Source organism: Azospirillum sp. FG154 (genome assembly GCF_057809575.1).
Map to the genome: position 1 here is coordinate 1 of NZ_JBMDKF010000025.1, position 93,279 is coordinate 93,279.

The window sequence follows — 93,279 nt, forward strand, 5'->3', positions numbered from 1 at the left end:
CCCCCCCCCCACGGAAAGCAAGGCGGAGGTCGGCTTGCGGCTGGTCACGGGACGTCTGCCCGCTCCGGTCGATTCCCCCCCGCTCGCCCTGTCGCCCGTCACCACCGTGGCCGAGGCCTACCGCCACATCCTGCGCCACGCCTTGCGCCAATTCCTCGCCAACGAAGCCTGCGCGCTGGCGGGCGGCGACGTCGAGGGGTTGCACCGGATGCGGGTCGCTTTGCGCCGCCTGCGCACCGCGCACCGGCTGTTCGCGCCGCTCGTCGCCTCGACCCAGGCTGACCGGCTGGTGGAGGACAGCCGCGCGCTCGCCAAACGGCTTGGCCCGGCGCGCGGCTGGGACGTCGCCCTGTCGGGCGTCATCGACCCTTTGTCGGCCAGTCCGAAAGCGCCGGAAGGGCTGCCCGCCTTGGCCGCCGCCGCCCGCAGCGCCGGGGCCGGACCCGCGCGCGAGGCGGTCGCCGCCATCCTCGCTCCGCGCTGCACCACCACGATTTTGGCGCTGGCCGCGTGGTTGGAGGATGGGGGCTGGCTGAGCAACGCCGACGAGACGCGGCGGGCGGCCCTGAACGCCCCCATCGCCAGCGTCGCCGCCGATTGGCTGTCCGCCCGCATGGCCAAGATCGAAAAGACGCCCAAAATCCCGGACGAGGCCAAGGCGCGGGAAAAGCTTCGGCGGCGTGCGCGCGCTCTGCGTTACACGGCGGAGTTTTTTCGTGGGCTTTACCCGGAAACCGCCACCCTGCCCTTCATCAGCGCGGTCGACGGGTTGTTGCAGGCGCTGGACGCCGATCACGACGCGGCGACCAGCCGCAAGATGCTGGCGGCCCTGCCCGGCGTGGACGGCAAGATTCTGGCCGCCACCGCCGCCTGGATCGACCGTCAGGCCGACAAGCGCCGCCGCGCCCTGCCCGACCTGTGGAAACGCTTTCACGACACCCCGCCGTTCTGGGCATGACCGGGAGCTTGCCGCCATGTGGTGGCAATCGCTGGCCTTGCGCCTATATCGTCACGGCGGCTTTGTCGGGGCCGAACCTTTGGGCATGATGCCTCTTCCCAACCGGGCAGGCTTCGGGTAAAAGAACACACCATGAACAAATTCATCAGCGTCCGTGGCGCGCGGGAACACAATCTGAAGAACGTCGATGTGGATCTGCCGCGCGACGAACTGATTGTCATCACCGGCCTGTCGGGTTCCGGCAAATCGTCGTTGGCCTTCGACACGATTTACGCCGAAGGTCAGCGCCGTTACGTCGAAAGCCTGTCGGCCTACGCGCGCCAGTTCCTGGAACTGATGCAAAAACCCGACGTCGATTCGATTGAAGGGCTGTCGCCCGCCATTTCCATCGAACAGAAAACGACCTCGCGCAATCCCCGCTCCACCGTCGGCACGGTGACGGAGATTTACGATTACATGCGCCTGCTGTGGGCGCGGGTCGGCGTTCCCTATTCCCCCGCCACCGGGCTGCCCATCGAAAGCCAGACGGTCAGCCAGATGGTGGACCGCATCATGGCGATGCCGGAGGGAACGCGCCTGTTGCTGCTGGCCCCCTTCGTGCGCGGTCGCAAGGGCGAGTACAAAAAGGAAATCCAGGATCTCCGCAAACGCGGCTTCCAGCGCGTGCGCGTCGATGGCGCCATGCACGAGATCGACGAGGTTCCGGCCCTCAACAAAAAGCTCAAGCACGACATCGAAGTCGTGGTTGACCGCATCGTCGTCCGCGACGGTCTGGGCAACCGACTGGCCGATTCGCTGGAAACCGCGCTGGGGTTGGCCGACGGCATCGTCTGGGTGGAGAACGCCGAAACCGCCGAACAGACGGTCTTTTCGCAAAAATTCGCCTGCCCGGTGTCGGGCTTCACCATTCCGGAAATCGAACCCCGGCTGTTCTCCTTCAACAACCCGTTCGGCGCATGCCCGGCCTGCGACGGCTTGGGCAGCAAGATCTATTTCGACCCGATGCTGGTGGTCCCCGACGAACGCTTGCCGCTGTCCAAGGGCGTGATCGCGCCCTGGGCCGGGTCCACCTCCAAATATTACGACCAGACGCTCGACAGCATCGCCCGCCATTTCGGCGTGGCGATGACGACGCCGTGGGAGGAGTTGCCGGACGTGGTGCGGCAAACCATCCTCTATGGCTCTGGCGAGACGCCGATCACGATGACCTACGAGGACGGGCTGCGCAGCTACCAGACCGCCAAGCCGTTCGAGGGCATCATCAACAATCTTGAGCGCCGGTATCGCGAGACCGACAGCGCGTGGTCGCGCGATGAAATGGCGAAGTTCCAATCCTCCCAACCCTGCGAGGTCTGCAAAGGCGCGCGGCTGAAGCCGGAGGCGCTGGCCGTCAAAATCCGGGGCCGCCACATTTCCGACGCGACGGAGCTGTCGATCGCCGAGGCGGCGGCGTGGTTTGGCGAGTTGAACGCGCATCTGCGCCCCAAGGATCAGGAAATCGCCTACCGCATCCTGAAGGAAATCAACGAGCGGTTGGGCTTCCTGAACGCCGTTGGCTTGGAGTATCTGACGCTGGCGCGCGGCTCCGGCACCCTGTCGGGCGGCGAAAGCCAGCGCATCCGCTTGGCCTCGCAGATCGGTTCCGGCCTGACCGGGGTGCTGTATGTGCTGGACGAGCCGTCCATCGGCCTGCACCAGCGCGACAACGACCGCCTGCTGGAAACCTTGAAACGGCTGCGCGACATCGGCAACACGGTGATCGTCGTCGAGCATGACGAAGACGCCATCCGCAGCGCCGATTATCTGGTCGATATGGGGCCGGGCGCCGGGCAGCATGGCGGAACCGTCATCGCCCAAGGCACGCCGGAGGAGGTCTGCCGCCACCCTGACAGCGTGACGGCGCAATTCCTCAATGGAACCCGCTTCGTGCCGGTCCCCAAACGGCGCCGCCCCGGCCATCCCGGTCAATTCCTGGAAGTGACCGGCGCGCGGGCGAACAATCTGAAGAATGTTTCAACCAAGATTCCGTTGGGAACCTTCACCTGCGTCACCGGCGTGTCCGGCGGCGGCAAATCCACCCTCATCATTGAAACGCTCTACAAGGCGGTGGCGCGCAAGCTGATGGGCGCGCGCGAACATCCCGCCGAGCATGATTCGGTGCTGGGCTTGGAGCATCTCGACAAGGTCATCGACATCGACCAGTCGCCGATTGGCCGCACCCCGCGCTCCAACCCGGCGACCTACACCGGGGCCTTCACCCCGATGCGCGACTGGTTCGCCGGTCTGCCGGAGGCGAAGGCGCGCGGCTATGGTCCGGGCCGCTTCTCCTTCAACGTCAAGGGCGGACGGTGCGAGGCCTGCCAGGGCGATGGCGTCATCAAGATCGAGATGCATTTCCTGCCCGACGTCTACGTCACCTGCGACGTCTGCCACGGCAAGCGCTACAACCGCGAGACGCTCGACGTCACCTACCGCGACAAGACCATCGCCGACGTCCTCGACATGACCGTGGAGGAGGGCAAGGAGTTCTTCAAGGCGGTGCCGGGCATCCGCGACAAGCTCGACACGCTGGAACGGGTGGGCCTCGGCTACATCCATGTCGGGCAGGCGGCGACCACCCTGTCGGGCGGCGAGGCGCAGCGCGTCAAGCTGTCCAAGGAACTCAGCCGCCGCGCCACCGGGCGCACGCTCTACATCCTCGACGAACCGACCACCGGCCTGCATTTCGCCGACGTCGAAAAGCTGATGGAGGTCCTTCATGCGCTGGTCGATCAGGGCAACACGGTGCTGGTGATCGAACACAATCTGGAGGTCATCAAGACCGCCGATTGGATCATCGACCTTGGCCCGGAGGGCGGCACCGGCGGCGGCGAGATCGTCGCCGAAGGCACGCCCGAACAGGTCGCCAAGGTCAAGCGCAGCTACACCGGGCGCTATCTGGCGCCCTATCTGACGGCGGCGAAAAGCAAGGCGCGCGAAGAGGCGTGATGCTAGTCTGACCTTATGCTGAACGATGTCCGCCTGCGCGCGCTCGACACCGTCAAGCGGATCATTTTTGATCGGCTTGCGGGTCGGGAGGCGCGCGTCTTCCTCTTCGGGTCCTGCGCGCGCGGCGACGTCCGGCACTGGAGCGACATTGATGTCGCCATTGATCCGGCGGCGGCGATTCCCGCCGGGCTGATGGCCGACATCGCCGAGGATCTCGAAGAAAGCACGGTTCCCTATTTCGTCGATGTGGTGGATTTGACCCACGCCCGGCCCGAGTTCCGCGCGGTTGTTTTGAGCGAGGGCGTCGAATGGACCCGGTCGTGAAAACTGCGCGCTGGCTTCTGGCGCGGCGCGCCGTTATGACGCGCGTGTGACGCAAACTTCTGTTCGTTGGAACCATTCATGACCGACAATCTTCGCCCCGTCCATGTCGTCGGCGGCGGTCTCGCCGGGTCCGAATCCGCGTGGCAGATCGCCGAACGCGGCATCCCCGTCGTCCTGCACGAGATGCGGCCCGTCCGCAAAACCGACGCCCATGACACCGACAAGCTGGCGGAGCTGGTCTGCTCCAACTCCTTCCGCTCCGACGACGCCGAATACAACGCGGTCGGGCTGTTGCATGAAGAGATGCGGCGCTGCGGCTCTCTGATCCTGCGTTGCGCCGACGCGCACAAGGTTCCGGCGGGCGGCGCGCTGGCCATGGACCGCGACCATTTCGCCGCCGCCGTGACCGAGGCGATCACCGCCCACCCGCTCATCACCATCGAGCGCGGCGAGGTCGCCGGGTTGCCGCCGGAGGAGTGGGACAGCGTCGTCATCGCCACCGGCCCGCTGACCTCCCCGCCGCTGGCGGAGGCCATCCGCGCCTTCACCGGCGAAGAGTCGCTGGCCTTCTTCGACGCCATCGCCCCGATTGTCTATCTGGAGAGCGTCGATCTGTCGAAGGCGTGGTTCCAGTCGCGCTACGACAAGCCCGGCCCCGGCGGCACCGGCAAGGATTACATCAATTGCGCCTTTGAGAAGGACGAGTACCGCGCCTTCATCGACGCTCTGATCGGCGGCGAAAAGGTCGATTTCAAGGAGTGGGAGAAGACCACCCCCTATTTTGAAGGCTGCCTGCCGATTGAGGTGATGGCCGAACGTGGCGTCGACACCCTGCGTTACGGCCCGATGAAGCCGGTCGGCCTGACCAACCCGCACAAGCCCGAACGCCGCCCCTACGCCGTGGTGCAGTTGCGCCAGGACAACGCGCTGGGCACCCTCTACAACCTCGTCGGTTTCCAGACCAAGCTGCGCCACGCCGAACAGGCGCGCATCTTCCGTATGATTCCCGGTCTGGAAAACGCCGAATTCGCCCGTCTGGGCGGTCTGCACCGCAACACCTTCCTGAACAGCCCACGCCTGCTCGACGGCGCGTTGCGTTTGAAGGCGCAGCCGCGCTTGCGCTTCGCCGGGCAGGTCACGGGCTGCGAGGGCTATGTGGAAAGCGCCGCCGTCGGTCTGCTCGCCGGGCGCTTCGCCGCCGCCGACCGTCTGGGGCAAGACTGCGTCGCCCCGCCGCCGACCACGGCGCTCGGCGCCATTCTCAGCCACATCACCGGCGGGGCGGAGGCGGAAACCTTCCAGCCGATGAACGTCAATTTCGGCCTGTTTCCCCCGGTTGACGACAAGATTCGCGGGCGCGACCGCAAGTTGGCCTACACGCGCCGCGCGTTGGCCGATTTGGCGGCTTGGGTGTAAAAAACCACACCTTCGACGCCGCCGAACCGCAAGCGGCGGTCGGCGGCGTCGTTGCTTTTGAGCGTCAGTACCGCCCGCGCAGCGCCGCCCAGCCCAAGCGCACATGCCGGAACGGGTGCGGCAGCAGCACGCGCGGGGCGAAGACGTCATGGTCGGCTTTGGCGATCACCCCAAGATTCAGGTCGGCCAGCACGGCGGGCAGCAAGGCGGGAAGCGCGGCCTTCGGCAACCCCCGGCGCAACCGGCGGGCTTGGCCCAAATGCTCCGCCGCCACCCGCGCCACGTCGGCGATCACCGGGCGCAGTTCCGATTTTGAGCGGCCCGCGAACAGATCCTCCGACTGAGCGCCATGCTCGGTCATTCGGTCAACAGGCAGCAATTGCCGGTGCTGCCGGGCCAGAAAGGGAACGGCGCGCAGAATGCCGGTCAGCGCGTAGGCGATGCCGACATGCCGACCGACCGTCATCGCCTGCTCGCTCCGCACGTCCAGAATCTCAAGCGCCAATTGCACCAGCGGCGCGCCGGTGACGTCGGCGTAATTGACCAGACAGGTCAGGTCGGCGGGCGGCGCATCGTCCAGATCGGCTTCGCGCGCGTCGATCAGCCGATCAAACAGAGACCGACTGAGGCGCAAGGTTTTTGCCGCCTCGGCCAAGGGGTCCATCACGGCGTGGCGCGGTACGGGTCCGTCCTCATAGACAGCCTCGACGCCGTCGCGCCAGAATTGGAGCCGCATCTGACCAAGGATCGGTTCGCTGACGACTTCACGGGTCTTGGCGATTTCCACGTTGAAGGCGTGCAGCGCAAACAACGCCTCGCGCCGGTCTTCTGGAGCGAAGAGTCCCGTCAAGAAATGATCGTTGTCGTGTTTTCGGACCTCCCGCCCGCAATAGGACAGGTCGGTCGTTGCCGTCGCCATGGGAATCCCGATTGGAAAAAAGAAAGGTGGTGTGGTTTGGAACGTAAGACAAAACCTCAGTCCAAGCCCATATTAAACGCGGAAGGCCACACCGCCAGCCCCGACGCGCAGCAGGCAAGGTTTCCCATGACCGATTTCAACCTCGCCCCGGCCAAGCCCCGCAGGCCCAACCCGGTCGCCCGCAAGGACGAAAGCGGGGAAAATTTCCCCGTCGCCTCCCGCCTGCTGCCCAAGCATCTGCGCCCACACGTCATGGCCTTTTACCGTTTCCTGCGGCTGGCCGACGACATCGCCGACGACGCGGATCTGGAGCCGGAAACCAAACTGTCCTATCTGGAGGCTTTGGAACGGACCCTGACCTCCGGGCAGGCCAAGCACGCCTATCTGAAACCGGCGCTGGATCTGCGCGACAGCCTGCAAGCCACCGGGGTCAGCGACCGCCACGCCCGACAGGTGTTGCGCGCTTTCCGTCGCGACGCGGTCGGCGCCCGCTGCCACAATTGGAGCGATTTGCTGCTCTATTGCCGTTATTCCGCCAACCCGGTCGGGCGCTATCTGCTGGAACTGCACGGCGAGGGAATCGCCGCCGGTATGGCGTCGGACGCGCTGTGCGCCGCCTTGCAGGTGCTGAACCACCTTCAGGACGCGCGCGACGATTGGACGCTGTTGGGGCGCTGCTACATCCCGTTGGTCTGGTTTGACGAGGCTGGCATCAGCGTGGAGAAGTTGGTGGAGCCGCACAGCGATCCGCGTTTGCGCGCGATCTTCAACCAAACTCTTGATAAAACGGATGATCTCTTGGCGGACGCCGCCGCCCTGCCCGGCTTGATCCAGCATCGCGGCCTGCGGTTGGAGGCCTCGGTCATCCTCAGCGTCGCCGAGGCGCTGTCGCGGCGGCTCCGCGCGCAGGATCCGTTGAAGACCCGCGTCGAGCTTGGCCCGCATCACAAGCTGTTGGCCGTGGCGCGGGGGCTGGCGCGAAGCGTCACCGCCTCCTAAACTCCGGGGCCGCGTTCGCCCGAACGCCCGGTTTGATCGTCGGCCCAGGATGTCATGCGCATGACCACCCCCTTGACCCACGCGACCGCGCCGTCGTGCGCCGAATCGCCCTCACTGGTCGCCCAACGGTCGGGAAGCAGTTTCTATTGGCCGATGCGCCTGCTCCCGCGCTCCAAACGCGCGGCGATGTTCGCCATCTACGCCTTTTGCCGCCGCATCGACGACATCGCCGACGAACCCGGTTCCCCGACGGCCAAGCGCGCCGCGCTGGCGGAATGGCGGCGCGACATTCACGAGATCTACAGCGGCGGCGCAGCGACGAATCCCGTCGCCGCCGCTCTGAAGGACGCCATCGACCGCTATGGCCTGCCGCGCGCTGAATTGGACGCGCTGATCGACGGCATGACGATGGACGTCGGCGCAGGCTTGCGCGCGCCCGATCTGGCGACCCTGCGGACCTATTGCCGCCGCGTCGCCGGTGCCGTCGGGATGCTGGCGATCCGCGTCTTCGACCGCGCCGATTCGGACACCGAGGCCTTCGCGCTTGCCTTGGGCGAGGCGCTGCAACTGACCAACATCCTGCGTGACCTGAGCGAAGACGCGGCGCTGGGGCGGCTCTATTTGCCGCGCGAGGCGCTGGCCCTGGCGGGCATCCACACCCAGATCCCGGAGGAGGCGTTGGCCCACCCCAACCTCGCCCGCGCTTGCGAGGCGGTGGCCGATCTGGCCGAAGCCGATTTCGCCGACGCCCGCGACGCCATCGCGGGCAAGACCGGCGGGTCGCTGTGGGCGGCGGTGGCGATGATGGTGCTGTATCACCGGCTGTTGCGGCGGCTCCGCGCGCGGGGCTGGCGCGACCCGTCCGAACGCGTGCGGGTTGGTCGGCGGGAAAGCGCCTGGGTCGCCCTGCGTTGCCTGCTTGGCTCGCCGCCCGCTGCCTGAGAAACCATCATGACCACCTGCCATGTGATCGGGGCCGGGCTGGCCGGGCTGGCCGCCGCGTTGCGGCTGGCCGAGGCGGGTCGGCGAGTCGCGCTCTACGAGCAGGCGCCGCAGGCGGGCGGGCGCTGCCGCTCCTTTTACGACGCTGCGCTCGACCGCTTGATCGACAATGGCAGCCATATGGCGCTCAGCGGCAACCACGCCCTGGTCGATTACGCCCGACGCAGCGGGGCCGGGGACGCCCTGACGACGCTGCGCCCCGCAGCCTTTCCCTTCCTGGACCAGCGCGACGGCGCGCTCTGGACGTTGCGCCCCGGCGGGCTGTGGTTGTTCGACGAGGCCCGGCGGGTTCCGGGCAGCCGTCCTTGGCAGTATCTGGCGGCGCTGCGCGCGGTCGTCGCCGGGGCGGATCGCACGGTGGATCACGCCCTGCCGCCCGGCGGGCCTCTGCACGAGCGGTTGTGGCGGCCACTGGCCGTGTCGGCGCTGAACGGCCCGACGGCGCGCGTTTCAGCCCGCCTGTTCGGCGCGGTGATGCGGGAAACGTTGCTGCGCGGCGAGGCGGCGTGCCGCCCCTTGGTCGCGCCGCGTGGGTTGACCGCCGCCTTCGTCGATCCGGCCTTGCGCCGTTTGGCGGCGCTGGGGGCCGAGTTGCGGCTGGGCGCGCGGGTGGACGGTCTGCGCTTTGACGATGAAGATTCTGGGGCCGCGCGTGTCGTCGGATTGTCGATCGGCGGCGCGGCGGTGGACCTGCCCCCCGGCGAGTCGGTGATCCTCGCCGCGCCCGCTTGGGTGTCGGAACGGTTGGTTCCCGACCTGACCGTGCCGCCGCCCGGCCCGACCATCGTCAACGTCCATTACCGGCTCGACGAACCGGCGCGTTTGCCCGGCGGCCTGCCGTTTCTGGGGTTGATCGGCGGACAGGCCGAATGGCTGTTCACGCGGGAGGACGTCGTCGCCGTCACCGTCAGCGACGCCGACGCCCTGGCCGACCAACCCGCCGAGGCCATCGCCGCCCGGCTGTGGCGCGACGTGGCCGCCGCGCTGCGGCTCGATGGCCCGATTCGCCCCTATCGGGTGGTCAAGGAACGCCGGGCGACGCCCGACCAAGCGCCCGACTCGGTTTTGCGCCGCCCATCCGCCCGCACCCGCTGGGACAATCTGACGCTGGCCGGGGACTGGACGGACACCGGGCTTCCGGCCAGCCTGGAAGCCGCCGTTCGTTCGGGCGACCGCGCGGCAAAGCTCACGTTTTCAGCCCGTTGATGCGCTTTCCGGCAGTCTAGAGCGTTTCCAGACTTCACATCGTTGCGCCTTCGGCCTATTTGGTCGGGTGGAGGCGCCGCGCTCCCCAGGCACGGCCCGGAAGGACATTTCAAGAAGAGAGGGTTTCGACATGGCGTTTGAACTTCCGCCGCTCCCCTACGCGTATGACGCTCTGGCCCCGTACATTTCGGAACAGACGCTGCGCCTGCATCACGGCAAGCATCACCAGACCTACGTCACCAACCTGAACAACCTGACCAAGGATTCGCCCTTGGCCGAGGCCAGCCTGGAAGACGTCATCAAGCAGACGGTCGGCGACGCCAGCAAGGTCGGCGTCTTCAACAACGCCGCCCAGATCTGGAACCACACCTTCTTCTGGCAGAGCCTGAAGAAGGACGGCGGCGTCATGCCGGCGGCGCTGGAAGCCCGCATCGTCGCCGATTTCGGCAGCGTGGAGAAGTTCAAGGAAGAGCTGACCCAGGCCGCCCTGACCCAGTTCGGTTCCGGCTGGGCGTGGCTGTACGAAGAGAACGGCACGCTGAAGGTCGGCAAGACCGGCAACGCCGACACCCCCTTCGCCCATGGCAAGAAGCCGCTGTTCACCATCGACGTCTGGGAACACGCCTATTACGTCGATTTCCAGAACCGCCGCGCCGATTTCGTGAAGGCGGTCATCGACCACCTCGCGAACTGGGATTTCGCCGCTGAACAGCTCGGCGTCTGATCTCAACGCGTCCGTTGAAAACGGCAAAGGCGTCCCGGTTGGGACGCCTTTGTTGTTTCTGGCCTTGCGATTCAGCCGCGCCGCGTTACACCGGCAGCATCGCCACAGCCACCCGCCGCCCTTCGGCCAGCAGGATGTTGTAGGTCCGGCAAACCGCCCGGCTGTCCATGAACTCCACGACGATGCCCGCCGCGCGCAACTCCTGCCGCAGGGCCTTCGGCACGAACAGCATCGTCGGGCCGGTGCCAAGCAGCAGAAGCTCCACCTTCGGCTCCGCCGCGATGATCTCCGCGAAATCGGCGGCGGTCAGCGCGGCGACGTCTGGGCCGACGCTCCAGGGCAGCGTGCGGTCGGGCAGCACGATGACCGCCCCGACCCACCAGCGCCCGGACACGCAGAACTGCCCCTCGCCGTAACCGTCGATGACCTGACGGTCAGACGAGATCATCGGGGTGATGTCGGCCATGGGGCAGTCCTTTCCGGCGGCGCCGCGCTTAGGGCGTCGTCGGGGCGTTGGTGGGCTGAACGTCGGGCGCGCCGCGCCGCAGGCGGTTTTCGCCGAGGAACAGCAGGATCGGCGCCGCGATGAAGATGGAGGAGGTGGTGGCGATGAACACGCCGAGCAGCAGCACGATGCCGAAATCCTGCAAGGCCTCGCCGCCGAACAGCGCCAACGGAATGACCGAGAGGAAGGTGCACATCGAGGTGCCGAGCGTGCGGTTCAGCGTTTCGTTGATCGACAGGTCGATCAGGTCGCGCAAAGGCATCTTCTTGTAAATGCGCAGATTCTCGCGCATCCGGTCATAGACCACGACCTTGTCGTTGATCGAATAGCCCATGATGGTCAGGATCGCGGCGACCGCCACCAAATTGAACTGCAAGCCGGTGACGGCGTAGAAGCCGACGATCTTGGTGATGTCGAGCAACAGCGTCACCACCGCGCCCAAGCCGAACTGCCATTCAAAGCGGAACCAGATGTAGAGCAGCATCGCCACCATGGCGAGGCCAAGCGCCAGCATGCCGTTGGTGAACAGCTCGCCGCTGACCGAGGCGCCGACCGCTTCGACGCGGCGGACCTGGGTGCCGGGAACGGCGGTGGACAGCGTGGAGCGCACCTTGTCGGCGGCCACCTGCTGGGCGGCGTCGTCGCCGGGCTGGCGTTCCAGACGAATCAAGACGTCCTGATTCGATCCGAATTCCTGCAACGCCACCTGCCCCATGCCAAGCCCGGTCAGGGTGTGGCGCAGCGAGGCGAAATCGGTGGCTTGCGGCGTGCGGGCTTCGATGACGATGCCGCCACGGAAGTCGATGCCGTAATTCAGACCCGGATGGAAGAACAGGATCAGCGAGGCGATGGACAGGAACGCCGACGTGATAAGGCCAGCGTACCGGCCATTCATGAAGGGGATCTTGGTGTTGTCGGGGACCAGGCGAAGCCGGAACATGGAACTACCTCCTCAAACCGGCAGCGCGGTGGGCCGCGTCTGGCGCAGCCATGTCACCATCATCAGGCGCACCAGCACCGTGGCTGTGAACATGGAAATCAGGATGCCGAAGGTGATGGTGACGGCGAAGCCCTTGATGGTGCCGGTGCCGAAGATGAACAGCAGCGCCATCTTGATCGCCGTCGTCAGGTTGGAATCGACGATGGTGCTGTAGGCCCGGCTGAACCCGGCCTCCATCGAGGCGAAGACGCCCCGGCCCTTCTTCGTCTCTTCGCGGATGCGCTCGTTGATGAGGATGTTGGCGTCCACCGCCAGACCCAACGTCAACAGCACGCCCGCGATGCCCGGCAGGGTCAAGGTGGCGTGCAGCATCGACAGCGCCGCCAGCGTCAGCACGATGTTGATGAGCAGGGCGAAGCAGGCGAAGGCGCCGAACAATCCATAGGACGCGATCATATAGACGCAGACCATGATGAAGCCGACCGCGACCGCCGTCAGACCGGCGCGGATCGAATCGGCGCCCAGATCGGGGCCGACCGTGCGCTCTTCGATCACCTTCAAGGGCGCGGGCAAGGCGCCCGCGCGCAACAGCACCGCCAGATCGTTGGCGGTGGCGGCGGAGAAGTTGCCGCTGATCTGGCCGCGTCCGCCGGTGATCGGCTCGCGGATGACCGGGGCGCTGATGACCTTGTTGTCGAGCACGATGGCGAAGGGACGGCCAACGTTCGCCTTGGTGATTTCGGCGAAACGGTTGGCCCCGGCGCTGTTGAACTCGAAATTCACCACCCACTCGCCGCTCTGCGAGTTGGTGGAGGCCGTCGCGTTCTTCAGGGTGGCGCCGTCCACCTCGACCTTCTTGCGGATGACGTAAGAGGTCTGGTCCCGTCCGCCTTCGCTCGACGGCAAAATCTCCGATCCTGGAGGGGCGCGGCCCGTCGCGGGATTGGCGTTGGTGTCCACCAGACGGAAGGTCATCTTCGCCGTGGTGCCGAGCAACCGCTTGACGCGGTCGGGATCCTCGACGCCGGGAAGTTGGACCAGGATGCGGTCGGTGCCCTGGCGGGCGATGGTCGGCTCGTTCACGCCCGTCTCGTCGATGCGGCGGCGAACGATCTCGATGGATTGCTCAATGGCCTGGGTGGCGCGGTCGCGCAGGGCCACCTCGCTCAAGGCCACCGTCACCGTCGGGCCGTTGACGGACACCGCGATGTCGGGCTGGCCACCGGCCATCGTCACGCCGCCGACCGGGTTGGACAGACCGCGCAACGCTTTGGCCGCGTCGTCGGCTTGGGCAAGGTCGCGAAGCTGCACGGTCACGCCGCGATCACCGGCGGTGATGGCGGTGTACCCCACGTTGGCGGTGCGCAACTGCTGCCGCGCCCCGTCCACCAGCCCTTCGACCCGGTCACGGATGACCGTGGCCATATCGACTTCGAGCAACAGATGCGATCCGCCGCGCAGGTCGAGACCCAGCGCCACCCGGCTGTTGGCGTACCAACTTGGCAGGCTGGCCAGCGTCTCGCGGCCCAGGAAGTTCGGCAGCATCACGATGAACCCGGCGACGCAGGTCGCCACGATCATATAAATCTTCCAGCGCGAAAAATAGAGCATGCGTCACTCGAATCCGATTGGACGACCGGCCAAGCCGGGTTACTTGCGGCCCAACAGCTTGCCAAGGAACCCACCGGCGCCGGGCGCCTCGTCGGTCTTGGCCGCGCCGTCGGCGGGGGCGGCGGTTTCGCCGGGCTTGCCGTTGGCCGGTTCGGTCTTGGCCAGCACGAGGTTGACCGTCGAGCGCACGCAGCGCACGCGGACATTCTCGGCGATTTCGACGGTCAGCTCGTCGTCCGGGCCGACCTTGGTCACGACGCCGATGATGCCGCCGCCGGTCACGACGCGATCACCGCGACGGATGGCCGACAGCATGGCCTTGTGCTCCTTCATCTTCTTTTGCTGCGGACGGATCAGCAGGAAATAGAAGACGACGAAGATCAGAATCAGCGGCAGAAACTGCACAACCATGTCACCACCGGCAGCGGGCGCGGCGGTCTGTGCATAAGCCGTCGAAACGAACATCTGGGAGCTCCTTTTGGGTTGGTCTCGCGCGGGGTTCGGCGTTCCGCCGGGACGCCGCGACTATAGCCGCCCATGCTTGGGATGCAACGGTGATGCGCCGTCATCCGGGGTTTGGCGGCGGCTTGTGCGCCCGCACCGCTGTGATACCGTGCGGGCGCGTCGCAAAGATGGCGGCGCGGACGCCCGGTTTCCATGAAAATTCGCGCAGAGGCGCCAGGAAAACGATGCCAGACGACTCTTTGATCCCGCTCTTGACCCGCATCGCCGACGCGCTCGACCGTCTGGCCCCGCCGCCGCCGGTCGCGCTCGACATCGCCGCCGCCGACGCCTTCGTCTGGCACGCCGACCCGGATCGGCTGGAGCCGGTGCCCTCGGTCAACCGGGTGGACATCGCCCTGTTGCAGGGCGTGGAGCGGCAGCGCGACATCCTGCTGGACAACACCCGGCGTTTCGCAGGCGGTCTGCCCGCCAACAACGCCCTGCTGTGGGGATCGCGCGGCACCGGCAAAAGCTCTCTGGTCAAGTCAATCCACGCCGTGGTGTGCCAGGAGCGTCCGAACGAGCTGGCGCTGGTGGAAATCCACCGCGAGGACATCCCCACCCTGCCCCGCCTGTTGACCCGGCTGAAGGGCGAGGCCCGTCGCTTCATCCTGTTCTGCGACGACCTGTCCTTCGACCATGACGACGCGCATTACAAATCGCTGAAAGCCGTTCTGGACGGCGGGATCGAGGGGCGGCCCGACAATGTGGTGTTTTACGCCACGTCGAACCGCCGCCACCTGATGCCGCGCGACATGATCGAGAATGAACGCTCCACCGCCATCAACCCGGCGGAAGCGGTCGAGGAAAAAGTCTCGCTGTCCGACCGTTTCGGCCTGTGGCTGGGCTTCCACAATTGCGACCAGACCACCTATTTCGCGATGATCGAGGGCTACGCCCGCCATTTCGGCCTGGAAATCGCCACCGAGCAACTCCACGCCGAGGCGGTCGAATGGTCGGTCACGCGCGGCAGCCGGTCGGGCCGCGTCGCGTGGCAGTTCATCCAGGACCTGGCGGGCCGTCTCGGAACGCCCCTTCGCTAGCCTGCTTGCGGTGATCCATCTGGCCGGTGGGATCCACCGCCTGGCTGCCCTTGCGCAGCTCGAAATGAAGCTGCGGGCTGGTGACGGAGCCGGTTTGGCCGACCCGTCCCACCGTTTGCCCGCGTTTCACCGTCGCCCCGCGCTCCACCTCGATGCGGTCGAGGTGGGCGTAGGCGGTGATCCAGCCGTCGGCGTGCTTCAGCAGCAGCAGATTGCCAAAGCCGCGCAACTCGTTCCCAGCGTAGGCGACGACGCCATTGTCGGCGGCGACCACCGCCGCGCCCTTGCTGGCGGCGATGTTCAGCCCGTCATTGTGCAGGCCGTCGGGTTTGGGGCCATAGCCGGAAATCAGTCGCCCCTTCACCGGCCACAGGAATCGCGCGCCGCCACGCGGGGGCGGCGCGGCGTCTGGCTTCGCTTCGGCGGGTTTGGATTCGGTGGGTTTGGCGGCGTCGGCCTTGCCGAAGTCCGGCTTTGATGGCGGCGGCGGAACGGCGGCGACCTCGGTCGGCGGCGCTTCAGCGGGCGCCGCGTTCCGTCCGGCGGGCAGGCTGGGCGGCGTCGGGGGGGACGAGGTGGCGGGAGCGGCCTGAGGAGTGGCGGAGGCGTCCGCCGTCATCTCGGGCTTGTGGCTCGGCGCGCGCAGATTGGCCGGTTCCTGCCCTGGTTGATAGACAACCTCGGGTTCCGACGCGTTCGCCCCTATGGATGGCTTCGTCAAGGGAATTGGCGCCCCGGCGACGCCGCCGCTCGTCGCCGGAGGCGGCGGTGGTTCAGCCGCCGCCGGAGCGGAGGGAGTGAGCTGAGTTGGAGTCGCCGCGCCGGGCGCCGCCAATTCGGAGGCCTGGATAGACGAGCGTCCAGAACCACGCCCGGACGACGGCGCGGCGGTGGTTTCGCCCGGGGGCGCCTCGGCAACCACCGCGCCGGTGGCCGGAGCGTTGAGGTCCGGCGCGCCGGTCGTCGAGCGATTGTCTGATCCAGGCAAACGCAACGCCTGCCCGGCTTTCACCGCGAAAGGCGGCGTCAGGTTGTTCAACCGGGTCAACTCGCTGACGTCCACATTGTTCATGCGGGAAATGCCGTACAGCGTGTCTCCGCGCTGAACAATGTACTGCCGGGCGGTCGGCAAGGTGAGCCGTTGGCCAACCTCCAGCTTATAGGGCGGCGACAGACGATTCGCTTCGATCAGGTCACGCAGCGGCACGTTGTAGCGGCGCGCGATGATGTAGGCGCTGTCGCCCTTCTGCGCCATGATTGTGCCGCTCGCCGAATCCGGCGTGCCGCCGCTTCCCATGTTGACGACGGGGGCCGGCCCACCGATCCGCTCGCAGGCGGCCAGCGCCAGAACGATCAGCGAGGCGGCGGCCAGACGGGCGACGCGGCGTCCGGGTTTCCCAAGCGGAGTCGGGCGCGCGGAGGAGGTCATGCGGAACGAACCTGTTGCGGCGGGTCGGACAGCAGCGGAACGAAACGAACGGGCCACAGATCCTCCCGAAGAATACCGGAATCGGTGCGCCGGAGGCGGACCATCGTCTGTTCACGATAATCCCCGCCCAGCGGAATGACCATGACACCACCAACGGCGAGTTGATCCGTCAAGTCTTTTGGCGGCTCCTGCCCCCCGGCGGCCGTCACCAGCACACGGGAAAAGGGCGCCTGTTGCGGCCAACCACGGGTCCCGTCGCCACGGCGCGTCGTGATGTTGCCGATGTTCAGCAGGCGGAACCGCCGTTCCGCCTCGTTCAGCAGGGGCCGCAGGCGCTCGATGGTGAAGACCCGGCGGCAAAGCTGCGCCAGCACCGCCGCCTGATACCCCGATCCGGTGCCGATCTCCAGCACCAGATGACGGGGATGCAATTCCAACGCCTGCGTCATCAACGCCACGATCAACGGTTGGCTGATCGTCTGGCCGCAGTCGATGGGAAGCGCCATGTCGTCCCAGGCATGATCCTGAAAGGCGTCAGGAACAAACAGATCGCGCGGTATCCGTTCGATGGCGCCGAGAACGGACGTGTCGGTCACGCCCGCCCCACGAAGCGCCATCAGCAAACGGATCTTGCGGGCGTCTGTGCTCACACAAAGGCCTGTTTCAGTGTCTGCAAGGTCGGCGTGTGGGTCAAATCAAGGAACACCGGCGTGATCGAAATTCCGCCGTTGAACACGGTGTAAATGTCGGTGTCCTCGGCGACATCGGCCTCGCCCCGCAAGGTGCCGATCCAGAAATAGGCCTTGCCGCGCGGATCGACCCGCTCGATCAACTCGTCGCCGATCTTGCGCTTGCCATGCCGCACCACTCGCACCCCTGTGACGTCGTCCGCCGGGCATGCCGGGAAATTGACGTTCAGCAGGACGTTTTTCGGCCACGCCACCGTCACCGCCTTGCGCACCACGTCGGCGCCATGGGCGATGGCCGCCGACCAGTCGATGGCGTTGCCGGTTTCGTAATGCTGGCTCATGGCGATGGCGGGAACGCCGAGCAGCGTCGCCTCCATCGCGGCGGCGATGGTGCCCGAATAGGTCACATCCTCGCCGATGTTGGAGCCTTGGTTGACCCCGGACAGGACCAGCGTCGGACGGGCGTCCTTCATCACATGGTTGATCGCCAGCAGCACGCAATCGGTCGGCGTGCCGTCCACCGTGAAACGGCGGTCGTCCAGCTTGCGCAGGCGCAGGGGCCGGTTGATGGTCAGCGAATGGCTGGCCGCCGACTGCTCCATCTCCGGCGCCACCACCCACACGTCATCGGACAGAGCGCGCGCGATGCCTTCCAGCACCTTCAGGCCCTGGGCGTGGACGCCGTCGTCGTTGGTGACGAGGATGCGGGTTTTCGACAGGTCGAGCGGCAAAACGAACATCAAGCGGAAATCCTCTCCATGCCGCGCATGTAGGGGCGAAGGGCGTCGGGAACCAGGATCGAGCCGTCGGGCTGCTGGTAATTCTCCAACACCGCGATCAGACAGCGCCCGACCGCCACGCCCGAGCCGTTGAGGGTGTGCAGGAATTGAGTTTGTTTCTCGCCCTTCGGACGGCAACGGGCCTTCATGCGGCGGGCCTGGAAATCGCCGCAATTCGACACGCTGGAGATCTCGCGGTAGGCGTTCTGCCCCGGCAGCCAGACCTCGACGTCGTAGGTCTTGCGCGAGGAAAAGCCCATGTCGCCGGTGCACAGCACGATGGTGCGGTAGGGCAAGCCCAGCCGCTCCAACACCGTTTCGGCGCAACGGACCATGCGTTGATGCTCGGCTTCCGACTGTTCGGGCGTGGTCAGCCCGACCATTTCGACCTTCCAGAACTGATGCTGGCGGATCATGCCGCGCGTGTCGCGCCCCGCCGATCCGGCTTCGGCGCGGAAGCAGGGGGTCAGCGCCGTGTAGCGCAACGGCAGCTCTTCGCTGGCGACGATCTGGTCGCTGACGAGGTTGGTCAACGGCACTTCGGACGTCGGAATCAGGTAGTGATCCGATCCGGTGGTCTTGAACAGATCCTCTTCAAATTTCGGCAACTGGCCGGTGCCGAACAGGGCGGTGTCGCGCACCATCAACGGCGGGGCGATTTCGGTGTAGCCATGCTCCGACGTGTGGATGTCGAGCATGAAGTCGGCCAAGGCGCGTTCCAGACGGGCCAACCCGCCCTTCAGCACGGTGAAGCGGGCGCCGGACATGCGGGCCGCCGCCTCGAAATCCATCAGGCCCAGCGCCTCGCCCAGCTCGTAATGCTGCTTGGCGTCGGCGATGGCGGGCGGCGTGCCCCAGCGGCGGATCTCGACGTTGGCGGTTTCGTCCGGACCGTCCGGCACGTCGTCGGCGGGGATGTTGGGCAGACCGGCGAGCAGAGCGTCGAGTTCGGCGCCAAGGCGGCGTTCCTCCTCCTCCACCTGGGGCAGACGGTCCTTCAGGGCCGCCATCTCGTCCAGAATCGGTTGAGCGTCGCGCCCCTCGCGCTTGGCGAGGCCGACCTCTTTGGCCGCCTCGTTCCGGCGGGCCTGCATGTCCTGCAACTGGGTCTGCGCGGCGCGGCGGCGGCTGTCCAGGTCGATCACCGACGACGACAACGCCGCCAATCCCCGGCGGCCAAGGCCACGGTCGAAGGCTTCGGGATTCTCTCGGATGGCGCGAAGGTCGTGCATGGCTCGGACGTATAGGAAAGAGGGCGGGTGGATGGTTATACGGCGCGCCCCCCGGAAGGTCCAGCGCCAGGGCCGGGTGGAGTCGCCGTCTTTCCCCGCCCAACCATCGCCGCCAAACCGTTTTAAGGATTCTGACATGCCCGACCACGCCCTGTCCCGACGGAGCGTCTTTCGCACCCTGTCTCTTCCCGCCGCCGCTCTGCTCTTGCCGCGCGCGACGGCGGCGGCGGAGGTCGCGGCCTCCCCTGCCCCGTCCTTGCTGGTCGATGAGCCGGTTTGCGTCCTGACGCCTCAATCGGTCGAGGGGCCGTTCTACCTGGACCCTGATCTGCTGCGCGCCGACATCGCCGATGGGCGTCCGGGCGTGCCGCTTCAGCTCCAACTGCGGCTGGTCGAGGCCGGAAGCTGCGCGCCGATCCGCAACGCCCGCCTGGACGTCTGGCACGCCGACGCGCGCGGCGTTTATTCCGGCTTCAAGGAGCAGGGCGACGGTCGCCACATCGACGCGACGGGCCAAAAATTCCTGCGCGGAACGCAAATCAGCGACGAACGCGGACGCGTCGTTTTCAACACGATCTATCCCGGCTGGTACGAGGGGCGGGCCACCCACATTCACGCCAAGCTGTTTTTGGACGACAAAACCGTTCTGCTGTTCCAGATGTATTTTCCCGACGCCATCAACGAATTCATTTACACCAACGTCCTGTGGTACGCGAACCGCAACGCCACGCGCCACATCATCAACCGCAACGATCCGCTGATCCTGGACAATGATCCAGAGCGCCGAAGCTTCTGCGCGGTCAAGGAGGCCGCCGACCGCTACGTCGCCTCGCTGGTGATCGGCGTTGATCGGGCGGCGCCGGCGGCGGCGGCGAGCGGCCCATCCTTCACCTCCGTCTTCAGCCGGGCGCTTGGTTTGTCCTCCGGCCCGCCACCGGCGGCGAACCGGGTGTCGAGCCTGATACCGGGCCTGTAAGCTTGCGGTTCTGCGCTCCCGGCATGGCCGCCACGCCGATGCAGCCTTGGACAGCGGCGGAAGGTCGCGCCACTGTCTCCTCCGCCGCGTTGCAGCGGAGAACCGGGACCGAAGGGAACACGCGCGTGCGCGACGGAATTGAGACGGCCTATCTGGAGGCCGGAACCGCCGCTTATCGGTCGGCCAGCCGCATTCTGTTCGTCGCGGGTTTTTCCACCTTCGCCACGCTCTATTGCGTACAGCCGTTGATGCCGGATTTCGTGCGTGAGTTCGGCGTCACCCCGGCGGAATCCAGCCTGACCCTGTCGCTCAGCACCGGGCTTCTGGCCGTGGCGTTGCTGATCGCCGGGGCCTTGTCGGACGGAATCGGGCGCAAGCCGGTGATGGTGGCGGCCCTGCTGGCGTCGGGGTTGCTGGGAATCGTCGGCGCGGTGATGCCCGATTGGCACGGCTTCCTGATCCTGCGCGCGCTGGAGGGAATCGCCCTCAGCGGTCTGCCCGCCGTCGCCATGGCCTATGTTTCCGAAGAGGTTGACCCCAAATCCGCCGGGGTGGCCATGGGCCTCTACATCGGCGGAACGGCGATGGGCGGCATGTCGGGCCGGGTGATGACCGCGCTGGTCGCCGATCTGGGCAATTGGCGGATCGCCGTCGGGCTGGTCGGCGTCCTGGGCGTGGTCGCGGCGCTGACGGTGTGGAAGGCCCTGCCGCCATCGCGCCATTTCGTGCGGCGTCCGTCGGGGTTGCGCGCCCTGGCTCTGTCCTGGCGCGGGTTGTTGAGCGACCGGGGCATCCTCGCGCTGTTCTCGCTGGGCTTCCTGCTGATGGGTGGGTTCGTCACCGCCTTCAACTACATCGGTTTCCGGCTGACCGACCCGCCCTTTGAGTTGCGCCCGGCCTTGGTTGGGGCGGTGTCCATCGTTTATTGCTTCGGCATGGTCAGTTCGCCGCTGTTCGGCTGGCTGGCCGGGCGCTTTGGCAATGACCGAACGTTGGTGGCGGCGGTGCTGCTGATGATCGCCGGGTTGGCCGTGTTGGAGTTGGACCATCTTGCGACGATGTTGGTCGGCATCGCGCTGTTCACCTTCGCCTTTTTCGGCGCGCATTCCATCGTGTCCGCCTGGATCGGCCAGCGCGCCCAAACCGCCCGTGGTCAAGCGTCGTCGATGTATCTGTTTTGCTACTACATGGGATCGACGTTGGCCGGAACGTTGGGCGGGTTGTTCTGGCACGGCTATGGCTGGACCGGGGTGGCGCTGTTCATCGGCGGGTTGCTGTCGGTCGCCGCGCTGGTCGCCTTCGGCTTGTTGCGCCGCCGCTGAGCCACAGCTTTTGGGGGGGCGACAACGGAACGCCGCCCGCGTTCGCGTTTTCTTAAAGCGTCACGCCCGATCCTGACCACGCACGAGGCAAATCGGCGACGGCCCATGACCCACCTGACCGTTTACCGCGACCACGACCCGTCCTTTCCAGAATTAGCGACCCGCGATCCTGTTGTTTTGGCTGGGCACTTGGCCATGACCGGCATCCTGTTCGAGCGATGGGCCGCCAGCCATCCCCTCCCCCACGACGCCGGAAGCGAGGATGTGCTGGCCGCCTACGCGATCGACGTCGCGCGGTTGCGGGCCGCCCGTGGTTACAAAACGGTCGACGTCGCCCGCGTTCCGCGCGGCGTCGCCAACGCCGCCGAGTTGCGCGCAAAGTTCCTCGACGAGCACACCCACAGCGAGGATGAAGCCCGCTTTTTCGTTGAGGGCGGCGGAGCGTTCTATCTGCACATCGACCGACGGGTGTTTCGCATCGTCTGCGAGACCGGCGACCTGTTGAGCGTTCCGGCGGGGGTGCGCCACTGGTTCGACATGGGGCCAGATCCCCATTTCACCGCCATCCGCTTTTTCAAGCGTCCGGACGGCTGGGTGGCCGAACCGACCGGCGCGGACATCGCCGCGCGCTTTCCCAAATATGACGGTCTCCCCGCCTCGCCTCGCTGAAACCGCGCCCGCATCGCAAAAAATTCACTTGAAATGCGGTGCAAAAGGCGTATTTCAGGGATCGAACGACGCACCCGCACGTGCCTATGGCCCTCTGTGGTTATGCTACGACGTACCGCGTCCTTTTTGGAAGAACCGGCCATTCCAGTGGGTCGGTCCCGAGAGGGAGGTTAGTATGTGTGCTGCCCACGGTGGGGCTTTGAGACGGTAGCCCTATAGCCGGAAATCGACGCGCTGTCGCCCGGAGCTTCGCAGCCCGGGGCCGTGCCCGAACCGGCTTTTTCCGTCTTCACCCCCCCCTGTCCGAACAATTCGTTGATCCCCGCATCGCAACGCCATTCCTGTCTTCAGGGTTTGGCGCGGCGTCGGTGGATCGCCGTCTGCTCACTGAACCGGATTTGAATCCGCGTTCAGGGTATGGAGTGCGCCATGGGCTTCCTGCGTTCCCGTTCCGCCGTCACCCCGCTGCGCCGCAACACGCTGGCCACGGTGTCCCTGTCCACCGCCCGCCGAACCAGCGTCGTTCAGGCGGTCGCCCTGCATCGCCCGGAAGAGCCGATGCATTGCGTCCGCCCCGGCGTTCTGGCCGACACCGCCCACAGCTTCGTCACCGCCTTTGACGCGACGACGGCGTCCGTTGGGCGTGGCGGCGACGTGCTCTACGCCGTGAAGTGCAACCCGGAACCGGCGGTTCTGCGCGCCCTGTGGGCGGGCGGCGTGCGCCATTTCGACGTCGCTTCCCCCGGCGAAATCCGCCTGATCCGCCAGATGTTCCCCGACGCGACGCTGCATTACATGCACCCGGTCAAGGGCCGTCAGGCGATCCGCGCCGCTTACGAACAGCATGGCGTTCGCGACTTCGTGCTCGACAGCGCCGAAGAACTGACCAAGATCCTGGAGGAGACCGGCCACGCCGCCGATCTCGGCCTTGTCGTTCGTCTGGGGCTGCCCAAGGGCAACGCCGTCTATGACCTGTCGGGCAAGTTCGGCGCGGCGATGAGCGAAGCGGCGGAACTGCTGCGCGCCGCTCGCGCCGTCGCCGTCCGCGTCGGCCTCTCCTTCCATGTCGGCTCGCAGATGCTGGACCCGTCCGCCTATGAGCGGGCGTTGGCGTTGGCCGGGCGCGTGATCGCTGATTCCGGCGTCGTCATCGACCTGTTGGACGTCGGCGGCGGCTTTCCGGTGTCCTATCCCGGCGTCACCCCGCCGCCGCTGGGCGACTTCATGGCCGCCATCGCGCGCGGCGTCCAGGCGCTGGACCTGCCCGACCATTGCCGCGTCTGGTGCGAACCGGGCCGCGCCCTGGTGGCGCCCGGCGTGTCGCTGGTCGTTCAGGTGGTCAAGCGCCGGGGGAACGAGCTGTTCATCAACGACGGCGTCTATGGCGCGCTGTCCGACGCCGGGGTTCCCGGTTTCCGCTTTCCCGCCCGTCTGATTCGCCCCTTCGCGGCGATGACCGACGCGGCGGACGAAGGGTTCAGCTTTTACGGCCCGACCTGCGACAGCGCCGACAAGATGAACGGCCCGTTCTTTTTGCCGTCGGACATCCAGGTCGGGGATTGGATCGAGCTTGGCCAGTTGGGCGCCTACGGCTCCTGCCTGCGCACGGCCTTCAACGGATTCGATCAAGCCCGCGTGGTCGAGGTGGCGGACGCTCCGCTGCTCGAAACGCCCGGCTACCGTCTGCGGTCCTGCGCCGCGTAAGCGAAGCGCCGGAAACTGTGGATAAAATCGAAGAAATTCTGTAGCATTCACCGCTCCGACGCCCGATCATCCGCTCTTCACCGAAGAGAGGACGGGCGTCGGCGTATGTCGTTCGTTAAACTACCTCGGGGGAGACAAGCAATCATGGCCCTGGACACGAAGCTCTGCACGTTCACAGGCCGCATGGTCATCGTTGGTTTTGGGTCGATTGGCCAGGGTGTTTTGCCGCTGCTTCTTCGTCACCTCGATGGTTTGACGTCGGATCGAATCACCATCGTGACCGCCGAAGAGCGCGGGCGCGAGGAGGCGGAGGAATACGGCGTCGCGTTTCACAACAACCCGTTGAACAACGACAATTTTTTTCAGATTCTGAAGCCGCTGCTCGACAAGGGCGATTTCCTCGTCAACCTGTCGGTCGACGTGTCGTCGATCGCGTTGTTCGAGTTCTGCCATCGCATCGGCGCCTTCTACATCGACACCTGCACGGAGCCATGGGCGGGCGGTTACACCGATTCCAGCCTGTCGCCCTCGCTGCGCTCCAACTACGCCCTGCGCGAGGCGGCGCTCGCCCGCCGCGCCGATTTCGCCGGTGGTCCGACGGCGGTGCTGACCCACGGGGCGAATCCCGGTCTGGTGTCGCACTTCGTCAAGCAGGCCCTGCTGAACATCGCCGCCGACACCGGGGTCGAGACGGACGTCCCGACCGACCGCGACGGCTGGGGCCGTTTGGCCGCGCGTCTGGGCATTAAGACCATCCATGTGGCCGAACGCGACACCCAGGTGTCGAATCAGCCCAAGCAGATCGGCGAGTTCGTCAACACCTGGTCGATCGACGGCTTTGTCGGCGAAGGCTGCCAACCGGCGGAATTGGGCTGGGGCACCCATGAAAAGCAATTGCCCGAGGATGGCCGCCGCCACGAGTTCGGGTGCGACGCCGCCATCTATCTGATGCGCCCCGGCGCCTCGACCAAGGTGCGGACTTGGACGCCGCTGGAAGGCCCCTTCCACGGCTTCCTCATCACCCACAGCGAGGCGATTTCGATCTCCGACTATTTCACGGTGCGCGAGGGCGACACGGTGGTCTACCGCCCGACCTGCCATTACGCCTACCACCCGTGCGACGACGCGGTGAAGTCGGTGCATGAGTTGGCGGGCAAGAACTGGGCGATCCAGGCCAGCCAGCGCCTGATGATGCACGAGATCGTCAGCGGCATGGACGAGCTGGGCGTTCTGCTGATGGGCCACGAGAAGGGCGCCTATTGGTACGGCTCGCGCCTGACCATCGAAGAGGCGCGCGAGCTTTGCCCCTACAACAACGCCACCTCCATGCAGGTCACGTCCACCGTGCTGGGCGGCATCGTCTGGGCGCTGGAGAACCCGAATCGGGGCGTCGTCGAGCCGGACGAGGTTGATTTTCGCCGGGTGTTGGAGATCGCCGCGCCCTATCTGGGCGAGGTCGTCGGCGCCTATGGCGACTGGACCCCGTTGCAGGATCGCGGCCTGCTGTTCCCCGAGGACGTTGACGAGAGCGATCCGTGGCAGTTCAAGAACTTCCGCGTCGTCTGACCCGACAAGTCGGATAAAAATGCGGGTGGGCCGGACCTTTTTCGGCTCACCCGTCGTTCATTCCCGTGGGCGCTTGACCACAGTCGCGTCGTTACCGGCATGATCCCGTTGCGAAACCGTTGACTTGGGGGGGCGCTTCCCCCAATCGTTCCAACCATGCCCAAGCATGTCCTTCGGCGCGCCCGCGCCACCGCCCCCCGACGCGCCAGCGTCACCGGCAAGACCGCCTTGTCGCCGATCCTCCGCTCCGGCATCGTCGGGTTGATGATCGCGTGCGGCGTCGTGACCGCCGATCTGGCGGACGCGCAATCGCCCGCGCGGGCGCCCCAGCCGCCGACGCTGCTGACCGCCGATCAGGTGACGTTCGACGAGACGAACAATCTGGTCACGGCGACTGGCAATGTGGAGTTGGCGCAGGGCAAGCGCACCGTGCGCGCCGACAAGATCACGTACAACCAGAAAACCAAGGTCGTCACCGCGACCGGGGCCATTCGTTTGGTCGAGCCGTCGGGCGAGATCACCTTTGCCGACTATGCCGAACTGACGGACGATCTGAAGGACATGTTCATCGAGAACGTCCGCGTTCTGATGACCGACAACAGTCGTATGGTCGGCAACGAGGGCCAGCGTCGCGAAGGCAAGATCACCAAGGTCAGCCGTGGCGTCTACAGCCCTTGTGAGCTGTGCAAGTCTGATCCGAACAAGGCGCCCCTGTGGCAGATTCGGGCCGTCCGCGTCGTTCATGACAACGAGGAGCATGAGGTCCGCTATCAGGACGCCACGATGGAGTTCTTCGGAATTCCATTTTTCTACACGCCCTATCTGTCGCACGCCGACCCGTCTGTGGATCGCAAGAGCGGCTTTCTGACGCCATCCTTCGGCAACAGCTCCGATCTCGGCGCCATTCTGAAAACGCGCTATTACTGGGATATTGGCGACAACCAGGACGCCACGTTCGAGGTGAGCGGTTTTTCCAAGCAGGGGCTGCTGCTCGGGGGAAATTACCGCAAACGGTTCGAGAATGGCCGGTTGGAACTGGACGGCGCCATCACTCAAGGCGAATTGCCGAACGGCCCCGCTGCGGGAGCGCCGAAGGACAAACGCCTTCGTGGCTACGTCGCCGCCAAAGGTCTGTTCGACATCAACGACACATGGCGGGCCGGGTTTGACGTCAAGAAGGCCAGCGATGAAACATTCCTGCGTCGCTATTACGATGTCCGGGACGACTACCTGACCAGCAAGATTTTTGTCGAAGGATTCCGGGGGCGCAACTACGCCTCGCTGGCGGCTTTCGGCTTCCAGGATTTGCGTTACGGCAACACGACTCCGGAACCGATCGCGTTGCCGACGGCGCGCTACAACGCTTTGGGTGAGCCTGGAAGCCTGTTTGGCGGACGTTGGTCGTTGGACAGCAGCCTTCTCGCGGTCACGCGCCCGAACGACGCTGGGCCGAACTCCCGACGTGTCATGGTGCAGCCTGGCTGGCAACGCGACATCGTGTCGAACGTTGGCTTCATCACCACGCTGTCAGCCAATGTTCTGGCCGCCGGTTATTCCGCCGACCGCTTCAACACCGCCGATCCGACCACGCGCGGCAGCAGCGACGTCAGCCGTTTCCGCTTCTTCCCACAGGGGCAGGTCACGGTTCGTTATCCGTTCGTTCGCTATGGCGAATCCTCGCAACAGTTGATCGAGCCGATCATGCAAGCGACGGTGGCGCCAAAATTGCCGAATGGAAAGATTTTCCCGAACGAAGACAGCATCGACGTTGAATTCGACGAAGTCAATCTGCTGACCCCCAACCGTTACACAGGCATCGACCGGTTGGATGACGGCATGCGGGTCACATACGGCTTGCGCACCGCCTATTATGGCTACAAGCAAGGATCAGCGAGCCTGTTTCTCGGGCAAAGCCATCGCTTGACCAACGCCTCTGGCTTCAAGGTTGGTTCTGGTTTGGAAGACCATGTGTCGGACTATGTCGGACGCCTTGATCTGCAACCGGCCGATTGGCTGGATGTGAATTATGGCTTCCGAATCGACCATGACACACTGAAGCCACGCCGCCATTCGTTGAACGCGTCGGCGGGGGTCCCGCTGCTGCGCTTGGGAACCTCCTACACCTTCGTCGATCAGACTTCGTCCCGCACGACGACGACTCTTGACCGGGTTGAACAGGCGACGTTCTCGCTCAACTCGAATTTTGCGGCGAATTGGGGGTTGGGAATCTCCCATGTGCAAGCGATGGAACCGCAGCCAGGCCCGCGATCCACTCTCGCCACCCTCACCTATGGGGACGAGTGCCTTATTTTCCAGACCATCCTGCGCCGTGACTTCACCACGTCAAGCGATGGGGTGAAGGACGGCAACACCCTTTTCTTCCGGTTTGTCTTCAAGAATGTCGGTGAATTCAAGACACCGAGCATCAGCATGAATTTCCTGGGGAATTCGGCGACGAACAACTAATAAGGGATCGGAGCGGCAAGGATCGGAAGAATCTCCGACAGACGGCCAACCACGCGGTTGGCCGTTTTCGTATCCGCAACCGCTCCCATCGGATCAACCAACACCCGCAAGCCAACACCGGCCGCCTGAGCCGCCTGCATGTCGGTCGGCTGATCGCCGACGAAGATCGAGCGGGTCAGATCCAGGTCATGCCGTCGCGCCGCTTCCAGGATCATGCCTGGGGCGGGTTTGCGCCAAAAACTCTCGCGGGCAAAGCGTTCGACCGGCCCGGCCCGATGGTATGGGCAATGGTAAACGCCCGCCAAATCGACGCCACGCGCCCGGAACTCTTCGACCATCCAAGCCGTGAAGGCCAGAAACTCCAGCTCTGAAAAATACCCGCGCGCGATGCCCGACTGGTTGGTGATGACCGCAACGCGATAACCCCGATCCATCGCCGTTCGCGCCAGATCGAAGACGCCATCCATGAACTGAAAACGATCATGGGTTACGACATAGCCGTGATCGACGTTGATGACGCCGTCGCGGTCTAGAAACAGTGCGGGGCAAGACACGCGAGCATACTCCCGATGGTGAGCGCCATGCGGTGTTAGCACGCCCGCGCGCGATCTGAAAACAATGTCCCAGCCATCCCCTGTCAAGGGGTTGCATCGCACACGCGTTGCCGTTAGCCATAGGCGCTTTCCATTTCCAACGCCCGCGACGCATCCGATCATGACCCTGGGACGCTACGACTACGAACGCCGTTACCGCCGCCGCGTCTTGAGCGGGGTTGGCAAGTTTGGCTTGATGGCCGCCGTGGTGCTGGGCGTCGGTCTGTTCGCGTACCAGATGGGCATCGAACAGTTGAAGGGCCGCGACGTCACCTTGCGCGAAGAAATCGCCGCGTTGTCGCGCCAAAAGGCTGAGTTCGAGCTGTTGGCGACTCAGATGCAGCACGCCGCCCGCACCGCCGAAAGCCGCAGCGCCGAGTTGGAAGTCCGCCTTCAGCGCGAAGTCCCGACCGGCGATTTGGCGCGACTGAGCCAGTTGGTGGCCGAACGCCTCAAGAGTGGCCTGGACGCCAATCGTCTGGCTTTCATCATCAGCCAGGCGCAGGTTCAGCGCAATTGCCAGCCCGCCGACAGCAAGCGCTTCACCCTGACCACGCCTCTGCTCAAGGGCGGCGCGCGCGGCACAACCTTCTCCAACGGCGCCATCACCGTCACCGGCGAGGGACAATCCGCCCACAACGCCCAGGGCAATCCCGAAAGCTGGTTTGATCCGGGGCAGCCCGTGACCATCAAGATCACTGGAATCAGTGGCAAGAGCGTGGTCGCCGCCGGCGTTCTGCCGCTGCACCAGTCGCTTGTGATCGACAACAACGAATACCGTTTCACCTTCGCCCCTGGTCAGCGGTCCTTCGTCGACGTCACCGCCGACCGTTGCGCCTATCCCTGACAAACCGGATTCAACGGTGGATCGCGCCTTGGGCGTGATCCGCCCATAGGTTGACGAACACCTCTTCCAGCGCGCGAGCGAAGCGGTCGGTGTCGAACAGCGCGGCGTCGGGCAAGGCCGCCGACAGCCGCCTCTTCAAGGCCACCGTGGCCGCAGGATCGCGGGCCAGCCGCAACGCCGTCAATTCATAAGCGTCCCAATCCGCCATCACCAAATCCGGCAGGCCGACGGCGCGCAACAGGCTCGCCCCGACCCGTCCGACAAAGCTGCTCCCCAACACCGTCAACACCGGCAACCCAGCCCATAGCGCGTCGCTTGCGGTGGTGTGGGCGCCGACTGGCCCGGTGTCGAGAAACAGGTCAGCCAACCGGTAGCGCGCCAGATACTCCGGCCCCGGCAAACGCGGCGAGAAAACCAGCCGTTCCGGCGTGATTCCCCGCGCCGTCGCCTCCCGCCGCAGATTGGGCGCCACCTCGGCGTGACTGTCGAGCAGCCAGAGAACAGAGCCGGGCGCGTCGGCGAGAATCCGACACCAACGGTCGAACAGGGCTGGATTGATTTTGTAGGCGGCGTTGAAGCAGCAAAACACAAACCCTTGTTCGGGCAAGCCGCAAGCCGCCCGGTTGGGCGTTTCTCCAATCCGCCGGGCGCCGTCGTTCGGCTGGTAGCTTTCCGGCAGGCGGATGATTCGCTCGGAAAACTCGTCAGCCCGCTCAGGCGGAGCGACCACCGCGTCGGCGATGATCCAATCGATGAAAGGCGCGCCCATGGTTCCCGGATAGCCCAGCCATTGCGCCTGAACCGGAGCCGGTCGATGGGCGGCGATTCCAGGGCGGGCGTTGTTGGTGTGCCCCTTCAGATCGATCAGAATGTCAACATCGCGATCGTGCAGACAGCGCGCGGCGGCTTCGTCGGACAAGGCGGAGAGGTCAAGGAATTCGTCAAAGCCGCGCCGCAGCCGCGCCCGCAGCGGCCCGCCATCATCGGGGCCGTAAGACGCGCCGATGATGGTGAAACGATTGCGATCATGGCGCTCAATCAGTTCGGCGATCAGCACCGCCGTGGCGTGCTCGTGAAAATCGGCGGACAGATAACCGATGCGCAGCCGCTCATCCTTCTTTGTCCTGCGGATGGGAAAGGCAGGTTGAGCGCCGCGAGCGCGCCACGCGCTGTAGCGTTCGGCGCACAACCGTTCCAGACGCGGCCCGGCCCCCTCGCCCAGAAAGATCCAGGGGTGAATCTGCTGACTGGTTCCATCGCGCACCGCCGCGACCAGCCGTTCGGACAGACTCTCCAGGCCATCCCAGCGGCACAGATGGCGGCGTTGCTGAATCAACTGCGCCAGCGCCCCGCCACTGTCGGGCAAGCCCAATCGCAAGGCGCGCTCGAACCACGGCAGGCTGTCGGGCGCGCGCCCAACCTCCTTCAACGCAAGGGCCAGATTGGCTTGGGCCTCGGCCAGATCGGGGCGGAGCGTCAGCGTGTTCCGAAAGCCCTGGACGGCCTCCGCCATTTTGCCTTGATCCCGCCACACCGCCGCCAGATTGAGCCAACCGACGGCCAACCCGCCATCCAGCGCCAGGGCTTGGCGCAGCGCCGTTTCCGCTTCGGCAAGACGCCCCAATTCGCGCAGCATGGCGCCCTGGTTGCACGCAGCCCCGGCAAAATTCGGCATCAACCGGGCGGCTTCGCCATAGGCGTCCGCCGCCTCGGCGATCCGACCCAGGGCTTGCAGCGTGACGCCAAGGTTGAAGTGGTTGCCGCCGAAGCGCGGCAGCCACGCCACGGCTTGACGATGGTGGGCTTCAGCCTCCGCAGCGCGGCCTTGGCGGCGCAGCGCTTCACCATAGTTGGAACGGGCCACCGCCTCTTCTGGCGCGCCGGGTTGGTCCAACGCGTCCAGCACGGCGAACAGGGCGGGCAAGACCGACGAATCATTGGGCCGCATGGCCAAATGATGGCGATGGTCGGCCAGCGCTCTCAAAAGATCAGAGGTCGCGGTCACGTCACTTTCGCCGCCACTGCCCTGCCGGAGTCATCACAAACTGACCAGCGGGGGTGCGCTCCACCAATTGCTCCCCGGCCACCGCCTGGACCTTGTCCAGCGCCGTGCCGTTGCCGCGCGCGATCTCCTGATAGCGGACAAGGCGCTGGGCGTTGATTTCGGAAGCCAGCGCGCGCGCGGCGGCTGGCGCGTCGGGCAACGCGCCAACCAGACCGTCGGGTCGCTCGCCGATTTGCCCCGCCGTCTTGGCGGCGCTCAAGGCATCCTGGCCATAGACCAGCGTCGGCGCCGCCAGACTCATGACCAGAGCGAGAAGGGCGGGCATCAGGCGGCGCGTCATCATGGCGTTTGTCCTTTCACCGGAGCGGGCGGCAGGCCGAACAAGGCCGGATCGTTGCGGATGGCGCTGTCAACGTCCCGTTCGACCCGCACGCGGACCTCTTGCTCGATCCGAATGTTCAGATTGATCTCGATGGGCTTGTCGGGCGCTTCGATTTTGATCGTTGGCGCGCAGGCCGCCAGCGCCAAAATCGGAACGCCCAGCGCGAGCGAGAAGCGGGCGTCCGAACGATGAAAGAGCCAGTGTTTCATGATGACGATCACGGTTCCTTGTGGTCAACGACCGGGATGGTCGAAGCCGGTCATGCGTTCGCGCACCGCATCAGGGATGTGGTAGGCGTCGAGGCTTTGCCGCAAAATCCGGTCAAGCGCGCCCGACAGAGTAAGATTAAGCGCGACCGGATAGCCATCGTAGAATGTGGGGTTGGTTCCGCGCACCGCCAAGCCCGCGCGCAATTCGCCCCCCGCCTCCCCATCGATGGACAGCCGCAGGCTCTCGTAATGGAAATCGCTCAGCGCCCCCATCAACAGCGCCGTTGGGCTGCCTTCTGGACCGGACAGTCCCGCCGGTGGGCTGGCGGGCGCGTAGCGCAGCGAGCCAGGAGCGGATGACTCGAACACCGCCCCCTCCAAGCGGGCGCGTCCGTTTTGGATGCGCACCGGCAGAACGCCGGACAGAACGCCCGTCGCCTCCATCCCTTCAACCTGGATCGTCTCCAGCAGCTTGGCCACGTCCACCCCTTGGGCGCGCAGGGTGACGAGTCCTTTGGGCGCCGTCGGGGACATCTCGAACGGATCGGCGCGCACCGTGCCGCCGCTCCAGCGCCAAACAGCCTCGTCCACATCCACCTGTTGGTCTCGGCCATAGCCAAAGCGGACGACCCCGTCGGTCAGCGGCACGCCGACATCCAGCAGCGCCATCGCCACGCTCTGCCCTGTGGGAATGACCGGCGGCCACAGGCTGGACAGGGCCACCGCTCCGTTCAAGCCGACAACCGTCACTGGCCCGACCGCGCCGCCAACGCCCTCAAGCAGCAATTTTCCGCTTGATCGCAGCGCGTCGCCGTTCCAGCTCAGCGTCGCCCGCGCGGTGAGCGCGCCGCTGACCTTGGTCATGAGCGACGCCAGAAGCGGCGACAGATCGTTCAGCTTCGCTCCCTTCCCGCCAAGCCGCACGGGTTTGCCGCGCAGTTCCGCTTGCCCGGTTCCGGCGACCGGATCATGGGATCCTGAAAACCCCACCGACAACGCGCCACGCCCGCCGGTCACGGAGCCGGAAAACCGCCATGCCTCCCCCACAGACTGATCGACATGCGCCGTCAACGACAGAGGACCGACCACGGGCATGGCGCGGTTGTCGCGAATCGCGTCAACGCTCAGATCCAGCATGACGGCGCGGTCGGAGGCTTGCGTCAGCGTCACAGACGCTGCGTCGGCGCGCAACTTGCGTGTCGGCGCGTCGATGCGTGGAACCAGCAGGGCGCCGGTCAGCACGGTTCCCTGGGGCGACCAACGAAGCAATGGCTTGTCCTCAACGGCGCACAGACGCGCGCCCTCGGGCGACAGCAGCGGCGTCTCCGTAATCGTCACATCCTCAACGCGCAACGTCAGGCAGCCGACTGGCGCCAGGGCAATCTCGCCCCACCCCAGCCAATCGACCGCCAGCGCGCCAGACAAGACAATGCGCCCACCGATGGCGTCGCCGCCCGCCGCTGGATCTTTCACCAGGGTGACGGCCAGGGCCACCCCCGGCGGAGCCATCGTAAGTTCCAATGTGTTGACGGTCGCGGTGGCTCCGACCACTCCCGCCTCTCGCAGGGTCGCTGTGGTCAATTCGTCAAGACGGGCGCGCAATAGAGAAAGGGCCGCGACCGCCAGCGTCACCAGAACCACCAGAGCCGCCATCACCGCCCATCGCCCGCGCGCCCTCATCCCCTGTCCCCACCATCCGTGCAACATCCTGATGCTGCCCCACGCACAACCCTATCGCCCGTGACCATTGAAGGATACAGTCCGCCGCGTCGGGCGGCTTTGCATGGGGCGGCTTTTCCCCTATGGTCCCCGGCGCGGAATTCGGCTCATCGGAGTGTTTCCCATGTTGCGGTGGACCCGCGTCTTGTTGGCGGCCCTGTTCGCCATGTTTCTATTCTCTCAGGGGGAGGCCAAGGCCTTGGAACCGGAAAACACCCTTTATCTCGACCTCAAAGACGGTCGCGTGGTGATCGAGCTGCGCCCGGATCTGGCGCCGAATCACGTCGCCCGCATCAAGGAGCTGACTCGCGAAGGCTTCTACAACGGCGTTGTCTTCCACCGCGTGATCGAAGGCTTCATGGCCCAGACGGGCGACCCGACCGGCACTGGCTCGGGCGGCTCGGGCAAGCCGAAGCTGAAGGCCGAATTCTCCAGCGCGCCGCACATTCGCGGCACGCTGTCGATGGCCCGCACCAACGACCCCGACAGCGCGGACAGCCAGTTCTTCATCTGCTTCGCCCCGTCGTCCTTCCTTGACCGTCAGTACACGGTGTGGGGCCGAGTCGTCGAAGGAATGGAGTTTGTTGACAAGATCAAGAAGGGCAGTCAGTCCCGGAACGGTCAAGTCACCGACCCCGACAAGATCATCAAGATGCAGGTTGCGGCGGACGTCAAGTAACGTCCCTGCTGTCTTGCAAAGAAAAAGGGACTGGTTCGCCAGTCCCTTTTTTGTTCTGGAAAACGGCGGTTTTGAAACGCGTCACCCGATGCCAAGCGCATTGGTCATCAAGCGCAGCAAATCGCGCATGCTTTGCGGACGTTCCTGCCAGCGCATGGAAAGACCTGACAGCAGCACCTTCTCAAAAGCGGGCGGCAGACCGACGCCCAACTCGTTGGGTTTCGGCACTTTGTCGTTCATGAAGCGCGCGGTCGCGTCTGGCGGGGTCTTGCCGGTCAAAGCCAGATAGATTGTCGCGCACATGGCGTAGACGTCCGACCAAGGCCCTTGTTTGCCCTCGTTGGAATATTGCTCCGGCGGGGCGAAACCGGGTTTGAGGATCACCGTCAACCCGGCCCCCTGCCCGCCGGTCGCTTGACGAGCCGCGCCAAAATCCAAAAGCTTTCGTTCACCACCGTTGGTCAGAAAAATATTGTCGGGGCTGATGTCGCGGTGGATCAGCCCCTGTTCATGGATGGTCTGCAACGCCTTCATGATCGGGCCAAGCACCGCCAGGGTGCGGCGCACGTCCAGCCGCCCGCCGTTGTCGGCAAGGTATTTTTTCATGGTGCGCCCTTCCAGCAGCTCCATGACCAGATAGGCGGTGGCGTTCTCCTCGAAGAAATCCTGAACGCCAACGATCTCCTTGACGTCGCGCAGGCGGGCCAGCATACGCGCCTCGTCCAGGAATTTGGTCAGACCTGTCGAAAAGCTCTGGGCGTGCTCGTCAGAAAAGGGAATGACGTCGCTGGACCCCTGGGCGCGGGAAATCAAGCTGGAGGGATAGTATTCCTTGATCGCCACCTTCACACGCAGGCGGTCGTCCCATCCCAAATAGGTCGCGCCAAAACCGCCCTGCCCCAGCACTCGGCCAGCCTTGTATCGGTTCATCAGCGTGGTGCCGGGCATCAGGTGGACGCCGGGCCGGTTGTCGGATTTTGCCGGATAACCGCAGTCTCGACAGGTTTCCTGCGCGGGACGGGCGGCAAAGCAACTTGGGCACAAGCCCGGCGCGCCCACCGTCGCTGGGGCAGGCGCGCCAGCGCCGCGCGGGGCCGCCACCGTCACCGCCGCCATGCCCGGCGGTTGTGGTTGCTGCGGCGCGACAGCCGGTGCGCGGGCTGGAGCGACCATGACGGTTTCCGCAGCAAGGACCGGCATGACCGGCGTGGGCAGCGGCGCCGCCACGGTGGCCGCTGAATGAGCCGCCGGAATCTGCGGAGCCGAAGCCGAAGAGGTCGGGAGCTGCCGCAAGCGCTCCAACAGCTCAAACAGGCGGCGGACCTCGGCCTGCGCCATGTCGTTGTTTTGTTGAGCGGCGAGGTCAGCCTGAAACTGCGGTTGACGGACAATTTCCAGAACATGCTGGCGCATCAGAGGCAAGGCGCCATCGTCACGAATAAGGTTGGAGCAGGCGATTTCCGCCAGCCGAATCGTGCGGCGGCGCAGCACCGGCTCTATCTGACGAAGGCGGGCGGCCAGACGGCCCGATTTCACATACTCATCCACCGCCCGTTCGGCGCGCGCGGCGATGCGCGCGCGCGCGTCCTCAGGCAGACCTGAGTCGCGGATGGACGTCACAGCCGCGTTGAAACCCTGCTCCAGCAACGCGATGTCCGGCGTCTGGACCAGCATGTTTTCGATCAAAACCTCGTTGCCGACCGCCGCCTCCAACGAGGCGACGATCTCGTCCATGTGGCGCTCGGCGGCAGGAGCGGCGGACACGGCGGTCAAATAATGGATGCGGCAGATCAGATCTGATTGGCCTTCGCTGACGCCGACGATCGATTTGCGGTAAGCGCTGGCCCCCCCCTGCTCCAAACGACGGGAATAGCGCACGGTCAGGCCATCGGCCATTCCCGGGCCGCCGATCAGACCGCCTCGGGTCAGAAGATGGCCGGTCAACGTCTTCAGAATCTCATTTTCCTGATCGACGCTTCCCCGTCCCAACGGTTGCGGAGCCTTCAATTGCCGACGGATGCGGTCGAGCAGCGCCATCCGCGCCTGTGGAAGTTTTCCTTGCCGAAACAAGGCGTTGAGAACGCCCAGCCGATTCGGTCCCATGGCGTCCATGCTGACCCGCCCGAACAGCAGATCGCACAGCGCCACAAGAAACGAACCGGGCAGCAGAGTGTTGCCGAACAATTCCAATCCGGCGCCGACCGACGTCAAGACATCGCCAATGACCCCATCGACCGCGTCGGACAGCCGCGCGTCCTTGTCCCACTGGTAAAGATCAAGCAATCGATCCAGCTTGACCGACCATGTGCGAAGCTCGTTCAACTCAAGGCTGAGCGCCACCCGCAGATCATACGCCACATCGCCCGTCGGCGATTTTCCCGGCGGCGCCGCCAGAACCGAATCAATGGCCGAACGCCCCTTGGGGATGCTGGCGAAGGCCACTTGCGCGATTCGCGCCTTGCCCCATGTTTCGTCAATTGCGGTTTGAATCGCCACCCGGCGGGCGCGTTGCTCCTGGCCGGGCAAGCGCGCCTGGACGGTGGCGATCTTGGCCGCCGCGCTTTCGACAAGCTGACCGCTGTCCATCAACGCCTTCAGCGCTTTGGCGTGATGGATCACCTCGGTCGGCGTCAGCACCAGCGGGTCCAGATAGGACCGCAGCGCGACGCCAATCACAACACGGGCCTGCCAGGCGTGGTAATCAGCCAAGCTTGCGCAAAGCTCCGCCTCATCGACAATGCCGACGGAGGCGGAATGGGGGGACGCAACCAGGCGGTTTGGCAGTGGGCTGGACACACGAACCTTTCACGCAGAGACGGCAGGCGGGCGGCGATCTCACAGAGACGACAGTGTGACCTCGCGTCGGTAAAGGACGCGTATACGATAGCGAGGTTTTTCGTTAAAAGCATTGGAGTTCTCGCTGATCCGCAGCGCCCGTTTCCTTCCCTCTTCGCATGTGCGATAAAAGCTGAAGGACCAGCAGCGGGGAACGCTTATGATTGAGACCGGCAACGATGTTGTGTTGCAGCATGGCGCGATGCTCTGCCGCCTTGCTCCCCGCTGCGGCGGGTCCATCGTCTCATGGTCGAAAACCGGAGCCAGTGGCCGCGTTGATCTGTTCCGTCCCGCGTCCATCGCCACAGAATCCGGCCTGTCGCCAACGGACATGGCCTGTTTTCCGCTCGTTCCCTTCTCAAATCGGATCGACGGAGGGCGCTTCACTTTTCAGGGGCGTTCCGTGTCGTTGCCACCCAACCCCGGCTTTTCACACGCGATTCATGGTCATGGCTGGACCGCGCCCTGGATTGTCGAAGAGCGCGGCGACCGGGCCGCCCGCCTGTCCTACCATCATCAGGCCGACGCTTGGCCGTGGCGTTACAGCGCCTTTCAGACCATCGCGCTCGACGATGACGGGTTGATCGTGAGCCTGGATCTGGTGAACGACTCCGACAGCGACATGCCCGCCGGGTTGGGGTTGCACCCTTATTTTCCCAAGCCGCCCGGCACACGGGTGACGGCGGGTTTGACCGGCATGTGGGAAAACGACGGCAGCGTTTTGCCGCGCGCGCGTGTGCCATTGCCGACCACCCTGAATTTTCCGGCAGGGGTCGCCATGGATGATGGCGTGCGCCTCGACCACGGCTTCACCGGCTGGAATGGTTTGGCGACGGTGACATGGACGGATGGAGCGGCGGATGGAACCAGCGTCAGCATTCTGGCCGATGGCCCCTTTGGACATTTGATTGTTTACGCCCCAAGCGGCGACTCTTTCCTTTGCCTGGAACCGGTCAGTCACATGACCGACGCGGTCAACCGTTCGGACGAGGCCGACGCTGGAGTCATCGCCCTGCCCCCAGGTGAACGGTTGAGCGGCACGGTGCGTTTTCGCGTGTCGTCCCCTTAAAACCGCTTCCGGAGATGTCAGCGACAGCGGACAAAGCTGGCGGCAAAGGTGGACGGCGGCGCCATTTGAACGGTCAAACGATCCAGGCGCGGCGTTTCCGCCGCGTCCAGGCGAACCAACGCTTGGAGGTTGCCGTTGCCGTCAATCAGATTGACGCCTTTGCTGAATTCGCTGGTCGCGGCCAGTCGGCCTTCAACGGGAAAACCAGGAACGCGCGGATCGACCAAATTGGCCGTCTGCTCTCGCGTCACCTCAAAATACGAACTGCGGCAATCATCAATGGCGGCGCGGCTGATCGGATCGGCCTTGGCCCAGCGACCAACCAGAGCGTTGACCGAGACCGGGCGGGTCAAGGTCGCCGGACGCGCTTGGACTGGGAGCAAGCGCGGGGCGACCGCGTCGGTGATGGTCAGCGGTAGGTCTGCGACCGGCTTGCCACGCGCCACCCGCTGGGCCTCAACCTGCGCCGTGCGTGTGGCAAAGCTGCGCGCCAGACACTCCGTTCGAGTTTTTGCGGCCTTGGCGTCCGTCAGGTCGCTGGGCGTGACCGGGCAAATCTCGTTGCGGCGGGACAGCCACAGGGTTTGCTGAGCGTCAATGGCCAATCGCCCGTTGGCGTCGGTGGTCTCGCCCAACGCCGCCACAGCTCCGGCCAAGCTGGCCGCCGCTTGACGGAGCGCGGCGTCACGGCAAATCAACTGCGCCACTGGCGTGTCGGCGGCCGCGCAATCATCAGCGGCCAGCGCCGGAGCCGCAGCCAGAAATCCAGCCAGAAGACCGCCAACCGAAGCAAGCAGAACAGACCGCATCGCAAAATCCCTCACGCCGTCGGGAACGCTTCCAGCACCGCTTTCACCTGACGCTGGAAATCCTGATCGCTGCGATAGCGCGTCACGACCGACTTGTCACGTTCCACGAAGAACATCATGGTTTCACGGCTGGGCATGGCGCGCGGGCTGGGCTTGTCAAGCAACTCGCCATTCCAATCGACGCGCGCCATGAAATAGACGGCGCGGGCGAAAAGCATGAACAACTTGTTGTCTGGGGCCAATTTTTCCCGACGGATCAAGGCGTAATAGTAATAATTCCGCCCATGGAAATAATTGGTGTGAATAGCTTGCAAGGCCGCGAAGCGCTCATCGGAGCCATTGATTTTCTTGATGGCTTTTTCCATGCGGAAGCCGGCAAAGAAATATTCACGCGCCTCATGCTCAAAGGAAAAGGCGCTGCCCTTCACCATGGCCATCTGTTCGCCATAACGTTTCAGCGCCCGGTTCATCAGCAATTCCAAGAAACGCCGCTCAGCCATCAAGGTGTCCGGAATCTGCGGCAGCATCTCGAACACATGGCGCAGATGATAGGGGTGCCGGACGACGATGGTCGGAACTGTTGATTTCTTGCTTTTTGCGGGCGCTCGCTTCTCCGCCACCAACGTCACGGAGGGCGACAACGACGCCATCGTGGCGTGAATGGTGTCGTGCAACTTCCAGCGCAGCTTGGTGTCCGCCGATTGGCTGCCCATGCTCAAGCGAGACAGGGCGCGCTTGATCCGGCTGCCAAGGGTTTCCTTGGGCAGTTTGTTGGTTGGCAGGTTGGGAACGATCAACGGGTTGCCGAGAATATCGTTTGTTGGCGGCAGCGGTTTGAAATTGAAATATTTTCCCGTGACCACACCACGGCCAGCCCCCCCCATTCCACCAGCGGACTGGGAATCGCCATCCATGGAAGAGGTCGCCAACGACGCCATCCTTGCTTTCAATCCCGCTTTAGAGAATTACCAAAACGTTAACCTATATAGAGGGGAACGCGAACGGATGAAAGTCTGGCTGCGTCCGTTGAGAAAGATCGTGACTTTTTCGCAACTGCGATAGGACCATGACGCACACGCCCTGTCAGGTCGGATTTTTCAATGATACCGTGGTGGGCGAAGCGCCGGACCAACCGACGCGCGATAGATTTTGAACAGGCATGAGGTGGGGTACACATGGCGATCCACGTCGCGTTGAACCATAAGACCATTTACCGTTACGACCGGCTGGTCTCTCTCGGTCCACAGATCGTCCGCCTTCGCCCCGCTCCGCATTGTCGAACGCCGATCCTCAGCTATTCGCTGCGGGTGACGCCGAAACACCATTTCCTGAATTGGCAGCAGGATCCGCAATCCAACTATCAGGCCCGCTTCGTCTTCCCGGAAAAAACACGGGAGTTCATCGTCGAGGTCGATCTGGTCGCCGAAATCGCCTCGATCAACCCCTTCGATTTCTTCTTGGAAGAAAAGGCGAATCACTACCCCTTCGCCTACGAAGACTGGTTGCAAAAGGAACTTCGGCCCTATTTGGAGACCGAAGAGGTTGAACCGGCGCTGGCGGAGTATCTGAGCGGAATCTCCCGCGACAAGACCCCGACCATTGATTTCCTGATCGCCATCAACCAACGGCTCCAGAGCGAAATCGGCTATGTCATTCGGATGGAGCCGGGCATCCAGACTTGCCAGGAAACGCTGACCAAGCGCACCGGCTCCTGCCGCGATTCGGCGTGGCTGCTGGTTCAGATCTTCCGCCATCTCGGTTTGGCCGCCCGTTTCGTCTCAGGCTACCTGATTCAGCTCACCGCCGATCAAAAGTCGTTGGACGGCCCGTCCGGCACGGAAACCGATTTCACCGACCTGCACGCCTGGACCGAGGTTTTCTTGCCCGGCGCCGGTTGGGTCGGCTTGGATCCCACCTCCGGCCTGCTGGCGGGCGAGGGGCACATTCCGCTGGCCTGCACGCCCGACGCGTCCTCCGCCGCGCCGATCTCCGGCCTCGTTGACGAGGCGGAGGTTGAGTTCGAGCATGAGATGACCGTCACGCGCATCTATGAGGCGCCGCGCGTCACCAAGCCCTACACGCCGCAACAATGGTCGGCCATCGAAGCGCTCGGCCATCGGGTGGACGAGGATCTGAAGGCGGGCGACGTCCGCCTGACCATGGGCGGCGAGCCGACCTTCGTATCGATCGACGACATGGAAGGGGCGGAATGGAACACCGCCGCCGTCGGCCCCAACAAGCGCCGTCTGGCCGCCGATCTGATCCACCGGATGATGAAGCGCTTCGCCCCCGGCGGGTTGCTGCATTTCGGTCAGGGCAAATGGTATCCCGGCGAATCGCTGCCGCGCTGGGCGATGACCGTTTATTGGCGGCGCGACGGCGAAGCCCTGTGGGCCAACACCGATCTGCTGGCCCGTGAAAACGTCGATTATGGCCACACCGCGCAGGACGCGGGCGTCTTTCTGGTGACGCTGGCCAAGCGGCTGGGCGTCGATCCGGCGGTCGTGCTCGCCGCTTATGAGGATTCTTGGTATTACCTGAACAAGGAGGCCAAGCTTCCCGTCAACGTCGATCCGCTGGAAAGCAAGCTCGACGACAAGGAAGAACGCGCCCGCCTGGCCCGCGTCTTCACCAAGGGCCTGAACGAGCCGGTCGGCTTCGCCATGCCGATCAACCGCCGCATGACCCAGAAGGGTCCGGTGTGGCTGTCCAGCACATGGCCGCTGCGTCAGCAAAAGCTGGTGCTGATTCCCGGCGACAGCCCGGTCGGCTACCGCCTGCCGCTGGGATCCCTGCCCTGGGTGTCGAAGAGCGATTACCCCTACGCCTGGGAAACCGATCCCTTTGAGGAGCGGAAGCCCCTGCCCCCTCACCCGCTCCAACGCAGCCAGGACACCCGCCGCGCCGCGCGCGAGGCGGATCGCGGCGTGCATGGCGAGGCGCGCGAGGCGCAGCGCCAACGGGTGATGGCCGAGGTCCGCGCCGAGGTCCCCGAGGAGGGCAAATCGGCCTGGTGGATCGTCCGCACCGCGCTGACCTGCGAGGCGCGCAACGGTCGCCTGCACATGTTCATGCCGCCGATGAGCACGCTGGAGGATTACATCGCCATGCTGGCGGAGATCGAGGCGACCGCCGTCGAACTCGACATGCCGGTGGTGATCGAAGGCTACCAGCCGCCCAAAGATCCGCGCCTGAACTCGCTGGCCGTCACCCCCGACCCCGGCGTGATCGAGGTGAACATCCACCCGGCCCACAGTTGGGACGAGCTGGTGCGCAACACCATCGACCTGTACGAAGACGCTCGGCAATCCCGCCTGTGCGCCGAGAAGTTCATGATCGACGGACGCCATTCCGGCACCGGCGGCGGCAATCATGTGGTGATGGGCGGCGCCACGGCGGCGGACAGCCCGTTCCTGCGCCGCCCCGATTTGCTGCGCAGCCTCATCACCTATTGGCAGAATCACCCGGCGCTGTCCTACGTCTTTTCGGGCATGTTCATCGGCCCGACCAGCCAGGCCCCGCGCGTGGACGAGGCGCGCGACGACCAGCTTTACGAGCTGGAAATCGCCTTCAACCAGATCGATCAGCAATTGGCCAGCTTCGGCCAGTGCCCGCCCTGGATGATCGACCGCATCCTGCGCAACCTGCTGGTGGACGTTCAGGGCAACACCCACCGGGCGGAATTCTGCATCGACAAGCTCTATTCGCCCGACAGCTCCACCGGGCGGCTTGGGCTGGTCGAGTTCCGCGCCTTTGAAATGCCGCCGCACGCGGAAATGAGCCTGACGCAGCAGCTTCTAATGCGGGCGCTGGTCGCGCGCTTCTGGAAGACGCCCTACAAGGGCAAGCTGGTGCGCTGGGGCAACGAGTTGCACGACCGTTTCATGCTGCCTTATTTCGTGCAGCAGGATTTGAACGACGTGTTGCAGGATTTGCGCGATCACGGCTATCCGCTTCAGGACAACTGGTTCGCCCCGCACATGAACTTCCGCTTCCCCACCTATGGGCAGGTCAACCAGCGCGGCATCAGCCTGGAACTGCGCATGGCGCTGGAGCCGTGGCATGTGCTGGGCGAGGAACCGGGCGGCGGCGGCACGGTGCGTTACGTGGACAGCTCGGTGGAGCGGGTGCAGGTGCGCGTGAGCGGCCTGATCGACGCGCGCTTCGCCATCACCTGCAACGGGCGGCGCGTGCCGCTGGTCCCCACCGGGACGGAGGGCGAGTTCGTTGGCGGCGTGCGGTACCGCGCGTGGCAACCGCCGTCTTGCTTGCACCCGACCATCCCGGTCCACACCCCGTTGATCTTCGACATCGTGGACACCTGGGCGGGGCGCTCCATCGGCGGCAGCACCTACCACGTCATGCATCCGGGCGGGCGCAACTACGACACCTTCCCGGTCAACGCGAACGAGGCGGAGGGCCGTCGTCTCGCCCGCTTCTTCCCCTTCGGCCACACGCCGGGGCCGATGACCGTGGCGGAGGAGGAGCGCAATCCGCAATTCCCGATGACGCTGGATTTGCGTCGCGGGTAAACGTGACATCCTGAGTCGCGTGTGGATTGTTTGTAAAGGCAATCCACACGCCCCTCAACGCATGCAGAGGCAGGAAATCGACGCTCACCGGACGTTTTCTCTCCGTATTCTTGTATGATTCGGCCTGTTTTTCATCTCACTCGCGCGATAATGCTACACGCACTGCGGTTATCAGACCTACCCTCGCTCGTGGAAGGCGACACGCCATCAACCTGCTGGGGGAACAACAGGGATGAAAGCCACTCTTCTCGCCGCCGCCGCTGTCGGCAGTTTGCTGCTGACCGCCTGCGCGGAACAACCGCAGCCGCCGCGCCCGGTTCCGGTCAAACCGCCCTCGGAAATCGACGGCGTTTGGTATCTTGACCAGAATTGGTCGCAAGACGCGCGCCAGTGGTATTACAACACCACGCAAGGCTCGCAGATCATGCGCTATGACTGGTTCATGGCCTTGCAGGATCCGCAGACCAAGGCGCCCTTCGTCAAAAGCGTGCCGCGTTACGGCTACACCGCCGGCAGCGCCAGCAAATGGAACCCGGATCTGCTGCCGGTCGGCTTCGTCAAGGACACCGACCCGGACAAGACCGAGTGGATCGGCATGACCTGCGCGGCCTGCCACACCGGCGACGTGCGGGTGAACGGCAAGACCCTGCGCGTCGATGGAGCGGTGACGACCGGCGATCTCTATGGCTTCATCAGCGGGCTGAGCGGGGCGGTTCACGCCACCGTCACCGACAACGCCGCCTTTGAGGCGTTCGCCGCCCGCGTCCTCGGCCCGACCGCCATCGACACCCGAAAGATCGCCCTGTTCAACCAGTTGAAGGCGTTCGACGCGACCTTCGCGACCTTCGTCGCGCAGAGCACGCCCGACACGCCGTGGGGGCCGATGCGCACCGACGCCTTCGGCATGATCTTCAACCGCGTGTCGGTGATCGACCTCAATCTGCCGAAGAACAACCGTGCGCCCAACGCCCCGGTCAGCTACCCCTATCTGTGGGACGCGCCGCATCAGCCCTGGGTGCAGTGGAACGGCCTGCTGGCCAACGACAATTCCTTTGAAGCGCTGGGCCGCAACGCGGGCGAGGTTCTGGGCGTGTTCGGCAAGGTCACGCTGACGCCGCCGAAGGACGCCGCGCATTACTATTACAACTCGACAGTGCGCGGGCAGAATCTCGTCGCCATGGAAAACCAGCTCCGCAAGCTGCGTTCGCCGGTGTGGCCCGACAGCATCGCGGGCAACATCAACATCGTGAAGGCGGCGGCCGGTCAGGACGTCTACAAGCAGAATTGCGAAAGCTGCCACGCGGTGTTGCCGCGCGACATGACCTACACCACGGCGCCGATCACCATGGTGCCGCTGTTCAATTGGGCCAAGCCGGATGATCCCAAGGCGGTCATCGCCGCCTTCGGCATGATCTGCGCCAAGGGCGTGGACGCGGCGGTCGAAGCCAAGATGGTCACGGTCAACTACGCCGCCGATCCGAAGATGGCGGTGGACGCCCTGTGCCGCCAGTCGGCCACCGGCGCCATCGCCGGCGTCGCCATGCCGCCGAAGCTGCTGGGCGGCACGCCGCTGAAGGATCCCGATCTGGCCGCGACCCTGCTGTCCAACGCGGTGATCGGCGCGGTGTTCGGCGACATCGCCAAGAACCCCGAACTGATCGGCGACCTGCTGTTGGGCGACGACGCCCCGGCCCCCTGGGCGTCCGCCGCCTCGGCCAACTGGTCGGGTTCCGGCAAGAAGACGGCCAGCAACAAAAAGACGATGGACACCACGCCGCTGGTCACGCCGGGCGCCAAGACCACCGACCAGCATCGCAAACTGGCCACCATCCTGACCGGCGCGGCCAAGACGGTCAGCACCGTCAAGGAAGCGAACAAAACGCCGATGTCCAAGGCCGACGCGGCGGCCAAGGCCGAACAGGATCTGGCCGACACCATCAAGCGTCTGCTGGCCTACAAGGCCCGTCCGCTGGATGGCGTGTGGGCGACGGCGCCGTACATGCACAATGGCTCGGTGCCGAATCTCTATGAAATGCTGCTGCCGGTCGCCGACCGCTCGCCGGTCTTCAAGATGGGAACCATCGCCATCGACCCGGTCAAGGTCGGCGTGGACAGCGCGGCGCCGGAATCCACCTTTGTCTTCGACACGGCCAAGCCGGGCAACCGCAACACCGGGCACGAGTTCGGCGCCAGCCTGACCGACAGCCAGCGTTGGCAGTTGCTGGAGTATCTGAAGACCCTGTGATCCGGTTGGATCGGGGGTGAAATTGGGGCGCGTCGGGCAACTGACGCGCCCTTTTTTGTTTGGAATGAAGCGTCCCCCTTCCGACGCAATGATGATTCAAACAGCCACTTTGGTCTCGCCAACCTTGCATCAAGGGGCCGGGACGTTCACAGTGTTGCTCCATTCTCAGGCAACGCACCCAAAAAGACCTTGTCCCAGTACGATCCGCCCTCCGCCGCCCCGTCCAATTCCCCGCTGATGGGGACGCAGCCGGTGCCGTTCGCCCAGGGATCGCTGTTCGGCGAGGCCGACGCCATCGGCTATGGCTCCAGCCATGTCTATGACGAAATGGTGACGGGCCAGGGGCGACTGCGCCCGCACTGGCAAACCTTCATGAGCACGCTTGGCCCCCTCGACACCGACCTGATGGCGGTTCGCTGGGAAGAGGCGCGGCGGTTGCTGCATCAGAACGGCGTCACCTACAACATTTATGGCGACCCCAAGGGGATGGAGCGGCCTTGGCCGCTCGACATGATGCCCCTGCTGTTGCCCGCCCATGAATGGAAGGCCATCGAATCGGGCCTCATTCAGCGCGCCTCGCTGCTGAACGCCATTCTGACCGACCTGTACGGACCGCAGACGCTCACCCGTTATGGCCGGTTGCCGCCCGCCGTGATTCACGCCGATCCGGGATTCCGCCGGGCCGTGCATGGCATTCGGGTGCCGAACGACGTCCATCTGCATTATTACGCCGCCGATCTGGCCCGCGCGCCCGATGGCCGTTGGTGGGTGCTGTCCGACCGGACGCAGGCTCCCAGCGGCAGCGGCTACGCGCTGGAGAACCGCGCGGTGATGGCGAAGGTGCTGCCCGACAGCTTCCGCCATTGCCAGGTGGAACGGTTGGCCCCCTTCTTCGACACCTTCAAGGAAACGCTTCTGTCGCTCAGCCCGCGCCGGGATCGCCCGCGCGTGGTTTTGCTGACCCCCGGCCCCTACAACGAAACCTATTTCGAGCATGTCTACATCGCCCGCTACCTCGGCATCACGCTGGTGGAGGGGGCCGATCTGACCGTGCGTGACCGGCAGGTGTTCCTGAAAACCCTGTCGGGGCTGGAGCGGGTGGACGTCATCCTCCGGCGGCTCGACGCTGATTTCGCCGATCCGCTGGAGATGCGCTCCGACAGCTCGCTCGGCGTCGCCGGGCTGATCGAGGCGGTGCGCGCGGGCAACGTTGTGGTGGCGAACGCCATGGGATCCGGCCTGATGGAATCCATGGCGATGAAATCATCGCTGCCGACGCTGTGCCGCCATCTGCTGGGCGAAGAGCTGCGTTTGCCCGGTGTGGCGAGCTGGTGGTGCGGCAACGACGCCGAACGCGCCTATGTCATCGACCATCTTGGCGGCCTGGTCATCAAGCCCGCTTTCCCCGCTCTGGGATTCGAGCCGATTTTCGGCGCCACGCTCTCGACCATGGAGCGCAACGCGCTGATCGAAAAGATCAAGCGCCGCCCCTGGTATTATGTGGCGCAAGAACAGATGGCGCTGTCCACCGCCCCGGTCTGGCAAGACGGCAAGCTGCAACCCCGCCCGTTGGTGTTGCGCGTTTTCCTGTGCGCCACCCCCAGCGGCGGCTACACCGTTCTTCCCGGCGGCCTGACCCGCGTGTCGAGCGAACCGGGCCATCTGGTTGTGTCGATGCAGCGTGGCGGCGGCAGCAAGGACACTTGGGTTCTCGCCGCCCGCCGGGCCGAGGTCGCACCCGCGCAACCGCGCGCCGCGTTGGCCACCGAGCCAACCCCCGCCGTCGCCCGTCCCGCCGCGAATGATTTGCCAAGCCGCGTGGCGGACGGGCTGTACTGGCTGGGCCGTTACGCCGAACGGTCGGAGGGCGCGGTTCGTCTGCTGCGCGCGACGCAAAGCCGCCTGACCGACGGCAACACGCCGGGCGCGTCGGCCCAGTTGCGCAGCCTTCTGTCTCTTCTGGCCACCGAAGGCATGATCCCCTGGGAGATGGCTCGCGTGACTGAGACGGGCGGCGGGCGCGGTCTGCGCGACGCGCTTTACTCCGCCGTCGTCGATCCCGAACACCCCAGCAGCCTGCGGGCGCAGGTCGTCCGTTTGCATCGCATCGCCTATTCGGTGCGCGACCGCCTGTCGATGGACATGTGGCGGGTTGTTTCGAGCATCGACCGTCAGAGCAAGCCGCCGAAAATTCGCCTGGACGCCGCAGCCCTTCTTTTGCGAATGGACGACGTGATGACCAGCTTGGCCGCCGTCGCCGGGCTGGAACAGGAAAGCATGACGCGTGGGCCGGGTTGGCGATTCCTGGACGTTGGCCGCCGGATTGAACGGGCGCTGCACATCGTCTCGGTTATGCGCGGCGTGCGCATCGCCGAACTGGACCGCCAGGATGAATCGGTGCAGTCGGCCACTCTGGCCGTGCTGCTGGAGCTGGGCGAGAGCGTCATGACCTACCGCTCGCGCTATCTCACCAGCGTTTATCGGACCCCGGTTCTGGAACTTTTGCTGGCCGACGAGAGCAACCCGCGCGCGTTGGCCTTTCAATTGGCGGCGCTGGAAAGCCATCTCACCGCCCTGCCCAATCTGGGCGCGGGAACCACCGGCGACCCAACCGGCGGCGCGTTGGCCATTGTCGCCGATGGGCGCAAAATCCTGCGAAATTCCGACTCCTTGCGGTCCAGCGACCAGCTTCATACGTTGCTCGACACGCTGGCGATGTCGCTGCCCGACATATCCAACTTCCTCGCACACGCGTATTTCAGCCATGCCTTCGCCCGATCAGCCTGAGTCCGACGAGATGACCCCACCTTCGGCCTCGGACGAGACGAGTTCGTTGCGCTACCGCGTACGCCATGCCACGGCTTATGACTATGGCGAAGACGTGCCGGTGTCCCACCATTTGTTGCATTTGGTTGTGCGTCCACATCCACGTCAACGGGTCCGCCGCAGCCTGTTGACGGTGGAGCCGACGCCCGCCGTGCGCAACGACCGGGTGGATTATTTTGGCAACACCGTCACCTATGTGGCGGTGCAGGAGCCGCATCGGAATTTCACCGTCATCGCCGAGAGCGAGATCGAGGTCTTTGACGCCCCGGCGCTGGACGCCGACGCGACCGCCCCGTGGGAGCAGGTGCGCGATGGCTTGCGCGCGCTGTCCGGTCCGGAGGATGGCGCGGAGATCACTCAATATTGCTTCGACAGCGCGCTTGTCGCCTCCAGCCCAGAATTGTTGAACTACGCCCGCGCTTCGTTTACGCCGGGCCGTCCGGTGGCGGCGGCGGCGATTGATCTGATGATTCGGATCAACGAGGAGTTCGCCTTCGACCCCACGGCGACCACCGTGTCCACGCCAATCGCCGAGGTGATGCGCCAGCGGCGCGGCGTGTGCCAGGATTTCGCCCACGTCATCATTGGTTGTTTCCGCGCGATTGGCCTGCCCGCCCGCTATGTGTCGGGCTATCTGCGCACCCTGCCCCCGCCCGGTCGCGAACGGCTGGTCGGTTCCGACGTCAGCCACGCCTGGGCCTCGGTCTGGTGCGGCGCGGCGGGCTGGCTTGACGTCTGCCCAACCAACGCCTGCGTCGCCAACCGTGATTTCATCACCGTGGCCTGGGGCCGCGATTACGACGACGTCAGCCCGGCGCGCGGCATCCTGGTCGGCGGCGCCGGTCATGGGTTGAGCGTCAGCGTCGATGTGGAGCCGATTGAAGCTTAACCATTTGGCGCAAAGCCGCGCAGGAAACAGCCCCGCCGATGGTCGCATCGGCGGGGCTGTTTTCTTTCCGTCAACCGGATGAACGAACGCCGATCACGCCCCGGTGTGAACCTTGCGGTTTTGTTCGCGCGTCTTCAGGAAGCGCAGCGCCGGGAAATCCTCCTGCGTGCGGTTCATGTGCCAGGCGTTGCGGGCCAGGAAGACCAGCGCGCCGTCGTGATCCTCGGCCAAGGCCGAACGGTTCAGGTCGATGAACTTCTTCAACTGGTCTTCGTCGTCGGTCTCGACCCAGCGCGCCGCGTCCAGCCCGGCGCCCTCGAAGCGGGCGGAGATGCTGTATTCGGCCTCGATGCGCGCGGCCAGAACCTCGAACTGGAGTTGACCGACGACGCCGACCACCCAATCGGCCCCGGTCAACGGCTTGAACACCTGGGACGCGCCCTCTTCGGCGAAATGCTCCAGCGCCTTGCGCAAATGCTTGACCCGCATCGGGTCTTCCGGGCGGACGCGCTGCAACAGTTCGGGCGCGAAGCTGGGCACGCCGGTGAAGCGCAGATCCTCGCCTTCGGTCAGCGTGTCGCCGATGCGCAAACTGCCGTGGTTGGGAATGCCCATGATGTCGCCGGGCCACGCCTCTTCCGCCACCTCGCGGTCGCGGGCCAGGAACAGCACGGCGTTGTTGACCGCCATCAGCTTGCCGGAACGGATGTGCTTCAGCTTGGCCCCGCGCCTGTAGCGGCCCGAACAGATGCGGACGAAGGCGATGCGGTCGCGGTGGTTCGGGTCCATGTTGGCCTGAACCTTGAACACGAAGCCCGTCACCTTGTCTTCGTCGGGCTGGACCACGCGCGGGTCGGCGGGCTGCGGGCGCGGCGGCGGGGCGTTTTCCGCCAGACCGGACAGCAGCTCGCGCACGCCGAAATTGTTGATCGCCGAACCGAAATAGATCGGCGTCAAGTGACCGGCCCGGTAAGCCTCCAGATCGAAGGGCGGCATCAGGCCGCGCGCCATCTCCACCTCTTCGCGCAGCTTGGCGGCGGCGTGGGCGGGCAGCAGCTCGTCCAGGCGCGGGTCGTCCAGGCCGTTGCACTCGATGCCGTCGTCGATCTCGTCGCCCTTGCTGCGGTCCATCAGGATCAGCCGGTCACGGATCAAATCGTAGCAGCCGAGAAAATCGCGGCCCATGCCGATGGGCCAGCTCGCCGGAGTCACCTCCAGCGCCAGGGCGCTTTCGATTTCCGAAATCAGCTCGAACGGGTCGCGGGCCTCGCGGTCCATCTTGTTGCAGAAGGTGATGATCGGCACGTCGCGCAGACGGCAAACCTCGAACAGCTTCAGCGTCTGGGTTTCGATGCCCTTGGCCCCGTCGATCACCATGACGGCGCTGTCCACGGCGGTCAGCGTCCGGTAAGTGTCCTCCGAGAAATCCTCGTGGCCCGGCGTGTCGAGCAGATTGAAGGTGCGCCCGTCATAGTCGAAGGTCATGACGGAGGCGGTCACGGAAATCCCGCGCTCGCGCTCCACCTTCATCCAGTCGGACTTGGCGCGGCGTTGCTCGCCGCGCGCCTTCACCGCGCCCGCCATCTGGATGGCGCCGCCGAACAACAGCAGCTTTTCGGTGAGGGTTGTCTTGCCGGCGTCGGGGTGCGCGATGATGGCGAAGGTCCGACGCCGGGAAACAGCGTCCTGAAGCTCGGACATGCGCGATTCCCGTGACTGAAGAGGCAAACGAACGAAAGGGGCCGACAGGCGGTTCGCGCCCGTCTGGCCCCTTGGCGTTCTTCATAGCAGCGGATGGGTCAGCTTTCCAGCGCTTTGGCGGTCGAACACCGTTCTCACCGCGTGTTGCCAGCCGTGCATCAACGCATCATGATTCAAAATTCGGATAAAGGCCATCAACGCAAATCATGTAGCACAAGCTTGGATCAGGAGACTTGTCGCGCAAATCAGGCAATGTGAATTCTCTTTTGCCGCGTTCCTTACTCCATTTTGTCCAAACCAAAGAGTGAAGAAATTCAAGCTGCCTATTGTTCTCATAATTTATGGTCTGCCCTTCACACCGCAGGAAGCCATACGGAACGCGATCATAGGCGAACAGAACTATTTGCCCGATAGAAAATTCAGACATCGCTTCTATCCTTCTGCGCAACGTGTGATAACTCGGCGAGTTTTTAGAGAAAACCCATCACACACATTAAGCGGAAGAAAATTATTTCTTTCAAACAACAATAAGAGACAAAAGGAGACACTTTATGACAACAACACCCAGCGGGTGAGAAGCGCCCACCCGCCGGGAGAATTGTACAACCGCCTTACAGATCCAACTCGGCGATCTGCACCGCGTTCAGCGCCGCGCCCTTCAGCAACTGGTCGCCGCAGACGAACAGGTCGAGACCGTGATCGCCGAACACCAGATTGGCGCGGATGCGGCCAACCTCGACGTCATACTGGCTGGCGGCGGTCAGCGGCATCGGGTAGACGCCGTTGGCCGGATCATCGACCAGCTTCACGCCCGGCGCATCGGCCAGAACGGCGCGGGCGGCGTCCGGCGTCACCGGCTGGATCGTCTGGATGGTGATCGCTTCGGAATGGGCGCGGTAGGTCGGGATGCGCACGGCGGTGCAGCTCAGCGGCAGATCCGGGATGCCGAGGATCTTCCGCGTCTCCCACGTCACCTTCATCTCTTCCTTGGTGTAGCCGTTGTCCTGGAAGGCGTCGATCTGCGGGATCAGGTTGAAGGGGATCGGGTGACGGAACACGCTGTTCGTCACCGGACGGCCTTCCAACTGGTTGCGCGTCTGCTCTTCCAACTCGGCCATGCCCTCCGCCCCGGCGCCGCTGGTCGCCTGATAGGTGGAGACGATGACTCGGCGAAGGCCGAACGCCTTGTGCAGCGGGCCAAGCGCGACGACCGCGATGGCCGTGGTGCAGTTGGGGTTGGCGATCAGACGACCGCCGCCCTGGAAGGCGTGGGCGTTGATTTCCGGCACGATCAACGGGATGTTGTCGTCGTAACGGAAGGCCGAGCTGTTGTCGATGACCAGCGCGCCCGCCGAGGCCAGCGTCGGGGCGTGCGCCTTGGCGAAATCGCCCGACACCGCCAGCAGCACGACGTCATAGCCCTTGACCACGTCGGCGTCGAAGGCCTGAAGCGTCTTGGCGCCGTAGGGGGTCTCCTGCACCTTGCCCGCGCTGCGTTCCGACGCGAACAGGCCCAGTTCGCTGACCGGGAACTTGCGGTCGTGCAGAACATTGACCATTTCGCGGCCAACGGCGCCGGTGGCGCCGACGATGGCGACGCGACGGGGGGCAGCGTTGCGGGGAGCGGGGTTGCTGCTGTTGCTCATCTCGGGGTTCCGTCCTTTGTCTGTCCTGTTGTGGACCGGACCGCAGACCCCAGAAACGACGAGGCCCCGTCCGTGTCCGGCGGGGCCTGCTCGTGGGTGAAACGCTGGTCGAACCGATCAGCCCATGCCACGAGGCAGCCCGCCGAAGCGAGTCGCTTTTTTCGTAGTCATGGTGGTGGTCGCGATGCGGATCATGATGGCGTTTTCTTAACGGAACGCGCGGGGCTTGTAAAGCGCCCGCGCGCGCCATTGCGTCAATTTTAGCGGAAGCCTTCGCCCTCGTGCGTCGGCTTCACCGGGTGAACGTCCCAGATCTCCGTCGCATACTCGTTGACCGTGCGGTCGGACGAGAACCAGCCCATGCAGGCGGTGTTGATGATGGCCTTGCGGGTCCATTCCTCGGAATCGCGGTAAAGCTGCATCGCCGCGTCCTGCGCCCGGCAATAATCGGCGAAGTCCGCCGTCACCAGGAAATGGTCGCCGCCGTCGGTCAACGCCTGGAGGATCGGCTGGTAGCGGTTGCGGTCGTCCGGCGAGAAGGCGCCGGTCGCGATCATGTCCAACGCCCGCTTCAGGGCGGGGTTCGACGCGATCACCTCGCGCGGGTTGAAGCCGCCGTTGGCCCGCAAATCATTCACCTCTTCGGCGGTCAGGCCGAAGATGAAGATGTTGTCGGCGCCGACCTGCTCGCGGATTTCCACATTGGCGCCGTCGAGCGTGCCGATGGTCAACGCGCCGTTCAGCGCCAGCTTCATGTTGCCGGTGCCCGACGCCTCCATCCCGGCGGTGGAGATCTGTTCAGAAATGTCGGCCGCCGGGATGATGATTTCGGCGGCGGTGACGTTGTAGTTGGGCAGATAGACCACCTTCAAATTGTCGTGCACCGACGGGTCATGGTTCACCACCTTGGCCACGTCGTTGATGAGTTTGATGATGAGCTTCGCCATGTGATAGGACGGTGCCGCCTTGCCCGCGAAGATCTTGGTGACGGGCACCCAGGAGACGGTGGGGTTGTCGCGCATCTCGTTGTAGAGCGCCACCGTGTGCAGCACGTTCAAAAGCTGGCGCTTGTATTCGTGCATGCGCTTGACCTGCACGTCAAAGATGCTGTCGATCTGCACCTCTTCGCCGGTCTGCCGGGCGATGTAGGCGGCCAGACGCTTCTTGTTCTTGCGCTTGGCCCGGCGGAATTCCTCGCGGAACACCACGTCGTCGGCCTTTTCCTTCAGCGCCGCGATCTGGCCGAGGTCGGAAATCCAGCCATCGCCGATGCGCGAGGAGATCAACTCCGACAAGGCCGGATTGGCCTGCTTCAGCCAGCGGCGCGGCGTGATGCCGTTGGTCTTGTTGGTGATGCGGTCGGGGAATTCCGCGTGGAAATCGGCGAAGACCGTCTCTTTCATCAGCTCCGTGTGCAGGGCCGACACGCCGTTGACCTTGTGCGAGCCAAGGAAGGCGAGGTTGCCCATGCGCACCCGGCGGTCGCCGCGTTCGTCGATCAGCGACAGATGCGACAGTCGGGCGTTGTCGCCCGCCGCCTTCGCCTTGGAACGGGTGAGGAACTTGGCGTTGATTTCATAGATGATCTGCATGTGGCGCGGCAAAATCCGCTCCACCATGCGCACCGGCCAGGCTTCCAGCGCCTCGGGCAACAGGGTGTGGTTGGTGTAGGCGAAGGTCGCCTGGGTGATCTCCCAAGCCTTCTCCCACCGCAGCCCATGCTGGTCGATCAACAGCCGCATCAATTCGGCGATGCCGATGGCCGGATGGGTGTCGTTGAGCTGAATCGCCGCCTTGTTGGGCAGATTGTCAAAGCTGGTGTGGTGTTGCAGATAGCGGCGCAGGATGTCCTGCAACGAGGCGGAGGTGAAGAAATACTCCTGCTTGAAGCGCAGCTCCTTGCCGATCTCCGTCGCGTCGTTGGGGTAGAGGACGCGGCTGAGATTCTCCGACAGGATCTTTTGCTCCACAGCCTTCATATAGGCGCCTTCGTTGAAGTGCCCGAAATTGAAGTCGCTGGTGGCGCGCGCCGACCACAGGCGCAGCGTGTTGATGGTGTCGCCGCCATAACCGACCACCGGCGTGTCATAGGCCATCGCCAAGACACGTTCGGAATCCACCCAGCGATAGGCGCGTTCGCCGACGCTGTCGCGGAACTCCTCGACCCGACCGTAGAACTGGACCGGATAGAGCACCTCGGGGCGGGCAAACTCCCACGGGTTGCCGAATTGCAGCCATTGTTCAGGATGCTCGACCTGCCAGCCATTTTCAAAGCGCTGCTCGAACAGGCCGAACTCGTAGCGGATGCCATAGCCGTAGCCCGGCAGGCCTTGCGAGGCCATGCTGTCGAGGAAGCAGGCGGCCAGACGGCCAAGGCCGCCGTTGCCCAGCGCCGCGTCCGGTTCGGAATCGACCACGTCGTCCATCGACAGGCCCAGCCGGTCGAGCGCCTGACGGCATTCGTCCATGATGCCCAGGTTGGACAGGCTGTTGGTCAGCAGGCGACCGATCAAGAATTCAAGAGAAAGATAATATACGCGCTTGGCGTCCTCGTGATAATAACTGCGGGTCGTGTCCATCCAGCGGTCGACGACGCGGTCGCGCACCGCCAAGGCGACGGTGTGGAACCAGTCGCGCCGGGTGGCGGCGCGGGCGTCCTTGCCGACCGAATAGACCAGCCATTCCAAAAAGGACCGCTTCAGGCTGTCGACATCCAGACTGCGGCGTTCGATGTCACGGGATTTGTACCGAGCGTCCATGTCTTGACTTTCTGCGTTGAAAGGCCAACCGGAGCGAACGGCTGCGGGACGACGCTCCTTGACGGTGGAAGAGTGGGCGGAGTTGGTTAAGCAAAGCTTTCCGAATTCAGAAGCGGCAAGGCTTCCCCTGTGACGCAAAGGGAGTAAGGTTGCGACCGCTTCCCGTTTTCGACCTTACAACGATGCGTCACGAAATCGCTTCTGTCCACTGCGCTGCAACACCGCTGTCGTTTCGGCGCGCGGTGGTGTCCGATCTGCCCGCGTTGCTGCTCATCGAAGCCGTCAGTTTTCCGACGGATCGGATGACCGTGCGCAATTTCCGCTACGCGATCACCCAAGCGAAGGGGGCCTGCATGGTCGCCTTGCGGGATGAACGGGTGGTCGGTTATGGCCAGATCGCCGTCCACGCCCGCACGCCAATTGGACGGCTCTCTTCCTTCGCGGTGCACCCCGAACGCCGCCGGTCGGGGATCGCTCGCGCGCTGCTTGGCGCGTTGGAGGATGAGGCGACGACGCTGGGTTGCCGCACGGTTCGGTTGGAGGTTCGGCGGGACAACACGGCGGCGTTGGCCCTCTATCTGCGCACCGGCTATGTCCAGTTCGGCCTGTATCCCGATTATTATGAGGATGGCATGACGGCGCTGCGGTTGGAAAAACGCCTGCCGGAAACGCCGACAAATCGCCGTACGGAATCATTTCGCAACCGGATATGCACTTACTCATAAACGATGGTTTCTTATCAGGAATGGTTTTCGTTGAAAGGGTTAACGCGCCCAAAGCGGGTTCCGTCGCCGACCTCCGTTGATCGCTTCCCCATTTTTTGAATGCGCCGCAGCGCGGGTTCGGTTATCGGATCCTGACTGGACCGGAATTGATTGAAATGGGTGGGCATGGCGCGCAAGCGGGCGGAGCCGAGCATCCTGCTCGGGCCAATTCTCTATTTCCGGGGCGAGCAGCGGGATCGCTGGTGGCTGTCCGCTCTGTTCATCCTGGATGGCGAGGTCGAACCGGACGATCTGCGGGTGGAGGGCGTCACCCTGCCCGTTCCGCCCCGCCACGTCACCGTGTGGCGCAACCGCCATGTTTGGCGTTTTGATTTCGCCGTGCCGCGCGGGATTCAGGACAGCAACCTTGCCTATGGATTTCCCGACGGGCCATCCTGGAGCATCGTTGTTCCGGGCCGCTTCTCACACCCGCGCATCGCCTTTGTGTGCGGAGCCGGAATGATTCCACCGCCCGTTTCAGGCGAAAACCCTTCCTCTCCCGCCCCCCTCTGGCCCGAGTTGCTCCGCCAGCATGAAACGGAGCGTTACCACCTGTTGGTCCAGGGCGGCGGTCAGATCGACGGCGAGGCTGTGCTCGCCGCCTCGCCGCTGCTGACCGCGTGGCGGGGCGAGCCGCGCGCCGTTCGGACCGCTCATCCCTTTTCCCCCAGCATGGCCGAAGAGCTGGTGAACGCCGGTTTCGACCGTTACTTGCGTCAATGGGGGCAGGCTGACGTGGCGGAAGCGCTGGCGCGCATTCCGTCGGTCATGATGTGGGACGACGCCGACATCGCCGATGGTTGGGGCGCAACGCCGGACAGCGAAGCGACCAGCAAGGTGATGCGCGGCGTCTTCATGGCGGCCCGGCGCAACTACGCGCTGTTCCAACTGGGGGCTGTGATCGAAGCGCCGCCGGATTGCGCCTGGGGAGCCGCCCGCGCCACGATGACTCAAGGATTCCATCTGGGCGACACCGGCCTGCTGGCCCTGGATCTGCGCAGCGAGCGCAACCGACGACGTGTGCTGTCCGAGCGCAGTTGGACCATGCTGCCAGGTTGGTTGGATCGCTTCGAGGGGTGCCGTCATCTGATCGTGATGACTGGAACACCGCTGTTGATCCCGGCCACGGCGGGGATCGAGCGCCTGACGGACTGGCTGCCCGGCTTGTCCGGTTTGACCCGCCGTTTGAGCGACCAATGGCGCAGCCGCAGCCATGTGGCCGAGTGGGCGCGCCTGATCGAGACCTTGACCGGTTTTTCCCGTCGCACCGGCTGCCGGATCACCATTCTGTCGAACGGATCGGGTGTCGGCGGGCGCGGTGTGCTGCGGGGCGCTGGGGTGGAGTTGTGGCAGTTGCTGGGCTTGTCTCTCGCCGCGCCCTCGCCGTCTGGTTGGCGTCGGCACGCTACCGAACGGCTGGCCGCTCAGGGCGAACACCCCCTGCCCGGCCATCGCCTGGAGATGCCGGTGTTCCGCGAGAGCGGGCGGCGAACCATCGCCAAGCGCGGCTGGCTTTCGCTGTCCGCCGACGACAAGGGACAACTTCACGCGCGTTGGGTCGCCGAAGGTGACGCCACGCGCTACAGCCAAGCAATTTGACGAGAGCGCTGTCGCGAGAAACAACGCTCATCGTTCGACGATGAACAGCAAGCCAGGAACGCCAACGCCCTTTTCCCGACGCGGCGTGCAAGATTCCATCAGGCGAACTGTTAGACCTGCGGCGTCGGCCATGGCCCGGACATAACCGTCGGCGTGCGCGTAGCGCCGGGTGGGACCGAGCGTGAAGCTCTCCTCCCCCTCGGCCGCGCGCTCCACCGTCGCGGCGAAGCGTCCGCCAGGAACCAGCGCCTTGGCCGCCGCCTGAAACACCGGGGCCAAGTCGCCGATGTAAACCAGGACGTCGGCGGCGACCAGCAAATCCCAGGCCTCCGCCGCCTCATCCAGCGCCGCCACCACGTCGCCGACGCTAAGACGGTCGTAGAGCGCCCGGTCGCGCGCCTTGTCCACCATGCGCGGCGACAAATCGACCCCAGCGAGGAAGCGCGCCACCGCACGGAACGACACGCCGGCAAGCCCAGTGCCGCAACCAAGGTCAAGCACCCGCAAATCAGGGGCCGTTCCGATCTGGTCCACCGCCGCTTTCAGCAGTTCAGGCGCGGCGTAGCCGAGCTTGCCCAACAAATCCCGGTCAAAACGGTCAGCGTAGCGGTCGAACAGCGCGCGGACATAAGCCGCCGACAGATCCGCCCCCTCCCCAGCCTCCAACGCCAGAATGGCCGGAACGCTTCCCAGCGCGTCGTCTGGGTCGAGATCGCGGGCGCGGCGCAGGGCTGTCAACGCCTTCTCCGGTTCGCGCAGCGCGATCCACGCTTGTCCGCTGGCGTGGTGCAACGCCGGATCGTCCGGCAGACGCCGCGACAGCGGTTGCAGCAGCTCCACCGCCGCCAGAGCGTCGCCGCTGGCGGTCAGCGCCTCGGCCAGTTCCAAAGCAGCTTCGGCGTCGTTGGGGCGCAAGGCGACGGCCTCGCGATACTCGGCCAGCGCCGCGTCGGCCTGTCCGGCGGCTCTGAGCGCGCGGGCGTGGCCCAGGCGAACCGGAGCGGAATCGGCTCGCTCCGCCGCCAACTCCGAAAATATTGTCGTGGCCGCCGCCACCTTGCCGCAACGCCGCAAGGCCTCGGCCCAACTCAAACGCCACATCCAGGAGCCAGGATCGAGCGCCGCCGCGTGGCCATAGGCGCGCGCCACCGCGCAATTTTTTTCCGCGACGCGGCAATCATCCGTCGAATCGATGATCGAGTCGCTCAGAGAATCCGCCAGAGCCGCCCACGCCTCGCCATGGCCTGGATCGACGGCGACCGCCCCGCGAAAGGCGTCAGCCGCGCCCGCCGGATCGGCGGCGTAAAGACGCTCGTACCCCCGCTGAAACAGAGCCTCGATCAAAGCATAAGGCGGCGTTCCGCCGATGGACGGGTCCGATGGCACGGGGCGTGATCCTGGTTGAGGTGATCTGTTGAAGCGGGTTTGATCGCCCGTCACACAGGACGGCGGCAACGCCGCGTAGGACGGTCAAAAGCCGAAAAAAGAGCGGCTCAGCTTATTGCCCGATCATGCTGCACCGCGCAAGGGGGGCCTCAAAATGATTCCAACGTGTGATTCTGGCGACACGCGGTCGCAGGGGGGCAATTTTTATCAGGGGGATATTCACGATTGCGACGAAGTTGCACTCTTTCTGGATACATAATCATATTCAATGAGTTAGCGATAATTTCCAGAGGGGATTCGCCCGTCCATGAGCGCCTCCTGCCGCCTCCACCAACCAGGGGGACGGTATTACCAGGGCGTAATTGAGTTGACGATGGCTCAAATTTTTGGAAATGTTGCCCCGGCGTCCGATTGGGAGGCGTCAAACTTTGGGTAGGAGGCGGTTGCCGTAAGCGACTCGGCGACCGGAACAAAGACCCCGAGCAGGGGGTCAACAGCCACCGTTTGACACGGGGCGCCAGACTGAGGAGGTCGGGGATGCGAGGACGAAAACAGCGCGCACGCGCCACATTGGGTGGTGGAGTCGCTCTGGCTGCCGGACTCTTGATGGCTCCGCTGACGATCACGTCAGCCCAGGCGCAAGAAAGCTGCGTGACCCACGCGGTCGAAGCCGAGCAGCAACTGAACATTCCCTCTGGATTGCTCGTGGCGATTTCTCTGGTCGAAAGCGGCATTGACGGCGCCCCTCACCCCTTCGCGATGAGTCTGCAAGGCCGCGCTTATTTCGCCCGCAACGTCAATGACGCCGTTAAGCAGCTCCGTGACCGCAAAGGCAAAATCCGTTCCAACGTGTATGTTGGTTGCATGCAGTTGTCGCTGGCGTCGCATCGCGGCCAGTTTCAGCCTCTCGAACGCATCGTCGAACCCCGTGACAACGTGTTTTACGCGGGCAAACTTCTGGTCCGCCTCCATGGGGAAGAGGGCAACTGGAAAACCGCTCTGATCCGCTACAACGGCGGCTCCACCCACAGTTCCCAAGCCTATGTCTGCAAAATCTGGCAGCATCTGAGCGATCTTGATCCGCAAAGCGCGAAACTTCTCGCCTCGTCTCGTTGTGAAGACAGCGATCCTGTCAGCGTCGCCCCCAAAACACGCCGCAGCTTCCAGAACGCGCAGCAGGTTGCCGCAATCGATTGACGCTGCTGACCGATCTCTGGCTTGGCCAAGGTCGTCGGTTGAGTTTTTAAAGACATATCTGGCATGGTTCGGCGTGATCGGGTAAATCCCACTTCATGAACTATCGCCACATCTTCCACGCGGGCAACCCGGCCGACGTTATGAAGCACGCCGTCATGGCGTTGATCCTTGAGCATTTGCGCGTCAAGCCCGCCCCCTTTTGCGTGCTCGACACTCATGCCGGGATTGGTCGCTATGACCTGACCTCCGAAGCCGCCCAAAAAACTCTTGAGTATGAGGACGGCATTGGTCGCCTGTTTGGCGCTCCCTCCCCTCATCCAACTCTCACGCCCTATCTCGACGCGGTGGCGGCGATCAACCCTGATGGCGTGCTGCGCGCCTATCCGGGATCACCCCGCATCGCCCGCGCATCGCTGCGCCCGCAAGACCGTCTTGTGCTGAGCGAGTTGCACCCAGACGACGCCCGCGCGTTGCGCCGCGAGTTCCGCGACGACCCCCAGGTCGCCGTCCACGAGATTGACGCCTACGTCGCGCTGAAAGCCCATTTGCCGCCCAAGGAAAAGCGTGGCCTTGTCCTGATCGATCCGCCGTTCGAGCAGCCGGATGAATTCGCCCGCATGGCCGAGGGCTTGGCCGCCGCGCATCGTCGCTGGCCGACCGGAATCTACGCCTTGTGGTACCCGATCAAGGAGCGAGCGGCGGTCTGGCGCTTTCAAGAGGCGGTGGAAAAGACGGGCATTGGCAAGATCCTGTTGGTCGAACTGACCTGGCGTCCTGAAGACACCCACCTGCGCCTGAACGGCTCCGGCCTGTTGATCGTCAATCCGCCCTGGCGGTTGGATGAGACGTTGAAGGAGACGCTGAACGCCCTGCACGCCGTCCTGCCAACCACTGGCGGGGGCGTATCGGTCAGTTGGCTGGCGCCGGAAGCCTGAAAACAAACAGGGCGACGTCGTGGATCGCCGCGACGTCGCCCTGTTTCGTGTTCATCAACCCGTCAACCGTTGGGCCGACCGTTGCCGAAACGAGCCAAAATTTCCCCAGCTATGCCGCGCCGGAACAGCAGCACGCAGGTGACAAAGATCGCGCCGATGACCACGGGAACCGGCAGGTTGGTCGCCGCCAGATAATTTTCCAGGGCCACCACCAGCGCCGCGCCGACAACCGGACCGGTCAGGGTGCCCATGCCGCCCAGCAGAGTCATCAACACCACCTCGCCCGACATTTGCCACTGCACATCGGTCAGAGTCGCAAGCTGGAAGACAATCGCCTTGGTTCCACCCGCCATGCCCGCCAGGGCCGCCGACAGAACAAAGGCCAGCAGCTTGTAACGATCGGTGCGATAACCCAACGAAACGGCGCGCGGCTCATTCTCACGAATCGCCTTCAAGACTTGCCCAAAGGGGGAATGAACCGTCCGCCAAATCACCGCGAAGCCAAACAGGAACACGCCCAGCACGAAATAATACATGGTGAAGGGATGGTTCAGGTCGAACAGACCGAACAGCGTGCCGCGCGGCACCGCCTGGATGCCATCCTCGCCGTGGGTGAAGGGCAGTTGCAGCGCCAGAAAGAACACCATCTGCGACAGAGCCAGCGTGGTCATGGCGAAATAGATGCCTTGGCGACGAATGGCGATGCCGCCAAACACCAGACCCATGCCCGCCGCCGTCACCGTTCCCAGCAAGATTCCAAGCTCCGGGGACAGCCCCCAAACCTTCACCGTGTGAGCGGTTATGTATGCCGCGCCGCCAAAGAAGGCGGCATGACCAAAGCTGAGCAGGCCGCTGAAACCGATCAGCAGATTGAAGGCGCAGGCGAACAGCGCAAAGCACAGCACCTTCATCAGAAAAACCGGGTAGAACGCGAAGGGCGCCACAAGCAGAAGCGCCAAAGCGGCCAGCCCAATCAACCGGCCCATCGGCACGCCGCCGCCGCTGACGGCGACGGTTGCGGCTCCGTGCGAAGGAAGGCTCATGGCTTACCTCTCTCGTCCGAACAGACCAGCGGGCTTAATCATCAGCACCACGGCCATAATCACAAACACCACGATGTTGGACGCTTCGGGGTAAAAGACCTTGGTCAACCCCTCCAGCAGCCCCAAGCCATAGCCGGTCAGAACCGCGCCCAGAATTGATCCCATGCCGCCGATGACGACCACGGCGAACACCACGATGATGAGGTTCGATCCCATCAGCGGGCTGACCTGATAGATGGGCGCCGCCAGAACGCCCGCCAGACCAGCCAGCGCGACGCCAAAGGCGTAGGTCAGCGTGACCATGCGCGGCACATTGATGCCGAAAGCCTGAACCAGCACCGGATTTTCCGTTGCCGCCCGCAAATAGGCTCCCAGCTTGGTCTTTTCGATGGCGACCCAGGTGCTGACGCAGACGATCAGAGAGGCCACCACCACCCAGGCGCGATAATTCGGCAGAAACATGAAGCCGAGATTTTGCCCGCCGCGCAGCGCGTCCGGAATCGGATAGGGCTGTCCCGACACGCCATACAGATGACGGAAAGCTCCCTCAATCATCAGGGCGCAGCCGAAGGTCAGCAGCAGCCCGTACAAATGGTCCAGCTTGTAGAGGCGCGCCAGCAAGGTTTTCTCAAGAGCCACGCCGAACAGCCCGACAATGATCGGAGCCAGCAGCAGTGCCCACCAATAGCCAATCCCCAATTGAGTCATCAACAGCCAACACACGAAGGCGCCCATCATGTAAAAGGCGCCATGGGCGAAGTTGATGACGTTCAACATGCCGAAAATCACCGCCAGCCCCAGGCTGAGCAGCGCGTAAAAGGATCCGTTAATCAACCCAAGCAGCAACTGCCCGAACAGCGCCTGTGGCGGAATGCCGAAGATGCTTCCCATCATAACCGTCGATCTCCCCCGCGTGTCCCGCCCATCGCCGCAGTCGCGGATCAACGGGCGGGGCGCGTCACATCACACCTTCATGACCGGCGGTTCGCTTACTTCGCGGCGAGTTTGCAACCGCTTTCCTCAACGGTCGCGAAGGCTTCCGAACCGGGAATGGTGCGCAGAATCTGGTAATAATCCCACGGTCCTTTCGATTCGGACGGCTTCTTCACACGCGCCAGATACATGTCGTGGACCATGCGACCGTTGGGCAGGATTTTGCCGTTCTTGGCGAACATGTCGTTGACCGGCATCTCTTTCATCTTCGCGGCGACCGTCGGGCCATCATCGGCGCCCGCCGCTTCAATGGCCTTCAGATAATGACGAACGGCGGAATAGCTGCCCGCCTGCACCATGGTCGGCATCTTGCCGAATTTCTCGAAAAACTTCTTCGACCAGGCGCGCTTCTCGTCGTCCATGTCCCAATAGAATCCGGTGGTCAGCACCAGATCCTGCGCCACCGAAAGCCCCAGCGCGTGCACGTCGGAAATGAACAGCAGCAACCCGGCCAATTTCTGATTGCCGCTCTGGGTCAGGCCGAATTCCGACGCCTGTTTGATCGAGGTGATGGTGTCGCCGCCAGCGTTGGCCAAGGCGACGATCTTCGCGCCCGAAGACTGCGCCTGAAGCAAGAAGGACGAGAAGTCGGACGTGTTCAGCGGATGGCGCACCGCGCCAAGCACCTGTCCGCCCGCCTTCTTGACCTCGGCGGCGGTGTCGGCCTCCAACTGATGCCCGAACGCGTAATCAGCGGTCAGGAAGTACCAACTGTTTCCGCCTTCCTGCACCAAGGCGCGCCCGGTGCCGACGGCCAGCGCATGGGTGTCATAGGCCCAATGGAAGCCGGTCGGCGAGCAGGCGTCGCCCGACAGGCGCGATGTCGCCGGACCTTCCATCAGAAAAATCTTTTTCTTCTCGCGGGTGATTTCCTGAACCGCCAGCGCGACGCCGGAGTTGGGAACGTCGACGATCACGTCAACGCCGTCCTGGTCGATCCATTGCCGGGCAATGTTGGAACCGATGTCAGGCTTGTTCTGGTGATCGGCGGTGATGATCTGGATCGGCTTTCCAAGGATTTTGTTGCCGAACTCCTCCGCCGCCATACGGGCGGCGACCGCCGAGCCTTCACCGCCAAGATCGGTGTACAGGCCAGAGCGGTCGTTGAGAACGCCGATCTTAACCATATCGCCCGAAAGCCCTTGGGCCGACACCGCGCCAGCGGTCACAGCGGCTCCAATGGTCAAGGCGGTCAGCGCGGCGCCAGCCAGAAGACGTGCGTTCATGAGTGTGTTTCCTCCCCCTCAGCGATTCTTAGGTGTGGTTCCTGGTCAATCGTCGGAAACGATCATCGAAAACACCGGGCGGTCGTCCGGCGCGGAAAATCCGTTTCATACGAAACGGGTTGGCCGTGTCGCGCCACCCTTTCACGCACCACTATGCAGGCGCATCACCTTGTAAGCGAAGCGGAATTTCAGCCCAAGCAACAAATTTCATAAAGTCTCGCGCCGCCAACGGCCTTTTGCATCCGCAGGTGTATGGAGCCTGACGTCATCGCGCCTGAGCGCAAAACGCGCGCAAACGAACACGCCCCCGCACCGGTCGGCACGAGGGCGTGTTCATCATCATGGCGTGGATGGAGCCAACCGAACCTTGATGGCGGCTGAGACTTCGCGTCAGGCGGCGGACGTCATTGGGAACCCGCTGTAATCCAGGGAAGCCGACCAAAAACGCTCCAGCTTGCGCAGCGTTTCGTTGGTCTTGTTCAATTCCTCATCGCTGAAGCCAGCCTTTTCCAGCGCGGTCAACTGACGCTCAAACATTAGGCTGATCTTCTCACGCAGGTCCAAGCCCTTTTCCGACAGGCGCACACGCACCGACCGACGGTCGTGCGGCGAGCGCTCCTGCCCGAGATAGCCGTTCTCGACCATCTTCTTGACGTTGTAGGACACGTTGGAGCCAAGGTAATAGCCGCGCGCGGTCAATTCGCCGACCGTCATCTCATCTTCGCCGATGTTGTAGAGAATCAGGCTCTGGACGTTGTTGATGTCCTGGATCCCCAGCCGATCCAGTTCGGTCTTGAGCACCTCGAGGAAATGGCGGTGAAGCCGCTCGATCAACAGGATGCTTTCATAATAGGGTTTGCGCACCGCGGTCTCCTTTGGCTCTAACCGGACGATCCCCGCGCAAGGACGTTACCGGAACCTTAAGGCCAGATTAACCGATCATTCGTCGTCAATCATCTTAATAATTCTGGAAAAATTGCCCTTTCCACCGTCGCATTGTGGGGCAAAACGCACCGTGTCTGCGACGCGAAAACCGAACGTTCCTTGCGGTTCCCCTCTCGGAACGCCCGGTTTTGCTCCACCCGATTCAGGCGGGGAAGACCAGATCGCCGCCTGCCGGTTCGGCGAAATGGCGAGCCACATCCGCCGGACCGACCTCCGCCAGATCAGCGGGCGACCATTTCGGGTTCCGATCCTTATCCACCAGCGCGGCGCGGATGCCTTCGTAAAAATCAACGCCGCCTAGAAAGGCGATGCTCAAACGCAGTTCCTGCACCATGCAGCCGTCAAAATCGAGCGACGCGCCTCGGCGGATGGCCTCCAGCGTCACCTTCAGGCTGGTCGGCGACACGCGCTTGAGCGTCGCCAGTTGCCCGTTGGCCCACTCGTTCCTTTCCGCCGTCAAGGCCTGAACGATCTCCTCAACGCTGTTGAAGGCGTAGCAACGATCCACCGTCGCGCGATGAATGGCGTTGGGAGCGTCGCCAGCCGATTCCTTCACTTTGGCGATGGCGTCATCCGGCGAGGTCCCAGCGGCCAGATCAGCGATCAGGGCGTCAAGCTTGCTGCTGGGAACGAAGGCGTCGGCTGCGCCGATCGCCAACATGTCCGCCGCCTTCAGTCGGTCGCCGGTCAGTCCCAGCCAAGTTCCTGTCTCACCCGGCAGGCGCGGCAAAAAATAAGTCCCGCCGACGTCCGGGTACAGGCCAATGCCGGTTTCCGGCATGGCGAACAGCGTGCGCTCCGTCACAATGCGGTGGGTGCCATGCTCTGACAGACCAACGCCGCCGCCCATCGAAATGCCGTCGATCAACGCCACATAGGGTTTCGACAGACGCTTGATGAGGCGATTGAGGATGTACTCTTCGCTGAAAAAAGCGCGGATGGTCGAACCATCGCCGCTTCCAGTCCGCGCCGCCTTGCCCGCCTCGTAAAGGCTGACGACGTCGCCACCGGCGCAAAACGCCTTTTCGCCTGCGCCTTGGATGACCACCGCCTTCACCTCGGGATCGGCGTTCCAGGCGCGCAGTTGTGGGTCGAACAGCCGAATCATGCCGAGCGTCAGAGCGTTCAGCGCCTTCGGGCGGTTGAGCGTGACCAGGGCGATGGCGCCACGGCGTTCAAACAGGATCTCAGCGTTGTCGCTCATTGGTTTGATTTTTCTCGGTTATTGACAGAAAAACGGGCGTGGCGTGGTGAGCCGACCCGCATCCGGTGTTTCCTCCGGGGGACCGAACAGCATGATGATACGGGACAGCGCGCCGCTGTCAAATCAACCATACGCATGCGGATGTTTCGGCGACAACCTCCCTTTCTGGCGGTCAGGTCTTGGCAGGCTTCATCCACGTCCTCATCTGTGGCGTGACGCGCGGGAGGCCGCGCGCGCAGGAAAGCCACGCTATGAAGGTTGCCGTCATTCTCAACCGATCAGCGGGATCGCTGGTGGATCAACCCGTGGACGACGTCATCGTCATGATTCGCCAAGCCTTCGAGCGGCGCGGGGCGGAGGTGGACGTCCAGGCGGTTGTCGGCGCTGATTGCGCCGCCGTCATCGCCCGCGCTCTGGCGTCAGACTCCGACATGATCGTGGTCGGCGGCGGCGACGGCACGGTGCACACCGCCTTGCGGTTGGCCTTGCCAACCGGCAAGATTGTTGGCGTCCTTCCCTTGGGCACTCTCAACATGTTGGCCCGTGATCTTAACACGCCGCTTGAAATTGAATTGGCGGTGGAGGCGTTGGCGGACGGCCAAGTTCGATCCATCGACGTCGCCGAAGTGAACGGCGATCCCTACCTCAACAGTTCGGTTCTTGGTTTCTATCCCGCCGTGGTGCGAGAGCGGGAACGGCATCGTCGCCTGCACCGTTTGTTGAAATGGCCGGGAGCCGCCATGGCGCTCGCCAAGACGCTCTACCGTCTGCCCATGCTCGACGTGCAGATCGACTGGGGCGAAGGCTTGCGGCATGTACGGACTCCGGTGCTGGCCGTCTCCAACAATCTGTACGATGATGGTTTCGGCCTGTTGCTGCGTCGAACGGCTCTGGACAGCGGCCAGTTGGGCGTCTATGTGGCGCGCGAGCGCAACGCATTGGCGATGCTGCGCCTGATGGGGCGCTTGGTTCTCGGGCGCTGGCGGCAAGACGAAGCGCTGGATTGCTTCGCCGTCAACCGCTTGACCGTCACCAGTCGTCGCCACGCGCTGAGCATGGTCAATGACGGCGAGGTCAAACGGTTGAACGCGCCCTTGCATTATAAGATTCGCCCATCGGCGCTGAGGGTTCTGGCTCCACGTTGATTCGTTGCATGAGGGTGGAATGAAACGTCTGGCCCACATCTCCGACCTGCATTTTGGACGAATCGACCCGCAGGTCGTGGATGGGCTGTTGCGCGATCTGACCATCCAACGCCCCGACCTGATCGTGATTTCCGGCGATCTGGTGCAGCGGGCCAAACCAAGCCATTTTGCGGCGGCGCGGGACTTTCTGCAAAGGCTCCCCTTTCCCTATCTGGTGACGCCTGGAAATCACGATATACCTGTGTACAATCTGCTCAAACGCTTCACCGATCCGTTTAAGCTGTACCGCCGCTACATCACCAGCGATCTCAGCCCCTTTCACGTCGATGACCAGATCGCGGTTCTGGGGCTCAACACCGCCCGCGCCTTCATTTTGGATTTTTCCGCCGGACGACTGAACCGCGCGCAGATCGCCCGCATCCGCGACGTCTTCGATCCGCTGCCCAACCACCTGTTCAAGGTGCTGTTCACCCATCACCCCTTTCTGCCGCCGCCCAACGCGCCCAACACCCGTCTGGTTGGTCGGCGTCGGCTGGCCATGCCCGCCTTGGAGCGTTGCGGCGTCGATTTGCTGCTGGCTGGCCATCTGCACCTCGCCTATTCGGGCGACATCGCCCACCCCCACCCGCAAAGCGCTCGCTCCATCCTGGTGGCGCAGGCGTCCACCGCCACATCGACCCGGCTTCGCGGCGAGGCCAACGGCTATAACCTCATCACCATCGCCCCGCCGCGCGCATCCTTTCAGGTGCGCGCATGGGACGGCGAGGGGTTTGCCAACGGGCCTCTGTCGGATTGGCGCAAGGACGGCGATTGCTGGATCTTGCCGGGAACGGGCGATGCGCGCCCGTCAAGCTGACGCTGTGGTTGAGTTCGGCACGAGCGGGGGCGTAGGATCGCAAACCCGTTTCCAAGAGCGTTGTGGTTCTCCGATGCCGATCTCCGTCCCCGCCTCCTTCCCGCGCACCCGTTTGCGGCGCAACCGCGCCGACGCCTGGACCCGGCGTCTGGTCGCCGAACACACGCTGACGGTCGATGACCTGATCTGGCCTGTTTTCGTGATCGAGGGGGAGAACCGGCGCGATCCGGTCCTGTCGATGCCTGGCGTGGACCGCATGACCATCGACCTGCTGTGCGACGCGGTGGTGGAAGCCGGATCGCTTGGCGTTCCCTGCGTCGCCCTGTTCCCGGTGGTGGGATCGGAGGTCAAATCGGAAGACGCTGCGGAATCCTACCGCCCCGACAATCTGATGAACCGCGCCATCCGCGCGCTGAAGGCGGCGGCCCCCGACGTCGGCGTGTTGTGCGACGTGGCGCTCGACCCCTACACCAGCCACGGCCACGACGGCATCCTGCGCGACGGCTACATCCAGAACGACGAAACGGTCGAGATTCTGGCCCGGCAAGCCTTGTCTCAGGCCGATGCTGGAGCCGACATCGTCGCGCCGTCGGACATGATGGACGGACGCATCGGGACCATCCGCGACCGGCTGGACGCCAACGGGCATGAGTTGGTGCGCGTCTGCTCCTACGCGGCGAAATACGCCTCCGCCTTTTATGGGCCGTTCCGCGACGCGGTGAACTCCGGCGGCTTCCTGAAGGGCGACAAGAAGACCTATCAGATGAACCCCGCCAACACCGACGAGGCGCTGCGCGAGGTCGCCCACGACATTCAGGAGGGCGCCGACATGGTGATGGTCAAGCCTGGCCTGCCTTATCTGGACGTCATCCGCCGGGTGAAGGACGCCTTCGCCATGCCGACCTTCGCCTATCACGTCTCGGGTGAATACGCGATGCTGCGCGCGGCCGCGATCAACGGCTGGCTGGATTACGACAAGGCGCTGATCGAAACGCTGACCGGCTTCAAGCGCGCTGGCTGCGACGCGATCTTGACCTATGGCGCGGTGGACGCGGCAAAGCTGTTGCGCCAACGCTGAGCAAATCAGGCGCGCATTTGAGCAAATCAGGGCCACAGCGTTGGCGCGCGCCCTCTATCGTCGAGCCACACCCCAACGATGGAGACCCCGCCGATGCGCGCCCTGCCCACTTTGCTGACCGTCGGCCTGTTGAGCCTCGCCAGCTTGCCTGCCGCCGCGTTTGAGTTGCGCAGCTCTGATCTGGCGACAGACACGCCGATTGCCGCCCCGCAAGTCGCCAATGGCTTTGGCTGTTCCGGCGGCAACCTGTCTCCGGCCTTGAGCTGGAGCGATCCGCCCGCCGGAACCCGCAGTTTGGCCGTCACCTTGTATGATCCCGACGCGCCGACCGGCAGCGGTTGGTGGCATTGGCTGGTCTTCAACCTGCCCGCCAACACGCGAAACCTGCCGACCGGCGCGGGGGACGCGTCTGGGGCCAAGCTTCCGGCGGGAGCGGTGCAGAGCCGCACCGACGTTGGCGCGCCCGGATATTTTGGCCCCTGCCCGCCGGTTGGCGACCAGCCCCACCGCTACATCGTCACCGTTCATGCTTTGAAGGTGGATCAATTGCCGTTGCAGCCGGACTCCTCGGGCGCCATGGTCGGTTTCTTTCTGAACGCCAACAGCCTGGGCAAGGCCACGTTGACCGCGCGCTACGGTCGCTGATTGATTATGCTGGCGATCATGACCGACGACACTCTGATCGCCAGACTCTCCCGTTTCGCCACCCGTGACAACCGCGCGGGCTGTAACGGCTTGCCGACCGCCCCGGTTCTGGGCGCCTTCATCGCCCGTGATCGGGAGCGAATCGCCGATCTTGAGGTCGGCGCCACCGGCCTCATCATCCTGATCGACGGTCTCAAGGAGGTCAGCGACTCTCACGGCAGCCATTTCTATCGCAAGGGCGACGCGCTGCTGTTGCCTGCTGGCTGGCGCGGCGCGGTGGTGAACGAGCCGGATCCGCTCAGCGGCCTCTACCGTTCCCTCATCCTGATGTTTCCCGCCGATATGGTGCGTCGCCTGCTGCACGCTCACGCCAATGCCTCGCTTGGCGACGGGCGACGGGCGCGCGACTATCGGGTGAGGCTAACCCCAAGCCTGAGCGACGCCGTTCTGCACGCGGCGGAGGGGTTGTCCGGCAACTCTCCGGTTAGCTCTCAGATCGTCGAGCACCGCTGCATGGAGGTTCTGCTCGCCCTGCTGGAAACGGGCGTCTGGTGGCTTGGTCCAGTGGCCCCCACCGGAATCGCCGACGCGGTTCGGGCGTTGGTCCGCGTCCAACCCAACCAACCCTGGACCGCCGACGGCGTCGCCCGCGCCCTGAACTTGAGCAGCGCCACCCTTCGCCGCCGTCTGGCCGAGGAAGACAACTCTGTCCGTCGGATCATGACCGAAGAACGGGTTGCCCACGCCCGGCGGTTGCTGGAAGTGGAAGGCCTTTCTGTGCAAGAGGCGGCTGAGGCCTGCGGCTACGCCTCCCGCTCCCACTTTGCCCGGCAGATCAAGGACGCGACGGGCAGCACCCCGTCAGAGTTGCGCAGCCGGTGAACAGAATGAAGGTCTGCGTGGACGGTCTATGCCCTTGAAGGCGTTCTGTCGCCCTGTCGGCGCAGCATCGACGGGTGTCCTGTCCGGCGACATCGGCGCTCGACCGTAAAAGTCGGCGCCCCCCAAGCCAAAGGCTCGCCACATCCTGGGCAACTTCACTTTCGAGCGGAGCGTGACCAGACGATCAGCGCAGTGCATCGTCAATCGACGATGAACAGCGTCGCCCCCGTTTTGGTGGAGGAGCGGTGCGCCGCGTCGCCAAAATCCGAAACCTGATAGCTCATTCCGGCTTTCAGCGTGAAGCGGCGACCATCCTTCAACTCCGTCTCCAACTCGCCGCTCATCACGAACAGCACATGGCCCCGGTCGCACCAGTGATCGGCCAGATAGCCCGGCGTGTATTCGACCAGACGCACCCGGAGGACGCCCGCGCTGAAGGTCCGCCACAGCGCCATGCCGGTTTCGCCGGGATGTTCGGTGACGGCGACGCGGCTCCAGTCGGTGACGGTGAAGGGCAGAGTCGGCAGCTTCATGGGTCAGCGTCCTTGAAGAGGGAGGGCCAGACAAGAAAAAGGCCCGCCGGTTGGGCGGGCCTTCGCAAAACACGGCGAGGATCAGGACGCGCGCTTGGCCGCAATCGCCTGTTCAATCGCCGCGATGGCTGCCGGAGCGAGCGCCACGTCCGGGCCGCCAGCCTGCGCCATGTCCGGGCGACCGCCGCCGCCCTTGCCGCCCAGCGCTTCAGCGGCGACGCGGACCAGATCGACCGCGCTCAACGACGTGGTCAGATCGTCGGTGACGCCAATGACGATGGAGGCCTTGCCTTCGTTTCCGGCGATCAGCACGACGACGCCGGAACCGATCTGCGCCTTCAGCGCGTCGGCCATCGGCTTCAGATCCTTGGCGGGTAGACCATCCAGGACGCGGGCGGCGAATTTCACCCCCGCCACGTCCTTCGCCTCGCCAGCCCCATCGGCCTTCGCCCCGCCGCCCGCTGAGCCGCTGAGCGCGACTTGGCGGCGCAGATCGGTCAATTCACGTTCCATTTTGCGGCGTTCATCGACCAACACGGCGACACGGGCCGGAACCTCGTCGGGCTTCACCTTCAAGGTGGAGGCCGCTTCCGTCAGCCAATGGTCGCGTTCGGTCAGCCACGCCTTGGCTCCGGCCCCGGTCAGAGCCTCGATGCGGCGGACGCCAGCGGCGACCGCGCCTTCCGACACGATCTTGAAAACGCCGATGTCGCCGGTGCGCCGCACATGAGTGCCGCCGCACAGCTCGATGGAGTAAGCGCGGTCGGCGGAGCCATGGGCGCCGCCCATCGACACCACGCGAACCTCGTCGCCGTATTTCTCGCCAAACAACGCCATGGCGCCGTCCGCCCGCGCCTCGTCCGGGGACATCAGGCGGGTGATGACGTCGCTGTTGCCCAGAATGCGCCGGTTGACCTCATCCTCGACCGCCGCGATGTCCTCGGCGGTCAGGCTGACCGGCTGGCTGATGTCGAAGCGCAGACGCTCCGGCGCGACCAACGAGCCTTTTTGCGTGACGTGATCGCCCAAACGGTTGCGCAACGCCTCGTGCAGCAAATGAGTGGCCGAGTGGTTGGCGCGGATCGCCGACCGGCGGGCGCTGTCCACCCGCAACTCCACCACGTCGCCGACCTTCAGGCTTCCCTTGGTCACGGCGCCGACATGCGCCCATACCGCGCCCAGCTTCTTCTGGGTGTCCGACACGGTGAATTCGGCGCCGTTGGCGCTGAAGATCACGCCGGTGTCGCCCGCCTGACCACCCGATTCGCCGTAGAAGGGCGTCTGGTTGACGACGACGAGGATCTCCTCGCCCGCCGCCGCGCTCTCGACGCGGGCGTCGCCCTTGATGAGCGCCGTCACCTTGCCTTCGGCCACTTCAGTGTCGTAGCCGAAGAATTCCGTTGCGCCGAGTTCGTCCTTGACCTCGTACCACAGCTTTTCGGTGCCGACCTCGCCCGACCCGGCCCAGGATTCGCGCGCCTTGCGGCGCTGTTCATCCATCGACGCCTTGAACCCGGCCTCGTCCACCGCGCGGCCTTGGCTGCGCAGAACGTCCTGCGTCAGATCCAACGGAAAGCCGTAGGTGTCATAAAGCTTGAAGGCGACCTCGCCCGCCAGAGGCTGGCTTTCGCCCAGACGGCCAACCTCGTCCTCCAACAGGCGCAGGCCACGGTCGAGGGTCTGCTTGAAGCGGGTTTCCTCCAGCTTCAGCGTCTCGACGATCAGCGCGCGGGCGCGGATCAATTCGGGGTAGGCGTCGCCCATCTGCTGAACCAGCGCCGAAACCAAACGGTGCATCAGCGGTTCGACCGCGCCGATCATGTGGGCGTGGCGCATGGCGCGGCGCATGATGCGGCGCAGCACATAGCCCCGCCCCTCGTTCGACGGCAACACGCCGTCGGCGATCAGGAAGGAGGAGGAGCGCAGATGGTCGGCGATGACCCGGTGCGACACGGCGTGCGCGCCGTCCGGCGAGGTCTTGGTCGCGTCGGCGGACGCGACGATCAGCGCCCGCATCAGATCGATGTCGTAATTGTCGTGCTGGCCTTGCAGCACGGCGGCCAAGCGCTCCAACCCCATGCCGGTGTCGATGGACGGCTTGGGCAGCGCCACCAGATTGTCGGGACCAAGCTGTTCATACTGCATGAACACGAGATTCCAGATCTCGATGAAGCGGTCGCCGTCCTGCTCCGGGCTGCCCGGCGGGCCACCCGCGACCGACGGGCCATGATCGAAGAAGATCTCCGAACACGGGCCGCAGGGGCCGGTGTCGCCCATGCGCCAGAAATTGTCATCGGTCGGAATGCGGATGATGCGGTCGTCGGACAGACCGGCGACCTTGCGCCAGATCGCCGCCGCGTCCTCGTCGCTGCTGTGGACCGTCACCAGCAGCTTGTCGGCGGGCAGACCAAATTCCTTGGTGACGAGATTCCAGGCAAACGCGATGGCGTCGTCCTTGAAGTAGTCGCCGAAGGAAAAATTCCCCAACATCTCGAAGAATGTGTGGTGGCGCGCCGTGTAGCCGACATTGTCCAGGTCGTTGTGCTTGCCGCCCGCGCGCACGCATTTCTGCGAGGTCGTCGCCCGCTTGTACGACCGCTGCTCCGCCCCAGTGAAGACGTTCTTGAACTGGACCATGCCCGCGTTGGTGAACATCAGCGTCGGGTCGTTGCGCGGCACAAGCGGCGACGAGTCTACGATCTGGTGGCCCTGCTTGGCGAAATAATCCAGGAACGTGCGGCGGATGTCGTTGGCGGTCTGCATAGGACGGTCGTGGCTCCGAATAGGCGAGGCGGCCAGTTTTCAGCCGGACCCTGCTTTTAGCGTGAGTTTGACCACCTGTCCACACAACGCCATCCGGCGCGCAAGAATCGGCCCCTTTCCAAAAAAGGCGGAAAGTGGGAACTCGTTGTTATTCAGCCTCTGCGGCGGCGCGCTTCTTTTCCATTTGGCGTCCGATGAGAATGGAGATCTCATAGAGCGCCAGCAGGGGAATGGCCAAGCTGACTTGGCTGATGATGTCCGGCGGCGTCAGCACAGCCGCGACGACGAACGCGAAAACGATGGCGTAACGGCGCTTGGACGCCAGCATCTCCGTCGTCACCAGACCGGCGCGGATCAGCAACGTCAGCAAGACCGGCAATTGGAAGGCGATGCCGAAGGCGAAGATCAGCGACATCACCAGATGCAGATATTCGCCGACGCGCGCCTCGAACTCGATGGGCAGAGCCGGAGCGTCTCCGCCGGGATGGAACTCAAACCCGAGGAAGAAGCGCCAAGCCATCGGGAAGATAAGATAATAGACCATCGACGCGCCCAGCAGGAACAGAACCGGCGTGGCGGCGAGGAAGGGCAGGAAGGCCCGACGCTCATGCTTGTAAAGGCCCGGCGCGATGAACATCCAGATCTGGCTGGCGACGATGGGGAAGGAGATGAAGCAGCCCGCCCAGAAGGCCACCTTCACATAGGTGAAGAAGGCCTCGGTCAAGCCGGTGTAGATCATCCGTCGCCCCTGCCCGGCTAGAATGTCGGCCAAGGGTTGAACCAGGAAATTGTAAATTTTGTCCGACACCGCGTAGCACAGCAAAAACGCGATCAAGATCGCGGCAATCGCGTACATCAGCCGGTTGCGCAGCTCGATCAAATGATCGATCAGCGGCATCTTGCTTTCTTCAATCTCGTCCTGGGTGTCGCCGCTCATGGCCGTGTCACGCCTGCTTGTCCGTCGGGTGGGGGATGACTGGCGCGGTCGTTGGGGCGACGACCGGGGCCGGTTGCGGTTGCTCGTCCGTCGTCGGCGCGGTCGCCACAGCCAACGGGGCGGCGACCGCCGGTTCCGGTTCGCTCTCCGCCGGGCTGCCCGCATGTCCGGTCAGGCCGACGTCGAACGCCTTGGAAACCTCGCCCTGCGGGTCGATGGTGTCTTCCATCATCTTCTTGATGTTCATGTCGCGGGTTTTCAGGGCTTCCTTGCGAAGCTCGTCCAACTCGGTCTCGCGCATCATGTCGTCGATGTGGGTCTGGAACTCGCGCGCCACGACGCGCGCCTTCCGCACCCATTTTCCAAGGGCGTAAATCGCCTTTGGCAGATCCTTCGGGCCGATGACCACCAGGGCCACGACCGCGATCAGCATCAGTTCCGACCAGGCAATATCAAACATGGCATTCCGGCAATTGCGAAACGGAAGGGTCGGGAGACGCCGAGGGCGCCGCCCTTAACCGCGCGCCGCTTCGTCCTTTTTGGCCGCGAGATCGGCGCTGTTGGCCGACTGGTTCGGGATGACCTTGGCGGTCGCCGCAGGATCGGCCTCATCCTCGTCCTTCAGACCGGCCTTGAAGGACTTCACGCCCTTGGCCAGATCGCCCATCACCTTGGGCAGCTTCCCGGCGCCGAACAGCAGCAGCACGATGAGAAGAACGATGACCCAATGCCAGATGCTGGAAAAACCCATGACTCGTGCATCCCAAATGAAAGCCCCTGAGACGGGACGGCACTATGGCAGAAAGGGGGTGGGGTCGCAACGCCCGCCCCGCCCGGCTTAACCTTTGTTCACAAAGCGTTCATCAAGCCGCCAAGCACGCTCAATCCTCGTCCGAATCCGCCGGGGAAACCAGGGCATCTTCGCCCGCTCCGCCCAAGCCCAACAACACTGGGCGGGAATCCAGCAGACCAGCGGCGCGCAGATCCTCGACGCTTGGCAAATCGCGCAGGCTTTCCAGCCCGAAGTGATCGAGGAAATGGTCGGTGGTGATCCAGGTCAACGGGCGGCCCGGCGTTTCCCGGCGACGGCCCGGACGGATCCAGCCATGCTCCATCAGGATGTCCAGCGTCCCCTTGCTCGTGACCACGCCCCGGATCGCCTCGATCTCGGCGCGCGTCACCGGCTGGTGATAGGCGATGATCGCCAGCGTTTCGATGGCGGCGCGGGAGAGTTTTTTGGAAACCTCCTCCTCCTGCCGCAGGATCGGGGCCAGATCGGCGGCGGTGCGAAAGGCCCAACCGGCTCCGGTGCGCACCAAATTGATTCCGCGCGGCGCGTAATGCGCGCGCAAAGAATCCAGCAGCGCGCCAACCTCCGGGCCGATCCGCGTCGCCAACGTCTCTTCGTCCAGCGGATCGGCGGAGGCGAACAGCAGCGCTTCGAGCAGCCGCAGCTTGCCCATGCGGGCCTCTTCCGCGTTGGTGACTTCCTTAATCATCCGATGCCTGTGTCGTCAGTCGTCGCCATCGCGCGCGGCGCGGCGGAGGTAAAGGGGGGCGAAGGCGCCGTCCTGGCGCAACTCAAGCTGTCCAGCCTTCGCCAATTCCAGCGTCGCCGCGAAATGCGCCGCCATCGCGGAGCGGGTCAGCAACGCTCCTCCCGCCTCGCCAGGAAGGAAGCTGGCCAACGTCGCCCAATCGGGCATGTGGCCGAGCAGATCGGACAGGCGGCGGACGGCGTCCTCCAGCGAATAAAGACGAACCGGCGTGATGCGCAGAACGCCGCCATCCTGGCGTTTGCGGTGATCGCCATAGGCGCGCAGCAAATCGTAAAGCGTGACTTCGTAGACCGACTTGCGCCGGATGTCTATGTCCTCCGGCGCGCCACGGGAAAAGACGTCCTGGCCCAGACGCGGGCGGGCGAACAAGGCCTGAGCCACGCTTTTCATCGCCTCCAACCGCTGGAGCTGGAAGGCGAGCGCGGCGGCCATCTCCTCGCCGGAAGGTTCGTCATCCTCTTGCGCCGGGATCAACAGGCGTGATTTCAGATAGGCCAGCCACGCCGCCATCACCAAATAATCGGCGGCCAGTTCCAACCGAACCTTGCGCGCCTCGGCGACGAAGGCGAGATATTGATCGGCCAGTTGCAGAATGGAGATCCGGGTCAGATCGACCTTTTGCTCGCGCCCTAGGACCAACAAAAGATCGAGCGGCCCCTCGAACCCGTCGAGCACCAGCATCAATTGGTCGGGCGCCGCGACCGGCTCCGACGGGCTTCCGAACAAATCCTCGGTCATGGCCCTGCCCTAACCGTTTCCGGTCAAGATCTGAATCAACTCAATCACCGCGTCAACCGGCGGCCCCATCAGCCAGGTCATGACGTTCAGATCGACGCCGATTTGCCGCCCCAACATTGGCAGAAGGAAAAAGGCGGCGAGCAGGATCGGCATGCCGAACCGCTCCAACCGCGCTAACGGAAAGGCCAGAACGTCGGGCAGGATTCCGACGGCGACGCGTCCGCCATCGAGCGGCGGCAAAGGGATAAGGTTGAAGACCATCAGGATCACGTTGACGAGGATCGACACCTCCGCCGCCGCGCGCAACCAATGCTCGATGATCCCGTGCTCCGGGTTGACCATTCCCCACAGGATGGCGGACAACAGCGCCAGCACGAAGTTGGTCCCCGGACCGGCCAAGGCCACCCACACCATGTCACGGCGGGGATGGTTGAGCCGTCCGAAATTCACCGGCACCGGCTTGGCCCAACCAAAGACGAATCCGGTCGTGAAATACATCACAGCAGGCAGCAGAACCGTGCCGAACGGGTCGATGTGGCGCAACGGGTTGAACGTGACGCGGCCCAAGCGATAGGCGGTGTCGTCTCCCAACCGCCAGGCGACAAAGCCGTGCGCCGCTTCGTGCAGCGTGATCGCCAGGATGGCCGGAAGGGCCACCGCCGTCACGCGGAAGATCCATTCCTCCATCGCCCGCTCTCCTATTTCTTAAATTTGTCTCTAAGGATTGCCTTATTGCGCATTGATTCAATGAAGCAATTCAACAAGGCGATCCGTCAGTTTGGCCACGTCGGCGGGTTTGGGAACGCCGCGCATCGCTTGCGCCCGCGCCCAGCGTTGGGCCGCCGCGTAGCTCATTGGTGGAACAACCTCAGCCACCGCCTGCATCTCATCCAGGACGCCGTTGCAGTGAAGCACGATGTCGTTGCCCGCCGCCAGCACCGCTTTGGCCCGCGTCCGGACGTCGCCCGCCAGGGCGTTCATCGACAAATCATCGGCGAACAAGAGACCGTCAAAACCGATGGCCGGGCCACGCACCACGTCGCGCATGACAATAGCCGAGGTGCTGGCCGGAGCCGTCGGGTCAATAGCCTTCAACACGACGTGGGCGACCATCGCCAACGGCAGATCGGCCAAGGCGCGGAAGGGCGCGAAATCGGTGGCTTCCAGCGCCGCGCGTGGGGCGTCGACCACCGGCAACTCGGCGTGGCTGTCGGCGAAGGCCCGGCCATGACCGGGAATGTGTTTGATGACCGGCAGAACGCCGCCAGCCAGCAGACCGTCGGCGGTCGCCCGCGCCAGATCCGCCACCAGTTCTGGATCGCGGCCAAAGGCGCGGTCGCCGATGATGTCGTGGGCGCCATCAACCGGCACGTCGCACACGGGCGCGCAATCCACCGTCACGCCAACCTCGGTCAGCATGTGGGCAAGGAGACGTCCGTTGATCCAAGCCGCCTCGCGCCCGGCGGCGCGGTCGCGCAGGGCCAAGGAGCCAATCACCCCCATCGGCGGGTGAGCGGGCCAGTGCGGCGGGCGCATGCGCGCGACGCGCCCGCCCTCCTGGTCGATCAAGACCGGCGCGTCGGGGCGTCCGACGCTGGCGCGCAGATCACGAACCAATGCGGCCACCTGCGCGGGCGTGTCGCAATTCCGCCGGAACAGGATGAAGCCAAGCGGATCGGCGTCGGTGAAGAAAATCGCCTCGGCAGGATCAAGGACCGTACCCGCGCAGCCGAACACCACCGCGCGCGGGCGGTCGGTCTTGGCGGGAGACGTCTTCGCCGACGAGGGCGTGACGGGCTTAAGGACGGACAACCACACACCCCACATTTTGGGCGCGCAACTGGGCGCAAATGGATTTGGCCCGCGTCTCGTCGGCGCCATTGCCTTGGACGCGGTAGAATGTGCCCTTTTCCGCCAAATCAACCTTGGCGACCTGGAAGGACAAGCCGCTCAACACACCCGGGTGACGACCGACGATGCGTTTCCACTCCGCCGCCGCTTCCGTCTCGCTGCGCACGGAGGCCAGTTGAATTCGCCAGTTTCCCGAACCGCCGGTGATGGCGGTGGAGGTCGGTTTGGCTGGTTGGACGGCTGTTGACGGGGTGGTCGCGGTTTGCGGCGGGGGAGTCTGGGGCAGCGGTTTGGCCGTGACGCTCGGTGGCGACACGACCGGCGCGGGAGCGGGCTTGACCGTCACCGATGACGTCGGCGCCGATCTTGGCGCAACGGGCGGCGGAAGCGCTGCGGTTTGCTGGGCTGCGGCCGCCTGTGGTTTGGCCGGTGTCTGCGTGGTCGGGGTTTTCGTCGCGGCGGCGTTGGGCTTCGTCGCCGCCGTGGTGGTGAACGTTGACGGAGCGGCGGCGATCACCGGCGCGGGCGTCGGCTCCAGCGAATCCCGAGGCACGGTTGCGGTTGAACCCGGCGGGGGCGGCGGCAATTGACCGATCACCGGCGCGGCGGGCATCGGCGGCGGCGCCGGCATTTGCGGAGTCACCACAGGGCGTGGCAAGGGCGCCTCGGGCGGGGGCAACAACCGTTCGATGTTGGGGCGGTTGCCGCGCTCGTGCAGCCGCTCATAGACCAGCTTGTCCTGGTGCGGCACGTCCATGCCGCCCGGCTGCTCGGGCCGGGACTTGGAAGGCGACGGATCGGCGGTCAGGAGCGGCGGACCATCCCCCGAGATCCGGTCCCCGCCGCGATAGCTGACCAGAATGGTCCCGGCGAAGGCGACGATGCCGACCACGGCGAAACCCAGCCCCAACAGGCCGCGTTTGCCCTGCCCCGACCCACCCAACGACCCACCCCCCGGCGATGGCGGCGACGCGCCATAAGGGGGCGCGGCGTAGGATCCGTCGCCCAGTCCGTTACCCGTCTGATTCATGAACGCAGTTCCTCCGCCGGTTCCACGCCCATCACCTTCAGGCCCGAGGCGATCACGGTGGAGACCGCCGAGAGGAGAGCCAGACGGGCGACCGTCACCTCCTCATCCCCCTCGATCAGGAAGCGCAACGACGTGTCGTCGCGGCCCCGGTTCCACAGGGCGTGGAAGTCGCTGGCCAGATCGTAAAGATAGAAGGCGACACGGTGCGGCTCATGGGCGTCCGCCGCCGATTCCACCAGACGCGGCCACGTCGCCATCCGCTTGGCGAGCGCCATTTCCTCCTCGGCGTCGAGCCGGTTGAGGTTGGCGGCGGCGGCGAGCGACGCCGGGGTTTGATCGACGTGCGGCAGCGCCGTCGCCGCGTGGCGCAGGACCGAGCGGCAGCGGGCGTGCGCGTATTGCACGTAGAACACCGGGTTGTCCTTCGACTGCTCCGTCACCTTGGCGAAATCGAAGTCCAGCGTCTGGTCGTTGCGGCGGGTCAGCATGATGAAGCGGACGACGTCCTTGCCGACCTGCTCGATCACGTCGCGTAATGTCACGAAGGTGCCCGCCCGTTTGGACATTTTGACCGGCTGGCCGTTTTGCATCAGGTGGACAAGCTGGCACAGCTTGACGTCCAGCGACGCCTTGCCCTCGGTCACGGCGGTTGTGGCCGACTGCATGCGCTTGACGTAACCGCCATGGTCGGCGCCCCAGACGTCGATCAGGCTGGCGAAGCCTCGGCGATATTTATCAAAGTGATAGGCGATGTCGTTCGAGAAGTAGGTGAAGGAGCCGTCCGACTTTTTCAGCGGTCGGTCCACGTCGTCGCCAAAGTCGGTGGACTTGAACAGGGTCTGCGGGCGCGGTTCCCAATCGTCGGGCTTCTTGCCCTTCGGCGGCTCCAGCACGCCGGTGTAGATCAGGCCGCGCTGTTCCAGCGTGGTCAACGCCGTGTCCACCGCTCCGGCGTTCACCAGCGCGCGTTCGCTGCTGTACACATCCATGGTGACGCCGAGGACGCCCAGATCCTCCTTGATCCATTCCAGGATCATGGCGATGGCGAAGTCGCGGCAGGCGGGCAGCCATTCCGACTCGTCCTTGCCCTTCCAGGCCGCGCCGTCGCGCTTGGCCAGAGCCTCGCCCACCTCTTTGAGATATTCGCCGGGGTAAAGACCGGCGGGGATTTCGCCAATGTCGTCGCCCAACGCCTCGCAATAGCGCAGATAGGTGGAGCGCCCCAGCACATCGACCTGGGCGCCCGCGTCGTTGATGTAATATTCGCGGCTGACCGCGTAACCGGCCTTTTCCAGCAACGCCGCCAGGGCGTCGCCGAACACCGCGCCGCGCCCATGCGCCGCGTGCAACGGGCCGGTGGGGTTCGCCGAGACATACTCGACGTTCACCGGCGCGCCCTTGCCCATCGCGCTGTCGCCATAGGCGACGCCAGCGGTCAGCACGTCGCGGACACGGTCGCGCCAGACCTCCGCCGTCAGGCGCAGATTGACGAAGCCCGGCCCGGCGATCTCGACCGAGGCCACATCGGGCCGCGTCTTCAGCTTGGCCACCAGCAAGTCGGCGAGCGCGCGCGGGGCCATCTTGGCGGGCTTCGCCAGGATCATCGCCGCGTTGGTCGACAGGTCGCCATGGGCCGCTTCGCGCGGCGGCTCGACCGTCAGACGGCTGCTGTCCAACCCCGCCGGGATCGAACCCTCGGCGGCCAGTTCTTCCAGCAGTTTGCGAATATCGGTCTCGAAAGCCTTGAAAATATTCATCGTCTTAGGTCTTGGCATCCATGTCGAAAAGACGGCCGTACTCGGCCAGCGCAAAGCGGTCGGTCATGCCCGCGATGTAATCGGCGACGTGGCGCGCCCGCACCACCGCGTCGGCGTCGCCGCCCTGCGTGGTGATGTCGCGCTGCCATTCGGTCGGCAAGGTGTTGGGTTCGGCCATGAACAGCTCGAACAGGGCGCGCACCACGCGCTTGCACTTGCTCATCTCCCGGTTCACCCGGAAATGGCGGTACATGCGCTGGCGCAGGAAGGCGCGGACGGGGCCGTGCGCCTCCCACATCGCCGGAGAAAAGCTGACCATCGGCAGGGGCAGCGCGCGCAACTCCACCGCGCTGCCCGGCTTGTGTTCGGCCAGACGGCGGCGGGTTTCCGCCAGCAGGTCGCTGACCATCACGTTAATCATCCGCCGCACCGTCTCATGAATCAGGCGGGAGCGTTCCAGATCGGGGTATTTTTCCAGAACCTGACGGATCACCGGCCCAACCAGCGGCAATTCCGCCACCTCCTCGACTGTGAACAGACCGGCGCGCAGGCCGTCGTCGATGTCGTGGTTGTTGTAGGCGATGTCGTCGGCCAGGGCGGCGACCTGCGCCTCCGCTCCCGGATTGGTGTGAAGCTCCAGATCCCAGACGTCGCGGAAGGCGGCGATGGTGGTCGGCAGGGCCGCGCCCGTTTTGGTCGGCAACAACGGTCCGTTGTGCTTGACCACCCCCTCCAGCGTTTCCCAGGTCAGATTCAACCCGTCAAACTCGGCGTAGCGGCGCTCCAACCGGGTCAGGATGCGCAGGGTCTGGTCGTTGTGGGCGAAGCCGCCATAGGGCGCCATGCAGGCGTTCAGCGCGTCCTCACCCGCATGGCCGAAGGGCGTGTGGCCAAGATCATGGGCCAGCGCCACCGCCTCGGCCAAATCCTCGTTCAGACCCAGCGTGCGGCTGATCGACCGGGCGATCTGCGCGACCTCCAGGCTGTGGGTCAGCCGGGTCCGATAATAATCGCCCTCGTGATAGACGAAGACCTGCGTCTTGTATTTCAGCTTGCGGAAGCCGCCAGAATGCACAATGCGGTCGCGGTCGCGCTGGAAGCACGAGCGCGTCGGGCTTTCCGGCTCCGCCACCAGACGCCCGCGCGTGTCCGCCGGGTCGCAAGCGTAAGGAGCCAGCCGTTCCTGGGTGAAATCCGCCTTCATGGGGCGGACACTACCCATGGGGAACCGCCCGCGCAACGGCGAAGGCGTGCTATGCCATGGCGGAACTTTGACGCGGAAGCCTTTCCACCCTACATTCGTCTCAACTGCTTCCCGCACCGCACCAGAGGCGACCGCCATGCCCGACACCGCGATTCCCGCCGACCGCGCCCCGACCGAGGGGGCCACCGCCGCGACCGACCGCGTGCTGACCGTCAGCGAAAGCGCCGCCAAGCGCGTCGCCTTTCTGATCGCGCAGGAAGGCAATCCAGCGCTGATGCTGCGCCTGACCGTGTCGGGCGGCGGCTGCTCCGGCTTCCAGTACGGCTTCGGCTTTGACGATTCCGTCAACGACGATGATTTCGTGTTCGAGCGGGACGGAACCAAGGTCGTCACCGATGATTCCTCGCTCGACCTGCTGGCCGGGGCGACGTTGGATTACGTCGAGGATCTGATGGGCGCCGCCTTCCAGATCAAGAACCCGAACGCCACCGCCTCTTGCGGCTGCGGCAATTCCTTCGCCGCCTGAAAACGGATCCGTTTCGTGAAAATCGCCACCTGGAACGTCAATTCCGCCAAAGCCCGTCTGCCGCTCATCACCGATTGGTTGCGTCTGACGTCGCCCGACGTCGTTCTCTTCCAGGAAATCAAATGCGAGACCGCCGCCTTTCCCGGCGCGGCCTTTGAGGAGCTTGGCTATCATGTCGCCGTGGTCGGCCAGAAGGCCTACAACGGCGTCGCCCTGCTGTCCAAGACCCCCGCCGAGGACGTTCTGACCCGCCTGCCCGGCGAGCCGGAGGACGAACAGGCCCGCTACATCGAGGCGACGGTGGCGGGCGTCCGCATCGCCTCGCTCTATCTTCCCAACGGCAACCCGATTCCGGGTGAAAAATTCGCCTACAAGCTGCGCTGGATGGATCGGCTTTACGCCCACGCCCGCGATCTGCTGGCCCGTGAGATTCCCTTTGTGCTGGGCGGCGACTACAACGTGATTCCACAGGACCGCGATGTCTATTCCCCCGCCGATTTCGCGAACGACGCCTTGGCCCAACCGGAAACGCGGGCCAAGTTCCGCGCTCTGCTCAACCTCGGCCTCACCGAAGCTTATCGGGCGCTGCACGACGACGACCGCGCCTACAGCTTCTGGGATTATCAGGCGGGCTGCTGGCCGCGCGACAAGGGCTTGCGCATCGACCATTTTCTGTTGTCGCCGCAAGCCGCCGACCGGCTGGCCGACTGCGTCATCGACCGTGGCCCGCGCGGCGGCGAGAAGGCGTCCGACCACACCCCGGTCATTCTGGAACTGCGGGACGCCTGACCGTGTTTTTCACTGACCATTGAAAAGTATTTTGTTAAAAGTTTCGCGGTTAGTGTAGCCAATTCGGGATAGGCCATCCGCCGCCCGACAGACCCAGGGAGGATCAGGGCGGGATGGTGTGGGGGCGCAGCTACAGCCGCGAAGAGGTTCGCGAACTTCTCTCAGCCATCGAACGCCAAGCCATCGACGCCGCGCGTCTGGCCGAAAAGGCGCAGCGCGACATCGGCGACGACCGTTTCGCCTCCTTCCTCGACTTCCGCAAGAAGGTGGAGGAGATCCGCGCGCTGTTCGCCCTGACCGAGGATCGTTTGCAGGGCGTGGACGACGGCAAGTTGTCCGACCTGCGCAACGAGTTTGAGCGCATGGATTTGCTGCTGATGGGCATGCTGGCGAAAGCGACGCGCAGCTATTTCGCCACCATGCGCGACGACCAGGTTCTCCCCATCGGCGCCCGCGAGCTGTTCGAGCCGGAATTGAAGGCCATCGACCAGACCCGGCAACGCCTGTCCCATCCACGCTACGAGGGCCGCGTGTCCCCCGATGTTCTGGAGGATTTGGAGGCGACAGCCGTGATGATCCGCAAGACGATCACCCGCGCGCCCAGCCTGCCCGACTTCTCAGACAGCCCCTCGGCTCCGCGCGCGGTCAAACGGTTGCGCACTTTGGGCCGCCCGATCCGCAACGGATGATGCCCTTTGCGTTGTGATTGCGCGAGCAAAGCTTGACCCCAGCTTAGACATTCGCTAATCCGATCTTCCGCGCAGAATGTCGCGCGCGCTGGATGGGTGGCCGAGTGGTTTAAGGCAGCGGTCTTGAAAACCGCCGTAGGTGTGAGCCTACCGTGGGTTCGAATCCCACCCCATCCGCCAGAAATTCAACAGGACAAGTTGCTTATAGAATTTCCCCGTACAGAGCGGGGACGCTGGCGTGCGCTGATCGTTCCCCAGAATAAAAAGGGGCCGCGCATTTTCTTGCGCGGCCCCTTTTGACGAATTGTTGGCTTAACCGATCAGAACGGAATCTCGTCGTCCAGATCGTCATGACGGGGCGGAGGCGCGGAACCGCCGCTGCGCGTGCCGCCGGTTGAACCGCCAGCGCCATAGCCGCCGCCACGGGATTCGCCACGCGGCTCATAACCGCCGCCGTAGCTTCCGCCGCCTTCCTCGCGGGCGCCGCCTGTGAAGTCAATTTCGGCCACACGCACCGACAAGCCAGCGCCACGGGAGCCGTCGCGCTTGTCGAATTCGCGCAAGGTCACTTCGCCGGAAATGACGACCTGCTTGCCTTTGGTCAGATGCGGGGCGAGAGATTCGGCCCGGCGGCCCCAAATGGAGCAATCGACCCACTGAGTCGTCTTGCGCTCGCCAAAGCCAACGTCGTTGGCGACGCGGAATCCCAAGACTTTTTCACCGCTCTGGGTTGTGCGCAACTCGCCGTCGGCGCCCAAGCGTCCCGTAAACGTCCAAACATTCATCGCTCGATACTCCTTCAGCGCGCATGTCCCAAGATCCCCATCAGCGCGGCAAACCCTCGCCAATCCACGTTGGGATTCTGGAATTCCCGATCAACCAAGCCGACGCGTCCAACGCGCGGCCATGACCCAATTTCCGGCGCAACGAAGCACGCGGGCGTGGCTGTGGTCAACCCGTCATCGCAGCGGCGCATCGGAACACTTCACGAACATGTGTAGCAGAGAGGTATGGTGTTTGGAAACCGATTCCAACGCCGACGCGGGCGCTGCGACACCTATCCGTCAGCGCAGTCGGCGGGCGGCCAGATCCAAAACGATTTTCAGTTGGGCCGCCGAAAAAGGTTTGTGCACCACTCCTAACGGATAGGTTTCCGTGATGCGCTCCATCACGCCATGATCGGCGTAGCCGGATAGGAAAATCGAACGAATCCCACAATCATTGCGCAGACGTTTGGCAACCGCGATGCCATCTCCACCACCCAGCCGGACGTCTATGAAGGCGACGTCCGGTCGTTCCTGCCGAACCATGGCCATCGCCTCAGTCTCACTGCTGGCCGTCCCGCAAAGCCGGTGGCCAAGCTTGCCAACCGCCGCGCCAACCGCCGCCGCCGCCGTCGCCTCATCCTCAACCAAAAGGACGGACAAAGATCGGCTGGGCAACGAGGGGCGCAAGAATCGGCATAGTCCTGTTTGCGCGTCCGTCTTCAGCATGATGGCCGCCTTCAGAATGCCCGCTTCGCATTTTGGTAAATTTTCATTTACCAACAGCGGAGTTGTACCCGGCGCATAAAAGAACGGCAAGCTCTCAGAATCGAGGCGGCAACGTTTCGCGTCAAGGCGGGGATCTTTGGCAACAGTTGCAAAAATCGGATCAGCGCCCAGCCCGTCCAAGCCAATCAATGCCGCCGGGGGAAGGTCCGGCAGAGCCGCCTCCACGCGTCGTGGCGGCCCGAGACGGGGGCGGCGGGAGTGGACTTTCTGAAGTCAACCAAGACGCCGACATCGACGGTGCGGAAGCCTGTCGCGTCTCGCCCTGCGGGATCGGATCCAATGGGGGAACGTCGCGTGGTCGAGGAGGCGAAGCGGGAGGCGCCGAGGGCGCCATTATGACGGGCGATGGCGGCGGATCGGAGCGTGGCGGCGGTTCATCAACCTCACGAGGTGATGAGAGAACCGCAGTGGTCTGGTGTGACGGCCTCCCCCCACGCAGCGAGTCGGTCACTCCCTGCCAGGATGGACGGTCCTCGTCACCAACGGGCCCGGTTCGCGTGTCCAAACGGCGAACCTGCTCACGAACATCCAGCAAGGCGGCAACGGCGAATTGCAGCAATGGGGCCATCGCCGCCGCGTCGGCCATTTCCTCGGCGCTCAGCGCGGCGAAACGGTCGCGCACCTGCTCCACCACGTCTTCGACATGCCCACGCAGCGTGTCGGCGCCGTGCGACAGCCGTTCCAAATCTTCGCGCAGGGTTGAAATCTCAAGAGCCTGACGCAATTCGTGAAAGCCGATGCCGGGACTGGAAGCGCCCCCAGGCGCCGCGCCGGACTTCGATCCAGAGCGCCGGTTCTGTGAACCGATTGACCCAAAATCGTGAGGCATCCTTGCCAAACCCTGGAGTTTTTACCGACCGCGTTTCGCTGAAGACCAGCGGAACCGCCAAATCACCGACGGCGTCACCCGCCACCATCTGTTTAACGCCGTTCGCCCCGGTTGGAAACCGTTTGCGCGCTGTGGCCGCTTGTACTATTTTTTGGCCGCCGGGGGAACGGATTCCTTCTGGTCCATCGCTTTAGCGGCATCCCGCCAACACATCATCATTGCCGGAATACCCGAACGGTGTCGATTGATCGCACGGAACTTGAGCGGCTCCTTGCCGATCGCCCCACCGGCAGCCGCAGCGCCATGCAGGCGGTTCGGGAGAGTTACACCGACATTGGGCTGATGCGCGAGCGCGGCTTGTCCTGGTCGGAAATTTCCGACGTGCTCGCCAAATTGGGGGTTACAGCCCGCGCCAACCAGCCAATTTCCGCAGTGACCTTGCGGTCGGCCTTTTTCCTGGTTGGCAACGAAGGGCGTGGCGACAGCCTTGGCGATGGGGAAAGCGCGACGCCGGCGGAAACCCTGGCCGCAGTCCATCGGGCGGCGTTGGAAGCCGGTCGGCCCTCTCCTCCGTCTGCGGACGAAACCGCAGCAAGCGCCGCCGACGCCATGGCGGATGGCTTGCCGCTGGCGGAGTCCGTCGCCGACGAAGACGTCCCCCAAGACACCCCACTTCAGGCGGAGTCCGACGCTTCGTCGGTCATTGACCTGCCCCCCCCGGAATTGGATGCTCCTCCGGCATCTCTCCCGCCACAGCCGGAACCGGACGCCGCCGATCCGGCGCTTGTGGCCCCTCACACCGAAACGCCCACCCTGCCCGCCGCTCCTCCGGTGGAATCGCAAGGCGCACGCACACTCATGTCTCACGACGAAACAACAAACGTTTTTTGGAAAGGCGATCGCATGCTGGGCACGATCTTCGTCCTCAATGACCGTGGCGGCGTTGGCAAGACGCTGCTGTCCCATCACCTGATGGCGACCGCCATGCTGGAAGGCCTCCAATTGAAGGTCGTCGAGTACGAGGTGAACGAGCGTCTGGCGCGTCTGTTCGGCCCGGAAATGGTTGAACACCGCCGAATCTCGCAAGATTTCATGAACATGATGGGGTCCGGCGACGGATTCTACGAATTCTGGGACTTGATCGGTCCGGAGCTGCAACGCGGTGGCCGTCTCTATGATTTTGGCGGCAACATCTCGCAGTGGTTCTTCAATTGGGCCGAGGTGTCGGGTTTTGACTATTACGTCGGCGATGGCGAACGGTTGACCTTCATGGTTCCGGTCACGGTCGATCTGGCGTCCTTGTCCACCGGCATGGCGACGCTGGAACGGGTTGCCGCCATCGCCCCGAAGGCGAAGCGCGTTCTGGTCGAAAACGGCTTTTCCGGCCCGTTCAGCCAACTGGAAGACAGCCAGTACGCCCGCCGCAAGGCCGAAATGGTCGAGCGTGAGGGCGTTCACGTCATTTCGATGAACCCCTGTTCGGCCCCGGCCTGGGCGCGTCTGACCGGCCATCGGTTGGATCAGGTCGCCACCATGACCCGCGAGGATCTGGTCAAGCTGGGCATGACCCCGCCGGTCGCGTCCCGCTCGCTGATCGTCATTCACGAGTGGCTGCGCACCATGCGGCAATCCCTGTCGCCCTACCTGCACGACGCCTTGCGTCAGACGAGCGGCGTCGCCGTCAAGACTGGTCGCTGATCCGGTCATCCGTCCGCGCGGTGTTTCTTTGGTTCCTTGAATCGGAGAGACACCGCGATCGCTTGATCGGGAGGGACGCGGCGGTCAAGCCGCCGTTTTGGCGGGCGTGGACGAATACAGATCCGTCTTCACCGCCGCCACCGACTTCACCTGATACCCCGGTCGGGCGCTGAATCGTCGGTTGGCGCGTTCGGAGGCATCACGTTCCGATTCCGCCCAAACCAGATACTCCCGACCACGCGCCCATTCGACCGCCAGAGGATGCGCGGCGTCAATCTCGCCAATCTGCGGATTGACGACCGTCACCAGCCATTCCTTGTCATTGGGATTGCGGCGATCGGTCAGGATCAGGATTTGCGGGCGGCGTTTGGATTGCGCGGCGGCCAAACGGTTTTGAACCTCCGTCTGGTCCTTGCGCAGCTCCAAGGTTTCGCGCATCAGGGTTTCGATTTCTTCGTGAAGCTTTTCCTCGTCACGGTGCAGCCGCTTTATGGCGTGATCGAGCTTGTCGACGGTTCCCCGCGCGCTGCGCACCCGGTTGCGGGTTTGCGAAACCCGCGATTCGACGACCAGCAGAATGTTGCTGAGCCATGCGCCGATGGCGATGATCGCCAGGATGATGATGAAGTTCAGCATCATGATGAAGCGTCCGCCCTGGCAGGGTTCGCGGGCCGTTTCGGCACGTTCGACTTTCCGCCGCCGCCCCCCCGAAGAAACGTCTTTTCAAAACCAAGTTTGAACGGAAAGGCGACCTCCACCATCTGCTTGGCCTCGTCAAAGCTGGGGGCCCAGACTTCGGCGACGTTGGCGCAACGCCAAATCGGATTCACCTGCACCTTTTCACCCGCCGCGCGCGCTTCAGCCGACGCCTTGGCTTGGGAAAGCGTAGCGACGAACTTCATCAAACCGGATTGCGGATCGCCCACCTCATGGACGAACAAGGGCGGCTGGTCCGCCAACTCCTTGATCTGCTTTTCCGCCTTGCGAATGTCCGTTTCCAGCCGATGCTTGTCCGACGCCTGGGCGTTGCGGCGCTGGGTCAGGCTGTTGACCCGGTTGTGCAGTTCTTGGGATTCAGCGTGCAGAACGTAAATTTTGTTCTCAAGCTGATCCATGCCCGAACTTTTTTCCAGAACGTTCGGCAGAAAATCCTTCAGCATCATGGCTATGGGAATCGCAGCCAACATAATCACGACAATAGCGATTAAAAAAAGCGTCGTGTTCGACATGCGGTTGTTGCGTCCCCTCTCTTCGCTTCCTTTGTCCGAACCTGACCGTTTCTGAGCCACAGCGCGAGACGGGAAGAGAACCAGCGTCGCTGAACAATCGGGATTCGTCAATGCAACGTCATGGGAGGCGTCACGATTTCTGTTCAGCGCGCCGAAGGACTATTGAACGATCATGTCGACCACCCGACGAACCTCCTCGCGCACCGGCCCCGGACGACGGTCGTCGGCAAGCGTGGTGAACCAACGCTCTGGCGGATTCCGCCCGGCGGCGCGCGTCCAGCTCAGACCGCGCAGGATCGCTTCCGCGTCGGGAGTGGGCGGCGTCACGGGGTTGACGCCGTTCAACACCGCCCAAATCCCGGCCCAACACCGACCAACCGACCAGGGGTTGTAACCGCCGCCGCCGACCACCAGGGTTTTGGCGGCCAGGGGCAACAGCTCCGCCACCGCGTCCCACAAAGCCCGGTTGGACAATTCCAACCGGCTGAGCGGATCCTCGGCCAGCGCGTCGGCGCCCGTTTGGATCATCAAAACCTCGGGCGCGAAGGCGCGGCTCAAAGGCAGGACAGCCTCACGCATGACGTAGGCCATTTCGCTGTCGTTGAAGCCCGGCGGCATGGGCAGATTGCGGGCCATGCCGCCCGCCCGGTCTTCCGTCTTGCCGGTGTAGGGCCAGCGGCCATCCTCATGCACCGAGATGGTCAAAACCCGGTCGTCGTTGGCGAAGGCCTCCTCCACCCCGTCGCCATGGTGCGCGTCGAGATCGACGTAGAGCACCCGCTCCACCCCCTGGTCGAGCAATTCGAGGATCCCCAGAACCGGCGCGTTGAAATAGCAAAAGCCGCTGGCCCGTCCGGCCCGCGCGTGGTGGGTGCCGCCCGCCGGGGCGTAGACCACATCCGCCTCCCCCGCCAACAGCAGCCTTGCCGCCTGAAGCGTCGAACCGACGCTGGTCGCCGGACGCCGGTACATTTCGGCGAAGATCGGGTTTTCCATTTTCCCCAGATTGTAGCGGGCGCCGGTTTCCGCATCGACCCGCTGCTCCGCCTCCGCTCGTTGCAAAGCGGCGATGTAATCGGGGGTGTGGAAACGGGCGATTTCCGCGTCGCTGGCGACGTGGGTGTCGCGGTACACCGCGTCGGGCAACCAGCCCATGGCGCGGCTGAGGTCGATCACCGTGGAAATGCGCGGAATCGCCAGCGGGTGCTTCGCCCCATAGGTGGACCCCCGGTAAATCTCGCCGCCGATGAACAGAGGGGGTCGGGAATCAGGCATGACGTCATCCTTGCGTGTCGCGATGAGGTGGCGCAGGGACCGGGGTTGGTCAAGGGTCGCCGCTGTCGGAAAGCCGGGCCGAAGGCCACAGACGTTCCCAGTTCCCGCTGATCGGGATGACGGGCGCCGCCCAGCCGACGGTTGGGAATGGTCCAAGCCGGATGTTCCACAAAAAGGGCGCCGGGAAGGCTCTTGGACTGGGCGAATGGAACGTTTGAAACGCTGTGAACCATGGTCGCGCGCCCTGTTCACTTGTTTCACCGACGCCGCCACCGGCCCGCGCGGCGCGACGAGCCACAGCGCCGCCCCATCGGGGCATGTTCCACAAACAGGGCGCTGGGAAAGCTCTTGGGCTGGGTGAATGGAACGTTTGAAACGCTGTGAACCATCGTCGCGCGCCCTGTTCACCTGTTTCACCGACGCCGCCACCGGCCCGCGCGGCGCGACGAGCCGCAGCGCCGCCCCAACGGGAAAAGGGACGGCGGACGGATTGGCGGCGTGGCGCATGGCGGCGATTCCATGGGGAACAGGTCATAATTCCTAATTCAGCCCGCGAACGTCGGCAATCGCGCGCTGAAAATCCTAGGTTGGTCGCCCCGGGTCGAAAAGCCGGGGTGATCGCATTTGGCGATCATCGCCCTCTCCCGAAACGGGCTACGGCATTCACACATCTTCGGTTTAGGCAACTCATTGGAAGAAAAAGAA

At 64.4% G+C, this 93,279-nt stretch carries 79 protein-coding genes and 1 tRNA gene; 36 read left to right on the forward strand and 44 right to left on the reverse strand.

Annotated elements, in window-relative coordinates:
* The 4 genes from ACODS4_RS22455 to trmFO all read left to right on the forward strand — a co-directional run.
* The coding region (locus ACODS4_RS22455; protein ID WP_488867742.1) for a CHAD domain-containing protein at positions 1-958 on the forward strand (958 nt) is incomplete at its 5' end.
* A gap of 132 nt (positions 959-1,090) precedes the next feature.
* The gene (gene uvrA / locus ACODS4_RS22460) at positions 1,091-3,946 is read left to right on the forward strand and encodes an excinuclease ABC subunit UvrA (RefSeq protein ID WP_488867744.1); all 2,856 of its coding nucleotides are present in this window, start codon (positions 1,091-1,093) and stop codon (positions 3,944-3,946) included.
* A 15-nt stretch (positions 3,947-3,961) separates the two neighbouring features.
* Positions 3,962-4,270 (forward strand): nucleotidyltransferase family protein, encoded by a 309-nt coding sequence (locus ACODS4_RS22465; RefSeq protein WP_488867746.1) that lies wholly within the window; start codon positions 3,962-3,964, stop codon positions 4,268-4,270.
* 78 nt (positions 4,271-4,348) lie between these two features.
* Entirely contained in the window at positions 4,349-5,686 is a 1,338-nt protein-coding gene (gene trmFO, locus ACODS4_RS22470) for a methylenetetrahydrofolate--tRNA-(uracil(54)-C(5))-methyltransferase (FADH(2)-oxidizing) TrmFO (protein WP_488867747.1), read from the forward strand.
* 64 nt (positions 5,687-5,750) lie between these two features.
* Here the strand turns inward: trmFO and ACODS4_RS22475 are convergent, their stop codons facing one another.
* Positions 5,751-6,605 (reverse strand): phytoene/squalene synthase family protein, encoded by an 855-nt coding sequence (locus ACODS4_RS22475; protein ID WP_488867750.1) that lies wholly within the window; start codon positions 6,603-6,605, stop codon positions 5,751-5,753.
* A gap of 126 nt (positions 6,606-6,731) precedes the next feature.
* Between ACODS4_RS22475 and ACODS4_RS22480 the strand changes: the two genes are divergently transcribed.
* The 4 genes from ACODS4_RS22480 to ACODS4_RS22495 all read left to right on the forward strand — a co-directional run bounded on the left by ACODS4_RS22480 (position 6,732) and on the right by ACODS4_RS22495 (position 10,536).
* Positions 6,732-7,604, forward strand: a complete 873-nt coding sequence (locus ACODS4_RS22480; RefSeq protein WP_488867752.1) for a squalene/phytoene synthase family protein — start codon at positions 6,732-6,734, stop codon at positions 7,602-7,604.
* Positions 7,605-7,664: 60 nt separating this feature from the next.
* Positions 7,665-8,546, forward strand: coding sequence for a presqualene diphosphate synthase HpnD (gene hpnD, locus ACODS4_RS22485; RefSeq protein ID WP_488867754.1), 882 nt, complete (start codon positions 7,665-7,667; stop codon positions 8,544-8,546).
* A 9-nt stretch (positions 8,547-8,555) separates the two neighbouring features.
* Positions 8,556-9,812, forward strand: coding sequence for a hydroxysqualene dehydroxylase HpnE (gene hpnE / locus ACODS4_RS22490; protein WP_488867756.1), 1,257 nt, complete (start codon positions 8,556-8,558; stop codon positions 9,810-9,812).
* Between the two features lie 130 nt (positions 9,813-9,942).
* Positions 9,943-10,536: a superoxide dismutase gene (locus tag ACODS4_RS22495; RefSeq protein WP_488867758.1), complete on the forward strand. Its 594-nt coding sequence runs from the start codon at positions 9,943-9,945 to the stop codon at positions 10,534-10,536.
* A gap of 85 nt (positions 10,537-10,621) precedes the next feature.
* Here the strand turns inward: ACODS4_RS22495 and ACODS4_RS22500 are convergent, their stop codons facing one another.
* Genes ACODS4_RS22500 through yajC form a run of 4 tightly spaced genes read right to left on the reverse strand, consistent with a single transcriptional unit; the run spans position 10,622 to position 14,057 of the window.
* Positions 10,622-11,002 (reverse strand): Mth938-like domain-containing protein, encoded by a 381-nt coding sequence (locus ACODS4_RS22500; protein ID WP_488867760.1) that lies wholly within the window; start codon positions 11,000-11,002, stop codon positions 10,622-10,624.
* 28 nt (positions 11,003-11,030) lie between these two features.
* A complete protein-coding gene (gene secF, locus ACODS4_RS22505; protein ID WP_488867762.1) occupies positions 11,031-11,981 on the reverse strand; it encodes a protein translocase subunit SecF in 951 nt (316 codons plus the stop codon).
* Between the two features lie 12 nt (positions 11,982-11,993).
* On the reverse strand, positions 11,994-13,592 hold the full coding sequence (gene secD / locus ACODS4_RS22510) for a protein translocase subunit SecD (protein WP_488867764.1): 1,599 nt from the start codon (positions 13,590-13,592) through the stop codon (positions 11,994-11,996).
* Positions 13,593-13,631: 39 nt separating this feature from the next.
* Positions 13,632-14,057: a preprotein translocase subunit YajC gene (yajC, locus tag ACODS4_RS22515; protein ID WP_488867766.1), complete on the reverse strand. Its 426-nt coding sequence runs from the start codon at positions 14,055-14,057 to the stop codon at positions 13,632-13,634.
* A 224-nt stretch (positions 14,058-14,281) separates the two neighbouring features.
* Between yajC and ACODS4_RS22520 the strand changes: the two genes are divergently transcribed.
* Entirely contained in the window at positions 14,282-15,139 is an 858-nt protein-coding gene (locus ACODS4_RS22520) for an ATP-binding protein (RefSeq protein ID WP_488867768.1), read from the forward strand.
* On the opposite strand, the gene ACODS4_RS22525 is transcribed toward ACODS4_RS22520, so the two are convergent.
* From ACODS4_RS22525 to serS, 4 genes are read right to left on the reverse strand one after another with little or no spacing between them, the layout of a single operon-like run.
* A complete protein-coding gene (locus ACODS4_RS22525) occupies positions 15,096-16,568 on the reverse strand; it encodes a peptidoglycan DD-metalloendopeptidase family protein (RefSeq protein ID WP_488867770.1) in 1,473 nt (490 codons plus the stop codon). The two genes, ACODS4_RS22520 and ACODS4_RS22525, sit on opposite strands and share 44 nt — an antisense overlap.
* Positions 16,565-17,218: a protein-L-isoaspartate(D-aspartate) O-methyltransferase gene (locus tag ACODS4_RS22530; protein ID WP_488867772.1), complete on the reverse strand. Its 654-nt coding sequence runs from the start codon at positions 17,216-17,218 to the stop codon at positions 16,565-16,567. Before ACODS4_RS22530 ends, ACODS4_RS22525 begins: the two co-directional genes overlap by 4 nt.
* Positions 17,215-17,997 carry a 5'/3'-nucleotidase SurE gene (gene surE, locus ACODS4_RS22535; protein WP_488867774.1) on the reverse strand — a complete coding sequence of 261 codons (783 nt, stop codon included), beginning with the start codon at positions 17,995-17,997 and terminating at the stop codon, positions 17,215-17,217. Before surE ends, ACODS4_RS22530 begins: the two co-directional genes overlap by 4 nt.
* Positions 17,997-19,268 carry a serine--tRNA ligase gene (gene serS, locus ACODS4_RS22540; RefSeq protein ID WP_488867776.1) on the reverse strand — a complete coding sequence of 424 codons (1,272 nt, stop codon included), beginning with the start codon at positions 19,266-19,268 and terminating at the stop codon, positions 17,997-17,999. The genes surE and serS overlap by 1 nt, the downstream gene beginning before the upstream one ends.
* Before the next feature lie 136 nt (positions 19,269-19,404).
* Between serS and ACODS4_RS22545 the strand changes: the two genes are divergently transcribed.
* The 6 genes from ACODS4_RS22545 (at position 19,405) to ACODS4_RS22570 (ending at position 27,971) form a co-directional block, all read left to right on the forward strand.
* A complete protein-coding gene (locus ACODS4_RS22545) occupies positions 19,405-20,244 on the forward strand; it encodes a dioxygenase family protein (protein WP_488867778.1) in 840 nt (279 codons plus the stop codon).
* A 125-nt stretch (positions 20,245-20,369) separates the two neighbouring features.
* Positions 20,370-21,566 (forward strand): MFS transporter, encoded by a 1,197-nt coding sequence (locus ACODS4_RS22550; RefSeq protein ID WP_488867780.1) that lies wholly within the window; start codon positions 20,370-20,372, stop codon positions 21,564-21,566.
* 105 nt (positions 21,567-21,671) lie between these two features.
* Complete coding sequence (locus ACODS4_RS22555; protein WP_488867782.1) at positions 21,672-22,235, forward strand: 1,2-dihydroxy-3-keto-5-methylthiopentene dioxygenase; 564 nt, start codon at positions 21,672-21,674, stop codon at positions 22,233-22,235.
* Positions 22,236-22,664: 429 nt separating this feature from the next.
* Positions 22,665-23,939 (forward strand): type III PLP-dependent enzyme, encoded by a 1,275-nt coding sequence (locus ACODS4_RS22560; protein ID WP_488867784.1) that lies wholly within the window; start codon positions 22,665-22,667, stop codon positions 23,937-23,939.
* A gap of 144 nt (positions 23,940-24,083) precedes the next feature.
* A complete protein-coding gene (locus ACODS4_RS22565) occupies positions 24,084-25,505 on the forward strand; it encodes a homospermidine synthase (RefSeq protein WP_488867786.1) in 1,422 nt (473 codons plus the stop codon).
* A 156-nt stretch (positions 25,506-25,661) separates the two neighbouring features.
* Positions 25,662-27,971 (forward strand): LPS-assembly protein LptD, encoded by a 2,310-nt coding sequence (locus tag ACODS4_RS22570; RefSeq protein ID WP_488867788.1) that lies wholly within the window; start codon positions 25,662-25,664, stop codon positions 27,969-27,971.
* Here ACODS4_RS22570 and ACODS4_RS22575 read toward each other — a convergent pair.
* Complete coding sequence (locus tag ACODS4_RS22575; RefSeq protein WP_488867790.1) at positions 27,968-28,525, reverse strand: D-glycero-alpha-D-manno-heptose-1,7-bisphosphate 7-phosphatase; 558 nt, start codon at positions 28,523-28,525, stop codon at positions 27,968-27,970. The two genes, ACODS4_RS22570 and ACODS4_RS22575, sit on opposite strands and share 4 nt — an antisense overlap.
* Positions 28,526-28,685: 160 nt before the next feature.
* Between ACODS4_RS22575 and ACODS4_RS22580 the strand changes: the two genes are divergently transcribed.
* The gene (locus tag ACODS4_RS22580; protein ID WP_488867792.1) at positions 28,686-29,411 is read left to right on the forward strand and encodes a hypothetical protein; all 726 of its coding nucleotides are present in this window, start codon (positions 28,686-28,688) and stop codon (positions 29,409-29,411) included.
* Between the two features lie 10 nt (positions 29,412-29,421).
* On the opposite strand, the gene ACODS4_RS22585 is transcribed toward ACODS4_RS22580, so the two are convergent.
* The 4 genes from ACODS4_RS22585 to ACODS4_RS22600 are packed head-to-tail and all read right to left on the reverse strand — an operon-like array spanning position 29,422 to position 33,660.
* Complete coding sequence (locus ACODS4_RS22585; RefSeq protein WP_488867794.1) at positions 29,422-31,416, reverse strand: O-linked N-acetylglucosamine transferase, SPINDLY family protein; 1,995 nt, start codon at positions 31,414-31,416, stop codon at positions 29,422-29,424.
* Between the two features lies 1 nt (position 31,417).
* Complete coding sequence (locus ACODS4_RS22590) at positions 31,418-31,759, reverse strand: YdbL family probable chaperone protein (RefSeq protein ID WP_488867796.1); 342 nt, start codon at positions 31,757-31,759, stop codon at positions 31,418-31,420.
* Positions 31,756-32,007: a YnbE family lipoprotein gene (locus ACODS4_RS22595; protein WP_488867798.1), complete on the reverse strand. Its 252-nt coding sequence runs from the start codon at positions 32,005-32,007 to the stop codon at positions 31,756-31,758. The genes ACODS4_RS22590 and ACODS4_RS22595 overlap by 4 nt, the downstream gene beginning before the upstream one ends.
* 24 nt (positions 32,008-32,031) lie before the next feature.
* Positions 32,032-33,660 carry an intermembrane phospholipid transport protein YdbH family protein gene (locus ACODS4_RS22600; protein WP_488867800.1) on the reverse strand — a complete coding sequence of 543 codons (1,629 nt, stop codon included), beginning with the start codon at positions 33,658-33,660 and terminating at the stop codon, positions 32,032-32,034.
* A gap of 190 nt (positions 33,661-33,850) precedes the next feature.
* Between ACODS4_RS22600 and ACODS4_RS22605 the strand changes: the two genes are divergently transcribed.
* On the forward strand, positions 33,851-34,405 hold the full coding sequence (locus tag ACODS4_RS22605; protein WP_488867802.1) for a peptidylprolyl isomerase: 555 nt from the start codon (positions 33,851-33,853) through the stop codon (positions 34,403-34,405).
* An 81-nt stretch (positions 34,406-34,486) separates the two neighbouring features.
* On the opposite strand, the gene ACODS4_RS22610 is transcribed toward ACODS4_RS22605, so the two are convergent.
* Complete coding sequence (locus ACODS4_RS22610) at positions 34,487-37,114, reverse strand: serine/threonine-protein kinase (RefSeq protein WP_488867804.1); 2,628 nt, start codon at positions 37,112-37,114, stop codon at positions 34,487-34,489.
* A 286-nt stretch (positions 37,115-37,400) separates the two neighbouring features.
* Here ACODS4_RS22610 and ACODS4_RS22615 point away from each other — a divergent pair, with 286 nt between their 5' ends.
* Entirely contained in the window at positions 37,401-38,309 is a 909-nt protein-coding gene (locus tag ACODS4_RS22615; protein WP_488867806.1) for an aldose 1-epimerase, read from the forward strand.
* Between the two features lie 17 nt (positions 38,310-38,326).
* Here the strand turns inward: ACODS4_RS22615 and ACODS4_RS22620 are convergent, their stop codons facing one another.
* On the reverse strand, positions 38,327-39,118 hold the full coding sequence (locus tag ACODS4_RS22620) for a lysozyme inhibitor LprI family protein (protein WP_488867808.1): 792 nt from the start codon (positions 39,116-39,118) through the stop codon (positions 38,327-38,329).
* Positions 39,119-39,129: 11 nt separating this feature from the next.
* Positions 39,130-40,056 (reverse strand): hypothetical protein, encoded by a 927-nt coding sequence (locus ACODS4_RS22625; RefSeq protein WP_488867810.1) that lies wholly within the window; start codon positions 40,054-40,056, stop codon positions 39,130-39,132.
* Positions 40,057-40,293: 237 nt separating this feature from the next.
* Here ACODS4_RS22625 and ACODS4_RS22630 point away from each other — a divergent pair, with 237 nt between their 5' ends.
* The 4 genes from ACODS4_RS22630 (at position 40,294) to ACODS4_RS22645 (ending at position 49,610) form a co-directional block, all read left to right on the forward strand.
* Positions 40,294-43,650 (forward strand): transglutaminase family protein, encoded by a 3,357-nt coding sequence (locus ACODS4_RS22630; protein ID WP_488867812.1) that lies wholly within the window; start codon positions 40,294-40,296, stop codon positions 43,648-43,650.
* 232 nt (positions 43,651-43,882) lie between these two features.
* Positions 43,883-45,895 (forward strand): di-heme-cytochrome C peroxidase, encoded by a 2,013-nt coding sequence (locus tag ACODS4_RS22635; RefSeq protein ID WP_488867814.1) that lies wholly within the window; start codon positions 43,883-43,885, stop codon positions 45,893-45,895.
* Between the two features lie 252 nt (positions 45,896-46,147).
* On the forward strand, positions 46,148-48,682 hold the full coding sequence (locus tag ACODS4_RS22640; protein ID WP_488867816.1) for a circularly permuted type 2 ATP-grasp protein: 2,535 nt from the start codon (positions 46,148-46,150) through the stop codon (positions 48,680-48,682).
* Between the two features lie 10 nt (positions 48,683-48,692).
* Complete coding sequence (locus ACODS4_RS22645) at positions 48,693-49,610, forward strand: transglutaminase family protein (protein WP_488867818.1); 918 nt, start codon at positions 48,693-48,695, stop codon at positions 49,608-49,610.
* A 93-nt stretch (positions 49,611-49,703) separates the two neighbouring features.
* On the opposite strand, the gene ACODS4_RS22650 is transcribed toward ACODS4_RS22645, so the two are convergent.
* The 4 genes from ACODS4_RS22650 to ACODS4_RS22665 all read right to left on the reverse strand — a co-directional run bounded on the left by ACODS4_RS22650 (position 49,704) and on the right by ACODS4_RS22665 (position 55,716).
* Positions 49,704-51,311 carry a peptide chain release factor 3 gene (locus tag ACODS4_RS22650; protein WP_488867820.1) on the reverse strand — a complete coding sequence of 536 codons (1,608 nt, stop codon included), beginning with the start codon at positions 51,309-51,311 and terminating at the stop codon, positions 49,704-49,706.
* Positions 51,312-51,477: 166 nt separating this feature from the next.
* Positions 51,478-51,738, reverse strand: coding sequence for a phage tail protein (locus ACODS4_RS22655; RefSeq protein WP_488867822.1), 261 nt, complete (start codon positions 51,736-51,738; stop codon positions 51,478-51,480).
* 184 nt (positions 51,739-51,922) lie between these two features.
* The gene (locus ACODS4_RS22660) at positions 51,923-52,957 is read right to left on the reverse strand and encodes an aspartate-semialdehyde dehydrogenase (protein WP_488867824.1); all 1,035 of its coding nucleotides are present in this window, start codon (positions 52,955-52,957) and stop codon (positions 51,923-51,925) included.
* Between the two features lie 260 nt (positions 52,958-53,217).
* Complete coding sequence (locus ACODS4_RS22665; protein ID WP_488867825.1) at positions 53,218-55,716, reverse strand: glycogen/starch/alpha-glucan phosphorylase; 2,499 nt, start codon at positions 55,714-55,716, stop codon at positions 53,218-53,220.
* A 245-nt stretch (positions 55,717-55,961) separates the two neighbouring features.
* On the opposite strand from ACODS4_RS22665, the gene ACODS4_RS22670 reads away from it, so the two are divergent.
* Positions 55,962-56,441, forward strand: coding sequence for a GNAT family N-acetyltransferase (locus ACODS4_RS22670; protein ID WP_488867826.1), 480 nt, complete (start codon positions 55,962-55,964; stop codon positions 56,439-56,441).
* Between the two features lie 165 nt (positions 56,442-56,606).
* Complete coding sequence (locus ACODS4_RS22675; protein WP_488867827.1) at positions 56,607-58,079, forward strand: alkaline phosphatase D family protein; 1,473 nt, start codon at positions 56,607-56,609, stop codon at positions 58,077-58,079.
* A gap of 27 nt (positions 58,080-58,106) precedes the next feature.
* Here ACODS4_RS22675 and ACODS4_RS22680 read toward each other — a convergent pair whose 3' ends face one another.
* Entirely contained in the window at positions 58,107-59,465 is a 1,359-nt protein-coding gene (locus ACODS4_RS22680; RefSeq protein ID WP_488867829.1) for a tetratricopeptide repeat protein, read from the reverse strand.
* A gap of 606 nt (positions 59,466-60,071) precedes the next feature.
* On the opposite strand from ACODS4_RS22680, the gene ACODS4_RS22685 reads away from it, so the two are divergent.
* Both ACODS4_RS22685 and ACODS4_RS22690 read left to right on the forward strand, forming a co-directional pair.
* The gene (locus ACODS4_RS22685) at positions 60,072-60,662 is read left to right on the forward strand and encodes a transglycosylase SLT domain-containing protein (RefSeq protein ID WP_488867831.1); all 591 of its coding nucleotides are present in this window, start codon (positions 60,072-60,074) and stop codon (positions 60,660-60,662) included.
* Between the two features lie 95 nt (positions 60,663-60,757).
* Positions 60,758-61,597, forward strand: a complete 840-nt coding sequence (locus ACODS4_RS22690; RefSeq protein WP_488867833.1) for a 23S rRNA (adenine(2030)-N(6))-methyltransferase RlmJ — start codon at positions 60,758-60,760, stop codon at positions 61,595-61,597.
* Positions 61,598-61,659: 62 nt separating this feature from the next.
* Here the strand turns inward: ACODS4_RS22690 and ACODS4_RS22695 are convergent, their stop codons facing one another.
* From ACODS4_RS22695 to ACODS4_RS22715, 5 genes are all read right to left on the reverse strand, one after another.
* Positions 61,660-62,583 (reverse strand): branched-chain amino acid ABC transporter permease, encoded by a 924-nt coding sequence (locus ACODS4_RS22695; protein WP_488867889.1) that lies wholly within the window; start codon positions 62,581-62,583, stop codon positions 61,660-61,662.
* Positions 62,584-62,643: 60 nt separating this feature from the next.
* Positions 62,644-63,531: a branched-chain amino acid ABC transporter permease gene (locus ACODS4_RS22700; RefSeq protein WP_488867891.1), complete on the reverse strand. Its 888-nt coding sequence runs from the start codon at positions 63,529-63,531 to the stop codon at positions 62,644-62,646.
* Between the two features lie 98 nt (positions 63,532-63,629).
* Positions 63,630-64,859 carry an ABC transporter substrate-binding protein gene (locus tag ACODS4_RS22705; RefSeq protein ID WP_488867835.1) on the reverse strand — a complete coding sequence of 410 codons (1,230 nt, stop codon included), beginning with the start codon at positions 64,857-64,859 and terminating at the stop codon, positions 63,630-63,632.
* Positions 64,860-65,249: 390 nt separating this feature from the next.
* The gene (locus tag ACODS4_RS22710; RefSeq protein WP_298370974.1) at positions 65,250-65,723 is read right to left on the reverse strand and encodes a MarR family winged helix-turn-helix transcriptional regulator; all 474 of its coding nucleotides are present in this window, start codon (positions 65,721-65,723) and stop codon (positions 65,250-65,252) included.
* 223 nt (positions 65,724-65,946) lie between these two features.
* Positions 65,947-67,008 (reverse strand): enoyl-CoA hydratase/isomerase family protein, encoded by a 1,062-nt coding sequence (locus ACODS4_RS22715; protein ID WP_488867837.1) that lies wholly within the window; start codon positions 67,006-67,008, stop codon positions 65,947-65,949.
* Positions 67,009-67,259: 251 nt separating this feature from the next.
* On the opposite strand from ACODS4_RS22715, the gene ACODS4_RS22720 reads away from it, so the two are divergent.
* From ACODS4_RS22720 to ACODS4_RS22740, 5 genes are all read left to right on the forward strand, one after another.
* Positions 67,260-68,153: a diacylglycerol kinase family protein gene (locus ACODS4_RS22720; RefSeq protein WP_488867839.1), complete on the forward strand. Its 894-nt coding sequence runs from the start codon at positions 67,260-67,262 to the stop codon at positions 68,151-68,153.
* Positions 68,154-68,172: 19 nt separating this feature from the next.
* Positions 68,173-69,009: a metallophosphoesterase family protein gene (locus ACODS4_RS22725; protein WP_488867841.1), complete on the forward strand. Its 837-nt coding sequence runs from the start codon at positions 68,173-68,175 to the stop codon at positions 69,007-69,009.
* 73 nt (positions 69,010-69,082) lie between these two features.
* A complete protein-coding gene (hemB, locus tag ACODS4_RS22730) occupies positions 69,083-70,087 on the forward strand; it encodes a porphobilinogen synthase (protein WP_488867843.1) in 1,005 nt (334 codons plus the stop codon).
* A 93-nt stretch (positions 70,088-70,180) separates the two neighbouring features.
* Positions 70,181-70,732: a YbhB/YbcL family Raf kinase inhibitor-like protein gene (locus ACODS4_RS22735; protein WP_488867845.1), complete on the forward strand. Its 552-nt coding sequence runs from the start codon at positions 70,181-70,183 to the stop codon at positions 70,730-70,732.
* A gap of 18 nt (positions 70,733-70,750) precedes the next feature.
* Positions 70,751-71,614, forward strand: coding sequence for a helix-turn-helix transcriptional regulator (locus ACODS4_RS22740; RefSeq protein ID WP_488867847.1), 864 nt, complete (start codon positions 70,751-70,753; stop codon positions 71,612-71,614).
* Positions 71,615-71,814: 200 nt separating this feature from the next.
* Here ACODS4_RS22740 and ACODS4_RS22745 read toward each other — a convergent pair whose 3' ends face one another.
* The 12 genes from ACODS4_RS22745 to ACODS4_RS22800 form a co-directional block, all read right to left on the reverse strand.
* Positions 71,815-72,147, reverse strand: a complete 333-nt coding sequence (locus tag ACODS4_RS22745; protein ID WP_488867849.1) for a DHCW motif cupin fold protein — start codon at positions 72,145-72,147, stop codon at positions 71,815-71,817.
* 81 nt (positions 72,148-72,228) lie between these two features.
* Complete coding sequence (gene alaS / locus ACODS4_RS22750; protein ID WP_488867851.1) at positions 72,229-74,910, reverse strand: alanine--tRNA ligase; 2,682 nt, start codon at positions 74,908-74,910, stop codon at positions 72,229-72,231.
* A gap of 148 nt (positions 74,911-75,058) precedes the next feature.
* Positions 75,059-75,847 carry a twin-arginine translocase subunit TatC gene (tatC, locus tag ACODS4_RS22755; RefSeq protein ID WP_488867853.1) on the reverse strand — a complete coding sequence of 263 codons (789 nt, stop codon included), beginning with the start codon at positions 75,845-75,847 and terminating at the stop codon, positions 75,059-75,061.
* A 7-nt stretch (positions 75,848-75,854) separates the two neighbouring features.
* Positions 75,855-76,307, reverse strand: coding sequence for a Sec-independent protein translocase protein TatB (tatB, locus tag ACODS4_RS22760; protein WP_488867855.1), 453 nt, complete (start codon positions 76,305-76,307; stop codon positions 75,855-75,857).
* A 54-nt stretch (positions 76,308-76,361) separates the two neighbouring features.
* Positions 76,362-76,598 carry a twin-arginine translocase TatA/TatE family subunit gene (locus tag ACODS4_RS22765; protein ID WP_119829480.1) on the reverse strand — a complete coding sequence of 79 codons (237 nt, stop codon included), beginning with the start codon at positions 76,596-76,598 and terminating at the stop codon, positions 76,362-76,364.
* A gap of 130 nt (positions 76,599-76,728) precedes the next feature.
* The gene (gene scpB, locus ACODS4_RS22770; RefSeq protein WP_488867857.1) at positions 76,729-77,346 is read right to left on the reverse strand and encodes an SMC-Scp complex subunit ScpB; all 618 of its coding nucleotides are present in this window, start codon (positions 77,344-77,346) and stop codon (positions 76,729-76,731) included.
* Positions 77,347-77,361: 15 nt separating this feature from the next.
* A complete protein-coding gene (locus tag ACODS4_RS22775) occupies positions 77,362-78,144 on the reverse strand; it encodes a segregation and condensation protein A (protein ID WP_488867859.1) in 783 nt (260 codons plus the stop codon).
* A gap of 9 nt (positions 78,145-78,153) precedes the next feature.
* Positions 78,154-78,831 carry a site-2 protease family protein gene (locus ACODS4_RS22780; RefSeq protein WP_488867861.1) on the reverse strand — a complete coding sequence of 226 codons (678 nt, stop codon included), beginning with the start codon at positions 78,829-78,831 and terminating at the stop codon, positions 78,154-78,156.
* Between the two features lie 57 nt (positions 78,832-78,888).
* Positions 78,889-79,971, reverse strand: coding sequence for a beta-N-acetylhexosaminidase (gene nagZ / locus ACODS4_RS22785; protein WP_488867863.1), 1,083 nt, complete (start codon positions 79,969-79,971; stop codon positions 78,889-78,891).
* Positions 79,943-81,025: an SPOR domain-containing protein gene (locus tag ACODS4_RS22790; protein WP_488867865.1), complete on the reverse strand. Its 1,083-nt coding sequence runs from the start codon at positions 81,023-81,025 to the stop codon at positions 79,943-79,945. Before ACODS4_RS22790 ends, nagZ begins: the two co-directional genes overlap by 29 nt.
* Positions 81,022-82,782: an arginine--tRNA ligase gene (gene argS / locus ACODS4_RS22795; RefSeq protein ID WP_488867867.1), complete on the reverse strand. Its 1,761-nt coding sequence runs from the start codon at positions 82,780-82,782 to the stop codon at positions 81,022-81,024. The genes ACODS4_RS22790 and argS overlap by 4 nt, the downstream gene beginning before the upstream one ends.
* Before the next feature lie 4 nt (positions 82,783-82,786).
* Entirely contained in the window at positions 82,787-84,004 is a 1,218-nt protein-coding gene (locus ACODS4_RS22800) for a deoxyguanosinetriphosphate triphosphohydrolase (RefSeq protein ID WP_488867869.1), read from the reverse strand.
* Positions 84,005-84,122: 118 nt separating this feature from the next.
* Between ACODS4_RS22800 and erpA the strand changes: the two genes are divergently transcribed.
* The 4 genes from erpA (at position 84,123) to ACODS4_RS22820 (ending at position 86,170) form a co-directional block, all read left to right on the forward strand.
* On the forward strand, positions 84,123-84,512 hold the full coding sequence (gene erpA / locus ACODS4_RS22805; protein ID WP_488867871.1) for an iron-sulfur cluster insertion protein ErpA: 390 nt from the start codon (positions 84,123-84,125) through the stop codon (positions 84,510-84,512).
* A 15-nt stretch (positions 84,513-84,527) separates the two neighbouring features.
* Positions 84,528-85,301, forward strand: a complete 774-nt coding sequence (gene xth, locus ACODS4_RS22810; protein WP_488867873.1) for an exodeoxyribonuclease III — start codon at positions 84,528-84,530, stop codon at positions 85,299-85,301.
* 113 nt (positions 85,302-85,414) lie between these two features.
* A complete protein-coding gene (locus ACODS4_RS22815; protein WP_488867875.1) occupies positions 85,415-85,990 on the forward strand; it encodes a hypothetical protein in 576 nt (191 codons plus the stop codon).
* A gap of 90 nt (positions 85,991-86,080) precedes the next feature.
* Positions 86,081-86,170: transfer RNA gene (locus ACODS4_RS22820), tRNA-Ser, on the forward strand.
* Between the two features lie 140 nt (positions 86,171-86,310).
* Here the strand turns inward: ACODS4_RS22820 and ACODS4_RS22825 are convergent.
* Both ACODS4_RS22825 and ACODS4_RS22830 read right to left on the reverse strand, forming a co-directional pair.
* A complete protein-coding gene (locus ACODS4_RS22825; protein WP_488867877.1) occupies positions 86,311-86,775 on the reverse strand; it encodes a single-stranded DNA-binding protein in 465 nt (154 codons plus the stop codon).
* Positions 86,776-87,054: 279 nt separating this feature from the next.
* Positions 87,055-87,708 (reverse strand): response regulator, encoded by a 654-nt coding sequence (locus ACODS4_RS22830; protein WP_488867879.1) that lies wholly within the window; start codon positions 87,706-87,708, stop codon positions 87,055-87,057.
* 901 nt (positions 87,709-88,609) lie between these two features.
* Here ACODS4_RS22830 and ACODS4_RS22835 point away from each other — a divergent pair.
* Positions 88,610-90,070 (forward strand): hypothetical protein, encoded by a 1,461-nt coding sequence (locus tag ACODS4_RS22835; protein ID WP_488867881.1) that lies wholly within the window; start codon positions 88,610-88,612, stop codon positions 90,068-90,070.
* 84 nt (positions 90,071-90,154) lie between these two features.
* On the opposite strand, the gene ACODS4_RS22840 is transcribed toward ACODS4_RS22835, so the two are convergent.
* From ACODS4_RS22840 to ACODS4_RS22850, 3 genes are all read right to left on the reverse strand, one after another.
* The gene (locus tag ACODS4_RS22840) at positions 90,155-90,709 is read right to left on the reverse strand and encodes a hypothetical protein (protein WP_488867883.1); all 555 of its coding nucleotides are present in this window, start codon (positions 90,707-90,709) and stop codon (positions 90,155-90,157) included.
* A complete protein-coding gene (locus tag ACODS4_RS22845; RefSeq protein WP_488867885.1) occupies positions 90,706-91,299 on the reverse strand; it encodes a hypothetical protein in 594 nt (197 codons plus the stop codon). Before ACODS4_RS22845 ends, ACODS4_RS22840 begins: the two co-directional genes overlap by 4 nt.
* Before the next feature lie 159 nt (positions 91,300-91,458).
* Positions 91,459-92,574 carry an acetoin utilization protein AcuC gene (locus tag ACODS4_RS22850; RefSeq protein ID WP_488867887.1) on the reverse strand — a complete coding sequence of 372 codons (1,116 nt, stop codon included), beginning with the start codon at positions 92,572-92,574 and terminating at the stop codon, positions 91,459-91,461.
* Positions 92,575-93,279 lie beyond the last annotated feature (705 nt).

Coding starts and splice junctions, on each gene's coding strand:
- ACODS4_RS22825 (WP_488867877.1), bottom strand. CDS start 86,775: ATGAATGTTTGGACGTTTACGGGACGCTTGGGCGCCGACGGCGAGTTG.
- ACODS4_RS22590 (WP_488867796.1), bottom strand. CDS start 31,759: ATGATGACGCGCCGCCTGATGCCCGCCCTTCTCGCTCTGGTCATGAGT.
- uvrA (WP_488867744.1), top strand. CDS start 1,091: ATGAACAAATTCATCAGCGTCCGTGGCGCGCGGGAACACAATCTGAAG.
- secD (WP_488867764.1), bottom strand. CDS start 13,592: ATGCTCTATTTTTCGCGCTGGAAGATTTATATGATCGTGGCGACCTGC.
- ACODS4_RS22735 (WP_488867845.1), top strand. CDS start 70,181: ATGCGCGCCCTGCCCACTTTGCTGACCGTCGGCCTGTTGAGCCTCGCC.
- serS (WP_488867776.1), bottom strand. CDS start 19,268: ATGCACGACCTTCGCGCCATCCGAGAGAATCCCGAAGCCTTCGACCGT.
- ACODS4_RS22465 (WP_488867746.1), top strand. CDS start 3,962: ATGCTGAACGATGTCCGCCTGCGCGCGCTCGACACCGTCAAGCGGATC.
- nagZ (WP_488867863.1), bottom strand. CDS start 79,971: ATGTGGGGTGTGTGGTTGTCCGTCCTTAAGCCCGTCACGCCCTCGTCG.
- ACODS4_RS22665 (WP_488867825.1), bottom strand. CDS start 55,716: ATGGACGCTCGGTACAAATCCCGTGACATCGAACGCCGCAGTCTGGAT.
- ACODS4_RS22675 (WP_488867827.1), top strand. CDS start 56,607: ATGGCGCGCAAGCGGGCGGAGCCGAGCATCCTGCTCGGGCCAATTCTC.
- ACODS4_RS22740 (WP_488867847.1), top strand. CDS start 70,751: ATGACCGACGACACTCTGATCGCCAGACTCTCCCGTTTCGCCACCCGT.
- hpnE (WP_488867756.1), top strand. CDS start 8,556: ATGACCACCTGCCATGTGATCGGGGCCGGGCTGGCCGGGCTGGCCGCC.
- ACODS4_RS22630 (WP_488867812.1), top strand. CDS start 40,294: ATGGCGATCCACGTCGCGTTGAACCATAAGACCATTTACCGTTACGAC.
- ACODS4_RS22660 (WP_488867824.1), bottom strand. CDS start 52,957: ATGAGCAACAGCAGCAACCCCGCTCCCCGCAACGCTGCCCCCCGTCGC.
- ACODS4_RS22495 (WP_488867758.1), top strand. CDS start 9,943: ATGGCGTTTGAACTTCCGCCGCTCCCCTACGCGTATGACGCTCTGGCC.
- scpB (WP_488867857.1), bottom strand. CDS start 77,346: ATGATTAAGGAAGTCACCAACGCGGAAGAGGCCCGCATGGGCAAGCTG.
- ACODS4_RS22690 (WP_488867833.1), top strand. CDS start 60,758: ATGAACTATCGCCACATCTTCCACGCGGGCAACCCGGCCGACGTTATG.
- ACODS4_RS22695 (WP_488867889.1), bottom strand. CDS start 62,583: ATGGGCCGGTTGATTGGGCTGGCCGCTTTGGCGCTTCTGCTTGTGGCG.
- ACODS4_RS22715 (WP_488867837.1), bottom strand. CDS start 67,008: ATGAGCGACAACGCTGAGATCCTGTTTGAACGCCGTGGCGCCATCGCC.
- ACODS4_RS22475 (WP_488867750.1), bottom strand. CDS start 6,605: ATGGCGACGGCAACGACCGACCTGTCCTATTGCGGGCGGGAGGTCCGA.
- argS (WP_488867867.1), bottom strand. CDS start 82,782: ATGAATATTTTCAAGGCTTTCGAGACCGATATTCGCAAACTGCTGGAA.
- ACODS4_RS22745 (WP_488867849.1), bottom strand. CDS start 72,147: ATGAAGCTGCCGACTCTGCCCTTCACCGTCACCGACTGGAGCCGCGTC.
- ACODS4_RS22845 (WP_488867885.1), bottom strand. CDS start 91,299: ATGTCGAACACGACGCTTTTTTTAATCGCTATTGTCGTGATTATGTTG.
- ACODS4_RS22765 (WP_119829480.1), bottom strand. CDS start 76,598: ATGGGTTTTTCCAGCATCTGGCATTGGGTCATCGTTCTTCTCATCGTG.
- ACODS4_RS22725 (WP_488867841.1), top strand. CDS start 68,173: ATGAAACGTCTGGCCCACATCTCCGACCTGCATTTTGGACGAATCGAC.
- ACODS4_RS22645 (WP_488867818.1), top strand. CDS start 48,693: ATGACCCCACCTTCGGCCTCGGACGAGACGAGTTCGTTGCGCTACCGC.
- ACODS4_RS22705 (WP_488867835.1), bottom strand. CDS start 64,859: ATGAACGCACGTCTTCTGGCTGGCGCCGCGCTGACCGCCTTGACCATT.
- yajC (WP_488867766.1), bottom strand. CDS start 14,057: ATGTTCGTTTCGACGGCTTATGCACAGACCGCCGCGCCCGCTGCCGGT.
- ACODS4_RS22580 (WP_488867792.1), top strand. CDS start 28,686: ATGACCCTGGGACGCTACGACTACGAACGCCGTTACCGCCGCCGCGTC.
- ACODS4_RS22500 (WP_488867760.1), bottom strand. CDS start 11,002: ATGGCCGACATCACCCCGATGATCTCGTCTGACCGTCAGGTCATCGAC.
- ACODS4_RS22560 (WP_488867784.1), top strand. CDS start 22,665: ATGGGCTTCCTGCGTTCCCGTTCCGCCGTCACCCCGCTGCGCCGCAAC.
- ACODS4_RS22600 (WP_488867800.1), bottom strand. CDS start 33,660: ATGGCGGCTCTGGTGGTTCTGGTGACGCTGGCGGTCGCGGCCCTTTCT.
- ACODS4_RS22850 (WP_488867887.1), bottom strand. CDS start 92,574: ATGCCTGATTCCCGACCCCCTCTGTTCATCGGCGGCGAGATTTACCGG.
- ACODS4_RS22650 (WP_488867820.1), bottom strand. CDS start 51,311: ATGTCCGAGCTTCAGGACGCTGTTTCCCGGCGTCGGACCTTCGCCATC.
- ACODS4_RS22780 (WP_488867861.1), bottom strand. CDS start 78,831: ATGGAGGAATGGATCTTCCGCGTGACGGCGGTGGCCCTTCCGGCCATC.
- alaS (WP_488867851.1), bottom strand. CDS start 74,910: ATGCAGACCGCCAACGACATCCGCCGCACGTTCCTGGATTATTTCGCC.
- ACODS4_RS22625 (WP_488867810.1), bottom strand. CDS start 40,056: ATGGCGTCGTTGGCGACCTCTTCCATGGATGGCGATTCCCAGTCCGCT.
- secF (WP_488867762.1), bottom strand. CDS start 11,981: ATGTTCCGGCTTCGCCTGGTCCCCGACAACACCAAGATCCCCTTCATG.
- ACODS4_RS22685 (WP_488867831.1), top strand. CDS start 60,072: ATGGCTCCGCTGACGATCACGTCAGCCCAGGCGCAAGAAAGCTGCGTG.
- ACODS4_RS22480 (WP_488867752.1), top strand. CDS start 6,732: ATGACCGATTTCAACCTCGCCCCGGCCAAGCCCCGCAGGCCCAACCCG.
- ACODS4_RS22800 (WP_488867869.1), bottom strand. CDS start 84,004: ATGGGTAGTGTCCGCCCCATGAAGGCGGATTTCACCCAGGAACGGCTG.
- ACODS4_RS22545 (WP_488867778.1), top strand. CDS start 19,405: ATGCCCGACCACGCCCTGTCCCGACGGAGCGTCTTTCGCACCCTGTCT.
- surE (WP_488867774.1), bottom strand. CDS start 17,997: ATGTTCGTTTTGCCGCTCGACCTGTCGAAAACCCGCATCCTCGTCACC.
- ACODS4_RS22840 (WP_488867883.1), bottom strand. CDS start 90,709: ATGATGCTGAACTTCATCATCATCCTGGCGATCATCGCCATCGGCGCA.
- hemB (WP_488867843.1), top strand. CDS start 69,083: ATGCCGATCTCCGTCCCCGCCTCCTTCCCGCGCACCCGTTTGCGGCGC.
- ACODS4_RS22720 (WP_488867839.1), top strand. CDS start 67,260: ATGAAGGTTGCCGTCATTCTCAACCGATCAGCGGGATCGCTGGTGGAT.
- ACODS4_RS22655 (WP_488867822.1), bottom strand. CDS start 51,738: ATGTCTGAATTTTCTATCGGGCAAATAGTTCTGTTCGCCTATGATCGC.
- ACODS4_RS22620 (WP_488867808.1), bottom strand. CDS start 39,118: ATGCGGTCTGTTCTGCTTGCTTCGGTTGGCGGTCTTCTGGCTGGATTT.
- ACODS4_RS22565 (WP_488867786.1), top strand. CDS start 24,084: ATGGCCCTGGACACGAAGCTCTGCACGTTCACAGGCCGCATGGTCATC.
- ACODS4_RS22775 (WP_488867859.1), bottom strand. CDS start 78,144: ATGACCGAGGATTTGTTCGGAAGCCCGTCGGAGCCGGTCGCGGCGCCC.
- ACODS4_RS22615 (WP_488867806.1), top strand. CDS start 37,401: ATGATTGAGACCGGCAACGATGTTGTGTTGCAGCATGGCGCGATGCTC.
- ACODS4_RS22700 (WP_488867891.1), bottom strand. CDS start 63,531: ATGGGAAGCATCTTCGGCATTCCGCCACAGGCGCTGTTCGGGCAGTTG.
- ACODS4_RS22525 (WP_488867770.1), bottom strand. CDS start 16,568: ATGACCTCCTCCGCGCGCCCGACTCCGCTTGGGAAACCCGGACGCCGC.
- ACODS4_RS22555 (WP_488867782.1), top strand. CDS start 21,672: ATGACCCACCTGACCGTTTACCGCGACCACGACCCGTCCTTTCCAGAA.
- ACODS4_RS22605 (WP_488867802.1), top strand. CDS start 33,851: ATGTTGCGGTGGACCCGCGTCTTGTTGGCGGCCCTGTTCGCCATGTTT.
- tatB (WP_488867855.1), bottom strand. CDS start 76,307: ATGTTTGATATTGCCTGGTCGGAACTGATGCTGATCGCGGTCGTGGCC.
- ACODS4_RS22520 (WP_488867768.1), top strand. CDS start 14,282: ATGCCAGACGACTCTTTGATCCCGCTCTTGACCCGCATCGCCGACGCG.
- ACODS4_RS22595 (WP_488867798.1), bottom strand. CDS start 32,007: ATGAAACACTGGCTCTTTCATCGTTCGGACGCCCGCTTCTCGCTCGCG.
- tatC (WP_488867853.1), bottom strand. CDS start 75,847: ATGAGCGGCGACACCCAGGACGAGATTGAAGAAAGCAAGATGCCGCTG.
- ACODS4_RS22790 (WP_488867865.1), bottom strand. CDS start 81,025: ATGAATCAGACGGGTAACGGACTGGGCGACGGATCCTACGCCGCGCCC.
- erpA (WP_488867871.1), top strand. CDS start 84,123: ATGCCCGACACCGCGATTCCCGCCGACCGCGCCCCGACCGAGGGGGCC.
- ACODS4_RS22570 (WP_488867788.1), top strand. CDS start 25,662: ATGCCCAAGCATGTCCTTCGGCGCGCCCGCGCCACCGCCCCCCGACGC.
- ACODS4_RS22635 (WP_488867814.1), top strand. CDS start 43,883: ATGAAAGCCACTCTTCTCGCCGCCGCCGCTGTCGGCAGTTTGCTGCTG.
- trmFO (WP_488867747.1), top strand. CDS start 4,349: ATGACCGACAATCTTCGCCCCGTCCATGTCGTCGGCGGCGGTCTCGCC.
- hpnD (WP_488867754.1), top strand. CDS start 7,665: ATGACCACCCCCTTGACCCACGCGACCGCGCCGTCGTGCGCCGAATCG.
- ACODS4_RS22815 (WP_488867875.1), top strand. CDS start 85,415: ATGGTGTGGGGGCGCAGCTACAGCCGCGAAGAGGTTCGCGAACTTCTC.